91 protein-coding genes, 2 tRNA genes, 1 other RNA gene, 2 pseudogenes and 2 riboswitches (1 of these 98 running past the window's edge) are annotated in these 115343 nt (G+C 65.8%); of the genes and pseudogenes, 50 read left to right on the top strand and 46 right to left on the bottom strand.

Going from position 1 to position 115343, the window contains the following annotated elements; genetic code table 11:
- The 9 genes from F8O07_RS10215 to xseA all read right to left on the bottom strand — a co-directional run.
- Nucleotides 1-608 carry the 5' portion of a DUF4238 domain-containing protein gene (locus tag F8O07_RS10215; RefSeq protein WP_158032084.1) on the bottom strand. 448 nt of this gene lie to the left of the window's left edge, so 608 of the gene's 1056 nt are visible here — the first part of the coding sequence; the start codon lies at nt 606-608; the stop codon falls past the left edge of the window.
- 592 nt (nt 609-1200) lie between these two features.
- Nucleotides 1201-2277, bottom strand: a complete 1077-nt coding sequence (gene ychF, locus F8O07_RS10210; protein WP_158032083.1) for a redox-regulated ATPase YchF — start codon at nt 2275-2277, stop codon at nt 1201-1203.
- A 366-nt stretch (nt 2278-2643) separates the two neighbouring features.
- The gene (locus F8O07_RS10205; RefSeq protein ID WP_192496762.1) at nt 2644-3231 is read right to left on the bottom strand and encodes a hypothetical protein; all 588 of its coding nucleotides are present in this window, start codon (nt 3229-3231) and stop codon (nt 2644-2646) included.
- Between the two features lie 758 nt (nt 3232-3989).
- On the bottom strand, nt 3990-5291 hold the full coding sequence (locus tag F8O07_RS10200) for a PhoH family protein (protein WP_225733295.1): 1302 nt from the start codon (nt 5289-5291) through the stop codon (nt 3990-3992).
- A 575-nt stretch (nt 5292-5866) separates the two neighbouring features.
- Nucleotides 5867-7258, bottom strand: a complete 1392-nt coding sequence (locus tag F8O07_RS10195; RefSeq protein WP_225733282.1) for a class II fumarate hydratase — start codon at nt 7256-7258, stop codon at nt 5867-5869.
- Between the two features lie 67 nt (nt 7259-7325).
- Nucleotides 7326-7997 carry a carbonic anhydrase gene (locus F8O07_RS10190; RefSeq protein ID WP_158032081.1) on the bottom strand — a complete coding sequence of 224 codons (672 nt, stop codon included), beginning with the start codon at nt 7995-7997 and terminating at the stop codon, nt 7326-7328.
- 44 nt (nt 7998-8041) lie between these two features.
- On the bottom strand, nt 8042-8710 hold the full coding sequence (locus F8O07_RS10185) for a DUF4245 domain-containing protein (protein WP_158032080.1): 669 nt from the start codon (nt 8708-8710) through the stop codon (nt 8042-8044).
- Nucleotides 8697-9017, bottom strand: coding sequence for an exodeoxyribonuclease VII small subunit (locus F8O07_RS10180; RefSeq protein WP_158032079.1), 321 nt, complete (start codon nt 9015-9017; stop codon nt 8697-8699). The genes F8O07_RS10185 and F8O07_RS10180 overlap by 14 nt, the downstream gene beginning before the upstream one ends.
- 10 nt (nt 9018-9027) lie before the next feature.
- Nucleotides 9028-10287, bottom strand: coding sequence for an exodeoxyribonuclease VII large subunit (xseA, locus tag F8O07_RS10175; RefSeq protein ID WP_158032078.1), 1260 nt, complete (start codon nt 10285-10287; stop codon nt 9028-9030).
- Nucleotides 10288-10520: 233 nt separating this feature from the next.
- Here xseA and F8O07_RS10170 point away from each other — a divergent pair, with 233 nt between their 5' ends.
- Nucleotides 10521-11534: a 4-hydroxy-3-methylbut-2-enyl diphosphate reductase gene (locus F8O07_RS10170; protein ID WP_225733294.1), complete on the top strand. Its 1014-nt coding sequence runs from the start codon at nt 10521-10523 to the stop codon at nt 11532-11534.
- A gap of 154 nt (nt 11535-11688) precedes the next feature.
- Here the strand turns inward: F8O07_RS10170 and F8O07_RS10165 are convergent, their stop codons facing one another.
- Complete coding sequence (locus F8O07_RS10165; RefSeq protein WP_158032076.1) at nt 11689-13191, bottom strand: DEAD/DEAH box helicase; 1503 nt, start codon at nt 13189-13191, stop codon at nt 11689-11691.
- A 182-nt stretch (nt 13192-13373) separates the two neighbouring features.
- Between F8O07_RS10165 and F8O07_RS10160 the strand changes: the two genes are divergently transcribed.
- Nucleotides 13374-14138: a ferritin-like fold-containing protein gene (locus F8O07_RS10160; RefSeq protein ID WP_192496761.1), complete on the top strand. Its 765-nt coding sequence runs from the start codon at nt 13374-13376 to the stop codon at nt 14136-14138.
- Between the two features lie 63 nt (nt 14139-14201).
- On the opposite strand, the gene F8O07_RS10155 is transcribed toward F8O07_RS10160, so the two are convergent.
- Nucleotides 14202-14426 carry a DUF3107 domain-containing protein gene (locus tag F8O07_RS10155; protein WP_158032074.1) on the bottom strand — a complete coding sequence of 75 codons (225 nt, stop codon included), beginning with the start codon at nt 14424-14426 and terminating at the stop codon, nt 14202-14204.
- 207 nt (nt 14427-14633) lie between these two features.
- Here F8O07_RS10155 and F8O07_RS10150 point away from each other — a divergent pair, with 207 nt between their 5' ends.
- Nucleotides 14634-18023, top strand: a complete 3390-nt coding sequence (locus F8O07_RS10150) for an ATP-dependent helicase (RefSeq protein WP_158032073.1) — start codon at nt 14634-14636, stop codon at nt 18021-18023.
- Nucleotides 18020-21316 (top strand): ATP-dependent DNA helicase, encoded by a 3297-nt coding sequence (locus F8O07_RS10145; protein WP_158032072.1) that lies wholly within the window; start codon nt 18020-18022, stop codon nt 21314-21316. The genes F8O07_RS10150 and F8O07_RS10145 overlap by 4 nt, the downstream gene beginning before the upstream one ends.
- Before the next feature lie 39 nt (nt 21317-21355).
- On the opposite strand, the gene F8O07_RS10140 is transcribed toward F8O07_RS10145, so the two are convergent.
- Nucleotides 21356-22648, bottom strand: a complete 1293-nt coding sequence (locus tag F8O07_RS10140) for a phosphotransferase (RefSeq protein ID WP_192496760.1) — start codon at nt 22646-22648, stop codon at nt 21356-21358.
- A gap of 22 nt (nt 22649-22670) precedes the next feature.
- On the opposite strand from F8O07_RS10140, the gene F8O07_RS10135 reads away from it, so the two are divergent.
- Nucleotides 22671-24344 (top strand): ATP-dependent helicase, encoded by a 1674-nt coding sequence (locus F8O07_RS10135; protein WP_158032070.1) that lies wholly within the window; start codon nt 22671-22673, stop codon nt 24342-24344.
- Here the strand turns inward: F8O07_RS10135 and F8O07_RS10130 are convergent.
- Both F8O07_RS10130 and F8O07_RS10125 read right to left on the bottom strand, forming a co-directional pair.
- Nucleotides 24313-25425 (bottom strand): hypothetical protein, encoded by a 1113-nt coding sequence (locus F8O07_RS10130; RefSeq protein WP_158032069.1) that lies wholly within the window; start codon nt 25423-25425, stop codon nt 24313-24315. The genes F8O07_RS10135 and F8O07_RS10130 overlap by 32 nt on opposite strands.
- Before the next feature lie 61 nt (nt 25426-25486).
- Nucleotides 25487-26851: a zinc-dependent metalloprotease gene (locus tag F8O07_RS10125; RefSeq protein ID WP_158032068.1), complete on the bottom strand. Its 1365-nt coding sequence runs from the start codon at nt 26849-26851 to the stop codon at nt 25487-25489.
- Between the two features lie 50 nt (nt 26852-26901).
- Between F8O07_RS10125 and F8O07_RS10120 the strand changes: the two genes are divergently transcribed.
- Both F8O07_RS10120 and F8O07_RS10115 read left to right on the top strand, forming a co-directional pair.
- Complete coding sequence (locus F8O07_RS10120; protein ID WP_192496759.1) at nt 26902-27714, top strand: PDZ domain-containing protein; 813 nt, start codon at nt 26902-26904, stop codon at nt 27712-27714.
- 175 nt (nt 27715-27889) lie between these two features.
- Nucleotides 27890-30754, top strand: coding sequence for a UPF0182 family protein (locus tag F8O07_RS10115; RefSeq protein WP_158032160.1), 2865 nt, complete (start codon nt 27890-27892; stop codon nt 30752-30754).
- 85 nt (nt 30755-30839) lie between these two features.
- Here F8O07_RS10115 and F8O07_RS10110 read toward each other — a convergent pair whose 3' ends face one another.
- The 6 genes from F8O07_RS10110 to F8O07_RS10085 form a co-directional block, all read right to left on the bottom strand.
- Complete coding sequence (locus F8O07_RS10110) at nt 30840-33215, bottom strand: hypothetical protein (protein WP_158032066.1); 2376 nt, start codon at nt 33213-33215, stop codon at nt 30840-30842.
- Between the two features lie 98 nt (nt 33216-33313).
- Entirely contained in the window at nt 33314-33661 is a 348-nt protein-coding gene (locus F8O07_RS10105) for a TraR/DksA family transcriptional regulator (RefSeq protein WP_158032065.1), read from the bottom strand.
- A 142-nt stretch (nt 33662-33803) separates the two neighbouring features.
- Nucleotides 33804-36518: an ABC transporter permease gene (locus tag F8O07_RS10100; RefSeq protein ID WP_158032064.1), complete on the bottom strand. Its 2715-nt coding sequence runs from the start codon at nt 36516-36518 to the stop codon at nt 33804-33806.
- A 1-nt stretch (nt 36519) separates the two neighbouring features.
- On the bottom strand, nt 36520-37308 hold the full coding sequence (locus F8O07_RS10095; RefSeq protein ID WP_158032063.1) for an ABC transporter ATP-binding protein: 789 nt from the start codon (nt 37306-37308) through the stop codon (nt 36520-36522).
- Between the two features lie 172 nt (nt 37309-37480).
- Nucleotides 37481-38275 (bottom strand): response regulator, encoded by a 795-nt coding sequence (locus F8O07_RS10090; RefSeq protein ID WP_158032062.1) that lies wholly within the window; start codon nt 38273-38275, stop codon nt 37481-37483.
- On the bottom strand, nt 38272-39606 hold the full coding sequence (locus F8O07_RS10085; protein WP_225733280.1) for a sensor histidine kinase: 1335 nt from the start codon (nt 39604-39606) through the stop codon (nt 38272-38274). The genes F8O07_RS10090 and F8O07_RS10085 overlap by 4 nt, the downstream gene beginning before the upstream one ends.
- 527 nt (nt 39607-40133) lie before the next feature.
- On the opposite strand from F8O07_RS10085, the gene F8O07_RS10080 reads away from it, so the two are divergent.
- Nucleotides 40134-40207, top strand: a tRNA-Met gene (locus F8O07_RS10080).
- Nucleotides 40208-40505: 298 nt separating this feature from the next.
- Here the strand turns inward: F8O07_RS10080 and F8O07_RS10075 are convergent.
- Together F8O07_RS10075 and F8O07_RS10070 are read right to left on the bottom strand one after the other, a co-directional pair.
- On the bottom strand, nt 40506-40883 hold the full coding sequence (locus F8O07_RS10075) for a hypothetical protein (RefSeq protein ID WP_192496758.1): 378 nt from the start codon (nt 40881-40883) through the stop codon (nt 40506-40508).
- 293 nt (nt 40884-41176) lie between these two features.
- Complete coding sequence (locus tag F8O07_RS10070) at nt 41177-41884, bottom strand: TenA family protein (RefSeq protein ID WP_158032060.1); 708 nt, start codon at nt 41882-41884, stop codon at nt 41177-41179.
- Nucleotides 41881-41992: riboswitch (TPP riboswitch) on the bottom strand. Its footprint overlaps the gene before it by 4 nt.
- A gap of 67 nt (nt 41993-42059) precedes the next feature.
- Here F8O07_RS10070 and F8O07_RS10065 point away from each other — a divergent pair.
- Nucleotides 42060-42512 carry a hypothetical protein gene (locus F8O07_RS10065; RefSeq protein ID WP_158032059.1) on the top strand — a complete coding sequence of 151 codons (453 nt, stop codon included), beginning with the start codon at nt 42060-42062 and terminating at the stop codon, nt 42510-42512.
- 205 nt (nt 42513-42717) lie between these two features.
- Entirely contained in the window at nt 42718-43221 is a 504-nt protein-coding gene (locus F8O07_RS10060) for an FBP domain-containing protein (protein WP_158032058.1), read from the top strand.
- 2 nt (nt 43222-43223) lie between these two features.
- Here the strand turns inward: F8O07_RS10060 and F8O07_RS10055 are convergent, their stop codons facing one another.
- On the bottom strand, nt 43224-44480 hold the full coding sequence (locus F8O07_RS10055; protein ID WP_192496757.1) for a cation:proton antiporter: 1257 nt from the start codon (nt 44478-44480) through the stop codon (nt 43224-43226).
- Nucleotides 44481-44583: 103 nt separating this feature from the next.
- Here F8O07_RS10055 and F8O07_RS10050 point away from each other — a divergent pair, with 103 nt between their 5' ends.
- The 8 genes from F8O07_RS10050 to F8O07_RS10015 all read left to right on the top strand — a co-directional run bounded on the left by F8O07_RS10050 (nt 44584) and on the right by F8O07_RS10015 (nt 51730).
- On the top strand, nt 44584-44892 hold the full coding sequence (locus F8O07_RS10050; RefSeq protein WP_158032056.1) for a DUF4342 domain-containing protein: 309 nt from the start codon (nt 44584-44586) through the stop codon (nt 44890-44892).
- A 125-nt stretch (nt 44893-45017) separates the two neighbouring features.
- A riboswitch (FMN riboswitch) is annotated at nt 45018-45158 on the top strand.
- A gap of 103 nt (nt 45159-45261) precedes the next feature.
- A complete protein-coding gene (locus tag F8O07_RS10045) occupies nt 45262-45897 on the top strand; it encodes a riboflavin synthase (RefSeq protein ID WP_158032055.1) in 636 nt (211 codons plus the stop codon).
- Entirely contained in the window at nt 45894-46661 is a 768-nt protein-coding gene (gene ribB, locus F8O07_RS10040; protein ID WP_158032054.1) for a 3,4-dihydroxy-2-butanone-4-phosphate synthase, read from the top strand. The genes F8O07_RS10045 and ribB overlap by 4 nt, the downstream gene beginning before the upstream one ends.
- Nucleotides 46658-47173, top strand: coding sequence for a 6,7-dimethyl-8-ribityllumazine synthase (gene ribH / locus F8O07_RS10035; RefSeq protein WP_158032053.1), 516 nt, complete (start codon nt 46658-46660; stop codon nt 47171-47173). The genes ribB and ribH overlap by 4 nt, the downstream gene beginning before the upstream one ends.
- 113 nt (nt 47174-47286) lie before the next feature.
- Nucleotides 47287-48588: a Mur ligase family protein gene (locus F8O07_RS10030; RefSeq protein WP_158032052.1), complete on the top strand. Its 1302-nt coding sequence runs from the start codon at nt 47287-47289 to the stop codon at nt 48586-48588.
- A gap of 5 nt (nt 48589-48593) precedes the next feature.
- Nucleotides 48594-49598, top strand: coding sequence for a type 1 glutamine amidotransferase (locus tag F8O07_RS10025; protein ID WP_225733279.1), 1005 nt, complete (start codon nt 48594-48596; stop codon nt 49596-49598).
- Between the two features lie 143 nt (nt 49599-49741).
- Nucleotides 49742-50110, top strand: a complete 369-nt coding sequence (locus F8O07_RS10020) for a DUF485 domain-containing protein (RefSeq protein WP_192496756.1) — start codon at nt 49742-49744, stop codon at nt 50108-50110.
- A 3-nt stretch (nt 50111-50113) separates the two neighbouring features.
- Nucleotides 50114-51730, top strand: a complete 1617-nt coding sequence (locus F8O07_RS10015; RefSeq protein ID WP_158032051.1) for a cation acetate symporter — start codon at nt 50114-50116, stop codon at nt 51728-51730.
- A gap of 146 nt (nt 51731-51876) precedes the next feature.
- On the opposite strand, the gene pnuC is transcribed toward F8O07_RS10015, so the two are convergent.
- Nucleotides 51877-52683 carry a nicotinamide riboside transporter PnuC gene (gene pnuC, locus F8O07_RS10010; protein WP_225733292.1) on the bottom strand — a complete coding sequence of 269 codons (807 nt, stop codon included), beginning with the start codon at nt 52681-52683 and terminating at the stop codon, nt 51877-51879.
- 88 nt (nt 52684-52771) lie between these two features.
- On the opposite strand from pnuC, the gene gluQRS reads away from it, so the two are divergent.
- The 3 genes from gluQRS (at nt 52772) to F8O07_RS09995 (ending at nt 56195) form a co-directional block, all read left to right on the top strand.
- Nucleotides 52772-53731, top strand: a complete 960-nt coding sequence (gluQRS, locus tag F8O07_RS10005; protein ID WP_158032049.1) for a tRNA glutamyl-Q(34) synthetase GluQRS — start codon at nt 52772-52774, stop codon at nt 53729-53731.
- 55 nt (nt 53732-53786) lie between these two features.
- Nucleotides 53787-55217, top strand: coding sequence for a dipeptidase (locus F8O07_RS10000; RefSeq protein WP_225733278.1), 1431 nt, complete (start codon nt 53787-53789; stop codon nt 55215-55217).
- A 114-nt stretch (nt 55218-55331) separates the two neighbouring features.
- Nucleotides 55332-56195, top strand: coding sequence for a carbon-nitrogen hydrolase family protein (locus tag F8O07_RS09995; protein WP_225732988.1), 864 nt, complete (start codon nt 55332-55334; stop codon nt 56193-56195).
- Here the strand turns inward: F8O07_RS09995 and F8O07_RS09990 are convergent.
- Nucleotides 56175-57404, bottom strand: a complete 1230-nt coding sequence (locus F8O07_RS09990) for an aminotransferase class I/II-fold pyridoxal phosphate-dependent enzyme (RefSeq protein ID WP_158032048.1) — start codon at nt 57402-57404, stop codon at nt 56175-56177. The two genes, F8O07_RS09995 and F8O07_RS09990, sit on opposite strands and share 21 nt — an antisense overlap.
- Before the next feature lie 105 nt (nt 57405-57509).
- Between F8O07_RS09990 and F8O07_RS09985 the strand changes: the two genes are divergently transcribed.
- Complete coding sequence (locus tag F8O07_RS09985; protein WP_158032047.1) at nt 57510-59123, top strand: S1C family serine protease; 1614 nt, start codon at nt 57510-57512, stop codon at nt 59121-59123.
- A 46-nt stretch (nt 59124-59169) separates the two neighbouring features.
- Nucleotides 59170-59463, top strand: a complete 294-nt coding sequence (locus F8O07_RS09980; RefSeq protein WP_158032046.1) for a DUF3039 domain-containing protein — start codon at nt 59170-59172, stop codon at nt 59461-59463.
- Nucleotides 59464-59522: 59 nt separating this feature from the next.
- Here the strand turns inward: F8O07_RS09980 and F8O07_RS09975 are convergent, their stop codons facing one another.
- Nucleotides 59523-60854 carry a nicotinate phosphoribosyltransferase gene (locus F8O07_RS09975; protein ID WP_158032045.1) on the bottom strand — a complete coding sequence of 444 codons (1332 nt, stop codon included), beginning with the start codon at nt 60852-60854 and terminating at the stop codon, nt 59523-59525.
- A gap of 95 nt (nt 60855-60949) precedes the next feature.
- On the opposite strand from F8O07_RS09975, the gene rdgB reads away from it, so the two are divergent.
- The gene (rdgB, locus tag F8O07_RS09970) at nt 60950-61561 is read left to right on the top strand and encodes an RdgB/HAM1 family non-canonical purine NTP pyrophosphatase (protein ID WP_158032044.1); all 612 of its coding nucleotides are present in this window, start codon (nt 60950-60952) and stop codon (nt 61559-61561) included.
- A gap of 10 nt (nt 61562-61571) precedes the next feature.
- Here the strand turns inward: rdgB and F8O07_RS09965 are convergent, their stop codons facing one another.
- Both F8O07_RS09965 and F8O07_RS09960 read right to left on the bottom strand, forming a co-directional pair.
- Nucleotides 61572-63272: a long-chain-fatty-acid--CoA ligase gene (locus F8O07_RS09965; protein ID WP_158032154.1), complete on the bottom strand. Its 1701-nt coding sequence runs from the start codon at nt 63270-63272 to the stop codon at nt 61572-61574.
- A 179-nt stretch (nt 63273-63451) separates the two neighbouring features.
- A complete protein-coding gene (locus F8O07_RS09960; RefSeq protein ID WP_192496755.1) occupies nt 63452-64480 on the bottom strand; it encodes a YdcF family protein in 1029 nt (342 codons plus the stop codon).
- 132 nt (nt 64481-64612) lie between these two features.
- On the opposite strand from F8O07_RS09960, the gene F8O07_RS09955 reads away from it, so the two are divergent.
- Nucleotides 64613-65356, top strand: a complete 744-nt coding sequence (locus tag F8O07_RS09955; protein WP_158032042.1) for an ABC transporter ATP-binding protein — start codon at nt 64613-64615, stop codon at nt 65354-65356.
- Nucleotides 65353-66735, top strand: coding sequence for an FtsX-like permease family protein (locus tag F8O07_RS09950; protein ID WP_225733277.1), 1383 nt, complete (start codon nt 65353-65355; stop codon nt 66733-66735). Before F8O07_RS09955 ends, F8O07_RS09950 begins: the two co-directional genes overlap by 4 nt.
- 49 nt (nt 66736-66784) lie before the next feature.
- On the opposite strand, the gene F8O07_RS09945 is transcribed toward F8O07_RS09950, so the two are convergent.
- A tRNA-Leu gene (locus tag F8O07_RS09945) sits at nt 66785-66866 on the bottom strand.
- A 162-nt stretch (nt 66867-67028) separates the two neighbouring features.
- Between F8O07_RS09945 and F8O07_RS09940 the strand changes: the two genes are divergently transcribed.
- From F8O07_RS09940 to ssrA, 6 genes are all read left to right on the top strand, one after another.
- Nucleotides 67029-68384, top strand: a complete 1356-nt coding sequence (locus F8O07_RS09940) for a DUF2252 domain-containing protein (RefSeq protein ID WP_192496754.1) — start codon at nt 67029-67031, stop codon at nt 68382-68384.
- A 76-nt stretch (nt 68385-68460) separates the two neighbouring features.
- The gene (gene prfB, locus F8O07_RS09935; protein ID WP_158032040.1) at nt 68461-69576 is read left to right on the top strand and encodes a peptide chain release factor 2; all 1116 of its coding nucleotides are present in this window, start codon (nt 68461-68463) and stop codon (nt 69574-69576) included.
- The gene (ftsE, locus tag F8O07_RS09930; RefSeq protein ID WP_225733276.1) at nt 69573-70949 is read left to right on the top strand and encodes a cell division ATP-binding protein FtsE; all 1377 of its coding nucleotides are present in this window, start codon (nt 69573-69575) and stop codon (nt 70947-70949) included. Before prfB ends, ftsE begins: the two co-directional genes overlap by 4 nt.
- Complete coding sequence (gene ftsX, locus F8O07_RS09925) at nt 70946-71860, top strand: permease-like cell division protein FtsX (protein WP_225732985.1); 915 nt, start codon at nt 70946-70948, stop codon at nt 71858-71860. Before ftsE ends, ftsX begins: the two co-directional genes overlap by 4 nt.
- Nucleotides 71861-71864: 4 nt before the next feature.
- Nucleotides 71865-72347, top strand: a complete 483-nt coding sequence (smpB, locus tag F8O07_RS09920; protein WP_158032039.1) for an SsrA-binding protein SmpB — start codon at nt 71865-71867, stop codon at nt 72345-72347.
- A gap of 380 nt (nt 72348-72727) precedes the next feature.
- Nucleotides 72728-73099: a transfer-messenger RNA gene (ssrA, locus tag F8O07_RS09915) on the top strand.
- A gap of 392 nt (nt 73100-73491) precedes the next feature.
- Here ssrA and F8O07_RS09910 read toward each other — a convergent pair.
- Both F8O07_RS09910 and F8O07_RS09905 read right to left on the bottom strand, forming a co-directional pair.
- Nucleotides 73492-74274, bottom strand: a complete 783-nt coding sequence (locus F8O07_RS09910) for a hypothetical protein (RefSeq protein WP_158032038.1) — start codon at nt 74272-74274, stop codon at nt 73492-73494.
- Entirely contained in the window at nt 74271-75599 is a 1329-nt protein-coding gene (locus F8O07_RS09905) for an LPXTG cell wall anchor domain-containing protein (protein WP_192496753.1), read from the bottom strand. The genes F8O07_RS09910 and F8O07_RS09905 overlap by 4 nt, the downstream gene beginning before the upstream one ends.
- A gap of 132 nt (nt 75600-75731) precedes the next feature.
- On the opposite strand from F8O07_RS09905, the gene F8O07_RS09900 reads away from it, so the two are divergent.
- Nucleotides 75732-76022, top strand: coding sequence for a helix-turn-helix domain-containing protein (locus tag F8O07_RS09900; protein WP_158032036.1), 291 nt, complete (start codon nt 75732-75734; stop codon nt 76020-76022).
- Nucleotides 76023-76224: 202 nt separating this feature from the next.
- Here the strand turns inward: F8O07_RS09900 and F8O07_RS09895 are convergent, their stop codons facing one another.
- From F8O07_RS09895 to F8O07_RS09875, 5 genes are all read right to left on the bottom strand, one after another.
- A complete protein-coding gene (locus F8O07_RS09895) occupies nt 76225-77061 on the bottom strand; it encodes a potassium channel family protein (RefSeq protein WP_158032035.1) in 837 nt (278 codons plus the stop codon).
- A gap of 106 nt (nt 77062-77167) precedes the next feature.
- A complete protein-coding gene (locus tag F8O07_RS09890) occupies nt 77168-77569 on the bottom strand; it encodes an SHOCT domain-containing protein (RefSeq protein WP_158032034.1) in 402 nt (133 codons plus the stop codon).
- Nucleotides 77570-77679: 110 nt separating this feature from the next.
- Nucleotides 77680-78324, bottom strand: coding sequence for a DedA family protein (locus tag F8O07_RS09885; RefSeq protein ID WP_158032033.1), 645 nt, complete (start codon nt 78322-78324; stop codon nt 77680-77682).
- A gap of 171 nt (nt 78325-78495) precedes the next feature.
- Nucleotides 78496-79197 carry an iron transporter gene (locus F8O07_RS09880; RefSeq protein ID WP_192496752.1) on the bottom strand — a complete coding sequence of 234 codons (702 nt, stop codon included), beginning with the start codon at nt 79195-79197 and terminating at the stop codon, nt 78496-78498.
- A gap of 158 nt (nt 79198-79355) precedes the next feature.
- Complete coding sequence (locus tag F8O07_RS09875) at nt 79356-80834, bottom strand: FTR1 family iron permease (protein ID WP_158032031.1); 1479 nt, start codon at nt 80832-80834, stop codon at nt 79356-79358.
- 242 nt (nt 80835-81076) lie between these two features.
- On the opposite strand from F8O07_RS09875, the gene F8O07_RS09870 reads away from it, so the two are divergent.
- From F8O07_RS09870 to F8O07_RS09860, 3 genes and pseudogenes are all read left to right on the top strand, one after another.
- Nucleotides 81077-81481, top strand: a complete 405-nt coding sequence (locus tag F8O07_RS09870) for a fluoride efflux transporter FluC (protein ID WP_158032030.1) — start codon at nt 81077-81079, stop codon at nt 81479-81481.
- The gene (locus F8O07_RS09865) at nt 81478-81903 is read left to right on the top strand and encodes a fluoride efflux transporter FluC (protein WP_158032029.1); all 426 of its coding nucleotides are present in this window, start codon (nt 81478-81480) and stop codon (nt 81901-81903) included. Before F8O07_RS09870 ends, F8O07_RS09865 begins: the two co-directional genes overlap by 4 nt.
- Before the next feature lie 114 nt (nt 81904-82017).
- Nucleotides 82018-84207: pseudogene (locus F8O07_RS09860) on the top strand (heavy metal translocating P-type ATPase); the annotation flags it as partial.
- A gap of 21 nt (nt 84208-84228) precedes the next feature.
- Here the strand turns inward: F8O07_RS09860 and F8O07_RS10755 are convergent.
- Nucleotides 84229-84957: a VIT family protein gene (locus tag F8O07_RS10755; RefSeq protein WP_225733275.1), complete on the bottom strand. Its 729-nt coding sequence runs from the start codon at nt 84955-84957 to the stop codon at nt 84229-84231.
- Nucleotides 84958-85162: 205 nt separating this feature from the next.
- Between F8O07_RS10755 and F8O07_RS09855 the strand changes: the two genes are divergently transcribed.
- The 11 genes from F8O07_RS09855 (at nt 85163) to F8O07_RS09805 (ending at nt 100679) form a co-directional block, all read left to right on the top strand.
- Nucleotides 85163-85558 (top strand): ArsR/SmtB family transcription factor, encoded by a 396-nt coding sequence (locus F8O07_RS09855; RefSeq protein WP_158032028.1) that lies wholly within the window; start codon nt 85163-85165, stop codon nt 85556-85558.
- Nucleotides 85558-86484, top strand: coding sequence for a cation diffusion facilitator family transporter (locus tag F8O07_RS09850; protein WP_158032027.1), 927 nt, complete (start codon nt 85558-85560; stop codon nt 86482-86484). Before F8O07_RS09855 ends, F8O07_RS09850 begins: the two co-directional genes overlap by 1 nt.
- A gap of 542 nt (nt 86485-87026) precedes the next feature.
- Complete coding sequence (locus F8O07_RS09845; protein ID WP_158032026.1) at nt 87027-87998, top strand: ATP-binding cassette domain-containing protein; 972 nt, start codon at nt 87027-87029, stop codon at nt 87996-87998.
- Complete coding sequence (locus tag F8O07_RS09840; protein WP_158032025.1) at nt 87995-90202, top strand: YhgE/Pip domain-containing protein; 2208 nt, start codon at nt 87995-87997, stop codon at nt 90200-90202. Before F8O07_RS09845 ends, F8O07_RS09840 begins: the two co-directional genes overlap by 4 nt.
- Complete coding sequence (locus F8O07_RS09835) at nt 90202-90855, top strand: TetR/AcrR family transcriptional regulator (RefSeq protein ID WP_158032024.1); 654 nt, start codon at nt 90202-90204, stop codon at nt 90853-90855. Before F8O07_RS09840 ends, F8O07_RS09835 begins: the two co-directional genes overlap by 1 nt.
- 10 nt (nt 90856-90865) lie before the next feature.
- The gene (locus F8O07_RS09830; RefSeq protein ID WP_192496751.1) at nt 90866-93379 is read left to right on the top strand and encodes an ATP-dependent helicase; all 2514 of its coding nucleotides are present in this window, start codon (nt 90866-90868) and stop codon (nt 93377-93379) included.
- Nucleotides 93380-93416: 37 nt separating this feature from the next.
- Nucleotides 93417-94652 carry a DUF6350 family protein gene (locus tag F8O07_RS09825; protein WP_158032022.1) on the top strand — a complete coding sequence of 412 codons (1236 nt, stop codon included), beginning with the start codon at nt 93417-93419 and terminating at the stop codon, nt 94650-94652.
- Nucleotides 94653-94661: 9 nt separating this feature from the next.
- Nucleotides 94662-95291 carry a phosphoribosylglycinamide formyltransferase gene (purN, locus tag F8O07_RS09820; RefSeq protein WP_158032021.1) on the top strand — a complete coding sequence of 210 codons (630 nt, stop codon included), beginning with the start codon at nt 94662-94664 and terminating at the stop codon, nt 95289-95291.
- 13 nt (nt 95292-95304) lie between these two features.
- Nucleotides 95305-96897, top strand: coding sequence for a bifunctional phosphoribosylaminoimidazolecarboxamide formyltransferase/IMP cyclohydrolase (gene purH / locus F8O07_RS09815; protein ID WP_158032020.1), 1593 nt, complete (start codon nt 95305-95307; stop codon nt 96895-96897).
- Nucleotides 96898-97026: 129 nt separating this feature from the next.
- The gene (locus F8O07_RS09810; RefSeq protein ID WP_158032019.1) at nt 97027-98835 is read left to right on the top strand and encodes an ABC transporter ATP-binding protein; all 1809 of its coding nucleotides are present in this window, start codon (nt 97027-97029) and stop codon (nt 98833-98835) included.
- Nucleotides 98832-100679 carry an ABC transporter ATP-binding protein gene (locus F8O07_RS09805; RefSeq protein ID WP_158032018.1) on the top strand — a complete coding sequence of 616 codons (1848 nt, stop codon included), beginning with the start codon at nt 98832-98834 and terminating at the stop codon, nt 100677-100679. Before F8O07_RS09810 ends, F8O07_RS09805 begins: the two co-directional genes overlap by 4 nt.
- On the opposite strand, the gene F8O07_RS09800 is transcribed toward F8O07_RS09805, so the two are convergent.
- Entirely contained in the window at nt 100648-101946 is a 1299-nt protein-coding gene (locus tag F8O07_RS09800) for an MFS transporter (protein WP_225733274.1), read from the bottom strand. The genes F8O07_RS09805 and F8O07_RS09800 overlap by 32 nt on opposite strands.
- Before the next feature lie 145 nt (nt 101947-102091).
- Between F8O07_RS09800 and F8O07_RS09795 the strand changes: the two genes are divergently transcribed.
- Nucleotides 102092-102613: a hypothetical protein gene (locus tag F8O07_RS09795; protein ID WP_158032017.1), complete on the top strand. Its 522-nt coding sequence runs from the start codon at nt 102092-102094 to the stop codon at nt 102611-102613.
- Between the two features lie 30 nt (nt 102614-102643).
- On the opposite strand, the gene purU is transcribed toward F8O07_RS09795, so the two are convergent.
- Nucleotides 102644-103516: a formyltetrahydrofolate deformylase gene (gene purU, locus F8O07_RS09790; RefSeq protein ID WP_225733273.1), complete on the bottom strand. Its 873-nt coding sequence runs from the start codon at nt 103514-103516 to the stop codon at nt 102644-102646.
- Between the two features lie 283 nt (nt 103517-103799).
- Between purU and glyA the strand changes: the two genes are divergently transcribed.
- On the top strand, nt 103800-105080 hold the full coding sequence (gene glyA, locus F8O07_RS09785; RefSeq protein ID WP_158032015.1) for a serine hydroxymethyltransferase: 1281 nt from the start codon (nt 103800-103802) through the stop codon (nt 105078-105080).
- 4 nt (nt 105081-105084) lie between these two features.
- Nucleotides 105085-105969 (top strand): bifunctional methylenetetrahydrofolate dehydrogenase/methenyltetrahydrofolate cyclohydrolase, encoded by an 885-nt coding sequence (locus tag F8O07_RS09780; RefSeq protein WP_158032014.1) that lies wholly within the window; start codon nt 105085-105087, stop codon nt 105967-105969.
- 177 nt (nt 105970-106146) lie between these two features.
- Here F8O07_RS09780 and F8O07_RS09775 read toward each other — a convergent pair whose 3' ends face one another.
- From F8O07_RS09775 to F8O07_RS09745, 7 genes and pseudogenes are all read right to left on the bottom strand, one after another.
- Nucleotides 106147-108135, bottom strand: coding sequence for an ABC transporter ATP-binding protein (locus F8O07_RS09775; protein ID WP_158032013.1), 1989 nt, complete (start codon nt 108133-108135; stop codon nt 106147-106149).
- 194 nt (nt 108136-108329) lie between these two features.
- The gene (locus F8O07_RS09770) at nt 108330-109775 is read right to left on the bottom strand and encodes an MFS transporter (RefSeq protein WP_158032012.1); all 1446 of its coding nucleotides are present in this window, start codon (nt 109773-109775) and stop codon (nt 108330-108332) included.
- A gap of 223 nt (nt 109776-109998) precedes the next feature.
- Nucleotides 109999-110589 (bottom strand): annotated as a pseudogene (ribA, locus tag F8O07_RS09765) (GTP cyclohydrolase II); the annotation flags it as partial.
- A gap of 10 nt (nt 110590-110599) precedes the next feature.
- Entirely contained in the window at nt 110600-111688 is a 1089-nt protein-coding gene (gene ribD / locus F8O07_RS09760; RefSeq protein WP_158032010.1) for a bifunctional diaminohydroxyphosphoribosylaminopyrimidine deaminase/5-amino-6-(5-phosphoribosylamino)uracil reductase RibD, read from the bottom strand.
- 177 nt (nt 111689-111865) lie between these two features.
- A complete protein-coding gene (gene trpS / locus F8O07_RS09755; RefSeq protein ID WP_158032009.1) occupies nt 111866-112867 on the bottom strand; it encodes a tryptophan--tRNA ligase in 1002 nt (333 codons plus the stop codon).
- A gap of 57 nt (nt 112868-112924) precedes the next feature.
- Nucleotides 112925-113911, bottom strand: coding sequence for an exodeoxyribonuclease III (locus F8O07_RS09750; RefSeq protein ID WP_158032008.1), 987 nt, complete (start codon nt 113909-113911; stop codon nt 112925-112927).
- A gap of 75 nt (nt 113912-113986) precedes the next feature.
- Complete coding sequence (locus tag F8O07_RS09745; protein WP_158032007.1) at nt 113987-115027, bottom strand: YihY/virulence factor BrkB family protein; 1041 nt, start codon at nt 115025-115027, stop codon at nt 113987-113989.
- Between the last annotated feature and the right edge of the window lie 316 nt (nt 115028-115343).

The following is a 115343-nucleotide window of genomic DNA, read 5'->3' as shown; positions in this document are numbered from 1 at the left end:
CTGTCGAAGCTAACGAGTGCCCAGGGGCGGGTCGCAAGGTAGGACGTCAGTTCGATCGCGGTCTCGACCGCGTTCTGGATGTGAGCCAGGTTGGAAAATCCGATAGGCGGCCCACCGGGCTGGGTAGCCTCGTTCCAGATTCGGTCCTCTTGTTCCGGCGTCGGGTCGAATCCGAGATTGTCACGGATCCACGCACCGACATTCCTGCGGCCACCAACGCCCACCTCCAGCCTTACCATGGTCGCGCGCAGATGCTCGGTCGTCCTACGAGTGTCCGGACCGCGCACGCTCTGCAACGCCGTGAAGCGGGCGAAGGCCCACCTGTCCTCCTCGGAGGGAGGAAACTCACCGTTGGCGAAGCCCCTGATGATGCCGAGTGCCTGGCCTTCGATATCGCTCAGCGCCTTCTCGAACGCGTCCGGCTCATCGAACTCACCGACCGTGTGGAAGTGGTTCTGAGCAGCCACATTCTTCACGTTCGGCGTGTATGGTTGCCGGGAGCGGTTGAGCGGCACGACCCTGATGCGCTCTTGGCCCGTTGCGAAGCCTCTAAGGTACCCCTGCGGCACATAGTGATGCAGCTTCGCCGTACTCTTCTTGCCAGTCATGCGCGCACCTTCTCTGCGGTTGCACCTGAATCGCCCTCACCCATGCAGCTCCCCCCTACGCCGCGCATCTGTGCACCTCATCGGTTTCTACTGCAGACCCCTTCACCATGATGACAGTCTTCCCGACGGGACCGGCAGCCTGACCGACACGGGGCAAGGAACAGCTCTTCGCAGTCGTGCACAGCGGCGACAGATCCACCACCTACATCTGGCACATCAAGATGTCCTGCGGCCATACGACCACGAGCCCTACAGGCGACGGACGTCCCCATTAGCCGAGCACGCATCGCTGCCCAGAGCGCCGCATCCGGCGCGACGTCGTCATGGTCACCCGCGGCTTTCCCGAAGTCGAGGTCGACAGCACCGGCGGCGAGAACCAAAATGAGTCAGCATCGCGCCGAATGACCGAGGAGGCCGGACGCGCTCGCAACCGCGTCCGACCGGCGTGCGCGCCTGCAGCGACGCCGATCGCGGATGCTCAGACGCGAGACCGGGACCGAGAAGCGGATGTCAGACGAGCACGGGACTCTTATTTCGCCACCTACAGACCTCATACTGTTTTCGCAGGTCAGCGGCTATTCTTTGGAGGTTTCTAGACATTGAATCTAAATTCAACCACGTCACCGTCTTGCATGACGTAGTCTTTGCCCTCCATGCGCACCTTGCCCTCAGCCTTTGCCTCGTGCATCGAGCCTGCGGCATCGAGGTCGTCGAATGAGACGATCTCTGCCTTGATGAAGCCCTTTTCGAAGTCGGTATGGATCACGCCGGCGGCCTGCGGGGCCGTCCAGCCCTGGTGGATCGTCCAGGCTCGGGCCTCTTTCGGGCCAGCCGTCAGATAGGTCTGCAGGCCGAGTGCCTGGAAGCCGATGCGGGCGAGCTGGTCGAGGCCGCTCTCGTCCTGGCCGATGGTCGCCAGCAGCTCGTGTGCCTCTTCGGCGGAGAGGTCGATGAGCTCGCTCTCCATCTGGGCGTCGAGGAGGATGGCCTTGGCCGGTGCGACGACTGCCTCGAGCTCGGCGCGCTTGGCGTCATCGGTGAGCACGGCCTCGTCGACGTTGAACACGTAGACGATGGGCTTCGAAGTGAGCAGGCCGAGCTCTTTGATCTCGTCGAGGTCGATGTCTTTGGCCGTCGAGAGGGGTTCACCCTGGTCGAGGTGGGCTTTCGCGGCAAGTGCCGCGTCGAGCACGGACTTGTCGATCTTTTTGCCCTTGACCTCTTTTTCGTAGCGCGCGATCGCCTTCTCGAGGGTCTGGAGGTCGGCGAGCACGAGCTCGGTGAGGATGGTCTCGATGTCGCGCTTCGCATCGACGCTGCCGTCGACATGCACGACGTCGGGGTCGCTGAAACCGCGGCTCACGAGGGCGATCGCATCTGCTTCGCGGATGTTGGCGAGGAACTGGTTGCCGAGCCCTTCACCTTCGCTGGCGCCCTTGACGATGCCGGCGATGTCGACGAACGACACCGGCGCGGGTACGAGCTTCTCGCTCTGGAAGATCTCGGCGAGGCGGTCGAGCCGCTTGTCGGGCAGGTTGACCACGCCCACGTTCGGTTCGATCGTCGCGAACGGGTAGTTCGCCGCGAGAACGGTGTTCTTGGTCAGTGCATTGAAGAGGGTCGACTTGCCTACGTTGGGCAGTCCCACGATTCCGATTGTCAGCGCCACGAGGGTCAAGTCTAGCCGGTGTGGAGCGAAGGCGTTGGGCTGGTCTGCGTTGCCGAGCAGGAGCGTTTTGGCCGGTCTGCGTTGCCGTGTAGGAGCATCTTTGCCCAGCCTCTCTGCCGTGCGGGAGCAGATGCATCGCACAGGAGCAAGTTTCGTGACTGCAATGCTCCCACTTGAGCGGAATGCTCCTGCTCGACACAACTGCTCTGAGCTGCTCCGTTGCTCCTGTTCGGAACGCATATTTGCTGCAAAGGCGACTGCCCACACCAAAAGCTGGGGAGAAGGACGAATACCTGTGGCAGAGCTGGGACGACGGTGAGGACGTCGGGCTAGTGGGACGCTTCTCGCGAGAACTCAGTCGCGCGCTCAAACGGTCTGTGGAACTCGTGGCCTCAGCTTTTCAGGACAGAACCGCGCGAGCAGGGTCTCGATGCTGCTGAGCACTAGGTCCCAGTCATAGATGATCTGCGCAAAGGTAAACCGCAGCGGAATGATTCCAAGCCGAGCAGATCGCGCGGCCTTGGCGTGATCTTTGACATATCGCCCTGGTTCGGCATGGCCCCGGCCATCCGCTTCGAGCGAAACGACCCCTTCGATGAGCAGGTCAAGTCGTTCACGACTCGGCAGCCGAACCTGCATTTTGACGTCATAGCCGAGAATCCTCAGCCGGACGCGCGGGAATGACTCGATGATTGATTCGGAGTCTGCATCGCTGAAGGCCAACACCTGTCGTCCGTTCGGAGTGCGTGAAAGCTCTGCGCGAATCTGGTCTTCTCTCAGTGCCGATTTCACAGGCAGTCTGCTGTTGCGGGCGGTGTGCAGGAGCCCGTCTACGACGGCAACCGCATCTGCAAGCTCAAGCCGCTTCAGCGTGTGCTGGAGAGCCTGCGGCCAAGGAACGATTCCAAATGGAGCTTCTGGCATGGCTGCGCGGTGCACGTAGTGGGTGTGCAAGCGCTCGCGCCTGATGGGTGCAGTGTGGCTCACCTGCACAATATGGCCGTAGGCGTCGGGAGGAATTCGACCGCCCCAGCGTGACAGCGCGTGCGGGCCACTGAGAAGACCGCCAAGGGACACTGCTCTGAGCACGTGAGGATCTGGCGCCGGAACAGTCTGCACCCAACCTCTGCGGATAGTTCTAATGAGTCCCTGTCGTCGTGCTCGCGCGACGTCTGCGCGTGAAACACCGTGTTGAAGGAGCCAGCGCACTTGGACGACGCCGGTAGGTACCAGAGCGAGTAGGTCTTGCATGAAACCACATTGCCCTCATCTCGCACCCAAGCGCTGGGGAACACGTCTGATGTGGACGCCTACGCAGCATCTGCAGGTTGTGCAGAGCGGGCGTGCACCGAGTTCTACGGGCGACGATGCGACGTTGGTGACCCGGCATCCGCACAGGTGCGATCAGCGCGGCATCAATCTCTCTCACCAGACCAGACTCTGAGACCGGCCATGCTGGCACTTGCCGTCGAACACGGGTTGAGGGCCACGTCGCTTGCCCCAGCAGGAGCAGATGCGTTGAGGAGGAGCGCTTCTCACCGTACGAATGCTCCCATACGGCACAACTGCTCCTGCTTGGCGCAAGTGCTCCTGCTCGGTTGGTGTCGGGGCTAAGCAGCGCGGGGCCGCCGAGCGCAGACGCAGCCCAACCGACCCTTTCGGCCTGAAGCCGTCGCGCGCAAGCGCAGTCCGAGCGAATCCCCGGGGCCAGGCTAGAAATCCCCGAGCACCTCGGTCACCAGGCCGGCGATCTCGCTGCGCTCGCTGCGCGTCAGCGTCACGTGCCCGAAGAGCGGGTGCCCCTTCAGTTTCTCGACCACCGAGGTGATGCCGTCGTGCCGGCCGACCCGCAGATTGTCGCGCTGATTCACGTCGTGCGTCAGCACCACACGTGAGTTCTGCCCGATGCGGCTGAGCACTGTCAGCAGCACGTTGCGCTCAAGCGACTGCGCCTCGTCCACGATCACGAACGCGTCGTGCAGCGACCGACCGCGAATATGCGTCAGCGGCAGCACCTCGACGAGCTCGCGCGCCACGATCTCGTCAAGCACCTGTGGCGACACCACGGCGCTGAGCGTGTCGAACACCGCCTGGCCCCACGGGTTCATCTTCTCGTCGCGATCGCCCGGCAGGTACCCGAGCTCCTGCCCACCGACCGCATACAGCGGCCGAAACACCATCACTTTGCGGTGCTGCTCACGCTCGAGCACAGCCTCCAGCCCCGCGCACAGCGCCAGCGCCGACTTGCCCGTACCTGCCCGGCCGCCGAGCGACACGATGCCCACGCTCGGATCGAGCAGCAGATCGATCGCCAGCCGCTGCTCCGCGCTGCGCCCGTGCAGCCCGAAGACGTCGCGGTCGCCCGACACCATCTTGACCTGCCCGTCGGCGAGCAGACGCCCGAGACCCGAACCGCGGGCCGACGACAGCACCAGCCCCGTGTTCACCGGCAGACCCTCTGTGCCTTCCAGATCGACCCGATCCTCGTTGTACAGCGCCGACATCTGATCGTCGGTCATGTGCAGCTCGGCGAGCCCGGTCCATCCGGTGTCGACGACCTGCTCGGCGCGATACTCGTCGGCTGCAAGACCCAGCGCCGACGCCTTCACTCGCATCGGCATGTCTTTCGACACCACCACGACGTCGCAGCCCTCGATCGACAGATTCTGTGCAACCGCCAGTATGCGCGAGTCGTTCGTCGACCCGCTGCTCTGAAACCCGCTCGGCAGCGCTGCCATGCTGGAATGGTTCAGCTCGACGCGCAGCGACCCGCCCTCGTCGCCGATGGGCACGGCAAAGTCGAGGCGTTCGTGTTCACTGCGCAGATCGTCGAGATTCCGCAGCGCCCGACGCGCGTAGTATCCGAGCTCCGGGTCGTGCCGTTTGCCCTCCAGCTCGGTCACGACCACGATCGGAATCACCACTTCGTGCTCAGCGAACCGGAAGATCGCGTCGGGATCGCTGATCAGCACCGACGTGTCGATCACGTACGTGCGCTGCCCCGTGCCATTCAGCTCTGTGTGATCGGCGGTGGCGAACTCGCTGGGGGCGTTGTCCGTTCCGGTGTGGGCTGTTCGATCGGCATTCCGGTTCGATGCCTGCACGTGGTGTGCGGATGCGATGGTCTGCCCGCCTTCGACGGTCGCGCTGGTCGACTCGCTGCGGTGGGATGTAGTGGCCACGTTGACTCCTCAGACGACTGATGCGTGAGGGGCCGCTGCCTTCCTTTCGGGAGGGGAGGCCCTACCCGCGCCGATCGGGTGATCGGTTGCCTTGAGCCTACAAGCAGAAAGGCGGTGAGACCGGTTCATTCGGGGTGTGACCGCATGACGCTCTGGTGAACTCTGAGCAACGTCCATGTTGCCTGCATCTGATGCTGTATAGCTCGTGATCGCGTCGAGTCGCTGCACCAACGGCTATGCACTTTGCCGAGCCGTCGGTCTGTGACGCAGAGATGCTCAGCACGCTCTGAACATCAGATCCGGGCTGATCAGAATGGGCCGTGATCGAGGGAAGTGCCGTGCACAGAAAACGGGGAGTGGCCGGCTCCTGATCGGGCGCCGGCCACTCCCCGCAGGAAGCGTGTGAATCAGAGGTTGGGCGAGGTCATCGACAGCACATCGAGGGCCTTGTCAAGCTGCTCTTCGGTGATCTCGCCGCGCTCGACGAAGCCGAGAGCGATGGTCGCCTCACGCACGGTGACCTTGTTGGCCACGGCGTACTTGGCGATCTTTGCTGCGTTCTCATAGCCGATCACGCGGTTCAGTGGCGTGACGATCGACGGTGACGACTCTGCCAGCTGGCGAGCACGCTCGACGTTGACCTTGATGCCGTCGACGGTCTTGACCGCGAGCAGGTGCGTCGAGTTCGTGAGCAGACGGATCGACTCCAGCAGGGCATTGGCGATCACCGGAATCTGCACGTTGAGCTCGAAGTTGCCCGAGGCACCAGCCCAGGTCGCAACCGTGTCGTTGCCGATGACGCGCGAGGCGACCTGCAGCACCGCCTCGGGAATCACCGGGTTGACCTTGCCTGGCATGATCGATGAGCCGGGCTGCAGATCGGGCAGGTGCAGCTCGCCCAGACCGGCGTTGGGGCCTGATGACGCCCAGCGCAGATCGTTCTGAATCTTGATCAGGCTGACGGCGATGGTACGCAGTGCGCCCGACGCCTCGACCAGTGCGTCACGTGCTCCCTGAGCCTCGAAGTGGTCTTTCGCCTCGGTGATGGGCAGCCCGGTGTCTTCGCGCAGCAGCTCGATGACCTTCTGCGGAAAGCCCTTGGGCGTGTTGATGCCGGTGCCGGTAGCCGTGCCGCCGAGCGGCACCTCTGCGACTCGTGGCAGAGCGGCCTCGACACGTTCGATGCCCAGACGAATCTGACGTGCGTAGCCGCCGAACTCCTGACCGACGGTGACCGGCGTGGCGTCCATCAGATGGGTGCGGCCGGCCTTGACGACATCCTTCCATTCGTCGCGCTTCGCTTCGAGCGAGCGAGCGAGCTCGTCGAGCGACGGAATGAGGTCTTCGAGCAGCGCGCCGGTGACGGCCACGTGCACCGAGGTCGGGAACACATCGTTCGACGACTGCGAGGCGTTCACGTTGTCGTTCGGGTGCACGGGCTTGCCGAGTGCCTGCGACGCGAGCGTGGCCAGCACCTCGTTGGTGTTCATGTTCGACGAAGTGCCCGAACCCGTCTGGTACACGTCGATCGGAAAGTGCTGATCGTACTCGCCGGTGACGACCTTGTCAGCGGCGTCGGCGATCGCCTGAGCGATGTCACGGTCGAGAATGCCGAGTTCGGCGTTCGCCAGGGCGGCGGCCTTCTTGATGTGCGCCAGCGCGGCGATGTGCCGGTGCTCCAGTCCGGTTCCCGAGATCGGGAAGTTCTCGACGGCTCGCTGCGTCTGCGCGCCGTAGAGCGCGTCAGCAGGAACCCTGACCTCTCCCATGGTGTCGTGCTCGATGCGGTATTCGGTCACTGTTACAGCCTTTCTTTCTGTTCTGTGCTGCGTTGCACGTGCAGCTTCGAGGTGGATGCGGCGGGGGTCAGTGTGACAGTTCGCGTCCGGCGTTGCTCGCGGTTGTCTGTCCGATGTCGAGGCCGCGAGCGGTGATGGGCCGCACGCGTGAGGTGCTCAGATCGTAGATGGCGCCGACGACGGCGGTCTCGCCCCGGGTCACTGCAGCGGCGACGAGTTCAGAACGCTCCATGATCGCCTGCACCGTGTTCTCGACCTGCAGCTCGCCGATGTGTCGCGGCGAGGAGTCGCCGTCGCGCTCGGCCTGCGTGACCGCCGGTTTGATGCGGTGCAGCAGCTCTTCGAGAAAATAGCCGGGAGGCGTCGGCTGTGCCGGGTCGGCGGCCGCGATGGCTCCGGCGATCGCGCCGCAGCTCTCGTGGCCCATGACCATCACCAGGGGAACGTGCAGCGAGCCGACCGCGAACTCGATCGATCCGAGGATGCTGGTTCCGATGACTGCGCCGGCGTTGCGAACCACGAAGAGGTCGCCGAGGCCTACGTCGAACACGATCTCGGCAGGCACACGGGAGTCACCACAGCCCAAGATGACGGCTTTGGGAGACTGCCCGGTCAGAAGCTCCTGCCGGCGAGCCTCATCGCGATGCGGGTGGCGACAGCGCATCGTGGCGAAGCGATCGTTGCCCTCCTGCAGGTCGTTCCACACCTCTTGGGGCGTACCAAGATCCAGCTCGCTCATGGCTCTCCTTCGTGCCGGTGTGCGACGGTTCGTCCGATCGGGGGTCAGCTGTTCAGCGAGGTCAAAGTCGCGTCGATCAGCTGGGCGAACTCGTCGTCATCGGCTGTTCCGTTGAAGATCAGTGTAGTTCCCGAGACCTCGGTGGTCAGCGCGTAGTTGTTCTGTCCCTTCTGAAAGTCGGGGGAGTCGCGCTGGTCATAGACGGTGAACGTGTGGCCGGAGAGGTCGATCTGCCCGGTTGGACGTCGGCCGTCGAGGTCTTGGCTGACCCAGGTCGGGTTCGCGCCCTTGACCTGCTCGAAGCGGATGTACTGGTGTTTCGGCGTGAGGAATCCGATCGTCCACACCTGCAGCTGGTTCGTCGGCTCCTGGTCGATGTCGGCACGATTCGCTTGCCAACCGGAGCCCGGCTCGGGAACGGCGAGGCGCCAGTCGACGGTCGGCTGGATGCCCTGTGCCGTGCCCTGGTAGTCGACGGCGTTGTGCATCGGCGAGTCGTCTCGCGGCACCACGACGAGCATCAGCACGAGGACTCCCACGCACGCGATGATCGCCAGAATCAGATTGCGCAGCGTCTGCTGGGCGCGGTGCTTCTTGGCCGAATCAGAGGCCTGCGACGGCACCGGGCCGCGCGGAGGCTCCCCTGCGCCGGACTGCGTCGATGTTGTTGCTGCTGCTGGAACAGTGGACTCTGTCTGATCAGAAGACGTCATCGTCGCCTGGGGTCGTCGCGGACGCGCCGGTTGCGTCTTGGTCGGCTGCCCCCGGTTCAGCGGCACCGGCTGTTGCAGCGCTCTGCTGACCGGCGGCAGAGGCCTCTTGTGCGGCTTCGAGGCGCTGGCGGGCACCGGTCAGCCACTGCTCGCAGCGGTCGGCGAGGGCCGTGCCGCGTTCCCAGAGTTCGAGCGACTCTTCGAGGGTCGCACCGCCCTGCTCGAGACGGTTGACCGTCTCGGCCAACTGGTCGCGGGCGGTCTCGTATGAGAGGTCGGCGACCTCTTGTGCGTAGTCGTGAGCCATGATCGACAGTCTACTTTCTCTCTGATGCGGCGAGATGATGGTCTGAAATCTGGTCGACGGTGCTCTGCAGCTCGCCTTCGGCGAACAGCACAGTGATCTGCTGCCCGACGGCCGCATCGGCCGCGTTCGTGAGCACGGTGCCGTCATCACGCCGGGCGATTGAGTACCCGCGCCTGAGCGTGGCGAGAGGCGACAGCGCGACGAGGTGCCCACGCAGAGCCTCGATCTGACTGTGCCCGCGCTCGAGCGTGCGAACGAAGAGCTCGGAAGACCGATCTCGCAGCCGATTGACGTCTTCGGCACGTTCGTGCAGCATCCACTCGGGGTCGCGCATGACCGGGCGGCTGCGCAGCTGCACCAGTCGTTCGTGCTCGTTGCGCAGACGACCACTCATCGCGGTCAGCAGCCGGGTGCGCGCCTGCGTGGCGCGCAGCAGCTCGTCAGAGACGTCTGGCACCACGCGCTTGGCGGCGTCGGTCGGAGTCGACGCACGCAGATCAGCGACCTCGTCGAGCAGGGGACGATCGTTCTCGTGGCCGATGGCGCTGACGATCGGCGTGTGTGCTGCGGCCGCTGTGCGCAGCACCCGTTCGTCGCTGAAGCCGAGCAGATGCTGAAAATCGCCGCCGCCGCGGGCGATGATGATGACCTCGACCTCAGGGTCGGCGTCGAGCTGCTGGATCGCGGCCACGACTTCGTCAGGCACGCGTTCGCCCTGAACGGCGGTGTGGATCGTGCGGAAGCGCACAGCCGGCCAGCGCAGGGCGGAGTTGCGCAGCACGTCTTTCTCAGCGTCTGAGTTCGCTCCCGTGATGAGCCCGATCATGCCCGGCAGAAACGGCAGGCGCCGCTTGCGGTCGGTCGAGAAGAGCCCCTCGGCGGCCAGCTGCCGGCGCAGGCGTTCGAGCCGTTCGAGCAGCTCGCCCAGCCCGGCATGGCGCAGCTGTGAGGTCACGAAGGTGAGTGAGCCGCCCTTGGGCCAGTAATTCGGTGTGAAGAGCCCGACGACGCGGTCGCCCTGACTGAACTCGCCGAGATCGATGCGTCGAGCGGTCGACGACCAGATGGCGAACGAGAACGTGGCGTCCTGCTCGAGGTCTTTGAGCTTGCCGAAGACGTTGCCACCGCGCACGTTCCACTGGGTGATCTCGCCTTCGACCCAGATGCCGCCGAGACGGTCGATGTAGCCCTTGAGCTGTTTCGCCACTCGCGCGACCGACCAAGGTGCGTCGGCCGTCGCTGGGCCGTCGTGCTGAACCTGCTCGCTCATCGTGCTCCTGTCTCATGTCATCCGCGCTGCGGCAGCACCATGTCTGGTTCGCCACACGGCCCGCCGCTCTGCCAGCAGCTCGTGCCGCCGCACCTCCTCTGACAGCTGGCCGCGTGCCGAGCGCGCAGTCAGCTGCTGCGGCAACGGTGGCACCGTATCATGGAGGTGTGACACCAGAAGCCGCGAACGATCCCGTCTTCGTGCCGACTCCACGCGTTCCCCGCGCAGCGCCGGTGTTGCCGGTGATCGCTGATGATGACAGTCTGCCCCCTCGACGGGTGCTGCTGGCAGCCCCACGCGGATACTGTGCAGGAGTCGACCGCGCCGTCGTGGCTGTGCAGAGAGCGCTCAAGATCTATGGCGCCCCCGTCTACGTGCGCAAACAGATCGTGCACAACAGACATGTCGTCGCAGAACTCGAGCAAGACGGAGCCGTCTTCGTCGAAGAACTCGACGAGGTGCCCGTCGGCGCCCACGTCGTCTTCAGCGCACACGGCGTCGCGCCGAGCGTCGTCGCCGAGGCCGAAGAACGAGAGCTGCAGGCCATCGACGCCACGTGCCCGCTCGTCACCAAAGTGCATCGCGAGGCGAAGCGATACGCGAAACAGGACTACGACATCCTCTTGATCGGCCACCGCGGCCACGAAGAGGTCGAAGGCACCTCGGGCGAGGCACCCGACCACGTGCAGATCGTGAACGATCCCAGCGAGGTCGACAAAGTGGTTGTGCGTGACCCGGCGAAGACCGTCTGGCTCAGCCAGACCACGCTCTCGGTCGACGAGACCATGCGCACGGTCGAGCGGCTGCGCGAGCGCTTTCCCGAGCTGGTCAGCCCGCCGAGCGACGACATCTGCTACGCCACGTCGAACCGTCAGATTGCGATCAAGAACATCGCGGCGCGCTCCGATCTCGTGCTGGTCGTCGGCTCGTCCAATTCGTCGAACACGATGCGGCTCGTCGATGTCGCCCTCGATCACGGCGCTCGGACCGCGCATCGCATTGACTTCGCACATGAGATCGAGCCGGAATGGCTCGCCGGCGTGCGCACCATCGGCATCACCTCGGGTGCCTCGGTGCCCGACGTGCTCGTCGACGAAGTGCTGGCCGCGCTCGCCGAAGTCGGCTGGCACGACGTCGAAGAGGTGCGCACCGACGAAGAGGACCTCACGTTCTCACTGCCCAAGGAGCTGCGTCGCGATCTGGCGGCCGCCGGTGAAGAGGCCGGGCTGGGCGGTCACGACCGCTGAACCTGGACGCCCGCTGACCCGGACGCCCGCCTGCCCCGACCGATGAGGCCGCTGAACGTGCCACGGTGAGGTGCGCAGAAACGCGGGCGATCCGAAGACGCACACACCCATCGTGCATCTCGAATCGCCCGCGCTGCGTGCAGGTCAGGTTCGGCTATTCGGCTGAGGAGCCGGTCTGCTGACCGCTGCCCTGTGCGGCCTCGCCACCCTGACCATGGCTGCGGCGACGGCGACGGCGACGGGGCTTCGTGGTCGCGCCCGCCTGCTCCTGCTTCGTCTCGTCCTGCTGCCCGGCGTTCGAACGGTGGGCATCGCGCTGCCCGTCATGGTGCCGATCGCGGTCTCCATGCTCGCGTCCGCGGCCGTTGCCGCCGCGCCGTCCGTCGTGCGAGGCCTGGCCGTCGCGACCGCCGCGCCCGCCGCGATCATGACCGCCACGCGAGCTGTGACGCTCGTTGCTGCGCGTCGAGGCCTTGAGGCGGCCGGTGGCGTCTTCGGGAATGCTCAGGTCGCTGAACAGGTGCGGTGACGTCGAGTAGGTCTCGGTCGGCTCGGGCTGGCCGAAGTCGAGGGCCTTGTTGATCATGCCCCAGCGGGCGACGTCCTCCCAATCGACGAAGGTGACCGCGATGCCATGCTTGCCGGCGCGGCCGGTGCGGCCCACGCGGTGCAGATAGTCTTTCTCGTCTTCGGGGATGCTGTGGTTGATCACATGGGTGACGTCGTCGACGTCGATGCCGCGAGCGGCCACGTCGGTGGCGACCAGCACGTCGGCCTCGCCGTTGCGGAACTTGTTGAGGTTGCGCTCGCGCTGATCCTGGTTGAGGTCGCCGTGCACGGCGACGGCCTTGAACCCTCTGTCGTCGAGCTCGTCGGCCAGACGGCTCGCGGCGCGCTTGGTGCGGGTGAAGATGACGGTGCGTCCGCGGCCCTCGGCCTGCAGGATGCGACCGATGATCTCGTCTTTGTCGAGCGGGTGCGCGCGGTAGACGAAGTGGTCGATGTTGGCCTGGGTGAGGCCTTCGTCAGGATCGACGACCTGCACATGGATGGGGTGCGTCATGAAGCGGCGGCTCAGCGACACGATCGCTCCCGGCATGGTCGCCGAGAACAGCATGGTCTGGCGCACGTCGGGCAGCTTCGAGAAGATGCGCTCGACGTCGGGCAGAAAGCCCAAGTCGAGCATCTTGTCGGCTTCGTCGAGCACGACGAAGCGCACCCGACCGAGCTGCAGAATGTGCTGCTGGTTCAGGTCGAGCAGGCGGCCGGGGGTGCCTACGACGATCTGCGCGCCATCGTTCAGTGCGGCGATCTGATCGTCATATGACTTGCCGCCGTAGATCGCGGCGATCTTGACGTCGGGGCGGTGCGAAGCGGCGAACAGCAGGTCTTCGTATACCTGCTGTGCGAGCTCGCGGGTGGGCACGACCACGAGGGCCTGCACATGGTCTTCGGGGTGCTCGCCGAGCTCCTGCAGCACGGGAAGTCCGAAACCCAGAGTTTTGCCGGTGCCGGTCTTGGCCTGGCCGATGATGTCGTTGCCCTTGAGGGCGAGGGGGATGGCCTGTTCCTGAATGGGGAAGGCCGAATCGAAGCCCTTCTCGTCAAGGGCCGAGACGATGGTGTCGTCGATGTTCAGTTCTCTGAAGGTGGTCACGTGTGTTCTTTCATCTGCGCGCCGATCGGTGCTCGCGGGTCGGGAACGACGTGTGCGTCGCGTCACCGACCGGGCACCCAAGGCGCTGATCTCCACTGCCTGTCATCAGGCATCACCCCGATTCTACCGGGTCAGCGGCCGTTTGCCATCGGGCTGCACCGACTGCGGGTACGATTAAGCGCGTGTTCAAACTCTTTCGTCGTCGCCAGAAGGGCACCGAGCTGCGTGTTCGTTCGCGCTCGGAGTCTGCCCACACGTCTCGCCCGACGAACGTGCGCATCGACTTTCTCGCCCCGGACTCCGAGGTGCTGGTCGGCACGCTCGCCTATTTCAAACTGGCGGCGTTCGAGTATCTGACCGGCGTGCTGCCACTCATCGAGCAGCCCGACCTGCGTGCACAGACCGCTTCGGTCGCCGAAGAGCTGCTCACTCGGCACCGTCATTATCGAGGTGCGTTCGGTCAGGGAGACAGCGAGCTGACCTTCGGCGGCGTGCAGGTGCATCAGGCCGACTCTGACGAACTGTGGTCTCGGCTCAGCCCGAATCTGTGGCAGGAGGCGGTGCTCGCCGTCTATCTGGTCGACGGGTTCGCCGACGACTTCGTGGCACGGCTCGGCAAGGGTGCGAAACTGCGCACGGGCCTGCGCTGGCCGGTCGCCGAGCGCTCTGAAACGGATGCCGCGCTTGCGGTGCTCGCACAGGAGATCGAGCGAACGGACTGGCTTGCCGATCGGCTGGCGATGTGGGGGCGTCGCCTGGTGGGCGATTCGCTGCTGTGGTGCCGCGCGCTCATGGTGCTGCCGGATCCGGTGCTGCGTGCGCTGCGTGACACGTCGCTGCATCGCGATGACGAAGTGCAGCAGGTGATCTCGCAGATCGAGGCGGTGCACGCCGACCTCATCGCGGGTCACACGGCGCGCATGGAGAGGCTCGGGCTCACCGCCTAGCGTTTTCGCGTCTCTTGTCAGGTCGGCGAGCCCGCAGCCTCAGCTGCTCGGGATGCTGCCTCGTCAGGAGACGAAGCCGACGCGGCGGGTCTCCTGCGGGCCGACCTCGACGTAGGCGATGCCGGCTGAGGGCACGACGAAGAGGCGCCCCTTGTCATCGATCAGTTTGAGCACGCCGTGCTCATCGGCGATGGCCGTGCTGACCGCATCGGTCACCTCTTCCGGCTTCTGAGCCGATTCGAAGCTGAGCTCACGAGCGCTCTGTCGAACACCGATTCTGACCTCCATAGGGACTCCTCACTCTGGTCTGCGAAACGCTCATATCGAGCAGTCTCAAGACGACGACATGCGGGTCTCAGTCTAGGTCACCGCCGATCTCGGGGCCGACGGAGTCAGACCTCTCAGGGTCCATTTCCGCTCTCGGCGCACAAATCCGCGTGGCATCCGCGCAGAGCTCTCATGAGTCGTGTCGGAGGGGTGTCGTACCGTTGAGACATGCCCGAGATCAGATTCATCACCAGTGCCTCCGCACCAGACCGGGTGCTCGACCGATCTGCGCTCGACGCGTCGCAGCTGCAGGTGATCGAGCGCTCACAGCAGAGCCATCTTCGTGTGCTGGGCGCCCCGGGAACAGGAAAGACGACCGCGCTCGCCGCCACGGTGCTCGACGCCCTCGACCGGGGCGTGCGCCCTGAGCAGATCTTGGTGATCGCCTCGTCGAGGCAGTCTGCGGCATCGCTGTCGACGCTGATCGACGTCGGGCTGCGCGACGTGTCGGCGAGCTCGCTCGTGCGCACGGCGGCGTCGCTCGCCTTCGAAGTGCTGCGCGCGGTGGCGCTGGCGCACGGCCAGACGCCGCCACGTCTGCTGACCGGTGGTGAGCAGGATCGCCTGCTGCAAGAGCTGTTGCAGGGCCATGAGACGGCGGATGTCGCAGGCGGTGCACTGCCCTGGCCGCCGGTGATCGGGCCCGAAGTGCGCGAGCTGCGCGGGTTCCGCACCGAGCTGCGAGAGCTCTTCGGCCGTGCGCATGAATACGCAGTGACCCCACAGGGCCTGGCAGAGCTCGGGCAGACGACGAACCGTGCCGAATGGGCGGCCGGAGCTCAGCTCTTCGACGAGTACCTCGCCGTGAAGAAGGCGATCGAAGAGACCGCGACGGCCTATGACTCCAGCGAACTCGTCTCAGCAGCGGCCGAGGTGCTGGCTGACCACCCTCCTGCAGAGCTCGGGGGTCTGCGACTGGTGCTCGTCGACGACCTCCAAGAGAGCACTGCCGCGCTGATCGGGCTGCTCCGGCCGCTCGTGCAGCGTGGCGCCCGGCTGGTGACCTTCGGCGATCCCGATCAGGCGACCAACGGGTTCCGCGGTGGTCGCCCCGATCTCGTCGCACGTCTGCACGACGAGATCGGCGTGCGTGCCGAGCAGGTCGTGCTCGAGAAGAGCCATCGGCTGCACGGCCAGCTTGCCCATGCCGTCAGCGAGATCATGCAGCACGTCGGTACGGCATCCGCCGGCGAACAGCGCCGGGCGCTGCAGGCGGCGGTCGAACGCCCAGAGACTGCCCAAAACCCAGAAGCTGTCGAAAGCCCAGAGGCTGCCGAAAACACCGATGCTGCCGAGAGCCAGACTGACGCCGGGTCAGCGCCGACGACTGAGGCGAAGACGAAGTCTGCAGGCCAAGGTGCCGGCAGAATCGCAGCGAAATCGTTTGCGACGTCGAGCGACGAGATCACCGGTGTGGCCGGCGTGCTGCGCCGGCGACATCTCGAAGAGCATCTGCCTTGGGCGCAGATGGCGATCGTGACGCGATCGTCAGGCGAGCTTGAGCAGCTCTCGCGGCAGCTCGCGGCAGCAGGCGTTCCGGTCTCGCTCTCGGGCGTCTCGGGAGCGCTGCGCGACGAGGCGGTGAACCTCGATCTGCTGCGCACCGTCGAGGTCGGCTGCGGGCTGCGCGAACTCGACGAGCAGGTCGTCACCGAACTGCTGACCGGGCCGCTCGGCGGGCTCGACGGCGTGCACCTCCGGCGTGTGCGGCGTGCGCTGCGCGAACACGAACTGGCCGGGGGCGGCGAGCGGCGCGCCTCCGCACTGCTCGTCGACGCCGTGCGCGGCGGCACCGGGCTGCCGCACGCCGGGCCGCTGGCCGGGGCAATCGCACAAGTCGACCGGCTCGCCGCCCTGCTGAGCGAGATCGCACACGGCAACGAGCGTCAGGCTCCGGCGGTCGAGCTGCTCTGGCTGGCCTGGCAGAGTGCCGGGGTCGCCGACGAGTGGCGCGAACAGGCGCTCAGCGGCGGGGTCGCCGCCGTCGATGCGAACCGCAGACTCGACGCCGTCGTCGCGCTTTTCGCCTCGGCACAGCGTCATGTCGAACGCTTTCCCGAAGCCGATGCCGGCGAGTTCGTCGAACAGCAGCTGCAGCAGAGCGTGCCCGAAGACTCGCTCGCCCACACGGGGCGTCGTGACGCCGTGTTCCTGGGGTCGGCGTCAGCGACGATCGGCCTCGAGTTCGACACAGTCGTGGTGATGGGGCTGCAAGACGGTGCCTGGCCGAACACCCGTCAGCGCAATACGCTGCTCGGCGCCGAACACCTCGTCGAGACGGTGCGCGGTCAGCACGACGTCGACCGCCGTCGAGAGGTGCTGCACGACGAGCTGCGCATGTTCGTGCAGGCGCTGAGCCGTGCGCGCTCGCATGTGCTGCTGACCACGGTGATCGACGAAGACAACGCGCCGAGCATGATGCTCAGAATGCTCGACGACATCGTCAGCACTGAACCGGCCGAAGGCGAAGAGTACGGCTGGTACACCCTGCGCGGCGTGGTCGGCACGCTCAGACGCCGACTCAACGAGCATCCGGACGACCAGATCGCCGCTCGGGCGCTGGTCGTGCTCGCGCACGCCGATGTGCGCGGAGCATCTCCGACCGAATGGTCCGGGCTGGCCGACCTGAGCACGACCGAGCCGCTCACCGAGCTCGATCCGTTCGCCGGCGACCTCGACGCTCCGCCCGCAGACGAGAATGTCGACAGCAGCGGGAGTCAGGAGGCAGTCGCAGCGACAGCGGCAGAAGCAGTCGAAGGGCCTCTGGTGCGGGTCTCTCCCTCGTCGCTGCAGATGTTCCAGAACGATCCGCTCGCCTGGTTCCTCGGGCACATCGGGGTCGACAGCGGAGGGATGTCCACCGGCATCGGCACGCTGATACACGAGGCCTTTCAGAAGGCCGAAGAAGAGCACCACCGTGATCTCGATCGTCTGGTCGGCCAGGTGCGCTCGCGGTGGGGCGAGCTCGACTTCGAGACGCCATGGCAGTCGCGCATGATGCTCGACGACGTCACCAATCGGCTGCGCAACATGCGTTCGTACATGCTTGACGCCGACAAGATCGGGGCGCGGGCGATCGCCCTCGAAGAGGGGTTCACCGCCGAGTGCGGCATCGCTGAGATCGTCGGAACCGTCGACCGCATCGAACAGCTGCCAGACGGGGCCGTCCGCATCATCGATCTCAAGACCGGCAAGCCTTTCAAAGAGGCCGAGGTGGCCGAGAACCTGCAGCTGCTGGCCTATCAGGTCGCTGTGGCCGCCGGAGCGGTCAACGGAGTCGACGCCTCGAAGCTGCAGCAGGCGATGCTCGTCTTCGTCGGCGGAGACCGCAAGAGCTACAAGCCGCTCGTGCAGGCGGCCCTCGACGCGCAGCAGCTCGCCAACGCACGTACCCTGGTCGACCAGCTCGCTCGGGGGATGGCCGGCAGTGAGTTCTGGGCCGACCTCGCCCGCACGAAACAGGGAGACGGCAGCGCGGCGACCACGCACATCCACACGCTCGGCGAGACCACGATGCCGGCTCGACAGCCGGTGCAGCACATTCAGGAGGCACAATGACGCAGCGAATCAGCGCGGCTCGCATCGCTGAGGCCGTCGGCATCTTTCCGCCGACTGATGAGCAGCGTCGAGTCATCGAGCACGAGGGCGACCAGCCTGCACTGGTGATCGCCGGCGCAGGTGCGGGCAAGACCGAGACGATGTCGCGTCGTGTGGTCTGGCTGGTGGCCAACGGGGTGGTCTCTCCAGACCAGGTGCTCGGACTCACATTCACCCGCAAGGCCGCCAGCGAGCTGTCGTCGCGCATCGACGGGGCGCTGCGGGCCCTCGTGCGCTCCGGGCTGGTCGACTCGGTCGACCTGAGCGAGCCGCCGTCTGTGTCGACCTACAACTCGTTCGCCAACATGCTCTTTCAGGACAACGCCCTGCGCATCGGTCGTGAGCCCGACTCGACGCTGCTCACCGAGGCCGGCGCCTGGGGGCTGGCCCACGAGGTCGTGCTCGCCTCTGACGATGAAGAGGCGCTCTACGAACTCGGCAAGTCGCCGACCCGAGTCGCCGAGATGCTGCTCACTCTCACGCATGCCATGATCGACAACAACGCCGAGCCAGATGACGTGCTGCGCTTCGCGCAGGAGTTCGCCAGGCTGTCCGAACTGCCGCCCAAACCGCGCGCTCGCAAGCCTGGGCCGGGCAAAGAGGTCACCGACAGCGTCTCGGCGGTGCAGAGTCTGCAGACGCTGGTGCCGCTCGCGGTCGAGTACCAGCGGCGCAAGCGCGAACGCGGGCTCATCGAGTACGCCGATCAGGTCGCCCTGGCGCTCGAAGCGATCAGGCGTGACCCGAGCGCGGCCGAGCCATATCGGCAGCAGTTCGACGCCGTGCTGCTCGACGAATACCAAGACACGTCGGTGTCGCAGACCCGGCTGCTCAGCACGCTTTTTCATGGGCAGCGGGTCATGGCCGTCGGTGACCCGAACCAGTCGATATACGGCTGGCGCGGAGCGAGCAGTGAGAATCTCGAGGGCTTTCACCGCGACTTCGGCACCGAGGGTGCTCCGGCGAACTTCGAGCTGGCGACGAGCTGGCGCAACAGCCGAAGCATCCTCGACGTCGCCAATGCCTTGGTCGCCGATGCCGGTGCCGATTCGTCGGTGCCCGTGGTGCGGCTGCAGTCACGGTCGGGAGCCCCAGACGGGGTGGTGCAGGTGTCGGTGTCGGCCGATCTCGAGGCTGAGGCAGATGCGGTCGCTGCCTGGATGCGCGATCGCATGTCCGACAGGTCCACCGGCTCGGTGCTGTTTCGCGCGCGTGCGCTGATGCCGGTCTTCGCGCAGGCGCTGGCCCGAGCCGGAGTGCCGCACGAGATCGTGGGCTTCGCCGGTGTGCTCGAAGCGCCCGAGGTCGTCGACCTGCTCAGTGCACTGCGCGTCGTGCACAGCGCCGACGCCGACAACTCGTTGGTGCGACTGCTGGCCGGTGCCAGGTGGCGGGTCGGCCCCGCCGACCTGCAGGCGCTCGGCAGCCTCGCCAGACAGCTGGCGAGCTATGACGCCGACCTGCAGAAGCTGGCCCCGGCAGTGCGCGAGCAGCTCAGGCAGTCGGTCGCCCGAGACGACCACGCCACGCTCGTCGACGCCCTCGATCTGATGGTCTCCGGGGGGCCTCGCGTCGAGCGTCTCATAACCCGCGCCGGGTTCTCGCGAACAGGCGCGCATCGGCTGTATGACGCGGGTGCGCTGCTGCGCTCGCTGCGCAGCCAGGCGCACCTGCCGCTCACCGAGTTCATGCGACTGGTCATCGAACGTCTGGGCATCGACGTCGAGCTGCGGGCCAACGAGAGCCTGCGCAGACCGATGCAGAATCTCGATGCGCTGCTCGCGAAGGCGAGCGAATACATGCACAGCGCTCCGGCCAGCACCCTCGGCGGTTTCCTCTCATGGATCGCCCAGGTCGAACGTCGAGAGCGTCTCTCGACTGAAGGGGCCCAAGCGCAGCAAGGCGTCGTGCAGCTGCTGACGGTGCATGCGGCCAAGGGGCTGGAATGGGATCACGTCGCGGTTCCGCGACTCGTCCAAGGTGAAATGCCGGCACGTCTGACCTCGACCAAGGGGTGGCTGTCAGCCGGTGAGCTGCCCTACGAGTTTCGCGGTGACCGCCTCGATCTGCCCGAGCTGGCCTGGCGCACCGCGGCCGATGCCGCTGAGTTCGGCGAGACGCTTGAAGCGTTCGGCGAACACGAGAAGCGTCGTCATCTCGACGAAGAACGCCGTATCGCCTACGTCGCATTCACCCGCGGACGCGACGACCTGCTGCTCTCCTGCTCCGCCTACCGGGCCGAGCGAGCTGGAGCGCGCACGCCGAGCGTCTTTCTCAGCGAGCTGGTCGAACGCGGCGTGCTGACCGATTTCTCGAACGAATTCACGGGGCAGCCCGAACCGGTCGACCACGGTGTCGACCAGTTTCCATGGCCGCAGGATCCGCTCGGCGCACGCCGAGCATCGGTCGCTGCTGCTGCGGCGGCCGTCGAAGCCGTCGAATCGGTGCCCGACGCCGCAGCGCTGGGCGCCGATCCTGCCACGTGGCCTGACATCGGCGGTTGGAAGGTGCCGATCGAAGCGCTGCTGAAAGAACGTGCCGATGCCGGCCGTGGGCTCAGCATCGAACTGCCGAGCCGCGTCGCCGCATCGCGCATGCACGAGTTCCTCACCGACCCCGTGGCCGTCGCGGCACAGCTGTATCGGCCGATGCCCACCGAACCGCACCGCGAGACCCGCGTCGGCACACTCTTTCACGAATGGGTCGAACGGCGCTACCGGGTCAGCGACCAGGAGTTCTCACTTACGACGGAGTCTCTCTTCGACGATCTGCAGCCGACGTCGGCCTTCGACGAGCAGGGCCGCCTCCGCGCCGACGGGCTCGATCCCGAGGAACGCCCCGGCACCGCGCCCACGGTGCTCGACGAACAGGCGAGCGCGCAGCTCGCACGGCTGCAAGAGACGTTCGAACGCAGTCGGTGGGCGACCGCTCAGCCGGTCGCCGTCGAGACGCAGATCCGTCTGCCGCTGGGCGACGTGCAGACCGTCTGCAAACTCGACGCGGTGTTCCGCACCGACGAGGGCTACGAAGTCGTCGACTGGAAGACCGGGCGGGCCCCGCAGACCGCGGGCGAACTCGAAGAGCGACAGATTCAGCTGGCGCTCTACCGTCTGGCCTGGGCTCAGCATGCCGGCGTCGACGTGGCCGACGTCTCGGCACGGTTCTACTACGTCGCAGACGACCGGGAGATCGCACCGTCACGTTTTTTCACGGCTGACGAGCTCGCCGAACGGTGGGCGACCATCGCCTCGTGATGCGGCGGCAGGCGCCGTGCCAGCTGCGGTTCGCGCCGGTCAGGCGCGTGTGGCAGGAGACTCCGGCGCGTCGTCTTCGACGATCGTGGCGTTCTCCTCGTTCGCCGCAGCACGGTGCGAGTCGTCGCCGTCCGTCTCGTCGGCATCGGCCTCAGCGCGGTCGCCTGCGTCCGGGGCTTCACCGTCGTCTTCGATGACTTCGGCGACGACGACCTCGTCGGTCTCCTCTTCGACGACGATCTCGATCGGCTCGGTCACCACAATCGGTTCCTTCGGCTGCTCCGCCGAATCAGAACGATCACCGGAGTGCTCCGCACTGTCCGCACCTCGCTCGGCCCGGAAGTCGTCAGGCGTGCCTGGTTCGGCATCCGCCGTCGGCCGCTCGGCTTCGAAGATCGGGTCGGTCAGCAGCAGGCGATAGTTGCCGTCGACCAGATCGGCCAGATCCTGCAGCATGTGCTTTGCGTCTTCGGTGATCTTGGCGTCTTCGCCGTCGACTCCGTGCAGCAGCCACTTGGCCACCTGCAGCTCGGCATAGAGCGTGGCGCGACGGCGCAGCGACTTGAGCGCACCCTCGCCGCGGGCCGACCCGTAGGCGTCGAAGACCGCATCGACCGCCTGAAGCACAGCCGAGTGCATCAGCCATGAGAAGTCGAGGGCCGGATCTGAGATGCGCAGCCCGCCCCAGTTCAGCACGCCTGAGACCTCGTCGGCCTCGATCAGCACAGCCTGGTCGTCGAGCTCGCCGTGCACCACGGTCGGCTCGAACTCCCACAGGCCGTCGTCGTCGATCGCCGCAAGCCAGCGGTCGAGCAGCGCGCGCGGCACCAGGCGCGTCTTCTCGGCGCGCACGATGATCGTTCGCGAGCGTTCGCGAACCACCTCTGGATGCTCATGCGGCAGCCCGTAGTCGTCGACGAAGCCGGTGGGCAGCGTGTGCAGCGCAGCCAGCGCGCGGCCGAGGGATGCGGTGGTCGGGGAGTCGCGGCTGAGGTCGGCGATGTCGATGAGCACGCCCGGAATATACGTGTAGATCAGCGCGGCCGTTCCGGAGAACTCGACGCGACCAGCCTCGCTGGGCACCTGGAAGGGCAGCCGGGTGCGGATGCCTGCGCTGAGGGCGCTGAGCGACTTCAGCTCCTCTTCGAGATGACGGTAGGCGGTCGGGGAGTTGGGCACTCGGATGATGAAGTGCCGGTTCTGGCCGTCGGCCACCACGGCAGAGTCGTAGTCGCCGGTGGTGCCGGCGGTGTGCATCGCGACCGACGTGACCTCGAGGCCGGGAAGTGCCGAAGCGGCGAGTGCAGCTAATGTGAGAGGGGACCGACTCATGTGACCAGAGTAGAGGACGAGGATGCCGTCACCAGCGACCGCCACGCACAACGACCTGCTCGGCGGGCTCGACGTGCAGCAGCGTACGGTCGCCGAGGCGCTCACGGGGCCGGTTCGCGTGCTCGCGGGCGCAGGAACTGGCAAGACGCGGGCCATCACGCATCGCATCGCCTGGGGCATTCAGCAGCAGATCTATCAGCCGAGTTCAGTGCTCGCGCTCACCTTCACCAGTCGTGCAGCGGCGGAGATGCGGCTGCGTCTGCAGCGACTCGGTCTGCCTCCGGTCGCCGCCCGCACCTTTCACGCCGCCGCCCTCGCGCAGCTGCGGCACTTCTGGCCTCGTGTGCTGGGCACCAGACTTCCGAACCTGCTGACCTCCAAGGCACCGGTGATCGCCGAGGCGGCGGCGGCCTGCGGAATCGAGAGCATCGACACCGCTCGACTGCGTGACCTCTCGTCGCAGATCGAGTGGCGCAAAGTTCGGTCGCTGACGGTCGAACGATATCTGCTGAGCGACCACGCCGGAGTGGACGGTCTCGCCGACGAACAGGTCGCGGCGATCATGATGCGGTACGAACGGCTGAAAGAGCAGCGCCGCAGCATCGACTTCGAAGACGTGCTTCTGGCGATGACCGGGATGCTGCGCCAGGAGCCGGTCGTCGCCGACGAAGTGCGCGATCAGTACCGCTTCTTCGTCGTCGACGAGTACCAGGACGTCTCGCCCGTGCAGCACGACCTGCTTCGCGAATGGATGGGGCGGCGCCGGGATTTGTGCGTGGTGGGAGATCCCAGCCAGACGATCTACTCGTTCTCCGGGGCCGATCCGCGCTATCTGCTCGACTTCGAGAACGAGTTCGCGGGCACGACGTCGATCGAGATGAGCCGCAACTATCGCTCGACTGCACCGATCGTGGCGCTTGCTAACCGCATCATGGCCGGCAGGCCCGGGGCCGTGCAGCTGCACTCGCCGACCGCCGGGCCGACACCGATGCTCAACAGCGCCTCAGACGAGTCGCAGGAGGCCACACTGGTCGCAGCCCGCATCCGCGCGCAGATCGCCTCAGGCGAGAGACCGGACGAGATCGCGGTGCTGATGCGCGTCAACGGGCAGACCGCCCGCTACGAGCAGGCGCTCGCTGACGCCGGAGTGCCCTACAGGCTGCGCAGCGCCACCCCGTTCTTCTCGCGTCGCGAGGTGGTCGACACCATGCTGCTGATCGGGGTCGCCGCGGCCTCGACGCCCGAAGCGCTCGCGTTGCCGGCCGTACTCAAAGCGATCGGCGAAGCCGGCTGGAAGGCAGAGCCGCCGTCGCAGGCCGGTGCCGTGCGCGAGCGGTGGGAGTCGCTCGACGCGATTCGTCGTCTCTGCGTCGACGCCGGCGAGCGAACGCAGCTGGCAGTCTTCAATCGTGAGCTGATCGAACGGCGTGAGCAGAAGCATCCGCCGCCCACCGAGACGGTCATGATCTCGACGATTCACGCCGCCAAGGGCTTGGAATGGGACCACGTGCATGTCGTGGGTCTCACCGACGACTACCTGCCGTTCGGCGGCGGCACCGACGCAGCGCAGATCGACGAAGAGCGGCGACTGCTGTACGTCGCGGTCACGAGAGCGCGCCGCACACTGCACCTGTCGTATCCCGAACGTGTGGCCGGTCGCGTGGTCAGGCCGTCGAGGTTTCTCTCGGAGCGCTGAGCGTCTCGTCGAAGGGCTGATCACGGCAGAGGCATCGCGGATGCGGTTCGTGCGGCAGCAGCCGTGTCTGCCCGTCGTGCACCACGACGCGTCGGTTCCAGACCTGAGAGAGCAGGTTCGGAGCGGCCGTCAGAGCATCGAGGACGCAGCGCACTGCCAGCGAAGTGGCCAGTGCGACATCAGTGGCCAGCGGGGTGAGGCGTGCGCGTCGCCACATCTGATCACAGAGGAGCGCCCAGTCATCGATCTGATCGCGAGCGTGCTGATGCACGCAGCCGAGACAGCCCGTCTGGCCCGGCACGACCAGAGGCCCGACGACGATGGCGCCCGTTGCGGTGGCCCACACGCTCAGATGCACGCGATCGTCGCGCAGCAGAGGCATCCACTGTGCGGGATGCGGCGGGCCGTAGCCGCAGATGACCGTCAGATCGTCGCGGGAGTCGCCGCCGTTCGTGATCGCACAGCCGTAGAGATCGGCGATCTGCGCGTCGTGCTCGTGCCACGCGCCTGGCGAGACCGGCTGACGCAGCGCCGACTCAGCGGGCAGCTCGCGGCATCGGTCGGCCGGGTGCGGCGAGCCGTCGAGCCCGTACGGCACCGCGGGGTCGGGCAGATGGCGCAGCGACGTGCAGCCGCTCGCTGCCAGGGTGCGCAGAACGGCCGCAGGCAGCGACCCATGCCCGGTCACGGCGACCTGCGCTCGCCGAACGCGTTCGGCTGCGCGATGGTGTTCGGAGAGCGTGTGCGAGGGGCGCACGCTCCACAGTCGGTGCAGGCTCAGCGACTGCGGGGTGCGCTGGCAGCGCTCGCCGAGCTGCGCGAGCAGACCTTCGACAGATGCCGGGGTCAGCCCGCCCCGCGCGCCCAGCCGGTGCAGCTCGTCGTCGGTCACGCCGCCCTGCAGCGCGATGAGAAGTGACTCGATGCCGGGAGTCGTGTCATCGAAGACGACAGGCTGCTGCAGACCGACCTGCAACCGCCCACCTGCGCGCCAGAGCAGCGGATGCTTCGGGTGCAGCTGAAGCGTCGACGAGTCGAGAGGCGGCGGTGAGGCTGATGAGGCGGGCGTTCGAGTGCTCATGCTGCGAGTATGCGAGAGAACCCTCGACGGCGCGAACGATTCTCCACAGGCTCGGCGACGACTAACCCTGCTTTGGGGCGTCTCCCTCGGAGTCGTCGTCCGGCTTCGGCGAATCGGGCAGGTCGCCTTCGAGCAGACGGGCGAGATCACGATCGAAGTCAGTCTGCTCGTCGCCGCGAGCACGGCTGATGAACGCCTCGGGGGCATCGAGCTCGTCGGTGGTCGGGAGGAGATCGGGGTGCTGCCAGATCGCGTCGCGGTCGGCGCTGCCCAGTGCGTCGGTCACCTTGGACCACAGGGCTGCGGCCTTGCGCAGCTGACGAGGGCGGAACTCGAGGCCGATGAGCGTGCCGAAGGCATGCTCAGCCGGGCCACCGATCGCTCGACGGCGGGTGACGGCCTCGGCAACAGCCGCACCTTTCGGCAGCCGACGCACGGCGGCGCCGGTCACTGTGTCGACCCAGCCTTCGATGAGTGCGAGCAGCAGCTCGATGCGCGCCAGCGCCGCGTTCTGATCGTCGGTGCGCGGAGGGATGAGCTCGCCGCGCTGCACGGCTCCGCGCAGCGAGTCGAGATCAGAGGGGTCGATCTCGCCGCCGAGAGACTCGATGCGGCTCACGTCGATCTGAATGCCACGGGCATACGAGGTGATGGCGCTGGTGAGCTCGCTGGTCAGCCAGGGAGCGTGTCGGAAGAGCGCGACATGCGCCAGCTCACGCGTGGCCAGGAAGATCGTGATCTCTTCGACCGGCACTTCGAGACCCTGTGAGAACTCGTGAATGTTCTGCGGCAGCAGCGCCGGCTCGTTGTCAGGCATCGCGGGGATGCCGATCTCGTTGGCCGAGACCGTCTCTGCTGCGAGCTGGCCGACGACCTGGCCGAGCTGGACGACGAAGACGGTCGTCGCCATGGCGCGCATGACCTGCACAGCCTGGCCCAATGAGGCCCGCATCTCTTCTGGAAGGTTGCTGCGCAGCGCCTCGAGCAGCGCCTCGGCGACGCTGCCCGCGACCGGTTCGCAGAGCTGCTGCCAGAACGGCAGGGTCTCACGTGCCCACTCGGTGCGGCTCATCACGCGGCCGGTCGAGACCGGCTCGAACGCAGTGGCCTCGCTCAGCCAGAGCCGAGCGATGTCGAAGGCGTTGGACGCACGGGTGCGGTCGTCATCGGTGAGCACGACCTCGGCGGCATGAGCGACCTGCTGCGCGCGCTCGCGGGCCTGCGACCAGTCGACCTGACCGGGAGGGGTCGCCGCGGCCTGCTGGATGGATGCGATGATCGAAGCGATCGCGTTCTGGTCGATGGGGAGTCCGGCTGCCTTTGCGAGCCCTTCGGAATCACCGCTGAGGAGCTGCTTCAGCAGACGCTGGAACTCGTCGTCGGAGCCGTCGTCCTGTGGTTCGGATGGATTCTCAGGGGAAACCATGGAGACCTCCTTGGTGTTCGTCACAACGGTACACTAGTGTGATTCACGCCATGCCCATCGCTCGTCACCGCCTGAGCCGACTCGCGACCATCGTCGCCGCCGGAGCGCTGATCATCTGCGCCTTCACGCCGAGTCCGTATGTGATTCGCGAAGAAGGACCTGCCTATGACGTGCTCGGCACGGTGACCGACGAAGGGCAGACCGAGACCAAAACGGTGCTCGACATCACCGGCGCACCGACGTATCCGACGACCGGCAGCCTGTACATGCTGACCGTTCGCGTGCTCGGCAGCCCTCGGGCTCAGCCTAACTGGGTGCAGACGGCCTCCGCCTGGGTCGATCCGACGCGAACGGTGCTGCCGCTCGACGCCGTGTACCCGCCAGGACAGACGGTCGACGACCAGGAACGCGAGACCACCGAGCAGATGACGACCTCCCAGCAGGCGGCCGTCGACGCAGCCCTGAACCACCTCGGGCTCGAGGATGCCGAGAGCAAGCCACAGGTGCAGATCAGTCTCGACAAAGTCGGGGGGCCTAGCGCCGGCATGATGTTCTCGCTCGGCATCATCGACAAGCTCACCCCCGGCTCGATGACCGGCGGTGAGACGATCGCAGGAACTGGCACCATCGATGCCGCCGGCCATGTCGGGCCGATCGGCGGCATTCGTCAGAAGGTGCTCACCGCTCGCGATCACGGAGCGCCCTGGTTTCTGGCCCCCGAAGCCAACTGCGCCGAACTGGCCGGCGGCATCCCCGATTCCGTGACGGTCGTCTCGGTCGCCTCGCTCGACGACGCGCTGCATGCTCTCGACACCATCTCGACGACGAAGAGCGTCGCCGGGCTGCCTCAGTGCGCACGCTGACCACCGTCAGCCTGCAGCGAAATACGCCGCTCGACTGACCGGGTGTCAGCGGGTGCTGGCTAGAATGACATGACGCATTGACCGAGCAGCACCGGCCACCCCCGCGAAGGAGCGCATTATCGTGTCTGACCCCCGTAGCCCTGTGACACACCCCAACAGAACTCGCCGGGTGGCTGTGATCAGCATCATCGCGCTGGCCGTGATCGTCGCTCTGCTCTTCGCCGCCTCTGCCGTTTGGACCGATGTGCTCTGGTACCGACAGGTGGGCTTTCTCAACGTGCTGACCACTCAGTGGTTCGCCGGCGGGCTGATGGGGCTGATCGGCTTCGTGCTTCTCGCCGGACCGCTCTGGGTGAGCGTCTGGTTCGCCTTTCGCTCACGGCCGACCTATGTGCGTGTGAACGCCACACTCGATCAGTATCAGCAGGTGCTCGAACCACTGCGCAAGGGCATCACGTGGGGCATCCCGATCCTCTTCGGCCTGTTCGGCGCACTCTACTTCGCGAGTCGGTGGACGACCGCCGCGCTCTGGATCAACGGCGGCACCACCGGTGAGACTGACCCCCAGTTTGGGCTGGACACCGGCTTCTACCTGTTCCAGCTGCCCTTCTACCAGCAGCTGGTCGGCTACCTGCTCTTCTCCGCGCTGCTCAGCGGCATCGTGTTCGTCGCGATCTCGTATCTCTACGGATCGATCCGCATCGAGAACCGTCGCCTGCGAGTGGCCAAGGGCACGCGCGTGCAGCTCGCCGTGACCATCGCCGTCTATGTGGCGCTGCACGCCGTGCGTCTGTGGCTCGAGCGCTATCAGCAGCTGACCGACCCGCAGGGGCTGTTCACCGGGGCGGGCTACTCGGGCGTCAACGCTCAGATTCCGGGCCGCACCATTCTGGTCGCCGTCGCAGTGCTGGTCGCCCTCGGCTTCGTGTTCGCCGCAGTCACCGGCCGCTGGCGCATCCCGGTCGTGGGCGCGGCCGTTCTGGTGGCGACCTCGCTGCTGATCGGCGTGGCCTATCCATGGGGTGTGCAGGCCTTCGTCGTGAAGCCGAGCGAGCGCAGTCTCGAGGCCGAGTACCTGCAGCGCAACATCAATGCCACGCGTGAGGCCTACGGCATCGACAAGGTGAACGTGCAGCCCTACAACGCGGTCACCGATGCCAAGGCCGGTGCGCTGCGCAGCGACGTCGACACCACGGCCTCGATCCGCCTGCTCGACCCCGATTTGGTGAGCGACACGTTCCGACAGCTGCAGCAGTACAAGCAGTACTACCAGTTCGGCTCGAAGCTCGACGTCGATCGCTACAAGATCGACGGCCAGAGCGTCGACACCGTGCTGTCGGTGCGCGAGCTCAGCCAGCAGCCCACCGACTCCTGGTACAACAACTCGATCGTGTACACCCATGGCTACGGTGTGGTCGCCGCCTATGGCAACCAGGTCACCTCAGACGGCAAGCCGATCTTCTTCGAGGGAGGCATTCCCACCAGCGGCGATCTCGGGTCGTTCGAGCCGCGCATCTACTTCGGCGAGAAGTCGCCGGCCTATTCGATCGTAGGTGCGCCTGAGGGCGAGTCGCCCCGTGAGCTCGACTACCCGTCGGGCAGCAGCGCGAATCCCGACGAAGGCGAGCAGAACGAGTCGAATCAGACGTACACCACGTTCTCTGGTGACGGAGGGCCGAAGCTCGACAACGCGCTGACCCGTCTGCTCTACTCCATGAAGTTCGGATCGATCGAGATTCTGACCTCGAACGCGGTCAGCAACTCCTCGCAGATTCTCTACGACCGCAGCCCGATCGATCGCGTGCAGAAAGTCGCGCCGTATCTGACTCTCGACCAGGATCCCTACCCGGCGGTCGTCGACGGTCGTGTGCAGTGGGTGGTCGACGGCTACACCACGAGCGATCAGTACCCCTACTCGCAGCAGCAGAGCTACCGTCAGGCCATCAACGACGGGGCATCATCTGCTGCTCGGCCAGCAACCGACACCATCAACTACATGCGCAACTCCATCAAGGCGACGGTCGATGCGTACGACGGATCGGTTACGCTCTACGCGTGGGATCAGGAAGATCCTGTGCTGCAGGCGTGGCAGAAGGTCTTTCCGAACACCGTCAAGTCGGCAGACGAGATGAGTTCGGCGCTGCTCTCACATGTGCGGTACCCGACCGACATGTTCAAGGCTCAGCGCAACGTGCTCGGCACCTACCATGTGACCGACGCCGGTTCGTTCTACTCGCGTGAAGACGCCTGGCAGGTTCCTGCTGATCCGCAGTCCGGCTCGGATACCTCGACGAAGCAGCCGCCGTACTACCTGTCGATGCGTCTTCCCGGGCAGACCGACACGGCGTTCTCGCTGTACAGCACCTTCATTCCGATTCAGCAGAGTTCGGGCGGCTCGCGAAACGTGTTGCGCGGCTATCTGGCCGCCAACGGCGATGGCGAAGGGGCCGACGGCAAGCGAAGCGAAGACTACGGCAAGCTGACACTGCTGAGACTGCCAGGAGAGACCAACGTGCCCGGTCCCGGCCAGGTTCAGAACCTCTTCGACTCGGACAACACCGTGTCGACACAGTTGAACCTGCTGCGTCAGGGCCAGACCACGGTGAGCAGCGGCAACCTGCTGACGCTGCCGGTCGGTGGCGGCCTGCTGTACGTGCAGCCGGTCTACGTGCGCTCGACGGGCGAGACCTCCTATCCGCTGTTGCGCAAGATCCTGGTCTCGTTCGGTGACAAGGTCGCCTTCGAAGACACGCTGGACAAAGCTCTCGACGACATCTTCGGCGGTGACTCGGGTGCGATTGTCGGGCAGAACGGCCCCGGGCAGGCTGGGCCGTCGACTGAGGAGCAGTCGGAGGCGCCGGCCGACGGCGGCACCAGCACCTCGTCGTCGAATCCTGCGGTCGCGCAGGCACTCAAAGACGCCAAGACGGCTTTGGACGCCCGTGAACAGGCTCGTGTCTCCGGTGACTGGGCAGCGTTCGGTACGGCCGACAAACAGCTGCAGGATGCCCTGCAGCGGGCGATCAGCGCGCAGCAGTGACGCGGCGTTCTCCGCAACGGTGAACAGCGGCAGCCGGAACCCTCAGTACAGGGTTCCGGCTGCCGCTTCTTCTGTTCGTGGATAGTCACGGACGTCGTCTGCGCAGTACGGCGCCCGTCCCGAGAACAATCATCGAGACTCCGGCGGCGACCCAGATCACCGGAGCTGGGACACCGGTGGCGGCGAGGGCAGTCTCCGTCGACGACACAGGTGCGATGTGCTCGGCAGGTGGGGCCGGTTCGCCGTCGACGGGCGGCACCGGTGGCGGCACCGCGACCACAGTCTCGCCGTCAGCGCCGCACTCGCCCTCGTGCAGCATGGTCGTCTGCGCCGGCCCGTGAGCGTCAGACGCCCCAGAGGTGTCAGTTCCGGCGTCAGACGTTCGCGTGACGGCGGTCGAGAGATGATGACGGAAGCCGTACGTGCCTGGATCTCTGATCGTTACCGGTTCAGAGACGTAGTCGCCCGGTTTCGTCACCGCAATGGGCTTCGGCTGCGTCCACATCGGTGCCAGACACACTGGCTGTGCGCCTCCGTCAGTAGAGTCGTCGAACCGGTACAGCGAGAACGACAGCTCGGTGCGCACATTCTCCGACCTGTTCGAGGTCGGGATGGTTCCGGCCACCGTCGCGGTGTCTGTTGTCTGCTCTCCGGTGACGAGATTCCTTGCGGTCTTCGTCGTCGCGGTCGGACGAGTGAGTGTGATCGTCTCGTGCGGCAGCAGATGTCTGCCCTGCCAGCGTTCCGTGCTCGGTGATCGGTCGATGTGCTCGACCCAGTACAGGTTCGGCCAGACGTCTTCGCCGACGAAGCGCGACCACGGCACGTCGACGGGTTCGGTTGACACTGTTTCGTTTCCGGTGATCGTCGTCGACACCGTCGCCAGTCGCTCGGCGTCGGCGGGAGCTTCTGAGAACCCCTCGGCATGCGCTGGTTCGTGCGACATCCACAGCTCCGACACCACAGTGAGCTCGGCAGCCGGATCGTTGCCGCTCACCGAGATCAGATCGGTCACCTGGCCGTCGACGATCTCTGACGCCTGCGTCACCACCCTCGGTCGCCAGGGAACGACCGTCTGTTCTCGCTCGGCATGGAAGTCTGCGATGAAGTCTGCAGCAAAGCGGTCGCGAAACTGGTGCGGCTGGTCGGCCACACGGAAGGAGACCACGGGGTAGAACCAGCCTGATCGATCAACGACCCGCTTCGACGAGACGATGAGATCGCCCGGGCCGGTCGCGGTCGCCTGCACCCGGTCGAAGTGCTCTGCTTCGGCAGGCGGCTTCGGCGAACGAGGCAGAGGCCGCGGCGAGTAGTACCAGTCAACGGCGAAGGTCGCGGGGAGCGATCCTGAACCGTCGAGAGCAGGCAGCCACGGCACCTCGCCGTCAGCGCGCACATGCAGTGTGTCGACGAGCGGGGCGCCCATCTGAGGCAGGTCGTCTTCGCTGGCGTCGTCGTGACGCCACGTCTGTGCCGTCGTATCTGCCGCAGGCTGGAACTGGCTGACCACCGCAACGGTCGCCTCGGCAGAGATCGCGACGTTCTCGGCCGAGGCGACGAGGCGCTGTGCACCGTCGACGGTCGGCCTCGCGATGAGCAGATGCGTGCTCGGCACCGCACGGGCGACCTTGACAGTGATGTCTCCGCGGCCTGTCGACCGAATGGTCTTCGTAGTGTCCTGAGCGAACCGCAGCTCAGCCGTGCCGGTCTCATCCCAGACGCCGGGGCCGGTGATCGTGGCGACCACGTCACCGGGCATAGCCTCTCCCGAGCGCCCCCGCGGTGTCTGCATGGCGGCCTCGACTCTCTGCCCGGCGTGCTGAGATGTCAGCTCGGGGTCGGCAAGCGTGTGCGGCCCACCGAATCTGCCGGCCTCCTGCCACATATGGTCGGCGTGCTCGGCGGTGTCTTGGGTGAGCTGTTCGCCGTTGCGCAGGCTGAACCCGACCCCGGTGTGCAGATGCAGCGCGCGATAGACCGCGCGTGCGGTGAACTCGTCATCGGTGTCACCCCACATGGCCAGCACGTAGGCCGCACGCTCCAGCACCTCGCCAGACAGATCGACACCGTTGCCACTGCTGAACGACGACTCTGGCGCCCAATCCGTGTAGGAGAAGTCGCCGTCGATGGGCGAGGGCATGCCGGGGTCGAACGCGCACCACGCGATGCGCCCGTCGTCGAGCCGGAACGAACCCATCCACACCGGCACGTTGCCGTACTCATAGCGGCCAGCATGCGTCGAGCCTCCGCCGAGAGCGTGGGCCGGCGTCGCCAGAGCCGGGAGCATCGGCGCGAGCATGAGCAGCATCATGAACGCCGCAACGACCACCGCCGACCAGGGGCGGCGTGCAGAGAGCACTGAAACTGATCGCAGACCGTCGTCTGGTGCGTTCGGCGGATGCTCGTCAGAGCTCGGTCCCGACCTGTCGGACTGCGTGGTGCGCGTGACGAATTCGTTCATGATGTGCCTTTCCGAGAACGGATGATTCGGCACGAGACTAAGAAGGCGGCAACCTGAAACAGGGTGTGGGAAAGACCGTTGTGAACGGATTCAACGAGTCAGGAGCGCTGTGCGCAGTCGATGCACAGCGTCGCAGCAGGGCGCACCGCCAGACGCCGCGGATCGATCGGGCGGCCGCAGCGGGCGCAGATCCCGTAGGTTCCGAGGCGGGCGCGACGCACTGCATCCTCAAGCGCCACACGCTCGGCCTGTGCCGCCTCAAGCACTGCCGCAGCCTTCGACCACTCGAACGAAACCGGCACGCCCTCGGGGTCGTGTTCGTCGTCAGACTCACCGCCGGCCTGCAGACGTCGCACCTCGGCGAGCTGCGCGGCTGCCCGACGTTCGCGCTCCTGCGCGGCCACCAGCCGGTCATGCAGGTCGGCGATCCGCGCATCTGGTGTCATATCTGCGATTCTGCCACGTGCTCGGAGCGCAGCAGCGACACAGGAACAGCCCCGCGAGCGCCGCGCACGCAGACGACGGCGGTGCCACGGGAGACTTTCCCGAGACACCGCCGTCGCGCGCCTGGCGGCCTTCTGCGCAGACCTACTCGCTGGCGAGCCCCTGGACCGGCGACAGCCTGGCCGCACGCCGGGCCGGGAGCACCGAGGCCAGCAGCCCGACCATCACGGCGATCACCACGAACAGCAGATACTGCACCCACGGCAGTTGCCACGAGATCTCGACACCAGTTCCGATCGTCTGCCCGAACAGAATGCCCACGCCGAGCAGCCCGTACGCCGTGCCGAGCACCAGGCCGATCGTCGTTGCCACGATCGACACCAGCACCGACTCCATGCCGAGCATCGCCCGCAGCTGACGCTTCGTGAGACCGAGCGCTCGCAGCAGGGCGTTCTCACGCACCCGTTCGATCACCGACAGCGACAGCGTGTTCGTCACCCCGATCACCGCGATGACCACCGCGATCGCGAGCAGACCGGTCACGATTGACAGCAGCACGTCGATGATCTGCTCATACATCAGCTTCTCAAGCTGGGCGGGCGACACATAGTCGTCGGGCATGATCGTGCCGATCTGCTCGGCCACATGCTGCACCGCTTGGGCGTCGAGACCCGGGGCGAGCTGCATGATGATGCTCGTCGTGGTGACGGGCACCCCGATCTCACTCGCCACCCGATCGAGCGTGGGCTCGTCGACCAGTGCGCCGAAGTACGGGTTCTTCATGCCGTGCTGCAGATGCAGAGACGCGGTTCGTCCGTCGGGCCCGGTCATGCTCATCTCTCCGCCGGGCACGCTTCCGTCAGGCAGCGCCTCGTCGACGACGGTCACGGTGTCGGGCGAGGTCGCCGGCAGAGGAGCCTTCGCCACCCGCTGCCAGGTCTGCGGATCGACCGCCTCGAGCTGGGTGAGCTGTGCCGAGGTCGGGGCGTTCTGCCCGACGAACGGCACCGAGTCGCCCACGACGATGCCCTGCACAGTGCCGACCGACTGCACATCGTCGATCGCGGCGAGCCGCTGCACGCGATCGTCGATCCACTGCTGGTCGGTGCTCGCCTCACGACTCTGCGGAGTCAGAAACACTTTGACGTCGACCGGTCGGGCCTCGTCCACGGCCGTGAGCAGGGTCGCCTTGGCCACCGACGCGCCGGTGAACACAGTGGTCACCAGCGTGACGCCGATGAGCAGCGCGGATGCCGTGGCCGCAGTGCGTCGCGGATTCCGAGACGCGTTGAGGGTCGCCATCTGCCCCGGCACACCGGTCAGCGCGAGCAGCGAGCCGATCACCCGCACCAGCGGCGGCACGATCACGATCGCGAGCAGGACCACCCCGACGATGCTCAGCGCTGAGCCGAGCACCCCGCCGCCGAGGCCGAGCAGCAGCTGCTGCTCGGCAGAGTCTTCGGACACCGGCCGGTGTGCGGTCGTCCAGCCGTACCACTGCAGCGCGGTGCCGGCGACGAAGAGCACGAGGCCGACGATCACCCGGGCGCGACCGGCGCGGGTCTTGGTCGGAGCGGCCAGTTCGGGTCGCAGCGCGGCGAGCGGCGCCACCCGCGTCGCCGAGCGCGCCGGCTGCCAGGCGGCGATCAGTGTGATCACCACGCCGGCGAGTACGCCGACCACGACCGATGAGACCGGCACTGACAGCTCGGTGAGCATGCTGTTGCCGCTCGAACGCGAGAGCGCCACGGCCCCCGACATCATCAGCGCCGCGACGACCACGCCGAGCACCGAGGCGACCACGCTCATCACCAGCGCCTCGAGCAGCACGCTGCCGCGCACCTGCCCGCGACTGGCGCCGAGGCAGCGCAGCATCGCGAGTTCGCGAGTGCGCTGCGCGACGATCACCGAGAAAGTGTTCGAGATGACGAGCACGCACACGATCAGCGCGATCACGGCGAAGGCGAGCAGCATTCCGGTCAGCACATCGGTCTGCCCGGTGAACTGCTTGAGCTGATCGGCGACGACCTGCTCCGTGGTGCGCACCCTGACGGTGTCGCCCGATGCCGCCGGGGTCGCCGACGAGATCGCCCCGGCCACCGCATCCCGCACCTGGTCGGGCGAGACGCCGGCCTTGGCCTGCACCCGGATGCTCGTCATCGGCAGCAGGTCGTCGGTGGCCGCCGGGGTCGAGCTGACATCAGAGGGCATGGTGCTCATGAGCGCGGCCAGCAGCGAACTCTCAGATAATGCCACTTGGGGTGCCATGCCGCTGCCCGGGGAGTTGCTCGTCTCGGTGAGTCCGACCAGCGTGACCTCGACTGGCGATCCACCCGTGCTCGCGAACCGCACCTGGTCGCCCACGTGCAGCCCGAGCTGGTCGGTGCCCTTCGCATCCATCGTCATCTGGCCGTCGCCGGTCACCCATGCGCCGGCGACCAGTGCGTGTGGGCGCAGCGGCGTCGGCAGCTGCACACTGGCAGACACGGGCTGGCTGCGCCCATCGTGCGCGAGAGCGAGCGAGGCGGTCTGATCGGCCCCGACCGCCTCGACCTGCGGCAGGTGCTGCACCGCGTGCAGCTGGCCGACGGTGAGCCGTGCGGCGGATGCTCCGCCTGCGCCCGCCTCGTCGCCACCGTCGTCGCCGTGGTCGGCGTCGTTCGCGCCGACAGGCTGCGGCTCGACGAGCACGTCGGCGTTGGTCAGATCCGAGCCCAGCGTGTTCCGCAGCGTCTGCTGAAAGGAGGCGTTGAGCATGAGCGTCGCCGCGACGAACGCGACGGCGAGCACCACCGCAATGGCGACGGCGACAAGGCGCGACCAGTGTGCGCGCAGAGTGGAGAGAGTCGTGCGCAGCATCTCACGCCCCCAGCCGGCTGAGCGCCTGCATGATCTGGTCGGTGTCGGCGCCGCGCAGGTCGTCGGCGATGCGCCCGTCGACGATCACCAGCACACGGTCTGCGTACGAAGCGGCGACCGGGTCGTGGGTCACCATGATGATGGTCTGACTCATCTCACGGGTGCTGCGGCGCAGCAGCGTGAGCACCTCGGCACCCGACGTCGAGTCGAGGTTGCCGGTCGGCTCGTCGGCGAAGATCACATCGGGGCGAGTGAGCAGGGCGCGGGCGATCGCCACGCGCTGCTGCTGACCGCCGCTGAGTTCGCTCGGGCGGTGCTTCAGCCGCTTCTGCAGACCGAGGCGGTGCACGACCTCGGCGAACCACTCCTGATCGACGCGCTGTCGGGCGAGACGAGCGGGCAACGTGATGTTCTGCTCGGTGGTCAGCGTGGGCACGAGGTTGAACGACTGAAAGACGAAGCCCACCTGGTCGCGGCGCAGTTGGGTGAGCTGGCGGTCGTGCAGGCCGGTCACCTCGGTGCCGCCGATCCATGCCTGTCCCGAGGTCGCGGTGTCGAGACCGGCGAGCACGTGCATCAGCGATGACTTGCCCGAGCCCGACGGGCCCATGATGGCGGTGAACTCGCCACGACCGAAACGCACGTCGACGTGGTCGATGGCGGTGACCTGGGTGTCGCCGCGGCCGTAGACCTTGAACAGGTCGACGGCGCGCACGGCGGTCTCGACGCTGTCTGCTGTGCGCGCTGAGATGGTGCGAACCGGGATGGTCGGGTCTGAATCCGGGGTCATGACGCTCCTCTGTGGTGTTCGGCCGAGCGAGCCTGCTGCGACCTGATACCCACAGCATCGTCGAGCACATCGGCGTGCGCGTCATGCCGAAGGAGGATTCTCGAGAGCTCATCCTGCAGGAGGAGATTCCCTGCTCGGGGTGTGCCTGTCTGCGCTCAGCAGATCGTCGCCATCAGCCGAACTCAGGCGCGGGCGCCGCGATGCCCGCGTGGAAGGCCTGTACGACGGCCTGCACGCGATCCCGCGCATCGAGCTTCATCAGCACGTGGCCCACGTGCGTCTTCACCGTGGTCTCGGACAGATGCAGTCGGGCGGCGATCTCGGCGTTCGACAGCGCTTCGCTCATCAGCACCAGAACCTCGCGTTCTCGTGGTGTGAGCGTCGCGATCGCGGCGCGGGCGGATGCGGTGCTCGGGAGGTCTGCGGGCGCGGGGGAGCGGGGCGGGCGGGCTCCGGCATCCGCCGCTGCTCTGGTCTGCAGCATCGGCACGACGTGCGCCAGCAGGCGACGCGTCATCGACGGCGAGATCACGGCATCGCCGCGGCACACGGTGCGAATGGCTGCAAGCAGCTCTTCGGGGCGGGCGTCTTTGAGCAGAAAGCCGCTGGCTCCCGCCTCGATCGCCCGCAGCACGTATTCGTCGAGGTCGAAGGTGGTGAGCACGATCACCCGCGTCTCGGGGTGGTCGGCGAGCACTCGGGCCGTCGCAGCGATGCCGTCCATGATCGGCATGCGCACGTCCATCAGCACGACGTCGGCGGGGTGCGCTCGCAGCTTTTCGACGGCATCCCGCCCGTTGTCTGCCTGCACGGTGACCGTGAGATCTGGCTGGGAGTCGACCAGCATGCCCAGCCCGCCGCGCACGAGCGCCTGGTCGTCGACGATCGCGACGTCGATGTGCGAAGCGTCGTTTCGCGACGTTTCTGCCGGGCCGGTCTGTGCGCGATCGAAGGCGGGCGTGGTCATGAGGCTCCGTTCTCGTAGGGCAGCGTCGCGTGCACGCTGAAGCCGCCGCCGGCGCGCGGGCCCGCCTGCACACTTCCGTCATAGAGGGCGAGGCGTTCGCGCATGCCGCGCAGGCCGTTGCCTGCTCCGTCGTCGCTGCTCAGGGCGCCACGACCGTCGTCGTCGATCTGCAGCTGCAGCATCTGTTCGCCCCAGCGCAGAGTCACGGTCGCCTGCGGTTCGGGGCCCGCGTGCTTAAGGATGTTGGTGAGGGCCTCCTGCACCACCCGGTAGGCCACGAGCTGGGCACCGGCGGTGAGACGGGCGGCGCGGGTGGCGTCGCCGCTGACGGTGAGCTTCGCGCGGGTTCCTGACAGCTGCACGGTGTCGACGAGGTCGGGGATGTCGGCGATGGTGGGCATCGGCCGTGTCTCGGCGCCGGAGTCGTCGTGCAGCACTCCCAAGAGGCGTCGCATCTCGTGCAGCGACGAACGGCCGGTCTCGGCGATGGTCTCGAGGGTGCGCCGGGCGACCTCGGGGTCGTTCTGCGACGCGTAGCGGGCGCCGTCGGCCTGGGTGATCATCACCGAGAGTGAGTGAGCGACGACGTCGTGCATCTCGCGGGCGATGCGGGCGCGTTCGTCTGCTGCGGCGAGGTCGCGTTCCTGCTGCTGCTGAATCTCGAGACGTTCGGCGTGCTCGCGCAGTTCACGCTGCTGACTGATGCGGTTGCGGGTGATCGCACCGAGCAGCCAGGCCGCGGTGACCGATGCGGCGATGAAGCCGAAGAAGATGGTGACGGCCAGGACGATCTGGAACAGCGGCTGTGCAGGTTCCTGAATCCCCTCTGCGGAGTCGGTCGATGTCAGCACCGGCATCGCGCGGTACCGCACGATGAGGGCGGCGGCACCGGCGATCGCCAGCCAGAACCCGCTGATCGAAGCCCATCGTGGGGCGTAGGCGGCCAGCGCATAGACCATCATGAGCACGAGTGCGTCGGCGGGCACCACCTGCACGCCGAGTGCGACCTGCACCACGCAGACTGAGGCCATCGCGATCGCAGCCGGCACGGTACGGGTGCGCCGCCAGATCAGCGGCAGCGTGACGAGCACTGAGATGAGAAAGCCTGTCCAGGTGTCGTTCTGCCAGTTCGTGTGGTCGAAGGTGCTGCCAATGCCCACCAGGGCGAAGGGCAGAACCAGAATCGCAGAGAGTGCGGCGACCAACAGTGTGTCGACCAGCTGCACATGGCTCGCGAACCAGTGCAGCACGCGACCGACCATTCCTCGGCGCGGGCGATGGGTGAACGCCGTCGTCGCTGTCAGCGGTGCTGCTATGGGTGCTGCTGCCATCGGTAGTGCTGCGCGTGCTGCTGCTGGTGTGCTTGCTGACGGTGCGCCTGCTGGGGCTGTCCGTGCTGTCGCCTCTGAAGTCACTGCTGAAGCATCCTCGGCGGGCACTGGAATCCGGACGGCCGGAGTCGGCTCGGATTCAGAGTTCGAGGTCGTCGGTCTGCTCACATCCTCAACTGTAGGGTGCGGCTCCATGCACCGGGTCATCCCACAGGAGGAGGTTTCGCTCAGCGCCGCCGCCGCCCGCCCTCGCCACCCCGCCTCTGCCACTCTTCCAGTCTCCGCCCTGGCGCTGCCTCGTCTTCCGCTGCCGGTCTTCCACGGCAAACCCAGCCATCCCCGCATCCAGACATGGGAAATGCACGCCTGAGACATCGATCCATGCCAAGTTCCATGTCTGGATGCCACAGGCCGACATTTGCCATGTCTCGATGCGGAAAGAAAAGGGGAAAGAGGTGGACGAGTCAGCCCCGAACCGGCGCAGGGTGGACGCAGACGCACATTGGTGCTACTGTTATCTCTTGTGCCGCGGGGTGGAGCAGTTCGGTAGCTCGCCGGGCTCATAACCCGGAGGTCGTTGGTTCAAATCCAGCCCCCGCAACAGATGCGCCGACGCGGTGCGCAGAAGGTCGGAAACCCAATTGGGTTTCCGACCTTCTGCATTTCTCGGCCGGGGCCCGACCTGCCAACACTCACAAGGTCTGGCCGGCCAGCGCTCACCGGCTGGTACTCACCAGTCTGTGTCGCATGTGCCAGAGCCCACCAGACTGCAGATCACCGCAGCTCGTACGACTGATCGAAGAAGTCGAGCTGCAGTATGCAGCCCAGGCTCTGCCGCTGAAAAACTCACCGGTCATGGCCCGTATAAAGGCATCAGAGTCATGGCTATGGGATGCCGCTCACGGGCGCAGGGTGACCTCAGCGGCAGCCGGTCCGCCGCAACGCTCGTTCCCGCCGGTCAGTCGCCAGTCTGGCGAGACCAGCCTCTCCTCGAGCACAGATCCATCGCTGCCGATGAGCTGGACAAGCAGGGGTTCCTCGGGATAACTCAGTGTCGCAGTCCAGACGGCTACCTCGTCTGAGGATTTCTCGGCGCTGACGATGTTCGGATCGACGTCGAGTGTTGCGTCATCCGGGCAATTGCCTCCACCGCAGACCCGCACCTTCTGCACTGCCCCGGCTTCGTCCTCGACATGAACGGTCAGTGTTTGCATATATCCGACGGCCGAGCATGCGGTGCCGCATCCAGTGAGGCTGAGCGACGCACAGACGGTCACGCCCAAAGTCGAGATCCATGCACCCGGACGTCGAAAGACCATGCTCTGAGTCTATGCTGACAGCACTCACCTCCGAGTTCTGACTCCCGAGGACGATGAGGTTAACCCGTCCCCTGAGATTCGACATTGCGGCAAACTCAGGATCTCAAAGAGTGCGAGACAGGGCCGCAGAACGATTACATACGCTGATTCGCCCCAGAAGCTCGCTCCGTTCTGACTCAGCGGGAGTACTCGCTCACCGGCTGGTACTCACCAGCCCTTGTCGTATGCGCCAGAGTCCACCAGTCGGCAGGTCACCGCAGCTCGTACGACTGATCGAAGAAGTCGAGCTCGAGCTGCACCGTGCGTCCGAAGAATTCCCGAGCCTCGGAGGCATGGGCCGGGCCGACACGATCGAGTTCGCTGCGCAGAAACTCGACCAGCTGTCTGAACGGCGGGTTGTCGTGCAGCGTGATCCACTCTGCATGCACGAAGCTTGCGGGTGCCTGCTCGGGTGCCCGCATCGCCCAGCTTAGATACGACCACTCCGACACCATCAGCACCGAGAGAATGATGGTGTAGTTCCGGGTGTCCGCGGCATCGCGAAAGACCCGTTTGAATCCGGCAGTGGCCGCAGTGTCAGGAATCTTCGCGTGGTCGGCCTCGCTCACCCCGAACTTTGCGAAGCAGCGCAGAAAGTACGTGCTCTCGTCGCCCGCCACGTCGCCGGCGAACGCGGCGAGCCGCAGCCGCGCATCCAACGTGTCGGCGCTGGCCACAGCCGCCCCGATCAGAGCCAGAAAGCCGTCGAGAAAGCGGTGATCCTGAATCAGATACCGGCACATCACCGAGTCGTCGATCGAACCGTCGAACAGCTCCGAGACGAAGCGGTGCCCGACGACCGCCTGCCAGTTGGCCGCGTTGTCGTCGCGCAGCGAGTCGGTGAAGCGTTCTCCGGCGGATGCTCCGCTCGCGCGGGCAGCAGACGTCTCGTTGTGATCGTGCGTGGTGGTTGCGTGCATGAATGACTCCCATTCTTCCTTCGCCGGCATGACCCGGACAGGTTCGACGGTCGCAGGCGTCAGCAGCCCGATCTCAGCCCCGTGACCGGGGCACCCGTGTGGTACTGAAGAGCGTAGCAGCAGGCGCAGGGCGGCTCGATTACGCTGGCAGCACGTCCCGAGAGAAAGACCGCACATGGCAGACACAGACCACACCGACGGGTTCAGCGCGAGCGAGCGCGCGGCGATGCGCCAGCGCGCCGAAGAGCTGCGCTCGATCAGCGGCGTCAAAGGCGCGGCGAAGCGGGCGCGCGAATACGAGGCGTGCCTCGCGGCGATCGACGCGCTCGACGGCCTCGACGCGGTGATCGCGCAGCGTCTGCACGTGATCGTGGCCGACGAGGCTCCGCATCTCGAGGCCAAGACCTGGTACGGGTTCCCGTCGTACGCCAGTGACGGCAAAGTCATCGTGTTCCTGCAGCCGTCGTCCAAGTTCGACACTCGGTATGCGACGCTCGGCTTCAGCGAAGACGCGCAGCTCGACGACGGTGCGATCTGGCCGACCTCGTTCGCCCTCGCGGCCTGGAACGATGCGGTGGAAACTCAGGTGCGTGAGCTGGTGCGTCGCGCCGCGGGAGCATCTGAGTAGACTGTCCGCGTGAACTACCGAGAGCTGTATGCACAGCGCGAGGAGGTCGTCGGCGAAGCACTCGCCGACGACGATTAGCGCGAATGCTCCCACCGTGCCTGACATCCGGCCAGGCGCGGCGGTCGAGCGACCCTGATCACTCACTCACCATTTCTCCCGGCGAAGCGGCGTCTCTGCGATGCCGCGCGCCGTGAAAGGCATACTCATGCAGACTCTCACCGAATCCTTCATCCGCTCTTCGTTCGTCAACGCCTCACGGCGAGAGACGAAAGAGCTCACATTTCGCGACGACTTCGCCGCACTCACGGACGAAGACTGGCAGCAGCTCGACTATCTGGGCTGGCGCGACCCGAAGTATGCGCGACGCGCCTATGTCGTGCTGCCACGACTCGACGGCGACCCGGTCGGCGTGCTGCTGACGCGTGCCGCGGCTGCCCCTCGCACACCGACCATGTGCCATTGGTGTCGTGACGTGCGGCTGCCGAACCCGGTCATGCTCTGGAGCGCGAAGCGCGCCGGGGCCGCGGGGCGCCGTGGCGACACCGTCGGCACCTTGATCTGCGACGACTTTCAGTGCTCGCACAACGTGCGCAACGACCCGCCGGCGTTCTACAAGGGATACGACGTGCTCGCCGCGCGTCAGCAGCGCATCGACGACCTGCGCACACGGGTCGCCGGCTTCGCCGAGTCTCTGCTCGGCGCCGCCTGAGTTTAGCCCAGCGTGGTGACGAACGGAGTGTCTCCCGGGTCTTCATCTCGGGAGGCACTCGCCGCGTCGCCGCGCTGACCGCCTGCGCTCGTCTGCCCCTGGGCCTTGTGCAGCGTGGCGCCGACGACGGGTCCGATGATCACGGAGAGCAGGCCGCCGCCGATCAGTGCGGCTGCCAGACCGCTGCCGATGATCTGCTGCGAGACGGCCAGTGTGGATGCTGCGACGATAATCGGCAGTGCGGTGCCGGTGTACGCAGCCAGTGCAAACCGTGACCGGGCCGAGGAGTCTCGTGCCGCGGTGAGCATTCCGGGCAGGCCGCGCACGACGAACAGCGCGAGCGCCGAACTCACGGTGATGAGCAGAAGAATCGGTGATGCGAACAGCGCCTGCAGATCGAAGCCGAGGCCGGCGTTGATGAAGAAGATTGGCACGAGCAGCCCGAAGCCGATGCCCTGCAGTTTCGATTCGACGAATGCGGCATCCTCGTGCGGGGCGTCCGAGAGCAGCACGCGCAGCACCATGCCCGCAGTGAACGCGCCCAGCAGGGTGTCGATGCCCAACAGCAGATCGAGGGCTATCAGGACGCCCATGATCATGATCACGAGGCGCAGCGCGAACTGGCTGCTGGTGTGCTGAGTCTCGCGGATGAACCGGTGCAGTCGGGCATGCGGAATGCGATTCGCCAGCCACAGCAGAAACACGGCGATCACGGCGAAGACGACGAGCACGAGCAGGGACGTGCTCAGCGTGCGCCCCGAGAGCAGCAGCGACATCATGATCAGCGGCAGAAACTCTCCGACCGCACCGTTGGCCACGACCGACGTCGCGAAGGGTGACCCCAGATCTCCGGCGTCCTTCAGAATGGGCAGCAGCATGCCCACGGCGGTCGACGACAGCGCGATCGCGACGACCGGGGCGACGGAGGCTCCGGCCGCCACCGAGCCGAGGGCGAAGAGCACGGCGAAAGAGATCACCCAGGCACCTGCCGCTCGTCGCAGCGGTCGGCCGGTGATCGCGCGCACGTCGATCTCGGTGCCGGCGAGCAGAAAGAGAAAGGCGCCGCCGAGCTCGGAGAGCACCGAGATCATCTCGTTCGGCTGAATGAGCCCGAGCACCGCAGGCCCGGCGATCACGCCCAGCACGATCTCGATCGCGGGCAGCGGCACCGGCGCGATCCGTCCGATGAAGCGGGTGATGAGCGTCGCGACGACGGCAAGAATGGGGAGCAGAGCGATGCTGAGCGTGAGATGCTGCACGACTCTCAGTCTATGCACAGCAGGCGAGAGGGCTGTGGCGAGCATCCATCTGCCTTGCCTGACACAATGAAAGCAGTACGACTTTCGCAACGAGAGGAACCTCATGACCCGTTTCGAAGAGTTCAAAGTCACCGGCGGGCAGCTGCTCGATCAGGTGAAGCAGCTGCTGCACGAGGGCAACGTGCGTTCGATCGCTGTGAAGAGCAAAGAGGGCCGTGTCATCGTGCAGTTCCCGCTGACGCTCGGCGTCGTCGGCGTCGCGCTCGCCCCAGTGCTCGCGGCGGTCGGCGCCGTCGCGGCTCTGGTCACGGAGTGCACCATCGTGGTCGAGCGCGACGAGAGCGCGCCCCCGCGCACCATCAAAGTCGATCCAGTCGATGATGCGGATGCGAAAGAAGATTCCGTTTCGTAGCGTTCGGGTCGTCTGCGATGAGGCGTATGGACACTCGGAGCCGTGCGTCGGCGGTGCGCTCCTCAGAGAGATCTGCGGGCGGTGTTGTCTGGCCTGCGCCCGCGGCGCATAATGGTGTCAGCAACAAGTGCTCACGGGGTCGGTGAAATTCCGAGCCGGCGGTGACAGTCCGCGACCCGTTCCTACTCGTCGAAGTGATGAGGCAGACGGTTGAGCCGGTGAAATTCCGGTGCCGACAGTGAGAGTCTGGATGGGAGTAAGCACTTGCGGCCTGCGACGTCTCACGTCGTCATCCGCAGCACCCCAAACGGGGCTCGATGACGAACGACGAAGTCGCACCGCATGCTCCCGTGGGCCGGGAAGGAACACATGTTCACCGGTCTCATCGAGGCGCGAGGAGTTCTCTTCGCGCTGCAGCCACACGACCGCTCAGTCGACGTCACTCTCGCAGATGTGCCGTTCGCTGCCACGCTCCGACGTGGTGACTCCGTCGCGGTCAACGGCGTCTGCCTGACCGTGCTCGAACACGACGACGCGTCGTTCACTGCAGACGTGATGGCCGAGACGCTGCAGCGCACCACCTTGGGCGGGATCGTTCCCGGTACCGGCTTGAACCTCGAGCGCGCTCTGCAGGCCAACGCTCGCTTGGGCGGGCATATCGTGCAGGGGCATATCGATGCCGTCGCCGAGGTGCTCGCGACCGACACGGTCGGCGAGCAGCTCGTGCTGCGCCTGTCGCTCACCCCTGACGTCGCCGACTTGGTCGTCTTCAAGGGGTCGATCGCCGTCAACGGCGTCTCTCTCACCGTGAGCGCCCGCAGCGACGACTGGTTCGAAGTGTCGCTCATTCCGCAGACCCAGAGCGACACCGATCTCGGCTCGCTGAGCGCGGGAGACCGCGTGAACATCGAGACCGATGTGCTCGCGCGCCACGTGCAGCAGCTGCTGCAGGCCCAAGGAGTGCTGCAGACACCCGTGCACGATGCCCAGGAGGTCGCACGATGACCGTCACATCTCAGACCGGCGCTCCAATCGCCACCAGCGCCATCGATCTGGATCGCATCGCGGTGACTCTGCGTTCCGCCGTCGAGGCGCTGCGCAGGGGGCTCCCCGTGCTCGTCGCCGATGACGAAGGGCGTGAGAACGAAGGCGACGCCATCATCTCGGCGGCCATGGCGACGCCGGAATGGATCGGCTGGATGATTCGGCACACCTCGGGCTACCTGTGCGCACCGATGACCGAAGAACTCGCAGATCGCCTTGACCTGCCGCCGATGGTCGCGCACAATCAAGACCCCAAGCGCACCGCCTACACGGTGACCGTCGACGCCGCCGAGGGTGTCACGACCGGAATCTCGGCGACTGACCGGTGCCGCACGCTCAACGTGCTGGCCAATCCGGCGTCCACGGCCGACTCGGTGCTGCGCCCCGGCCACATCGTGCCGCTGCGCGCTCGCGACGGCGGCGTGTTGGTGCGTGGCGGGCACACCGAGTCGGGTGTCGACCTGATGCACCTGGCGGGGCTGCCAGCCGTGGCGGCCATCGGCGAGATGGTGCACGACGACGGCGAGATGATGCGCTTTCCCGACTTGGTGCTCATCGGTGCGGAGTACGGGCTGCCGGTGCTCACGGTGGCCCAGATCGCGGCTTGGCGCCGCGCGCATCCAGAGAACGCCCCGATGAGCGGGCTGGCGACACCCGGAGCCACGCCCTCGATCGCAGATCAGCAGAACATGATTCAGCACGAACGAGAGCAGGTACAGGCATGAGTCGAGCAGGAGCCCCCAAGCAGCGCATCTCCGAAGCGGTCGCAGACGATATGGAAGGTGGTCGGAGCCGGGCATCGCACGACGTGCGCGTCACAGTCGTCGCAGCCAGCTGGCACGAGCAGGTCATGAGCGGTCTGATCGCCGGGGCCGAGCGCACGCTCAGTGAGGCGGGCGTGCGGTGGCGCACGGTGCGAGTGCCGGGCAGCTTCGAACTGCCGCTGGCAGCGCAGGCGGCCTTCGACGACGGTGCGGATGCCGTGGTGGCGCTGGGCGTGGTGATCCGCGGCGGCACGCCGCACTTTGACTTCGTCTGCGAAGCCGCCACCGACGGGCTGACGCGAGTCGCCCTCGACAAGGGGCGTCCGGTCGGGTTCGGGCTGCTCACCTGCGATGACGAGCAGCAGGCGATCGATCGTGCCGGCGGGCCCGGCGCGTCCGAAGACAAAGGAGCGGAGGCTGCCGCAGCGGCTCTCGATCTGCAGCGGCAGCTCGGCGTGCTGCGACACGGGTGACCTGCCTGACGTTTCATGCGATCTGTGCGGTTCGTACGAAACGACGCGGAGTAATCGGGAAACCGGGGAAGTCGCCGAGGCGATGTCGGCGGCTCCGCCTACAATGAAGAACCATGAGCAATCCCGTCGTCGTCGCAATCGGTCGCCTGACTCAGGCGGTCGCTCGCCTGCGCGGAGGCGGCTCGGCGCTGCCGGGATATGTGGTCGAGAGACTCGCACCGCATTTCATGGATCAGACCTTGGGACAGCTGCCGCAAGGGGTGGTCTTGGTCAGTGGCACGAACGGCAAGACCACCACGACGAAGATGATCGTCGAGCTGCTGGCGGCGCAGGGGCTTCGCGTCTTCAGCAACAAATCCGGGTCGAACTTCACCCGCGGAGTGGTCGCCAGTCTGATCAGCGAGGTCGACTGGCGAGGCGAACTCGCCGCAGACATCGCTGTGCTCGAGCTCGACGAGGCTCATGCGCTGCACTTCATCGACAAAGTGAGACCACGGGTCTCGGTGCTGCTCAACGTGATGCGCGACCAGCTCGACCGCTTCGGTGAGATCGACACCACGGCGCAGCTGCTGACGAAGGTCGCGCAGGCCACGACTGAGACGGTCGTGCTGAACCGTGATGATCCCCGAGTACGGGCCATCGCCGATCAGGTCGCCCCTGAGACGCAGGTGCGCTACTTCGGCTATGCACATCAGCTTGCCGAGCTCTTTCCCGACGACGACAGCCTGCATGAGTCTCGTGACGCGCACACCGGCTCGGCTCTGGCCGTTCCCACAGCACCTGCCGATGTGCAGCTCACCGAGGTGAAAGGGCAGCAGGCCGTCTATACCATCGACGATGAGCGGTACACGGTCGATCTGCAGCTGTCTGGTGTGCACAACGCGCTGAACGCCGCGGCGGCGCTCGCCGGTGCCCGCGCTGCTGCGACCGAGGCGCATCCGCTGCGCACCCCGGGGCTGATCGCCGCCCTCGGGCAGGTCCAAGCCGCTTTCGGCCGAGGCGAGACGTTCGACGTCGGGGGCAGACCGGTTCGGTTCTCCCTGGTCAAGAACCCGTCCGGCTTCCGCTCCTCGCTGCGGTCGCTCGGCGGCCCTGATGAGGCCGTCATGATCGCGATCAACGACGACTACGCCGACGGGCGAGACATGAGCTGGCTCTGGGATGTCGACTTCAGCGCTCTGCGCGAGCGCGGGGTCAGCATGGTCAGCGGCGTGCGGGCATGGGATATGGCCCTGCGCCTGCAGTACGATCTGGTCGCAGCCGATCGCGTCGAGCCGGCCCTGAGCGCCGCTCTCGACGGTTTTCTGACCGACTCGAGCGGGCACCCGGCACGTATCTTCTGCACCTACACAGCTATGCTGCAGCTGCGTCGCGAGATGGCGCGATACACCACGGTGACTCGGATCGGAGAATGACGAGCATGAAACAGCCGTCCAAGAACCAGACATCGAAGAGCGGCGACGTCGCGAACGAGGCACGAACGACCGAGCTGCTGATCTATCGCGAAGAGATCGCACTGCTGTGGTCGCCGAGCGCGGCCGCTTCTGCGACGTCAGATCAGGCAGAGGCAGAATCGGCGGCAACCGACGTCGAGTCCGCTGAGGCGCCGAAGTCGTCGTCTGCCGAAGTGGTCGTGCACCGGCCTGTCGACACCTCGTTCATGGACGAACCGGTGACCTCAGTGACGCCGGGGTCAGACATCGGGCGACCGGTCGACATCCTGCAGCTCTACCCAGACGAGATGAACATCTACGGTGACTGGGGCAACACCCTGACGCTGGTGCGACGGCTGGAGTGGATGGGATTCGTCCCGCGCGTGCACGATCTGCACGTCGGCGGGCCACTCCCGCGTCGAGCTGACATCGTGATCGGCGGCGGTGGGCAGGATTCCGGTCAGGCCAAGGTCTATCGAGATCTGCTCGACCGCCAGCAGTGGGTGCAGGCGATGGTCGACATCGGCACCCCCATGCTGCTCGTCTGCGGCATGTACCAGCTCTTCGGCCGAAGCTTCGACACCATCGGCGGTCAGCAGCTGCAGGGCATCGGCGTGCTCGACGTTCGTACCAAAGGCGAGAGTCAGCGGCTGGTCGGCAACGTCGTGGTCGAGAGCGAGCAGTTCGGCACGATCATCGGGTTCGAGAACCACAGCGGGCAAACGTTTCTCGGTGACGGCGTGCAGCCGCTCGGCACCGTGCACAGCGGTCACGGCGCAGGCAACAACGGGCAGGACGGCACTGAGGGCGCTCGAGTCGCCAACGTGGTGGGCACCTATCTGCATGGCTCAGTGCTGCCCAAGAATCCACGCCTGGCCGACTACCTGATCGGAGCGGCGCTTGCGAACCGCTATGGGATGATGCGGGTGCCCGAGGTCGACGACCCCTACGTCGAACAGGCTCGCGCGGTCGCTCTGACACGCCCTCGCTGACTGCTCTGAGGCAGCAGTGCGCCGTGTGACACGGCGTGTCTCTCCTCACGGAACCACGTGTATACGATGCGCGTATACGATTCGCCACCCCTGATCGCTCTCGGTACATTGAGGGAAAATGACCGCCGAGGCAAGGAGGCCCCGTGGCGAACAAAGAGTTTGTCGACACACGACGAGGTGAGATCGACTACATCGCAGTTCAGGCATCGCCTGAGTTCATCAGTCTGAAGAAGAAGCACCGTCGCTTCGTTCTGCCCGTGCTGCTGGTGGCGTTGATCTGGTACTTCGGGTTCGTGATCGTTGCCATCACTCAGCCCAAGCTGATGGCCACGCCCGTGTTCGGGCACGTCAATTTGGGCATCATACTGGGGCTGGCACAGTTCGTGACCACGTTCGCGATCACCATGTGGTACGTCTCATTCGCCAACCGCAAGCTTGACCCAGACTCGGAGCACCTGCGTGCAGAGCTGACCGCCGCGGAGCAGACCGTCACCGCAGGCAAGGGGGAGTAGAACATGACCGATGTGCTGATTCAGAGCAATGCGGTGACCGAGAACAACCCGATTCTCAACATCATCATCTTCATGCTGTTCGTCGGCGTCACGATGTTCATCGTGATTCGCGTGAGCCGCAGAGGCAACAAGTCGGCTGACGACTTCTACGCCGGAGGCCGTGGATTCAGCGGCACTCAGAACGGTACGGCCATCGCCGGCGACTACCTGTCGGCGGCCTCGTTCCTGGGCATCACGGGTGCGATCGCCGTGAGCGGCTACGACGGGTTCCTGTATTCGATCGGGTTCCTGGTGGCGTGGCTGGTCGCGCTGCTGCTCGTCGCCGAGCTGATGCGCAACACCGGCAAGTTCACGATGGCCGATGTGCTGTCGTTCCGCCTGAAGCAGCGTCCCGTGCGCATGGCTGCGGCGATCAGCACGCTGGCGGTGACGTTCTTCTATCTGCTGGCGCAGATGGCTGGAGCGGGTGGTCTGGTGTCACTGCTGCTCGGCATCAGCGACAAACTCGGGCAGTCGATCGTCATCACCATCGTCGGCGTGCTGATGATCGTCTATGTGCTGATCGGCGGCATGAAGGGCACCACTTGGGTGCAGATCATCAAGGCGATCCTGCTGATCGCAGGTGCCGGCGCGATGACGATCTGGGTGTTGGCGCTCAACGGCTTCAGCCTCGACCTGCTGCTGGGTCGTGCCGTCGAGGCGGCGAACGGCAACGAAGCCATTCTCGCGCCCGGTCTGAAGTACAAAAACCCGGCCGACTTCATCTCTCTGGGCGCCGCGCTGGTGCTGGGCACCGCTGGTCTGCCACACGTGCTGATGCGCTTTTACACGGTTCCCACCGCCAAAGAGGCCCGAAAATCCGTGGTCTGGGCGATCTGGCTGATCGGCCTGTTCTACGTCTTCACCCTGGTTCTCGGCTACGGTGCCGGCTACCTGATCGGCCCTGACACCATCAAGGCTGCGCCCGGCGGTGTCAACTCCGCAGCTCCGCTGCTCGCCATGCAGCTCGGCGGGCCTCTGCTGATGGGCTTCATCTCGGCGGTGGCGTTCGCGACGATCCTGGCGGTGGTGGCCGGCCTGGCGATCACTGCGGCGGCCTCGTTCGCGCACGACATCTACTCCAACGTGCTCAAGAAGGGGCAGCACGTCCCGCCCGAGACAGAAGTCAAGATCGGTCGCAACACAGTCGTGGTGATTGGTGTGCTCGCAATCTTGGGCGGCATCGGCGCACAGGGGCAGAACGTGGCGTTCCTCGTCGCGCTCGCCTTCGCCGTGGCGGCCAGCGCCAACCTGCCGACGATCGTGTTCTCGCTCTTCTGGAAGGGCTTCACCACCCGAGGCGCGGTCTGGAGCATGTACGGCGGTCTCATCGTCACGCTGCTGCTGATCATCTTCTCTCCGGTGATGAGCGGAACGTCCACGTCGATGCTGGGAGACGGCGTGAACTTCGCCTGGTTCCCGCTTGAGAACCCAGGCATCATCTCGATCCCAGCGGGCTTCTTCCTCGGCTGGCTCGGATCCGTCATCCCGGCCAAAGAGAAAGAAGATCCCAAGCTCGAGGCCGAGATGGACGTGCGATCCCTCACCGGCTTCGGTGCTGAGGGCGCGGTCGAACACTGATCGCAGACGCGTGATCGCATGATCGCGTGAGACAGCAGGGGCGCAGCAGCCGTGCAAGACGGGTGTTGCGCCCCTGCTGCGTGCCTGCCGGGTTCGGTGAGTGCAGGCGAGAGCCGGTTCTCGACCCTTTCGGCCGTTCGCATGACTCAGTGGGAGAGGCGACGGCGTCGATCGACCCGACGCCAGACGAAGAATCCCGTCAGGGTGAATACTCCATAGAAGATGTACATCACTGCGGTCGCATAGTATCCGGCGCTCAGCAGCAGGGGCACCCCGACGACGTCGACCGCCACCCAGATCAGCCAGAACTCGACCCAGCGGCGAGCCATCCCGTAGGTCGCCAGCAGAGACCCGACGAACGTCCAGGCATCGGCCCACACCGGCTCATACGACCCAAGCAGCCGGAACAGCGGAGTCAGTGCGATCGTGCCCACCACCATCAGGGTCACCAAGACGGCGCGCTGACGTGCGGTGGCCCATACCGGCGACACCCCGGCCTCGCCGTGGGGCTTTGTGCTGTGCTCGGCGTCGGCTCCTGTCGGCGTGCCAACGCGCAGTCGGTCGGTCGACACTGCCTGTCCGACCAGACTCGCCGCCTCCGCAGCGCTGGTCCCGCTGGGCCGGGTCTCCGCATTCACCGAGGCCGGTCTGCGCTGGCGTGAGCTCTGATGCCACTGCCGCCAGCCCCAGATCGAGACGGCGATGAACATGATCTGCCGTCCGGCCTGCCCCAGCAGGGTCGCTGCCTCACCATGCGACAGAATCGCGCCCAGAAAGACCGAGAAGAGCAGAGCATTGCCGATGATGCCCACCGGCCATGCCCACACTCTGCGACGCATGCCTCCGAGGGCGCTGGCCAGACCGAACACGTTGCCCACGACCTCGCGCAGCACCAGGGGTTTGAGGTCGCCCAGTGGAATCGTCGCGTTGTAGAGCCAAGAGATGCTGTCGATGAGAGACACTGTCGCCTTTCCGAGCCGAATGCCGAGCGCCATGCTACACCGGGCGGCTCGCGGCAGATCGACTGCTACCGTGAGTTCCATGTTCGCTCATTCCGCTGGCTGTGGCCGCTATGCGCCGAGTCCCAGCGGAGACCTGCACATCGGCAACCTGCGCACCGCCGTGCTCGCGTGGCTCTTCGCGCGCTCGACCGGCCGCCGTTTCATGCTGCGCGTCGAAGACCTCGACCGTCAGCGCTCGCGTGACCCTCAGCCGCAGATCGACGATCTCGGCCGCCTCGGCCTGGACTGGGACGGGCCGATCTCAGTGCAGTCCGAACACCTCGATCGGTTCGATGCGGCGCTCGACGACCTGCGGCGGCGCGGGCTGGTCTACGAGTGCTTCTGCACCCGTCGTGAGATCGCCGACGCCGTGCGGGCACCGCATGGCATCCCCGGTCAGTACCCGGGAACCTGCCGAGAGCTCAGTGAGGCCGAACGCATCCGTCGGTGTCGAGACCGGCCGCCTGCGCTGCGTCTGCGTGCCGACACCGATGTCGCGAGCGTGCACGACCTGCTGCACGGTGACGTCACCGGAGCGGTCGACGATTTCGTGCTGCGTCGCGCCGACGGAGCCTACGCCTACAATTTCGCGGTGGTCGTCGACGATGGATGGTCGGGTGTCGACCAAGTGGTGCGCGGCGACGACCTGCTGTCCTCGGCACCGAGACAGGCGATGCTGGCGAGGATGCTGGGGCAGCGCCCGCCCGAATACGCGCATGTGCCGCTGGTCGTCAATGCCGCAGGGCAGCGACTGGCCAAGCGGGACGGCGCGGTCACCCTCCGTCGGCTGGAGGCGGCCGGTCACACGAGCGGTGAGGTACTCCGCTGGATCGCAGTCTCTCTTGGCACGGCGGTCGATGTCGGCGAGAGGGAAGCCGCGATCAGACGAGAGTCCCCAGACCAGAAGCCCGCGGCTCTGCTGCGACGCATGCTCGAGACTTTCGACCCGGTCGCACTGCCTCTGCAGCCGTGGACGTTCGTCAGCCCCGACGCAGCGTGACCGCGTGGCAAGATGGAGGCGCAAGCACCGCATCCGTCTGCGAACAGGAGAGCACGTGTCAGAACAGAGCCATGAGCCCATCGACCTCGAGGCGGCCCTCGGTCTGCCACAGACGACGATCAGCGCGCTGATCGTCGCGGTTCGAGCCCAGCAGCCACGGGCGCTCGCCGAGCTCGGCGAGCTGGTGGCCTTTCCCTCGGTCGCCGACCCGGCGCAGTTCGACTGGCAGCACTCACGTGATGCGGCACAGTGGCTGCTCGCCCGGCTGCGCGAGGCGGGCATCGACGACGCACACACCGTCGACACCGTCGACGGCAGCCAGACCGTCGTCGGGCACGCCCCAGCACCGGCCGGAGCGCCGACGGTGCTGCTCTACGGACACTACGATGTGCAGCCGCCGCTTGACGAGGGGCTGTGGCAGACACCGCCCTTCGTACTCACCGAACGCGACGACGGACGACTCTACGGGCGTGGCGCGGCCGACTGCAAAGGCAACCTGGTTGCACATCTGGCCGTGCTCCGTGCGCTGCGAGAGCAGTTCGCTGGGCTGCCCATCGGTGTGCGGGTGATCTTCGAGGGCTCGGAGGAACAAGGCGGCAGCGGACTCGCCGACTACCTGAACCAGCACCCCGAAGACTTCGCCGCAGACGTGATGATCATCCTCGATTCGGGCAACGCAGCAACCGGTGAGCCGACGCTGACGGTGTCGCTGCGCGGAGTCGCCGACCTCACAGTGAGCGTCGACACCTTCCCGGTCGCTCTGCATTCCGGGCAGTTCGGCGGTGCTGCGCCAGATGCGCTGCAGGCGCTGATACGCATGCTCGACTCACTGCGAGACGAGCACGGAGACCTCACCGTCGAAGGCATCGACGCGACACAGCACTGGAACGGCGTCGCCTACCCCGAACAGCGATTTCGCGCAGACGCCGGGCTCGAGCCCGGTGTCGACGTGATCGGCTCGGGCAGTGTCGCCGACCAGCTCTGGGCCCGCCCGACAGTGACGGTGCTCGGTGTCGATGCGCCCTCGGTCGTCGGCTCGACGGCCGCGGTGCAGGGTCACGCGGCTGCCCGTCTGAACCTGCGCGTGCCGCCGGGCATGTCGGCGTCAGCGGCGCAGGACGCACTGGCCGCGCACCTCTACGCGGTCGCGCCGTGGGGTGTGCAGGTGAACGTGACCTCAGGCGGAACAGGCGAGGGCTTCGCGGCAGACACGACGACGCCCGCCTATGGCATGCTCGGAGCCGCGCTCAGCCGAGCCTTCGAGCGCGACGTGGTCTTCGCCGGCAGCGGCGGTGCGATCCCGCTGACCAACGAGCTCAGCGAACGCTTTCCCGAGGCCGAGATCGCGCTGTTCGGCGTCGAGGATCCGGCGGCCGCGATTCATGCACCGAACGAGAGCGTCGCCCCCAGCGAGATCGAAGGGGTGTCGATCGCCGAGGCGCTCTTTCTCGCAGGTCTCGCGTCGCGACCTGTCGCCGCCGCCTGAGCCGTCGCTCGTCGCCTGCGGGTAGTAGCCCGGTCACGGGTCTGCGCGCGCTCGTCCCGCTGCCCGATAGACTGAGCCGGTGCGCGCCTGCAGCAGGCGTGGGGAAGGATCGCTGTGGCCACTCCGGAGGACTCACTCTGGCTGAACAACACCGTCACGATCGCCGCCGGGCAGTTCGGCCCGACGACCGACAAACAGGAGAACCTGCGGCAGATCACGATGTATGTGCAGGAGGCCGCCGACCGTGACGCCTCACTGATCGTCTTTCCCGAGTACGCCTCGTACTTCAACGGGCGTCTGGGAGCAGACTACGTCGCCAACGCAGAATCGCTCGACGGACCCTTTGTCACGACTCTGGGGCGCCTTGCTCGCGAACATCGAATGCACATCGTGGCGGGACTCGTCGCCGAGAGCGAGGTCGCCGACAAGTTCTCGAACACCGTCGTGGCCGTCGGCCCAGACGGAGACATCGAGTGTTCGTACAGCAAGGTGCACCTGTTCGACGCGTTCGGGCACAGAGAGTCCGACTGGGTGGTGCGCGGTTCGCTGGAGGGCAGCGCTCCGGTGTTCGAAGTCGACGGCGTCTCAGTGGGGCTGCAGACCTGTTATGACCTGCGGTTCCCGGAGCTGACTCGACGCATCGTCGATGCCGGCGTCGAACTGGTGGCGATTCCCTCGCAGTGGGTGGGCGGCCCGCTGAAAGAGCATCACTGGAACACGCTGGTGCAGGCCCGTGCCATCGAGAACACCGTCTATGTGCTGGCAGCAGGGCAGTCGATCCCACACGGCATCGGTCGCTCGCTGATCGTCGATCCCATGGGCGTCGTGCTTTCGGCCACCGGCGCGGAGAGCGCCTTTCTCAGCACCGAGATCAGTCTGGAGCGCATCGCCCAGGTGCGTGCGAACAATCCCGCACTGCAGATGCGCCGCCTCGACGTCGTCGTTCCAGACGACGGCTCAGCCGCGCAGTCGCTCTAGGCGCTCGGCGGCATCCTGCAGCACGGCATCCCGCTTGCTGAATGCGAACCGCAGATACGGGCGGTACAGCTCCGCATTCTCGGGCGCTGCGAAGGCAGTGAGCGGAATTGCGACGACCCCGCAGCGTTCGGGCATGACACGCGCCAGTTCGGTCGCATCGTCGAATCCCAAGGGGCTCCCGTCGGCGACGCAGAAGTACGAAGCGGCGGCGGGGCTGCTGTCGAACCCAGCTGCGACGAGCCCGCCATGCAGGATGTCGCGGCCGTGCTGCAGCCCGCATCGTATCTGCTCGTAGTCGCTGTCGGGCAGCCGCAGGCCGGTCGCGACAGCAGGCTGGAACGGTGCGCCGGTGGTGAACGTCAGGAACTGTTTCACCGTCTGCACCGCTTGGCGCAGATGAGCAGGAGCGGTCAGCCAGCCGATCTTCCACCCAGTCACTGAGAACGTCTTGCCAGCAGAGGAGACCGTGATCGAACGGTCGGAGGCTCCTGGAATCTGCGCGATGCTGGTGTGCCGGGCATCGTCGAAGACCAGGTGTTCGTAGACCTCGTCGGTGACGATCAAAGCGTCGAAGCGCTCGGCCAGCTCGACGATGCGGGTCAGCGCGGCACGACCGATCACGGTGCCGGTCGGGTTGTGGGGGTTGTTCAACAGGATGACGCGGGTGCGTTCGGAGAACGCCTGCTCGAGTCGGTCGAGGTCGAGATCGAATGTGGGCGGCGTCAGGGGCACGCGCACTTGACGCGCGCCGGCCATGGCGATGAGAGCGGTGTATGCGTCGTAGCAGGGCTCGAGCGTGATGACCTCGTCACCGGGGCCGGTCAGTGCGAGCAGCGTCGCTGCCAGCGCCTCGGTGGCGCCTGTGGTGATCAGCACCTCGCTGTCGGGGTCGACGTCGAGACCGTAGAAGCGTTGTTGATGCTCGGCGACGGCGAGACGAAGGTCGGCGAGGCCTGGGCCCGGCGCGTACTGGTTCACGCCGTCGGCGATCGCCTGCCGGGCCACGTCGAGCACGATCTGCGGGCCAGAAGCATCGGGGAAGCCCTGACCGAGGTTGACGGAGCCGGTCTCGATTGCGAGATTGGTCATCTCTGCGAAGACCGTCGGAGCCGGTTGGCCTTTGTCATTCAGCAGACCGACCGCTGCCGCAACGTGTCGCCAGGGCTGTGTGCGCTCCTCGTGCGGGGCGCAATCCTCGTGTGAAGTCATGGCCATAACTCTAGACTCGGTCGCAACAGGATTTTGCTCAGCTTTGACACAGGCGCTTCATAACATGCAGGTGCACGGTGGGTATGTACGAGAGGAACGATTCTTATGACTCCGGAAGATCAGGACGCTCGGTCGCCTCAGGCCGAGCCCGCACGCCAAGAGGCCGCAGCGTCGCAGCAGGTTCCCCCTCGCCAGCCGTTCCACGAGCAGCCGACCACTCCGCTGCCCCCGGTCTATGCTGCGCCGCCGACTTCTGCACCGGTCTTCGCACCGGGGCAGTCGGACTCTGCCGGCGCACCGGCGCAGCCGACGGCTCAGACGCCGCAATACCCAGAGCAGCAGACGCAGCGGTTTCCGACCGAAGCGTACCCGACCCAGCCGCTGAACGATCCGAGCGCGTCTGCCGGTGGCGGCTTCGGCGGCGGAGACGGTCTCAGCGGCGGCTCTGCCGACGGTACAGGCGACCAACCCGGCACCGCGAAGCGCAGCGGCGGTTCGATCGCCAAAGTGGTCGGCATCGCGGCGCTCGTCTCGGCGCTGGTCGGCGGCGGCGCAGGTGCCGCCATCGGCTGGCAGGTCTCGAATCATGGTGAGCCTTCGGTGAGCGCCAGCTCGGGCAGCTCGAACGTCACGATCAACAACCCGCAGAGTGTGACACAGATCACCGCCGCGGCTGCGAAGGCGAGCCCCTCGGTGGTCACGATCTCGGCCACCACCGGCAGCGAGTCCGGCACCGGCTCGGGGGTCGTGCTCGACAACTCCGGCCACATCGTGACGAACACGCACGTGGTCACCCTCGACGGCGCGTCGTCGAAGGCGCAGCTCAGCGTCACACTGAGCGACGGCAGCATCTACGAGGCGTCAGTCGTGGGGCTCGATCCGACCACTGACCTCGCCGTCATCCAGATCAAGAACCCGCCGGCACTGACCCCGATCACCATCGCCGACTCGGCCAAGCTCAACGTCGGCGACACGGCGGTGGCCATCGGCGCCCCGCAGGGGCTGCAGAACACCGTCACCAGCGGCATCGTCTCGGCGCTCAATCGTGCGATCTCGCTGAGCTCGTCGGCCGCTCAGGACGGAAACGAGGGCGAAGACGGCAGCACCGATCAGGGAAACGGCTTCGACTTCTGGAACAACTTCGGCTCAGGCGGCGGCAGTCAGCAACAGCAGCCTCGCTCGCAGAGCGGCAGCTCGTCGGCGGCAGACAACTCGATCTATCTGTCCGTGATCCAGACCGATGCGGCGATCAACCCCGGCAACTCGGGCGGGCCGCTGGTGAACGATGCCGGCGAGCTGATCGGGCTCAACGTGGCGATCGCCACCGCCACGAGTTCGTCCGGGCAGTCGAGCTCGTCAGGCAGCATCGGCCTGGGGTTCGCGATTCCGGCCAACGTCGTCAAGCGTGTGACCGGCGAGCTCATGGCGAGCGGCAAGGCAGAGCACGGGCAGCTGGGCGCGACGGTCAGCAGCGCCACGGCCCAGGACGGCGCCACCGGCGCTCTGATCAAGGATGTGACCAGTGGAGGGCCTGCAGATCAGGCCGGTCTGCGTGCGGGCGACATCATCACCAAGGTCGACGACGTGCGCATCACAAGTTCGTCGCACCTCATCGGCACTGTGCGTCAGAACGGTCCCGGCACTAAGATCACGGTTGAGTACGTGCGCAACGGCCAGACGCAGAGCACCGAGATCACCCTTGAGGCTTCGGCGCAATGACGAAGTCCGGCCGAGGCGAGCACGGCTCGGACGGAAGGAACCGATCATGACGTCGATCACGGATCACTCTGCAGACGACGATCCGCTGCGCGAGCTCGAGCGTGAGTTCGACTCGGGCAGCGTCGCCGTGCTCGAGCGTGAGATGCAGGAGCTCGAAGAAGACGGCGACCACGATCGCTTCGCACACTATGTGCAGAAAGAGAAGATCATGGAGTCGGCCGTCAACGGCACTCCGGTGCGTGCGCTGTGCGGCAAGATCTGGACGCCCGGGCGCGACCCGAGCAAGTTTCCGGTCTGCCCTGAGTGCAAAGAGATCTACGAGCGCATGCGCGACGAGTGACCGCTGACCTCTGTCGCGTCAGCGGTCGCTCGTAGAGCCCGGCTGCTCGAAAAGGCTGGCTACTCGAAAAGGCTGGGGATGGCCGGGTCGCCCTTCGAGAGACGGCGACCGTTGGCCGGCAGCTCCTGCAGCACCTCTTGGTGGTGTTCGCGCGCAGCGCGTGTGCCGTTCACCCCGACGTACGCCTGATTGGCCTCGCCCTTCGTGATCAGCGGCACCAGCAGCGAACGGTCGTTCGCGTCGCGGGCCGCAGACTTCTCGACCGCGATGATCTCGGCTGTTGCGCGCCCTCGCGCGTTGATCCGACGTGCGGCATCCTTGCGCCCGCCTTGGTGCGCCTTGCCGGCACTGGTCTTCTGCACCGGTGTCCAGGAGCCGTCGGCGTTCTGTCGGCTGGTCAGTTTGTAGACCATGCCTGCCGTGGGATGCCCTGAACCGGTCAGCACCGACGTGCCCACGCCGTAGCTGTCGACCGGACACGCCTGCAGCGCGGCGAGCGCGTATTCGTCAAGATCGTTCGTGACGGTGATCTTCGTCTCGGTGGCGCCGAGGCTGTCGAGCTGCTGACGAACCGCGGCGACCGTGCTGGAGAGGTCTCCGGAGTCGATGCGCACCCCGCCGAGCTTCGGCCCGGCGACGCGCACCGCGGTCTCGACACCCTGTGTGATGTCGTAGGTGTCGACGAGCAGCGTCGTATCGACGCCCATCGCTTCGATCTGCGCACGGAACGCCGCCTCCTCGCTGTCGTGCAGCAGCGTCCAGGCGTGGGCAGCGGTGCCCATCGTGGGGATGCCCCAGCGGCGTCCCGCCTCGAGGTTGGAGCTGGCCGCGAAACCGGCGATGTAGGCGGCACGAGTGCCAGCGACGGCCGCGATCTCGTTCATGCGTCGCGAGCCCATCTCAGCGAGTGGGCGCCCGTGGGCTGCGGTGAACATGCGGCTGGCGGCGCTCGCGACGGCGGAGTCGTAGTTGTATACGCTCAGCGCCAGAGTCTCGAGCACGACGCCGTGAGCGAAGTCGGTCTCGAAGGTCAGCAGGGGAGAGTGGTTGAAGTAGAGCTCGCCCTCGCGATAGCCGAAGGCGTTGCCGTCGAAACGGTAGTCGGCCAGCCAGTCGACGGTATCGGGGCGCACCACTTTGCCGTCGCGCAGAAAGCGCAGCTGTTCGTCGGTGAAGCGGAAGTCACGCACCGCTTCGAGCAGGCGACCGGTGCCGGCGACCACGCCGTATCGTCGCCCGTTCGGCAGGCGGCGCGCGAAGAGCTCGAACAGACTCGGGACGTCTGCGGTGCCGTCGTGCAGGGCTGCGTCGAGCATGGTGAGCTCGTAACGGTCGGTGAGCAGAGCGGTCGATGCCGCCGTGGTGATGGAAGACACGTTCGTGGTGCGCATGAAGTCACTCTACACGCAAGTGCACCTGTTCAGACATGTATTTTGGAGAGCGTTCTCGTCGTGCCAGGACATCGGCCCGTGAGACAATTGGCCGCATGGGCCAGTCATTGATTCTCGCCAGTCACAACGCGCACAAGCTCACAGAGTTTCGCCGCATCGTCGCTCAGGCACTGCCTGGCGCCGAAGTCGAGTCGTACGAGGGGCCTGAACCCGTCGAGAGCGGGGTCACCTTCGAAGAGAACGCGCTGATCAAAGCCCGGGCCGCCGCCCGTCACGACGGGAGACCCACGTTCGCCGACGACAGCGGCATCGCCGTCGACGTGCTGGGCGGGTCACCCGGCATTTTCTCCGCGCGCTGGGGAGGAGCACAGGCCGGCGACGAGTTCAACCGTCGACTCCTGCTGCAGCAGCTCGCCGACGTTCCCGACGAGCATCGTGCAGCCGAGTTCGTCTGCGCCATCGCGCTGGTGATTCCCTCAGAGGCAGGGCTGCCCCAGCGGGAGCACACCGTCATCGGGCGCTGGCTGGGCAGTCTGCTGCGTGACGAGCGCGGCGACGGCGGCTTCGGCTACGATCCGATCTTCCTGCCGCGCGGCGAGCACCGCTCGTCGGCAGAGCTCAGCGCCGACGAGAAGAACTCGCTCTCGCATCGCGCCCGCGCCTTTCGGGCGCTGGTGCCGATTCTGCGTGACGAGTTCGGAGCCTGAACCCGAAGGTTCAGCTCACTGCTGGAGTGCTCGTTGCGAACAGCTGCTCGCGCACCGCACGGCGCAGCACCTTGCCGAGCATCGAGGTCGGCAGAGACTCGACCACGACGAACGCGCGCGGCACCTTGTACCGCGCCAGCGTCCGTCGGCAGTGCTCGACCAGTGTCTCGCGGTCGAGGGCGGCTCCGTCGCGCAGCACCAGCGCTGCGGTGACCCGTTCGTTGCCGCTCTCAAGTCGCTCCCCGACGACAGCGGCGGCACGAACGTCGTGATGGGTGCACAGCACCGCCTCGACCTCTGAAGGCGAAACGTTGAAGCCGCCGGTCACGATGAGCTCTTTGCTGCGGTCGACGATGCTGAGGTAGCCGTCTTCGGCCTGCACCACGATGTCGCCGGTACGCAGCCACTCGCCGTCGATCAGTGTCTCTGCGGTGAGCTCCGGGCGCTGCCAGTAGCCGGCGAAGACCTGCGGGCCGCGTACCAGCAGCTCGCCCTCGCTGCCCGGCGCAGCATCCGCGTGCGGGTCGTCAATCTCGGCGATGCGGATGTCGGTGCTCGGAAACGGCACGCCCACGGTGCCCGGGCGGCGGCTCGGACCGATCGGATTGCCTGCGATGATCGGAGACGCCTCGGTCATGCCGTAGCCCTCGACGAGCAGCCCGCCGCTGAGACGCTCCCAGCGGTCGACCAGATCGGCGTGCAGCGTCATGGCGCCGCTGATCGAGAATCGCACCGAGTGCAGATCGACGCGACCGGCTTCGGCCGCCGAGCAGAGGCGATCGTAGATCGGCGGCACGGCCGGCAGAAAAGTGATGGGCCGTCGACGCTGTGCGGCGATCAGCAAGTCGAGGTCGAACTTTGGCTGCAGCGCCAGCGTCGCGCCCATGGCGATGCCGTAGGCGAGGCAGAGGGTGAGCCCGTAGGCGTGGAAGAAGGGGAGCACGCAGGCGAAGACCTCTTGGCCGCGCCGCAGGCCCGACACCCATGCCTCGCCCATCAGCTCGTTCGAACGCAGATTGCGGTGGGTCAGCATGGCCGCCTTCGGACGGCCTGTGGTGCCAGAGGTGTACTGCAGGGCGGCGAGATCGCCGAGTGTCGGCATCGGCCAGTCGGCAGGGATCGGCGCGGTGAGCTCGGTGAGGTCGTGAAAGCTCAGCACGGCCGCCTCACCCGGAGATGACAGGGCGGCGCGCATCGTGCGCGCCCGGCCGATCGGCAGGCGCAGCGCGAGGCGGGAGCGCAGCGGCAGCGCCTCGATGAGGTTGACCGCGATCAGGTGTTCGGGGCGACGGTCGGCCGGGAAGCCGGCGACGAGGTCGGCGACGGAATCCCACACGATCGCCACTCGGGCGCCGTGGTCGGCGAACTGTGCGCCGAGCTCGGCGGCGGTGTACTGCGGGTTGTGCTCGACCACGACCGCACCGATGCGCAGTACGGCATAGAACGCGACGACGTGCTGCGGGCAGTTCGGCATCACAAGGGCCACGCGGTCTCCGCGCTCCACGCCGAGGTCGAGCAGGGCCTGTGCGAGCCCATGCACCTGGGCGCCGAGGTCGGCATAGGTGAGCGTGCCGCCGAGGAAGTCTGTGGCGACTCGTTGGGAATACGTCGTGACGCTGCGCTCGAAGGCGTGCGAGAGCGTGTCATAGCGCTCGGGAATGTCAGCGGGGACGCCCTCAGCGTAGGAATCGATCCACGGGCGAGATGTCATGGTCACGGATACCTCCAGATGTGCGTGTCGAAGAGGCGGGGACTGGGCCGTCTCCGCTGACGTCGACCTGCTTTCAGAGTATCGGGGCACAACTTGTGAGATTCCTGTCTTTGCACAGAAACGCCGGTCTGTGTTCGGAGATTACCTCCAAAGTCGTCGTGTGAGGAGCCTTCGGCGAATCAGAGTCGGAAGATCGCAACGACCGCGCCGACGAGCAGCGGCAGCGCGAGCAGCCCGAGCATCGTGACGTTGAGCGCCAGGCTGTCGCGCAGCACGGCGATGAACTCACGGATCGTGGCGCTGGGGCGATAGTAGCGAGCCGTGTGGCCGCCGACCGCCTGCCCGGGGATGCCCAGACGGCGCAGCAGCATTGCGGCACGAAACGCATGGTAGTCGCTGGTGGTCGCCACGATGGGGCCGCGTACGTCGCGTGCCTGCAGCAGGTCTTGGGAGAACCGCAGGTTCTGCTCTGTGGTGCGAGAACGGTCTTCGATCGCGATCTGATCATCAGGCACGCCGAGCGCCCGCAGTCGCTCAGCCATGGCATCCGCCTCGCTGCGTGGCTCGTCAGGCCCCTGCCCGCCCGACGCCACCATCAGCGGGGCCCGCCCATCGTGCTTCAGGCAGCGCTCGCGCACCCGGAGGCCGGCACGGATGCGCTGTTCGATCAGGGGAGTGACCTCGCCGTCGCGCAGGCCGGCGCCTAAGACGACCACCGCGGCCGCACGCTCGGAACGATGCCACGCCACGGAGGCGTAGACCAGCGAGTAGAGCAGATAGGCGGTGAATGCGAAGGCCACGTAGCCGATCGGCGGCAGCAGCAGAATCAGCCAGATCATCGTCCACTGGCTCTGAGCCAGAACGGCAGCGACGCAGACTGCGATGTATGCCAGCATCGCGAGGCCGGTCGCCAGCGACAGCAGATTGGCGAGTGTGCGCTGCTCGCGTCGCAGCATGGTGAGACCGTTGACGATGAGGTAGACGGTCAGCACCAGCACCATCAGCAGCATCGCTCCCAGCAGAGAGAGCATGACCCAGCCGAGAATCGGAGAGCCGCTGTCGCTCTCGCCTTCGGGGCGCACCAGAGAGATTGCGGCGGGCACGGTCATCGCGAGAGCCGCGAGCCAGAGCACCCCGGTGCGCAGCATCCGCGCATCGCGCACGAAGCAGAACACGCCACTGGCAGCGAGCACGATGGGAACGATCATGATGAGCCTCTCTGCGGAACGCCCTTCAGCGTATGGTCTGGGGGCACACGGACGGATCGTTCTCAAGGATGAGACGCAGAGATCAGTCTGCAGGCCGATGTGCTGCTGAGCGCGACGGCGGATTCTGGAACCATGCAAGATACGAATTCGCAACCAGCCGGCGACGCGCGGCTGACCGCACTGAACCTGGTGAAGATCTATCACGACCCCGAGCACCCGGAGACACAGACCCCAGCACTCAACGGTGTGTCTCTGGTCGTGCGACCAGGGGAGTCTCTGGCGATCATGGGGGCCTCGGGGTCGGGCAAGACGACTCTGCTGCATGTGCTCGCCGGCATTCTGACGCCGGACAGCGGGCAGGTGCTGCTGCATCTGCCGCAGACCGACGCATCGATCGAGGTCAGCGGACTGAACGAGCGAGACCGCACACGGCTGCGACGCGAGCGCTTCGGCTTCGTCTTTCAGCAGGGGCTGCTGCTGCCCGAGCTCACTGCAGTCGAGAACGTGGCGATGCCGCTGATGCTTGACGGGGTCGGCCGCCGCGAGGCTGAGTCGCTCGCAGCCCAGTGGCTCGTCTACCTCGGCCTCGCCGGCATGGAGCAGCGGCGCATCGGGCAGCTCAGCGGCGGCCAGGCCCAGCGCGTCGCCATCGCCCGTGCACAGGTCACCGGTGCGGCCGTGATCTTCGCGGACGAGCCTACCGGCGCGCTCGACTCAGAGACCTCGGCCGAGGTGCTCGCCGCATTGCTCGACTCGACAGTGGCACAGGGGCGCACACTCGTCATGGTGACGCACGATGCCACCGTTGCGAGCAGATGCTCGCGCACCGTACACATGCGCGACGGTCGGCTGGTCAGCGAGCAGGTGGCGTCATGAGCGGGACAGGCGTCGCACCGGCCCCGGCCTCTCCGCTGCCTGCGCGCCGTCGTCGCGCCCGACTCTTCACCATCTGCTGGGTGCTGTGCCGGCCTGCTCGCAGCGACTGGGCCTCGCTGCTGCTGCCGGCGGTCGCGTTCGCAGTGACCACGGCGCTGGGGCTGACCGTGCTGGGCGGCACGCTGATGTTCTGGAACTGGCAGACCGAGATCGCGCCGGTGTATCAGATGCTCAGTCTGCTGGCCGTGGTGCTGCTCGCCGTGCCCTTAGTGAGCCTGGGCGCTGCGGCCGCACGTCTCTCGGCTCGGCGACGCGACGAGCGGCTCTCATCGCTGCGACTGATCGGGGCGCCTGGCTCGACCGTCACGCTGCTGACCGTGCTGGAGTCGACAGTGATCGCCATGGTGGGCGCACTGGCGGGCTGCGTGCTCTCGACGGCGTGGCTGCCTCTGGTGGGGCTGCTGCGCTTCGGCGGTGCGCCCATCGGGGCCGCCTCGCTGTGGGTCGGGCCCGGACGGCTGGTGATCGCAGTCGGCGTCGTGGGCGCGATCGCGGCGATCAGTGCTGTGGTCGGCCTGCGTCGAGTGATCATCTCACCGCTTGGCGTGCGGATGCGACAGACCGCTCCGAGAATGCGCACCCGTCGGCTGGTGATCAGCCTGATCGTGCTGGCCGCCGCCGCGCTGGCCGCAAAGCTGGCCGGTGCGGCGACGAGCGTCGCGATCGTCGTCGCCGTGGCGCTCGGCTCGTTGATGATCGGGCTCATGATCCTCAACCTGCTCGGCCCGTGGCTGCTGTCGGCCACCGCTCGACGCAGTGTGCGGCGCGCTACGACGGCCGACCGGCTGATCGCGGCGCGAGACACCCTGGAGTCTCCGGTGGCGGCCTGGCGGCAGGTAGGTGGTCTTGCGTCGATCACGTTCGTGGCGGTCATCGCCGGTGCGGGGCTGGCGATGGCAGGTGCTGCCAGCGCCGATGCCGGTGCAGAGGATGCCATGCTCATCACCGACATGCGCACCGGCGTGCTGCTGACGCTCGCGATCGCCTTCATGATGGTGGCCTGCTCGGTCGGTGTGAACCAGGCGGCTGCCGTGCTGGACCGCCGTGACCTGTACCAGGCGATGTCTGCGATGGGCATGGATCAGTCGACGATGGAGGCTGCCCGCCACCGCGCGGTGTTCTCTCCGCTGACGACCGTGGTGGTGGTCTCAGCCCTCTGTGCTGTCGTGGTCGCGGGGCCGATCGTCGGCGTCGGCCTGTTCCTGCAGCCTTTGGCGGTGCTCACCGTCGCACTGACCTTCGGGCTTGGGTTTGCGATCGTGTGGCTCGCGCTCGCGGCCACCCGGCCGCTGCTGCGGCAGGTGCTCGTTCGCGAATAGAGGTGCGTCAGCTGCGCCAGAGTGTGCCAGCGGGCTCTGATGTCATGAGTGCGGAAGGCGGGACTTGAACCCGCACGCTCGAAAGCACAGGAACCTAAATCCTGCGTGTCTGCCAATTTCACCACTCCCGCGATGCAGCGGTTTCGGGCCGCTGAGACGAGGTGATTCTAGCAAAGCATCGTGGCCGCTGCCGCTGGGAGCACCGGACGTCTGGAGGTATTGACTGCCTGGTCAGCGTACTATCGAGAGCAGGTCAGCCTGCCGCCGATCGGCCGGCAGAGATGGGGTCACAGATGGTGTCGCGCAGAATCTACGCAGATCGAACCGAGCAGTCGTTCGAGAGCGCCGAGGAACGTCGAGCTCAGGGCAAGGCGTATCGAAAAGAACTGCCGATCGAAGAGCTGGGGCGGTACGTTCGCAGCGATCGAGACCCCGTCGCCATTCTGAAGAAGCAGGACGAAACGCGACTGCCCGATCTGGTGCCGCTTCGACATGAGCGCATGTCGGCATCCCCGTTCACCTTCTATCGCGGTTCGGCGCGTCTGATGGCCTTCGACCTGGCCCAGCAGCCGAACACCGGTCAGCAGGTGGTGGCCTGCGGTGATGCGCACATCAGCAACTTCGGCTTCTTCGCGTCGCCCGAGCGACGTCTCGTCTTCGATCTCAACGACTTCGACGAGGCCGCGCCAGGCCCGTGGGAGTGGGATGTGCGGCGCATGGTGGCGAGCGTGGTGCTCGGCGCGAAGGATGCCAACTACAGCGACGAAGACGTGCAGCATCTTGCCCAGCAGACTGCGCATGCCTATCGCATCGCCATTCGCGGTCTCTCTCAGCAGTCGGCGCTGGAGCGCTACTACCAGTCGATCGACGAACAGCTGATCGTCGACCGTCTCGATGCCTCGTCGCTGCCCGCCTTTCAGAAGGTGGCTGCGAAGGCACGGCGGCGCACCTCGGTGCAGGCTGTGACCAAGATGACCGAGCTCGACGAGAACGGTCGACTGCAGTTTCGAGAGGATGCGCCGGTGCTCACGCACCTCATCGATGCGCCTGCCCGCGATCTGCGCAAGCTCTATCGGGAGTATCTAGCCTCGGCCTCTCCCGACATCCGACTGCTGCTCGAGAAGTATCGACTCATCGACGGGGCCAGGCGCGTGGTCGGCGTCGGCAGCGTTGGCACTCGCTGCTACGTCGTGCTGCTGCAGGACGCCGTGGGCCAGCCGCTCGTGCTGCAGATCAAAGAGGCGGTCACCTCGGTCGTCACGGAGTTCAACAAGCCGAACGCGTCGACTCCCGACACGCTGCAGCGCCGAGAGCACAACGGCAAGCGCGTCGTCGACCATCAGCGCATCCTGCAGGCGGTGTCCGATCCGTTCCTCGGTTGGGGATCGGCAGGCGGGCATGACTTCTATATTCGTCAGTTCCGCGACATGAAAGGGTCGATCGACCTGTCGAAGCTCAACGCCCGCGGATTCGAAGAGTACGTCACAGGCTGTGGTCTGCTGCTGGCCCGCGCGCACTCGCAGAGCCCGGCCCTGCACTGGATCGCCGGATTCCTGACGAAGGGCGCCAAATTTGACAAAGCGATGACTCGATGGTCGATGGCGTACGCCGAGCAGGTGGACGAGGACTACAAGCGGTTCGTGGCCTGAGCATTGCCTGAGCAAGCCGCTCGCAGAGGGGATCAATCGCACAGGAGTGAGTCGACCCCGGTAGAGTAGTGGGGATATGGCTGACCTCGAAATCTCTGAACGCATTGACGCACTCCGTTCCACGTACGGCGACATTCGCCAGGTGGTCGACCCCGAATCGCTGTCCCAGCGCATCGAGGAACTCAATGAGCAGGCTGCTGCGCCTGGGCTCTGGGACGACTCCGAACGCGCCCAGAAGGTGACGAGTCAGCTGTCGCACGCGAAGTCGCAGCTGCACAAAGTCGAGTCGGTCGGCCAGCGCATCGACGATCTGGAGGTCTTGGTCGAGCTCGCCAACGAAGAGAACGACGAGGCTTCGAAGCGCGAGGCGGAGCATGAGCTCGAGCAGCTGCAGAAGTCGGTCGACGACCTCGAGGTGCAGACGCTGCTGAACGGCGAGTACGACGAGCGTGGTGCCGTCGTGACGATTCGCGCCGGTGCCGGGGGTGTGGATGCGGCAGACTTCGCCGAGATGCTGCTGCGGCAGTACACGCGGTGGGCTGAGCATCACGGCCTCAAGCCCACGATTCTCGACACGTCGTATGCCGAAGAGGCGGGCATTAAGTCGGCCACCTTCGAGATCGACGATCCATACCTGTTCGGCAAGCTCTCAGTCGAAGCCGGTACGCACCGGCTGGTGCGTATGAGCCCGTTCAACTCGGCGGGCAAGAGGCAGACCTCGTTCGCCGCCGTCGAGGTGGTGCCTCTCGTCGCACCGACCGAGCACATCGACATTCCCGACGCCGACATCCGCGTCGACGTCTTCCGTTCGTCCGGTCCAGGCGGTCAATCGGTCAACACGACCGACTCGGCTGTGCGCATCACGCACCTGCCCACCGGCATCGTGGTGAGCTGTCAGAACGAGAAGAGCCAGATTCAGAACCGCGCTGCCGCGCTGCGTGTGCTGCAGTCGCGCCTGCTCGAGATCCGTCGACAGGAAGAAGAGGCCACGAAGAAGGGCCTCGCCGGTGACATCAAGGCCAGCTGGGGCGACCAGATGCGCTCCTATGTGCTGGCTCCGTACCAGATGGTCAAAGACCTGCGAACCGGCTATGAGGTGAACAACCCCGACGACGTCTTCGACGGCGATCTCGACGGGTTCATCTCGGCTGGTATCCGCTGGCGCAAGGGAAGTGCACGGCAAGACTCATGATGATCAGTTTCGAGAACGTCTCCAAACGGTACAAGAAAGCCGACCGACCGGCTCTCGAAGACATCACCCTCGACATCGACAAGGGCGATTTCGTCTTCATCGTGGGTGCGAGCGGTTCGGGCAAGTCGACGATGATTCGACTCATTCTGAAAGAGGAAAAAGTCAGCGCCGGCGACATTCACGTGCTTGGCTACGATCTGCGTGCGATCTCGTCGCGGCGAATCCCGTTCTACCGCCGCAACCTCGGCGTCGTCTTCCAGGACTTCCGTCTGCTGCCGAGCAAGACGGCCTACGAGAACATCTCGTTCGCGCTGGAGGTGACCGGCAAATCGGCCGGCTACATCCAAGAGGCCGTGCCAGACGTGCTGCGTCTGGTCGGGCTCGACGACAAAGGCAATGCCATGCCGCACGAGCTCTCCGGTGGCGAGCAGCAGCGTGTCGCGATCGCTCGCGCAGTGGTGACCAAGCCTGCGATTCTGCTGGCGGACGAGCCGACCGGCAACCTCGACCCCGACACCAGCGCAGGCATCATGAGCGTGCTCGAACGCATCAACGCCGGCGGAACGACCGTGCTGATGGCCACCCACGACACGACGATCGTCAACCGCATGCGCCGCCGCGTCATCCAGCTTGAGAACGGGCACCTTGTGCGCGACGAGCGGGACGCAGGCTACCTCGAAGAGAGCCCGGTCGTGGCTGCGGCCCAGGCGTCTGCTGCGGCTCGGGCCGCACATCCAGAGACACCTGCCGCCGAACCGCAGCGCCGACAGCCGGCAGCGCCGACGTTCACCGCCGCATCGCTGCAGAGCGAGACGAAGCCCGCCGCCCGCGGCCAGCAGCCGGCCGACGGAGGCGCCGAAGCATCCTCAGAGCGTGCCCAGCAGCCACCGAAGACTCAGACGAGCAGCCCGGTGCCCGCCCAGTCGCGCAACCCGGTCGAAGAGGTGCGGCAGTTCACGACCGAACGCATCGTCATCGAGACCGAACCCGTACTCGACGGGTCGGCACCCCCGCAGCAGGTCGACCACCTGCCGCCGCGCGTGCGGATGCCTCATCAGCCCACGTCGAACGGCACGACGGCGACTCCGCAAACGGATCGGCCGGCCACGCAGCCGCCGACCGCGCCACGAGCTGCAGAGCCAGCACAGCCTGAGACCGGGCGCCTCGAGCTCGACGCCGAGGAGGACATCCAAGTGATCGCCTACGAATCGCAGCCGCTGACCGAGCGTCTGGGGCTTGTGGGCGGCAGCCAGCCCGCACCGGCACCCGCCGAGCGCGGGGCGCAGCAGGCGAACGATGCGCGATCAGCAGACGGGCGCGTCGGTGACCAGCCCCGCGGCGCGCAGGGCGATGAGAGCGAGGAGCGTCGGTGAACTTCCGTCGAATTCTGGCTGAGACGCGAACCGGACTCAGCCGCAACATGTCGATGGTCGTCTCGATCATCCTTGTCACCTTCATCTCGCTGACCTTCGTCGGCGCGGCCGTGGTGCTGCAGCAGCAGATCAACTCGATGAAGACGTTCTGGTACGACAAGGCTCAGGTGGCGATCTACCTGTGCTCTGACACCTCGTCGGTCGATCGCTGCCCGCAGGGTGCAGTGACCGACGACCAGAAGCAGGCCATCGAGCAGAAGCTCGACTCGCCGCTGTTCTCGGAGTACGTCGACCGACACTACTTCGAAGACCAGCACCAGGCCTATGAGAACTTCAAGCAGCAGTTCTCGGACAACCAGGCGCTGAGCTTCGTCACCGAAGATCAGCTGTGGAGCACGTATTGGGTCAACCTGAAAGATCCCACCCAGTCGCAGGTGATCATCGACGCATTCACGCAGGAGCCCGGCGTCGACCAGGTGCAGGATCAGAAGGCCTATCTCGACCAGATCTTCTCGGTGCTGAACGTCGGGTCGCTGACTGCGCTCGTGATCGCCGGCCTGATGCTCGTCGCCGCCATTCTGCTGATCACCACAACGATTCGCCTGTCGGCGTTCTCGAGACGAAGAGAACTCGGCATCATGCGACTGGTGGGCGCCTCGAACTTCTTCATACAGACGCCGTTCGTGCTCGAAGGTGTGGTCTCTGCTCTGATCGGCTCGGTGCTCGCCAGCGGCGCGCTGGCGGCCATTGTGAAGTTCTTCGTGCAGGGGTATCTCGCCAACGCGATGCCGTACACGGCGTTCGTTTCGCTGCACACCATCTGGCCGGTGTTCCCGATCGTCATCGGGGTCGGCGTGGTGCTCGCCGCACTTGCCTCGGGCTTCGCGATCAGACGCTATCTGCGAGTGTGACCTGATGCCGAGAGATCAGGGCGAGCAGCTCATCGCCAGCAACAAAAAGGCGCGGCACGACTACACGATTCTCGACACCTATGAGGCGGGGATGGTGCTGACGGGCAGCGAGGTGAAGTCGCTGCGCGAGGGGCGAGCGACCCTCGCTGACGGCTACGCGTACATCGATCGCGGCGAGATGTGGATCGACAACGTGCACATCCCGCAGTATCTGAACGGCACCTGGACGAATCATGCGCCCAAACGCAAACGGAAGCTGCTGCTGCATCGTCAGGAGATCATCCGCATCGGGCGCGGGCTTGACTCGGCTGGCACGACGCTGGTGCCGCTCAAGCTCTACTTCAAAGACGGTCGGGTCAAGGTCGAGATCGCTCTCGCGAAGGGCAAGCGAGAGTACGACAAACGTCAGACGCTGCGCGAGCGCCAGGACCAGATGGATGCCAAGCGTGCGATGGCGAGGATCAACCGGCGGAACGATCCCCGCTGAGCCGCGTGTTGTCGGTGTGCTTCGCGTGAGCTTGGTGCTCTCGCGTGGGCTTGACGGTGAGTGAAAAAGTCACCTCAACTGCTTGATTGTCTGCCTTAGGTGAGGGTAGCCTTATTCGTGGTAGTGACGAAGTCTTCGACCAGATCGCCTCACGCTTTGATCTGGCTCGGTGGCCAACTCTCATGATCGGCGCGGTTCTTCAGATGCGCTGCCGATCTCACAATTGAATACTGGACGCACGTGAGGCCCCGCGAGAGCGGGGCCTCGCCATTTAACGGCGGTGCTGCCGGTAGGGAATGCAACGGCAGATCTGGCGTTGTAAGATGATGAGTCCACCGTTCGGAAGCGATTTCGCACGGCGGCCAGTTGAAAACTGAAGAGGGGCCGATCGGTTTCGACACTGTCTTGATGATTGTGAGAAGCGGGCCGAGAAGGCGTGGATGATCTCGTAAACCAAGTCACGCAACCCAATAGGTGCCAACAACAAACGCACCGATTTCGCCCTCGCTGCGTAAAGCGAGCTAGAAATCCGTTCAACTGAGCATGCCTTCGCCTCAGACCTGAACGTCATTTAGAAGGCTTGCCGCCGCACCAAGTGGGAGGGTGCGTCGGGACTTTTCAGACCCACTGGGCTCGTCAGCCAGGCGTCTGTCACGACGGCTGGGGCCAAGTAGAACGCTAGACAGACTACGCCCGTAGAAGTCGCATGAAATGAGCAGTGGACCCGGGTTCGATTCCCGGCGGCTCCACGAGAAAACATTGGGCGGTTTCGCCCAATGTTGAAAAACTAGCCACCTTCGTTGAAAAACGTCGGTGGCTAGTTTCATGATTGGGGTAGAGCATCCATTCGCCACTTGAAGAGGCATCGATTCCCTCACCGCCGTTTCCTCCCGACCATCTGATCGGTGCGGCGTCAGCCGCAGACATTGTTGATTGCCCGGCACGTGCGTGGAGCTCGGCCGGGTATTACTTGTGTGAGGGAGCACCCGAGTCTCATCCCACCGCACCAAACGCGACACGGCTCGGCGTTACTAACGTCGGCTGAAGGATACGGCGGCACATAGCTGAATAGTAGGCATCTGAAGATAGAAAGAGCCGGTAGTGAACAAACCTCACTACCGGCTCTTTCTATACAGCGAACGCTCTACTTCGGATTGTTGTAGCGATCCTTGGCAGGACGATACGCCTGATCATGAGCAATCTTCGTTTGCTGATGGAGCTGATTGTTGGAATCACGCGCCAGACCAGACTGATAGCGTGCTTCCCACATCTGTTCGCGTTGGATATCAGCTTGCTCCTGAGCAACAGCCATCTGCTCCTGATGGCGACGCTCAGCCGCCATCTCCTGCTTTCTGAACTGTCGTTGCTGAATTTCTAGCGCGCGCTCATCTGTAGGCAATGAACGCAGGAACAAGCTGTCCACTTGACCACAGATACCGTAGGCGTCTCCATTGCTGTTTGAGTTACCTCCGATTTGAGAGGCGACCGCTATGGAGCTTCCCCAACCATCACGAGCAACCTGCTGTGCCTTCTTCGTGAGCTGCTTCTTCGCGATGCTGCGTCCGATCATCATTGCGATGAAGAGGATGATTGCCAGCCACCACACACGGAAGAGCAGAACGACGATGACAACGAGCAGGCCCCACTGGATGAGCTTCCGAATGAGGTTAGCCTTTTTCAGCTTCGCGCTTTCCTGTTCAGCAGCCTGAGCGAGAGCCTGCTGCTCCGTCTCAACCTGCTGAACAGCGTTGCGTGACTGCTCCACCATTTGCTCAAGCCACGAGCGCCCGTCAGCGCTGAGATGATCCGGATCAATGCGATTTGCTATGGCAGTCAGTTCATAGAACGCTTGTCTCGCTCTGCCCGTCTTGGGCTCGGCTGCCTTATCAAGAGCACGAGAGAAGTCCGTTTCCTTCGCCATGATCATTCAGCCTTCTGGCGTCGACGTGCAACAACGACTGCTCCTGCGCCCAAACCGACGAGCAGCATGCCTGCAGCAATGGCGGCACTCGATGCACCGGTCTGAGCCAGCTTCCCGGTCGAGCTTGACTGCTCGGTGGTGTCGCTTGAGGTGGAGGACACCGGTTTCACCGAACCGTTGTTGTTCGTGTCCGTATCGGCTGCAGGCTTCTCATCACCTGCGGCATCGGTGTTCTTCTGGTCATTCTCACCGTTGTTGTCTGAACCCTTGTTGTCGGTGTTGGAGTCTTGGCTAAAGTCAAGGCTGAGATCAAGTGCAACATAGTCCAGCGGTCGAAGGACAACGTCGTGTGAGGTGGACTTTGTCACTTTGCTAACAGGATCAGTAGCAGTCAGCGTCACGGTGTAGTTGCCTGCAGGTGTGGTGCTTTCAAAGTTGCCCTGAAGCTCCGTGCTCCAGAAACCTAGGTCGTTCCAGATGGTCTGAGGGAGTTCTACACCTGTGTCCTTATTGACAACAGACACAGTGAACACGCTGTTGCCTTTACCTTGGGATACATAGTCCTCGAAGAAACGATCCGGCAGCTTGATGCTTCCGCCCATCCCGCCATTTGCCGGGAGGACAAGGCTAACGCCGCTCACATTCGATCCAGCAATTGTCTGTTGTGACTCAACCTTGACGAAGGAAACGCCAAGTCCACCTGCAGTATTAGACGACGTGACAACGGCACGGATCGTGTATTTTCCATCCTGTAGTCCGGGGATACTGAAGGTTCCAGCGGCTGCGTCATATGTGCCACTGACGAGCCAGTAGCCGTTCTCGTCTGTGGCGCCCACCTCCACATCTTTATTCACAGCGCCTTCGGGAAGCGTGACCGTCCCGCTGACTGTATGCAAAGTAGCTGAGTCCTCAGCAGCGACAGGAGTTGCTTCACGCAGTTGAGGCACCTGCGACTCACTCGTAGAGGTGAGAGCCACCGGTTCGGACAGCGTCGTAGCAGGCTGAACGGGAGTAGTCGTGTTCTCGACAGGCGACTCGGCTGCAACCGACTTACTGGTGGTCTCAGTTGAAGCCTTCTTGACCTCCGCAGCAGGCTTCTTGTCAGCTGTGCTTGCCGACAGGAGAGGTTCGGTTTGTGCATCCGTTGCGACAACCGAAGCGGCAGGTGCGTTCACAGACTGAGTGGTGTCAGTCAGGTCTTCAGCCTGAGCAACACCGTTGAGTCCAATGATGCCTGCTGACGCCAAAGCGAATCCGGCAGCGGTAGCGATCCCTGCCTTCTTTGCCTTCTTGAATGATGATCCGGTGGATGGTGCGGCGTGTTTGCTCACGCTTCCCCCCTCTTTCATTGACTGTATTCACATGTGATAGTCGCCGCGTTAAAGCGGCAGATAGAATCTTACAGGAAAGCTGCCGCTTTAGAGCGGTAGCCGTTTGCCGCTCTGGCGCGGCACACTGGGGGCATGCCAACACACCTCCCCAGTGACGAGAGAACCCTGGGGGAGTTCATGGTATTCAGAAAGCTGCTCGGGCAGAACATACGAACACGCAGACTTGCTCTTGGCCTCTCACAAGAGCAGCTTGCCGCGTTGTCGGGGTGGGGCAGGCACCACCTATCACGCGTCGAGTTAGGGCAGGCGTCCACTTCAGCGGAGCGGCTCATCACTATGGCACAGGCTCTCAACTGCGGTATTCATGATCTCGTACCGGAGCTTGACGAGATAGAAGCCGCACAGGGATCAGCTGATCACTGAGTCTGTAGGCACTCCCTGAAGACGCTGAAGACAGTGTCAACAACACTATTTACATAGCGCCAGCAGGTAGTCGTTTTCTCGTGGATAGCATTAACGGAAGTACTAACATCGGGGGTCTAATGGCGTCGCAGGGGCACACATCCGCGTAGACACGGAGGAGTAGGTCTATCGTTGTGAGTTCTCGGCTGCTCCACAATGAAATCTACTGCCGTTTCTGGGCTGGTGCTTGGGCTGTCGTCTTCGGAGCTGATGCCTGCTCAGCCGCCACCTGAGGCGCGGGCGCGAGCACGGCATCCGTCGTATCTTCGGTCGATGCAGCCTGCACCGCGAGCAGCCGATCGATCTTGCGTTCGAGTTCGCGAAACTGTGCTCGGGTCGCGGCCTGGTTGTCTTCGTCGACCTGGTGGATGCGTTCGACGATCCACGATGCGAGCGTGCCGGTCACAGTGCTGATCAGCGTGATACCGCCAGCCATGAGCGCGACGGCTACCAGTCGGCCGGTGAGTGTCGCCGTGGTGAGATCGCCGTAGCCAACGGTGGTGATGGTGACGATGCTCCACCAGATCGCGTCGCCGTAGGTCTCGATGCTTGACCCCGGCTGGCCGCGCTCGGCATCGAGAATGGCGAGCGAACCGACCAGCACGAGTAGGCCGACGGTGCCGATCACATAGACGAGGATCTTGCCTCGCAGCGCGGCGCCAGCGGTGCGCTGCAGCACGCGCAGCAGGGTGATCAGACGCAGCAGCCTGAGGGGACGGGCCATCGGCAGCAGCACCATTGCCAGATCCAGCAGGTGTGTGTAGAACCAGCGCCAACGGGGGTGCGCGAGCAGAATCGAGACCACATAGTCGACCAAGAAGATCGCCCAGGTGACGTTCATCGTCCATTCGGTGACGGTGCGCAGACCACCGTCGAGGTCGCCGATCACCTGCCAGGCGTACGCGAAGAGAAAGATCAGCGCGGCGATGGCCAACGGCCAATCGGTGACGCACTTCCAGCGTTCGAGGTCAGCCCCGAACGTGTGATGAGAGCCGAACACAGTCAGCAGATTAGAGTGCGGAGAGCTGCACAGGTGCGTGACCGATCGGCGTACTCGAGCGTAGGCTCAGGCGGCGCCGACCGGATCGAACGCAGAGGGGCAGGAATCAGTTGCGACCTGAGAGTGCGGCAGCCTTGAGACTGTCGAACTCGTCGGGAGTGATGACTCCCTGGTCGAGCAGCTGCTTGGCCTGGGCGATCTCTGCGGCAGGGCTGGTGCCTGCCACCGAACGCACGTACGCCTCAGCGGCGTCTTCGACCTGTTTCTGCTCTTTGGCTGCACGCTCGGACATGCCAGAGCCGCGCGCGATCAGGTAGACGATTGCAGTCACGAACGGCAGGAAGATGAGGAAGACGAACCAGATGGCCTTGGCCCACCCATTGAGCTTCTTGTCACGGAAGAGATCGGAGATGATGCTGAACAGCGCCATCAGGTAGGCGATGAAGACGAAGATCGTGATGAACCACCAGATGGTGTTCCAAATGGTGGACCAGAAATCAGCAAACATGTGAGTCTCTCTCGTGATCGTCGGCTGCGGGGACTGAGTCGGTCTCGGCCCCCTGCCGAATCCATGTGAATTGCGCTTCTCATTCTAGTGAGAACAGAGTGTGCTGAACCCTACGCGGCAGGGCGTCGACTCTGCAGCCATCCGACCGCGAGTCTGATGGCCACGGGCAGAACCGAAAGCACGACGATGAGAACGAGAATGACGTCGACATGGTCGGCTATCCACGGGATGCCGCCGAGCAGATGCCCGGCCACCGGCAGACCGATGCCCCAGATCAGGGCACCGACGCCGTTCCAGAACAGGAACCTGGTGCGTCCGTAGCCGGCGACGCCTGCTGCGAAGGGGACGAATGTGCGAATGATCGGAATGAACCGAGCCAGGAGAATTGCCGGCCCACCGAAGCGTGCGAAGAAGTGGCTGGCCTTCGCCGAATGAGGGGCGAGGCGGCCCTGCACAGAGCGGGCGATGCGCTCACTGCGCAGTGAGAGGCGTCCGATGCTGTAGCCCGTCTGATCGCCTGCGAACGCCATCACGGCGATTACAAGGCACACCAGCCACAGCGGCAGCGCCGAGAGCGCCTCGTTCTGCGACTGAGCGGCGCCGGTCAGCATGCCGAGCAGAAAGACCAGCGAGTCTCCCGGCAGAAAGAAGCCGATCAGCAGACCCGTCTCGGCGAAGACGATGACTGCGCAGACGACCAGCGCCCATGGGCCGGTGGCAGCGAGAATGACGTGGGGATCGAGCCAAGGAAACACCTGCTCACTCTACTCGCCGGATGGCCCGGTCACGCCCGTCTCACAGCCGCGTCTGCTGTGCTGAAATGACGGCGGTCGCCTGTCGTCTGCCGGAAGGGCACCCCATCCGTGACAGAGACAGGCGACCGTGCGGGTGGAGATCCCTGCGTCGCCGTCAGCGCCAGCCGCTGATCAGGCGCGAGGATCGTCGACGATGCACTTCTTCTGCTCAGCGGTGTAGAGCCAGTCCATGCTCACGTCGAACGGAGCGAACCACTCGGTGGCCTCGACGCCGGTGCGCTTGTCCTGGTGCAGGCCGTAGTTCTTCGGAGGCGCGATGTGGAACGTCACCGTGTACTCTCCGGGGTTCTCCAGCGATCCAACGAGCCCGGCGGCCTCTGCCGACTTCGGGATGTTCGTGCCGTAGTGCGACCCGTCGGCGGCGTTCATCTCCATGAACATGCCTTTGACGATCTCTTTGCCTGATTTGTCGGTGACCGTGTAGTCGATATTGAGGTCTGCGGGGGTCTCGTCGACTGACCAGCCGTACTTGGTGCCCTCTTCGTTGACCTTGACGTCGAGCTCGATGTGCGCGATCGAATCGGCATAGGCCGGCATCATGCCGCCGTCAAACGCCATATCGCCGGGCTGAAAGTAGTTGGCCTCCATATGGAACGGGCCCTCATCGGCGTCTCCGACGGGAATCTCATGGTTCTGACCGTCGTCTTCAGGCGTACCGCACACCGAAGGGGCCAGGCGGGCGTCTTCGGCGGACGAATCGCTGCTCGTGGCCGTACTGCTCTGGGTGCTGCCGTTGTCGCTTGATGAGCAGCCGGTCAGCGCCAGCGTGCTGGCGGATGCGACCAGGCAGATGCCCAGTGCGGTGCGGGTCATGCGGTTCATTGTCATTCTTTGCTCCTTATAGTCTCTGGGCGACTGGACGTCGCCCCGAATGGGGGAAAACTGCGTGGAAGGGCGGTGGCCGGTGCCCAGAACACATGCTGCAGCCGGTCAGCGGTGGGCTGATATCGGCCAAGTCTGTGCGGTCATGCTCAGTCGTCGCTCTCCGCCGTGCTCGGTGCTGCCTCGGCGAGTTCACGTTTCTCACGGCGCAGCTGTCTGTTCTGTGCCACGGTCAGCCAGACGGCGGCGACGACCAGAATGAGCTGCGGCAGCAGCGTTTCGGCACGTGGGTAGAGCCCGAGTACGGGCAATGTCAGCCAGCTGAGTGAGGGAATGCTGGTCTGCCCCAGGATGAAGCCGGCCTCACCGAGCTCCACCACTCCGTTGCCCACGAAGACGATCGCGAGTAGGAAGAGCAGAGCCGAGGTCGCCTTGAACACGATGCCGATCGGCAGCTTCACCGCGAAGTAGCGGAAGACGACGAAGACGCCGATGAGCAGTGCGGCGGCTGCGGCGATGCCGATGCCGACCCAGAGCGAGTCGGCCATGCCCCCTTGGAACGCGGCGGCATAGAACAGCACGAGCTCGGCGCCCTCTCGGCTGACGGCCAGGAAGGCTGCGAACGAGAGCAGCCACATGCTGCCTGTGGTGATCGACTGGTCGACCTTTCCGCGCACATACCGCTCCCAGGCCTGTTCGTCGGATTTACTGAGCATCCAGTTCGAGATGTAGAAGAGCACGAGCACAGCGAGGAACATCGTGCCGCCTTCGAGCATTTCCTGCCCCGCACCCGCGTTCTGGAACACCGCGCTCAACAGCACGGCCAGCAGAATGGAGACGCCGATGCCGGCGAGCACGCCCCAGTAGACGTACTTCGTCAGCTGTCTGTTGCCTGACCGAACCAGGTACAGCACGATCGCTGCGACGACGAGCAAGGCCTCAAGACCTTCGCGGAGCAGAATCGTGAAGGCTGTGACGAACGAGTAGACGCGGCGTGCCTCGGGCGTGACCGCCGTCGTCGAACGCTGGTCGAGCAGTTTCTGGGCGGCGGCCTCTTTCTGATCCTCAGGCAGGTCGTCTGCGATCACGCCGTCGAGCTCGAGCGCATCGCGTGCTGCATTCAGTTTGATGCTCTCGATGGTGCTGCGCGCGGCAGCGGAGTCTTTGGCCTTGGCCTGCGACTTGGCCTTGCCGAACAGACCTTCCATCATGGGCTTGCGGTTGCCGCTCAGCGACATCGACGGCCCCTCAAGCAGTGGGTCGTAGTACTTGAAGTAGGCGTTCTGCACCTCGCGGTAGGCCGACTCGTAGTCGGAGCCGTCCAGAGCGTCGATGGCGCTGTCGAGGGTGTCGGCGATCTTCAGCGCGACGTCTTGGTTGCTGGTCTCTGAGGTGTCGGCTGCAGCGTGCGCGGGAGTCGGGGCGAGGGCGACCCCGATGAGCGCCATCAGCGCTAGCGTGAGGCAGACGATGACGCGACCGATCCCGGCCAAACGGGGGTCGAGAGCTGCGACCGCAGATCGCGTCGGCAGCGAGACTGGGCGCCGCACCGCCGATACGGATGTGGTCTGGGAGTGCGACGCGACGACGCGCGGCGCCTGATTCTGCAGAGATTGGCTGTGTGCCACGACTTCCCCTAAAGGTCTGATGATGCCTTAGTGAGGTTAGACCTTCCTTATTTATTCGGCAACCCGAACATTCTACGAAGGCTACCCTGACAATGCTGCTGTGGGATGGGGCGAATCTCGGCCTGTTCGCAGCTGGGGCCCGCGGATCTGCCCAGAACAGATCTGCCCAGAATCGGCCTGCCCAGAACGGCGCTGCCCGGTCGTGCAGGTCGCCGCATCGTGGGGGAGCGCATAATGGCTGCATGGTGAAAGCGCGCGGCTGGTTCCAGAACGTGTGGCCGGTGGCCGTCGGCGGCATGTTCGGCACGGCAGCGAGGGCCTCGATCGAGAGCGCCCTGCCGGTGGTCTCCGGATGGCCCTGGCCGACATTCCTGATCAACCTCGGCGGATCTCTCATGCTCGGCCTGCTCACGGGGCTGCTCGCTCGCGGTGCGAGCGTCGGGTGGCGACGCCTGCTGCGTCTCGGCGTCGGCACCGGGGTCATCGGCGGGTTCACCACCTACAGCACGTTCGTGATGGAGGTCGATATGCGACTTGTGGGAGGCAGCACGACGCTGGCGCTGCTCTACGCGTTCGCCAGCATTCTCATGGGCGTCGCCGCTGCGGTCGCAGGTCTGGTCATCGGGCGAAAGGCGGTGCGGGCATGACCTTCGCACTGCTTGCACTGACGTCGATCGCGGGCGGCGTCGGCTCTGGCCTGCGCTACGTCGTCGACACGCTGGTGACCGGCCGGCGGCTCGAATCATCGCCGAACGGCATGCCGATGGGCACGATGGTCGTCAACCTGAGCGCCTGCCTGCTGCTGGGGCTGCTGACCGGATGGGCGGCAGCCGAGGCTGCGCCGACGGTGGGGGTAGGGTCAGCCGGCGCGGATGTCTCGACGGGAGTGACCGTGCTCGGCGTCGGTCTGCTGGGCGGATATTCGACGTTCAGCACAGCCTGCGTCGAGACCGGTCGTCTGCTGCTTCAGGGCAGGGTGCGGCAGGCGGTGGCCCATGGGCTCGGCATGGTCGCCGGATGCCTCATCGCCGGCATGATCGGCATCGCTTTGGGTGGGCTGCTCGGCTAGCGTCGCCGCCGTTCTGCGGCGAGATGGCGCAGTGTTCGGCTCGGTCGTCGAGCGGGCGAGCGCCGCTCGCAGCGAGGGTTCCCAGTGTCGGCGGGTCGGGCTATGGTGTCTGACATGAACGGGACCCCAGACGACCGCAGCGAGATGTCTCACGATGAGATGTCGCACAGGGGAATGAGCCACGACGCCGTGACCCATGAGACGTCGCACATGCAGATGAGCCACAGCGGCTCGAACCATGAGGGCATGGCTCATGACGGCTCGAACCATGACGGCATGACGGGCATGGGCCCGAAGGCGCACATGCATCATGCAGGGCACGTTCTGCGCTTTCGGCGGCTCTTCTGGATCATGCTCGTGTTGGCGATCCCGACCGTGCTGCTCAGCCCGATGTTTGCCGGCATCTTCGGATACCGTCTGCCCGACGTCGGGTGGGTCACCTGGGTGAGCCCTGCGCTGGGAACCGTCATCTACGGGTGGGGTGGGCGGCCCTTCCTCTCCGGGGCAGCCGACGAGATCCGATCTCGCAGGCCGGGAATGATGCTGCTGATCGCGCTGGCGATCACCGTCGCCTTTCTGAGCTCATGGGGTGCATCGCTGCATCTGCTGAGTCATGAGCTCGACTTCTGGTGGGAACTCGCCCTGCTCGTGGTCATCATGCTGCTCGGCCACTGGATCGAGATGCGCTCCCTGGCTCGCAGCGGGTCTGCGCTCGACTCGCTGGCCGCTCTGCTGCCAGACACGGCCGAGCGCGTGGTCTCGCATGGTGCTGACGGCGCCGAGCAGATCGAAGAGCTGGCGCCGGCAGAGCTGCACGAGGGAGATGTCGTGCTGGTGCGGCCGGGGGGCTCGGTACCGGCCGACGGCGTCGTCATCGACGGCACCGCGAGCCTCGATGAGTCGATGATCACCGGCGAGTCCCGCCCAGTGCGGCGCTCGCTCGGCGACCACGTCGTCGCCGGCACCGTTGCGACGGATTCCGGCTTGCGCATCCGTGTGACGGCAGTGGGGCAGGGCACGGCGCTCGCGGGCATCCAGCGTCTGATCTCCGAGGCGCAGCAGTCCACGTCGCACACGCAGCGTCTGGCCGACCGTGCTGCCGGGTGGCTGTTCTGGTTCACGATCGCCGCGGCCGCGATCACGGCGATCGTCTGGGTCGTCGGCGGGCGGCCTGATCAGGCGGTCGTCCGAGCGATCAGCGTGCTGGTGATCGCGTGCCCGCACGCCCTCGGGCTGGCGATCCCGCTGGTGGTCTCGATCGCCACCGAGATCGCGGCGCGTTCCGGCGTTCTGGTCAGCGATCGGCTCGCGCTTGAGCGGATGCGCACCGTCGACACGGTGATCTTCGACAAGACCGGAACCCTGACGCTGGGAAGGGCAGAGGTTACTGGGGTGCTGCCTTCCGGTCAGGCTGTGTCGAGCCGCCATGATTCGACCGCGGCTGAGAACGCCGTGCTGCTGACTGCGGCATCGGTCGAGCAGAGCTCGGAGCATCCCCTCGCGACCGCGATCGTCGGAGCGGCGCAGCAGCGAGATCTCACGCTGCTTTCGGTCGACGACTTTGTGTCGGCGCCGGCCACTGGGGTCTCTGGCAGGGTGAACGGCCACCGCGTTCGGGTCGGCGGCCCGGGCATGTTGGCCGAGGCCGGGCTCTCCGAGCTCGATGGGGTCGACGGCTGGCGTTCCCAGGGCGCGATCATTCTGCATGTGGTGGTCGACGACAGCGTGGTGGGCGCGCTGCGGCTCGCCGATGCGCTGAGACCTGAGTCATCGCAGGCGGTCGCCGCGCTGCATCAGCGCGGCTGCCAGGTGATGATGCTGACCGGCGATGCACAGGCCGTCGCTGATCATGTGGCCGAAGCCGTGGGCATCGATCGCGTCTATGCTCAGGTGCGCCCGGAAGACAAAGCGGCTCACGTCCGAGACCTGCAGGGCGAGGGCCGTGTCGTGGCGATGGTCGGCGACGGGGTCAACGACGCGCCCGCGCTTGCGCAGGCAGATGTCGGGCTGGCGATCGGCGCCGGAACGGATGTGGCCCGCGGAGCTGCTGACATCGTGCTGGCCGGCTCCGATCCTCGCACAGTGGTCTCGGTCATGGAGCTCTCCAGACACGCGTATCGCAAGATGCGGCAGAATCTGTGGTGGGCCGTCGGGTACAACCTGATCGCCGTTCCTCTCGCTGCTGGGGTGCTCGCTCCGTTCGGTTTCACTCTGCCCATGAGCATCGGCGCGCTGCTGATGTCGGCTTCGACCGTCGTTGTGGCGATCAACGCCCAGCTGCTGCGTGAGCTCGACCTCAGCCCGACGCACCTGTGCGGCCAGACGTCAGGCCCCCACAGCGGTGCCGAAGAGCAGACCGACGGCATAGGTGACGACCATGGTCAGCAATCCCATACCGACGTTGCGCACGACAGCCCGGCCTCGCCTCGCACCACCGAGCGTAGCGCTGACGAACCCGGTGAGCAGCAGCGCAATCGCCACCGCGACAATGGTGACACCGATGCGCACCGACTGATCAAGGGGCAGCATCATCGCGATGAGCGGAATGAGCGCACCAAGGGTGAACGACACGAATGAAGACCCGGCAGCCGCCCAAGGGTTGGTCAGTGCATCGGGATCGATTCCGAGCTCCGCATCGGCGTGGGCACGCAGCGCATCGTGTTCGGTCAGGTCGCGCGCGACCAGCTTGGCCACTTCGGGGGTGACACCACGATCGACGTAGATGCCGACCAGTTCGTCGAACTCTTCGCGCGGCATGGTTTTCAGCTCGTGTCGCTCTTTGGCGAGCATCGCACGCTCTGTGTCACGCTGGGTGCTCACTGAGACGTATTCGCCGCCCGCCATTGAGAAGGCCCCGGCGACCAGTGCCGCGATACCGGAAGCGGCGATCGCCACCGTGTTCGTCGTCGCGCCGGCGACGCCGATGATCGTGCCTGCGACCGAGACGATGCCGTCGTTCGCGCCCAGCACGCCGGCGCGCAGCCAGTTGAGCTTCTCTCCGACCTCTTCGACGTGCTCTTCGCCCTTGTGAAGGGCATGGGTCGATTTCGCCATGGCGGTTCCTCTCGCCGGTGGATTCTGCAGGTGATGACTCTCATGGGATTGTACTGACCGCCGCGGGCCGGCCTGGTGCGCGGCGCTGATTACCGCCGCGCAGATCTGACGGTCGGTATGTCATCGCCATTCATCGTCGCGGAGCCGAACCGCACGTTCTCGATTGGCACTTACAATTATCGTTAAGCATCGATATCATCGTCTTATGGCGATCAAACTCACAGAGCAGGGGCCGATCCGCAGTGCCGACTACGCGCAGCTGTTCCATGCTGTGGCCGATCCCGCTCGGCTGCGCATTCTGCGCCACCTGATGCTCGGCGAACACAATGTGAGTCAGCTCGTCGACCATCTCGGGCTGGCCCAGTCGACTGTGAGCGCACATCTTGCCTGTCTGCGCGACTGCGGGCTCGTTCGGCCTCGTGTGTCAGGACGGTCGACCTACCACTCGATTGTCGCCGAGGGAGAGGTGCGGCGACTGCTCTCGGCCGCCGAGTCGCTGATCGCTGCCGCCGGAGTCGCAGGGCGGCATCCGCATGATCATTCACGCATCGAGCGCAGCGTCGATGCGATGCCTGCGGCGTCGGCGCGAGAGGAGAACTGATGCACGACACGCACACTGCCCCAGACGGCGGAGTCGGCGGGCGTGCCCAGCGTCGCCGTCTCGCTTTTGCCTTCGGCATCACGGCCACGATATTGGTGGCTCAGGCGATTGGCGCGGTCGTCACCGGCAGCCTCGCGCTCACCACCGACACGGTGCATATGCTGGTCGATTCGTCCGGCCTGCTGCTCGCACTGGTCACGGCGCATCTGGTGCTGCGGCCGGCGTCGCCGGAGCGTACTTGGGGGTTCCGCAGACTCGAGGTCGTCGCTGCACTGGTGCAGGCGGGGGTGCTGCTGGCTGTCGGGGTCTATGCGCTCGTCTCGGGTGTGCTGCGGCTCTTTCGGCCGCCTGAGGTGCCGCCTGTCGAGCTGCTCGTCTTCGGTGTCATCGGGCTGCTGTGCAACATGCTCTCGATCATGGTGCTGGCCGGTGGTCGCGAGTCCAGCTTCAACATGCGCGGCGCGTTTCTCGAGGTGCTCAACGACGCACTGGGGTCGGTCGGTGTGATCGCCGCGGCCGTCGTCATTTGGGCGACCGGCTGGCAGCAGGCGGATGCGGTGGCGGGGCTGTTCATCGCGGTGCTGATCGTTCCGCGTGCGGTCGTTCTGCTGCGCGACACTGTGCAGGTGCTGATGGAGTTCACCCCGAAAGGCCTCGACCTCGCCGATGTGCGGCGGCATATTCTGTCTGTCGATCACGTGCGCGAAGTGCACGATCTGCATGCGTCGACGATCGCGACCGGCCTGCCGGTGCTCTCGGCGCACGTCGTCGTCGACGACCAGTGCTTTCGCGATGGGCATGCGCCGCTGATTCTCGAAGAGCTGCGCGACTGTCTGTCGCGGCACTTCGACATCTCGATCGAGCATTCGACGCTGCAGATCGAGACCGCCGGGGTGAAGGCGGGCGAGACGCTGCACCACGAGTAGGGGCTGAGTAGTGGAATGCTGACCGGGGTGTCTGCTCTCCACGGATCGCGCGAAGATGCGGCGTTCTGGCGTGCTCTGTGCCTGCGCTGATTGTCTCAGTGTCCGTGTCGGTTGTTCGGCGCCTGCGCTGAATTGCCCAGTACCTCCGTCAGTTGCCCGGTGCCTGCACCGATTGCTCGGCACCGCCACGGATTGGACGAAAGCACCGTGTTTTGGTGCGAACGGGGTCTGCCCCGGCCAATCGACGCAGGTGCCTGCCTGTCTGGCGGTGGCGCGAGCCGGCAGGCTGAGCTGCAGCGGTGTGGCGCAGGCCGCAAGATGGTGCAGCAGCGTGAGGTGTGCGGGCGGGCGCTCCGGTGACGTCGGCTTGGGCCAGCATGTGGGTGCTGCGGTCGTGTGAAGCATCCTGACGCGCAGACTTCACAGCGATTGCATAAAACTGACCGGTCAGTATAAAATCGCAACCAGCACAACGACGTCGGCTGCTGGCGCCGTAGGCGCCATCTGATCGACACCATGAGACAGAGACGAAGGTGGCATACGTGCAGCACGCAGACGTGAGCGAAGACTCCCGCGCAGAGCATAGGCGGGATCTGTCGCGCGACGCTGACGGCAGTGCCGGCTCTGTCGACCTGGCCACGCGGCCCATTCGGTCTCTGGCGAACTCTGACGGCGCCCCACTGGTCGAATACCGAGCTGCAGAACTGCGCACGAAGCGCGGGCAGGTCTACGGCCCCTTGAACTTCGTGTCGAGCACTCGCTTCGTCGTGCTGCTCGGCAACAGGGGCGACGGCCGCACTGCGCTGCAGCTCTGCGCCGCCGGGCGCATGCATCCCAGCGCCGGTGAGATTCTCACCGAGGGCATTGACATCGTGAAAGAGGGCCGTCGCGTGCGTCGGCTGACCGGCATCGTGGCTTTTCGCAGCATCGACGACCTGGAACCGCGGGCGAGCATCAGCGATCTGCTGCGTGAACGCACCCGGTGGGCGACGCCGTGGTGGAAGTATGTTCCGCGTTTCACCGAGGAACGCACCGTTGAAGCGCTTCGCCTCGTCTTCGGAGAGATTCCCCTGCCCAGTCACAAACAGCTGGCCGGCGGTCTCACCGAGACGCAGGAGTTTCTCTTCAAAGTGGTTCTCGCGCTGATCGAGCATCCGGAGGTGCTGGTCATCGACGACCTCGATCAGGTTCATGACACCGAGGCGCGCGCACAGATCATCCGTCGGCTCGAGACGCTCAACCGTGGCGGAGTCGGCGTGCTGATGGTTTCGTCCGACGAGCGGGACTTCGAGCTCACCCCGCCCCTGCAGGTCGACCACGAGCTCGTTCGCATCGCCGACATCACCGGTGATCGCGGCCCCCGCGGGCTACGCGAGCGCATCGAGCGTCGCGTCGCCGAGCGACGGGCGTCGGATGCGGTGGCCGGCGAGCAGACCGCCGCAGCCACGAGTCCCGTCGGCGCCGATTCCCCCAGCACGTCTGCGACACAGCCAGATCAGGAGCCTCACGCATGAACATCTTCGCCACTCTGAGCACCGAGCTCAAAAGGTTCTGGCGCGGCAGCCTCACCAAAGTCGCCGTGCTCATCATCGTGCTGTTCCCCCTGATCTACGGGGCGCTCTATCTGTGGGCCTACTGGTCGCCGACCACAAACATGGGGTCGATGCCGGTCGCCCTCGTCAACGAGGATCAGCCCGCTACTACGAGCCAGGGCGAGCAGATCGACGTCGGCAAGCAGCTGGTCGACAACCTGCAGGAGGACGGCAGCCTCGGCTGGCGCGTCGTCGACGCGAAGACCGCTGCAGACGGGGTCTCCGACGGCGACTACTACTTCTCGCTGGTGATTCCCAGCGACTTCTCCAGCACGATCGCAGCCGCTGGAACCGATGCGGCGGCGCCTGCGAAACTGCAGGTGACCTACAACGACGCCAACAGCTACCTGGCCACCACGCTGGGCAAGTCTGCGATGACGAAGGTGCGCGACTCACTCGCACAGCAGACCAGCGAGCAGACCGCGAACGGCCTCCTGGTCGGCATCAACACGCTCTCCGGCGGCATCCACCAGGCGTCTGACGGCTCGGCTCAGCTGGCCGACGGGTCGACGCAGCTGGTCGACGGCTCGGGGCAGCTGGTGGTCGGCATGAACGCCCTCGCCTCCGGCGCGGTGACGCTGAACACGGGAGCGGCCCAACTGGCCACAGGAGCCGACAGACTGGCCGCTGGCACGCAGCAGGCGAAAACCGGCTCGGCTCAGCTGGCCGCCGGTGCGCAGACGCTGGCGCAGGGCACGCAGAAGACCGATTCCGGCGCACAACAGCTGTCTGCAGGCGTACAGAGTCTGTCCCAGAAGTACGACGGGCTCGTGAACGAAGTCAGTGCGGCGAACTCCCAGGTGCAGGCTCACCGCGACACGATTCAGCGAGTCGGGCAGGATGCGCAGACGCTCTCAGACCAGCTGGCCACGCTGAACGGCGGGCCGAACACCCCCGAGACGCAGGCGGCCCTGGATCAGGCGATCGCAGGTCTCAAGGCGATCCAACCTCAGACCGACCAGACGGCGCAGGCGATCGCACGGCTGGAGGCGTTGAAGACTCTGCTCAATTCCAGCGGAAGCTGGCAGCAGATCAGTGGTGATCTTTCGGCTGGGGCCAAGACGCTGGAGGGCCTTCCTGACCGTCTGAACGATGCGCAACAGCAGGTGGTGAACGGTCAGGACGCCATTCACAAAGAGCTCGTGCCCGGTGCCCAGCAGCTTGCCGCAGGCACACAGCAGGTCAACGAGGGCGCGCAGACCCTTGCGCAGAAGGCTGGAGAGCTCTCCGCAGGCGTTGGGCAGCTGAACGACGGCGCCCAGCAGCTCTCAGACGGCGCGACCAAGCTCGCGGGGGGCACCGGCGATCTGGTGACCGGCACGAACAGTGCGAGCAGCGGCGCCAGCCAGCTGAACGACGGCACCCAACAGCTCAACGACGGTGCCCAAGAGCTGTCCGGCAAGCTGTCAGACGGCGCCGCGAAGGCCCCCAGCTTCTCTGACGAGTCTCGTGAGTCAAACGCAAAGGCCACAGCCGACCCGGTGCAGGTCGATGCGAACGAGCACAACCTCGCCTCGGCGCTGGGGCAGGGGTTCGCCCCGATGTTCACCATGCTCGCGCTCTTCGTGGGCGGCGTGATCAACTGGTTGGTGCTGCGCCCGTTCCCGAAGCGTCCGATGGCCAGCAACGCCAGTGGGTTCCGCACGGTGATGGCAGGCTTCGCTCCGGCGATCATCATGGGCATCGCGCAGGCGGTCATCCTCTTCGTGGTGCTGCAGCAGGTTTTGGGGCTCGATGCACAGCATCCGGTCTGGCTGGCGCTGTTCATGGTGCTCGTCTCGCTCAGCTTCCTCGCCCTGCAGCAGATGCTCATCATCGTGTTCGGAAGCGCTCCGGGCCGTGTCGTGAGCATCATCCTGCTGATGCTGCAGCTGACCTCGGCTGGCGGCACCTACCCGATCGAGACCACGCCGGCGTTCTTCCAGGCGCTGCATCCGTACATGCCCGGAACGTATGCCATTGAGGGCATGCGCCAGCTGACCGTCGGCGGCATCGACGGCCGGATGACCGGCTGCATCGGGTTCCTGCTCGGCATGCTGATCGTCGCGCTCACGATCAGCTCTATTACTGCGGCCAGGCAGAAGGTCTGGAACATGACCCGGCTGCACCCTGAGATCGAGGTCTGATGCATCACTCGAAGACCCGAGACGCCATCCTGCGCGCAGCCGTCGAGCTCGCGGCGAGCCAAGGCATCAGCGGCACCTCGATGGATGCCATCGCCGAGACGGCCGGAGTCGCCAAGGGCAGCCTGTACTACAACTTCAAGTCGAAGGATGCGATCTTCGAAGAACTCGTTCACACCGGGCTCAACGACTTGGCGGAGTACCTGGAGCGCTCGCGCGCGCAGCTTCGCGGGGGCGCAGCGCTGGCCGCCATGATCCACGAGATGTTCGGCATTCTGCAGCGGCGTCCGCAGATGGCGAAGATCCTGGCCGCAGAGCTGTTCCGCACCGATCGCTCCTGGGCAGACAGCCTGATGCTGCTGCAGCGCGGCATCGTCGAGCAGTTCCATGAGTGTCTGGTCGAGGCCTGGGACGACGAGGCGTCGGCGGATGCTCCGCTCACCTCGATCTCGGCATCCGGCGTCTTCGGCATGGTGCTGTTCGCCGGCATCGGCTGGCTGAGGTTCTTTCCGGAGCGAACGCTCGACGAGGCGACTCGGGCCACGCTGCTCACCCTTGCCGTCCCGGGCATCGATCAGCGGCATCCCGATGCCGGCAGCGGGGCTCAGCGAGGCCAGAGTCACGGCTGCTCACACGATGTCGCACCCCGACCGTAGAATCGAGCAGATGCCACTCACGTCAGAAGACCCCAGCTCCGACCACTCGTCGAACCGTCGCCCGCGGCCAGCGAAGGGCGCAGCCGACACCCCTGACGCCGATCAGCAGCTCGTGCGCGGGCTGAACCCGCAGCAGCGTGAGGCCGTGCTCTACTCGGGGCAGTCACTGCTGATCGTGGCTGGTGCGGGGTCGGGCAAGACACGTGTGCTCACCCACCGCATCGCGCATCTCATCGCCACACACCGAGCCTGGCCCAGCCAGATTCTGGCGATCACGTTCACGAACAAGGCCGCCAACGAGATGCGCGAGCGCGTGGGGCAGCTGCTGGGCGGGGCTGCCGAGGGCATGTGGATCAGCACGTTTCATTCTGCGTGCGTGCGCATCCTCAGACGCGAGATCTCAGAGCTGGGGTACAACTCCAGCTTCACCATCTACGACACACACGACTCACGCGTGCTGCTCAAACGGCTGATCAAAGAGCGACATGCCGACACCGAGGGTCTGACTCCGGCTGCGGCACAGCACCGCATCTCACAGCTGAAGAACGAACTGCGCGACGCCGACGATCTCTCCCGCGACTCAGGCAGCCGCAGCCCGGTCGACGAAGCGCTGATCGACGTCTTCCGTGCCTACGATCAGGCGCTGCTGCGCGCGAATGCACTGGACTTCGACGACATTCTCGTGCAGACGGTGCACCTGTTCGAGGCATTTCCCGAGGTGCGGCGACGCTACCAGCACAAGTTTCGACACGTGCTCGTCGACGAGTACCAAGACACCAACAAGGCACAGTACGAGCTCATCCGCCTGCTGACGACCTCAGCCGACGGCACCGGTCCGGCGACCGCTCCCCGCCGAACCGAGCCGCGCATCCTCACGGTCGACGGCTCGACTGCGACCGAGCAGACGGGCGTGCGGCAGAGCAGCGAGGCGGCGGCCAGCTTCGGCGGCCCGCAGCACGTCGAAGCACCGACCCTGACGGTCGTCGGCGACTCCGATCAGTCGATCTATGCGTTTCGCGGCGCCGATATGCGCAACATCGTCGACTTCGAGAAAGACTTTCCCGGCACGCACGTCGTGCTGCTCGAGCAGAACTACCGATCGACCCAGCGCATCCTGAGCGCCGCCAATGCGGTCATCGGCAACAACTTCGACCGTGCTGAGAAGAATCTCTGGAGTGCCCTGGGCGAGGGCGAGAAGATCACCGCCTACGCGGGCTACACGGCTCACGACGAAGCCCAGTTCGTCGCCGACCGCATCGACGATCTGCACCTGGACGGGCTCGACTACCGAGACATCGCCGTCTTCTACCGCACCAACGCGCAGACTCGAGCGCTCGAAGAGATCTTCGTGCGCGCCGGTATCCCGTATCGACTCATCGGCGGCACCAAGTTCTACGATCGCGCCGAGGTGAAAGACGCGCTCGCATATCTCGTGGCGATCGCCAACCCGGTCGACGAGCTCTCGGTCAGGCGCATCCTGAACGTGCCCAAACGCGGCATCGGCCCCACCACCGAGCAGCGGCTGATGATGTTCGCCGAGCAGCAGCGCATCGACCTGCCCACAGCGCTCACACGCGCCGAAGAGATCGGGCTGGGGCCCAAAGTGACGCAGGCGATGAGCGCGCTCGGCGGTGCCATCGTCGAGGCCCGCACCGCTCTCGCGGAGGATCGTCTCGACGAGGTGGTCGGCCGGTTCTTCGAGCATATCGGCATCATCGAGGTGCTGCGCAGCTCGCTTGACGCTCAGGATCAGGCCCGTGCCGAGAATCTCGAGGAGTTCCTCGCCCAGCTGACCGACTACGTCGACAAGCATCCCGACGCGAGCATGGTCGACTTTCTCACCGAGGTGCAGCTGACCGCAGCGGCCGACGACCTCGACGACGAGTCGGGCACCGTGTCGCTGATGACTCTGCACACCGCCAAAGGGCTGGAGTACCCGGCCGTGTTCATCACCGGGCTCGAAGAGGGGCTGCTGCCGCATCAGATGTCGATCGACGAGATCGGCGGCCTCGCCGAAGAGCGGCGACTGTTCTACGTGGGCATCACGCGAGCCCGCCGTCGGCTCTTCCTCAGCCTGGCGATCAACCGCACCGTGTTCGGTCAGACCCGCGACCAGCTGCCGAGTCGCTTTCTCGACGAGATTCCGAGCGAACTCATCGACTGGCGGCAGCATCCCGACGAGATCGGGGCGAACCGTCGGGGCATCAGCTGGGGAGGCAGCCAGCGCGCCAGCGACGACGATGACTTCGAGACCGGCGGGGGATGGGGCGGGGCCCGCAGTCGCGACAGACGACCGAAGCGCAGCGGCGCCACACACGCCTGGGCCAATGAGATCGGCGTCGGCTCGACGCCGAAGACCGAACTGCACCTGGCCGCAGGCGACCGCATCAGGCACAAGAGCTTCGGCGAGGGCACAGTCGAAGAGCTCACCGGAAGAGGTGCGAAGCAGGTGGCTGCAGTGCGCTTCGACTCAGGGCAGCGCAAGAAGCTCGTGGTCGCCCTTGCCCCGATCGAGGCACTGTGAGACGGTGCGCACTCGGCGAGACGGGTAACCTGTTCTGGTGCTGAGACGTCGACTTCGCGAGATCGCCCCGGTGAGCGTCGAGCCGCTCACCCTGCTGCTGGTCACGTTCCTGCCACTGCTGGTCGTCACCACCGCCATGTGGATCTTCGACGACGGTCTGCGCACCTCCTGGGGTGGTGCCTGGTCGCTGGCTGTGCGCGTGTGGCTGCTCGGCTTCGGCGTGCCCAGCGAGGTGACCGCAGGCGCGCTCGCCGCACCCGGCACCATCGGCTCGTATTCGTTCACGCTGATGCCGCTGGGCGTGCTCATCGGTGCCGTGTGGGCGAGCTGGCGCAGCGGAAGCCGCACCGCTCAGGCAGGGCCGCTGCCCACCGTGTGGATCGGTTACGCGCTCGTTCTGGCCGTCGCCGTCGGGTTGCTGGCGACCACGGCCTCGAACGCGTCGGCGCGCGTCTCTCTGCTGCCTGCCCTGCTGCTGCCCTGGCTGCTCAACCTCATCGTGTTCGTTGCGGCCACTCTGGTGCATGCGCCTGACTCGCGGCCGGGCGCAGGCGTGCGCGTGCTGCTGAGTCGGCTGCGCGCGTGGACGCACATCGACGAGGTCGTCGCCGGGCCGTTCGTCTGGGCGGCTCTGCGCGGCGCAGCTGTCACGATGGTCGCGCTCGTCGCCGCCGCGACGATCGGTCTGACCGTCTCGGTGCTGGGCAACTGGATGAGCATCGTCGCCGTCTACGAGTCGCTGCACGGCGGATGGACCGGTGTGATCATCATGAGTCTCACCCAGCTGCTCTACCTGCCGAACCTCGTGATCTGGGCGATCGGCTGGGTCGGCGGTGCTGGTATCGCTGTGGGCACGGGCTCGCTGGCCTCACCGCTCGGCACCCTGGTCGCCCCGATGCCGGCCATTCCGGTGCTCGGCGCGATTCCCACTGGTGGCTCTTGGCAGATCGTGCTGTTGCTGCTGCCGGTTCTGGCGGGGTTCGTCGGGGCCTGGTTCGCGCTGCGACCTCTGGCCGCAGAGCTGGTCGGCGGATGGCACGGCTGGCTTGTCGTCGCGGCCAGCGCAGTCGGTCAGGCCGTCGCGACCTGGCTGGTGCTGACGGTGCTGGCTGCGCTGGCGTCAGGCGCTCTCGGCCCGGGGCGGCTGCAGGAGGTCGGTGTGCCGATCTGGCGCATGATCATTCCGGCCGGCTTCGTGGCGCTCGGTGCGCTCATCGCAGCCACAGTTCTGCTGCTCAGGCGACCGGCGCTCGACGAGACTGCGAACCGGTAGGCTGGACAGGTGCTCAGACTCGTCGTGCTCATCTCGGGAGCGGGAACCAACCTTCGTGCGCTCATCGCGGCGCAGTCCAAGCCTGACAGCGGCTTCGAGATCGTGGCCGTCGGAGCCGACCGAGCTGCCGCCGGGCTCGACTATGCCGACGACGCCGGCATCCCGACATTTCGGGTCGACTATCGGGACCATCCCGATCGTGGCTCATGGGGGCGCGCCCTTGCGGCTGCAGCAGACGACTTCCGGCCCGATCTGATCGTGCTCTCGGGACTGATGCGCATTCTGCCCGCCGAGCTCGTCGACCACTGGGCGCACCGCATCGTGAACACGCATCCCGCGCTGCTGCCGAGCTTTCCCGGCGCTCACGCCGTGCGTGATGCGCTCGCCGCCGGGGTCGACGAGACCGGCGCGACCGTGCACCTCGTCGACAGCGGGGTCGACACCGGGCCGGTGCTGGCCCAGCAGAGCGTGGCGATCGTCGCCGGCGACGACGAGACGACTCTGCACGACCGCATCAAGGTCGCCGAACGGCAGCTGCTCGCGCAGACGCTCACCCGCATCGCACACGGCGACATCGACTGTGATGCGGTCGCCGTGGCGACGCAGCCACCGACCTCACAACTTCGAACCCACGATTGAAGGAGACAATCTGATGAGTGCTGGACACAGCGCAGGCGAATACCGCGAACGCGATGTCGTGCCGATCAAGCGCGCGCTGATCTCGGTGTCGGACAAGACCGATCTCGACCGACTCGGTCGTGCGCTGGCCGAGGCAGGCGTCGAAGTGATCTCGACCGGATCGACCGCCAAAGCGGTCGCCGCCACCGGTGCCAAGGTCACCGAAGTCAGCGAGCTGACCGGGTTTCCCGAGTCACTCGACGGTCGCGTCAAGACTCTGCATCCCAAGGTGCACGCGGGCATCCTCGCCGACCTGCGCCTGAGCGACCACGAGAAGCAGCTCGACGAGCTCGGCATCGAGCCGTTCGACCTCGTCGTGGTGAACCTGTACCCGTTCGTGCAGACCGTCGCCTCGGGCGCAGAGGGCGACGACGTGGTCGAGCAGATCGACATCGGCGGGCCCACGCTCGTGCGCGCTGCGGCCAAGAACCACGCCAATGTGGCGATCGTCGTGGACCCGGCCGACTACTCGGCGATCATTGCGTCTCTGCAGGGCGGCACCTCGCTGGCGCAGCGTCGCAATCTGGCCGCGAAGGCCTTCGCCCATACCGCAGAGTACGATCGTGCCGTTGCCGACTGGTTCCAGAGCAACCTGGTCAGCCATCCCGAGGCTGAGGGTCGCGTCTGGCCTGAGAGCGTCGGCGTGGCCGGCGAGCTCGGCCACGTGCTGCGCTACGGCGAGAACCCGCATCAGCAGGCTGCGCTCTACCGCGAGCCCCTGGGACACGGCATCGCTCAGGCCGAGCAGCTGCACGGCAAAGAGATGAGCTACAACAACTACGTCGACGCCGATGCCGCGCTGCGCGCTGCATTCGACTTCGAGGCTCCGGCCGTCGCGATCATCAAGCACGCGAACCCCTGCGGCATCGCGGTCGGTGAGACCATCGAAGAGGCGCACCAGAAGGCGCACGCCTGCGACCCGCTCTCGGCCTACGGCGGCGTGATCGCGGCCAACCGCACCATCACTCTGGCCATGGCCGAGACGGTGAAGGGCATCTTCACCGAGGTCGTGGTCGCTCCGGACTTCGAGCCGGCGGCGCTTGAACTGCTCGAGACCAAGAAGAACATTCGCCTGCTTCGTCTGCCGGACGACTTCTCGCGCGACGAGACGATCTTCAAACAGATCTCTGGCGGCCTGCTGGTCAGCGATGCAGACAACTTTCCGGGGCATGTCGACAGCTCGAAGTGGCAGCTGGTCACCGGTGACGAGGTCGACGAAGCCACCCGTCGCGATCTCGAGTTCGCCTGGGCCGCCGTGCGATCGGTCAAGTCGAACGCCATCCTGCTCGCTCACGACGGTGCGTCGGTCGGCGTCGGCATGGGCCAGGTCAACCGAGTCGACTCGGCACACCTCGCGGTGAACCGTGCCGGTGATCGGGCCAAAGGTTCGGTTGCCGCGTCAGACGCCTTCTTCCCGTTCGCCGACGGTCTCGAAGTGCTGCTCGCAGCCGGTGTGCGCGCCGTCGTCGAGCCCGGCGGCTCGATTCGCGACGACGAGGTCATCGCTGCGGCGAAGCAGGCGGGTGTTCCGCTCTACTTCACCGGTGAGCGTCACTTCTTCCACTGATCATCGTCGTCATCTGACTGCACGCCTGTGACCGAGTCCCGCCCAGCACACAAGCCCACCCGGGCTTCGTCTGGGCGGGGCTCGTCGGCGTCCGAGCGGAGCTCATCAGCGTCTCAGCAGGGCTCGTCCATGTCTGGTGGCGCCGCCCGAACCGGCAGCCTGCCGCACGACATTGTGCGTTCGACGCCGCAGGGGGCCAGCATGTCGACGCTGCTGAGGCTGCTGCCCGCGCTGAAACCGGTGATCTGGCGCTACGTGGCCGGGCTGTCCGTCGGCTTCGCCGCCACCGGACTCGGTCTGGCCATCCCACAGGTGATCCGCGCGCTCGTCGACGGGCCGATCAGCGCCGGGCGAGACTCGGGCAGCTCCCGCGGCGTCTGGGTGGCTGCCGGCATCGTGCTCGCGCTCGGCGTGCTGCAGGCCGCCATGTGGTACTCCAGACGCATGCTGCTGATGGGCCCGATGGTCGGTGTCGAGCACCGGCTGCGCACATCGCTCTTCGATCATCTGCTCGATCTGTCGGTATCGTTTCACGATCACTGGGAGTCAGGACAGCTGCTCTCTCGGGCGAGCACCGATCTCAGCCGCATCAGACGCTGGCTGTCGTTCGGTTCGATCCTGCTCGTCGTCAACGTCACGACGGCCGTCGTCGGCATCGTGATCCTCATCGCGCTCAGCCCGCCGCTCGGCGGCATCTTCGCATTGTTCGCCATACCGACAGCCTGGCTCTCGCTGCGCTTCCAGCTGCGCTATCGGGTGCTGACCCGACGCGGCCTCGACCAGGCCGGTGCGCTCGCCACCGAAGTCGAAGAGAGCGTGCAGGGCATTCGAGTCATCACGGCATTCGGGCGCAGCGGCGAGTTCGCCGACCAGTTCATGGACGCCGCACGTCGGCAGCGCGACACCGAGATCGGCAAGGCACGGTCGTTGTCGGGCATCCGCATGTGGCTGTCGCTGCTGCCGCAGCTCGCCTTCGCGGTCTGTCTCGCCGCCGGCGTCTGGCTGGTGCGTGACGGCGCTCTCTCACTGGGCGACGTCGTGGCGTTCTTCGGCACCGCGGCCTTTCTGCTCTGGCCGGTGCGGTCGTTGGGCTTCGCCTTCGCCGACGTCATGGACGCCACTGCTGCCACCGCGCGGGTCTTCGAAGTGCTCGACACGGCACCAGACGTCACCGACCCGGTCGATCCCATCGAGGACGACCCCGACCCGAGTCGCATCGGCGAGCTCCTCTTCGACGACGTGCATGTCGGCTACGGCGACCGCGAGGTGCTTGCCGGTGTCGATCTTCGGATCGCCCCGGGTGAGACAGTGGCTCTGGTCGGTGCCACCGGATCGGGCAAGACGGTCATGGTCGAGCTGGTGCCCCGGTTCATGGACGTCACGGGCGGTGCCGTGCGCGTCGGCGGGGTCGACGTGCGCGACATGACCAGACAGCGGCTGCGTGGGCAGCTCGGCATGGCCTTCGAAGCCCCGCAGCTCTTCTCGGGCACGGTTCGCGAGAACGTACTCGTGGGGTGCCCGGATGCCGATGCCGATCAGCTCGACGAGGCGCTGGCGATCGCTCAGGCGGGATTCGTCTATGATCTGCCCGACGGTGTCGACACCGTCATCGGCGAAGAGGGGCAGAGCCTCAGCGGCGGTCAGCGTCAGCGGCTGGCACTGGCGCGTGCCATCGCAGCCGAACCGCGCATCCTCGTGCTCGACGACCCGCTCTCGGCGCTCGACGTCAACACTGAAGCACTGGTGGAGGCCAGCCTGCGCCGTGTGCTGCAGGGCGTCACCGCGCTGATCGTGGCCCACCGCCCGTCGACCGTCGCGCTGGCCGACCGCGTCGCTGTGCTGCGCGACGGGCGAATCGTCGCCACAGGAAGACACGACGAACTGCTGCGCAGCGACCCGTACTACCGTCAGCTGATGTCGTTGGAGGTGACCTCATGAGCGCAGCCGACGACCAGAATGCGCCGCTCGGCGTCTCGCTCGAGCACCGTACGGCGGTGGACGCGCAGCAGTCACGTCGCCTGCGCCGGCGATCGCTGCGTCTGCTCGCAGAACTCGTGCGACCCGTGCGCGGCCGAGCCATCCTGCTCTCGCTGTGCGTCGTCGTGGCACAGGCCGCAGGCTCGCTCGGACCGCTGCTGATCGCCACTGCGCTCGATCACGCCCTGCCCGCCGCCATCGACGGCAGCCTCGACGAGCTGACTCTGGTGATCTGCGCCTACCTGGCCGCGGCGGTGTGCGAAGCCGGACTGATGCGCATCTTCGTCGTGCAGACTTCGTCGCTCACGCAAGGAGTGCTGCTCAGTCTGCGACGCCGCCTCTTCGTGCACACACAGCGGCTCGGCGTGAGCTTTCACGAGGGCTACACCTCTGGACGTGTGATCAGCCGACAGACGAACGACATCGACAGCATCCGCACTGCGCTCGACTCAGGACTCAACGACCTCGTCACCGCAGTGATGCGCATGCTCTTCATCGCGGTGGCGCTCTTCCTGCTCGACCCGATCAGCGGTCTGGTCGCGGTCGTCGCGCTGATCCCGGCAGCGCTGCTTACCCGCTGGTTTCAGGGAGTCTCGACCAGGCTGTATCGCGAGTCGAGCGAGCGTTCGGCCCGACTCATCGTGCGCTTCGTCGAGGTGCTGCACGGCATCCGAGCGGTGCTGTCGTTCCGCACAGAGCGGCGTGATGCGGCACGCTACAGCAGACTGAGCGCACAGTACGCAGAGGCGAGCCGTCGCCAGATCACCACCATGGGCATCTTCTTCACGCTGCTCGCCCTGATCTCGAACGTCGCGATCGCCGCGCTGGTGGCGGTTAACGGGCTGCGCGTGATGGACGGCACGATCGGCGTCGGGGTGCTGATCGGGTCGGTGCTCTACCTCACCCAGTTCTTCCAGCCGATGGAGGAGATCGGCATGTTCGCGAACACCTTCCAGTCGGCCGCCGCCGCTCTTGAGAAAGTCTCGGGAGTGCTCGAAGAGCAGCCGGCTGTGCGGCCTGCCACCGGCCTGGTCGCCGAAGACCGGGCGCAGGGGCGCATCGACTTCGATGACGTGACGTTCGCGTACACGGGTCTCGGGCCGAGGCGCGGTGCGACCGAACCGGTGCTCTCCGGGCTCGACCTGCACATCCCCGCAGGGCAGACCGTCGCCCTCGTCGGCGCGACCGGTGCCGGAAAATCGACCATCGTTAAGCTGCTCGCCCGGTTCTACGATCCCAGTGCGGGCATCGTGCGCCTCGACGGGCACGACCTGCGCGAGATCCCTGATGCCCAGCTGCGTCGTGATGTGGTGATGGTGACGCAGGAGGCCTTTCTGTTCAGCGGCACGATCGCCTCGAACATCGCGCTGGGGCGGCCTGGTGCCAGCCGCGAGCAGATCGCGGCGGCGGCGGATGCCGTGGGCGCCGATGCCTTCATCCGTGCGCTGCCTGAGGGGTACGACACCCCGATCAGTCATCGCGGCATTCGACTGTCAGCGGGACAGCAGCAGCTGGTCTCGTTCGCTCGCGCCCTGATCGCCGACCCGCGCGTGCTGGTGCTCGACGAAGCGACCAGCTCGCTCGACATCCCGGGCGAGCGCGAGATACAGCTGGGGCTGCGCCGCCTGCTCGCCGACCGCACGGCGGTGATCATCGCGCACCGGCTGTCGACCGTTCGAGACGCCGACCGGGTGATCGTGCTCGACCACGGCGCCATCATCGAAGACGACGCACCTGGCCGTCTGATCGCAGCGGGCGGTGCCTACGCCGATCTCAATCGTCGCTGGCAGGAGTCACTGCAGTAGCACTTGGGCCGTCGTTCCGGGTCGCATCGCGCCCGAGCACGCGGTACGAGACGATCAGCGCGATGCCCAGCGCAGCCGCCGCGACCAGTGCGACTCCCGGCCACCACATCCATCGCAGGGCCAGGCCTGCGAACCAGCCGAGCAGACTCGACCCGGCGTAATAGAAGAGGTTGTAGAGCGAGCCTGCCTGCGCACGCCCCTGCAGCGCGATCGCGCCAACCCAGCCGGAGGCGATCGCGTGAGCGGCGAAGAACCCGGCGGTGAACAGGAGCAGTCCGGCGAGAATCGCCCAGATGCTCGAGAACAGAGTGATCAGGGCCCCGGCGAGCATCATCGCGGTCGACGCGGCGAGCACATGGTGCCGCCCCCAGCGGCCGACGAACGAGCCGGCCATCGACGACGAGAGCGTGCCGACCAAGTAGGCGAGAAAGAGCAGGCTGACGATAGTCTGAGGCAGGTCGTAGGGAGGCTGGGTGAGGCGGAACCCCAGGTAGTTGTACACGGCGACGAACGAACCCATCAGCAGAAAGCCGTTGAGAAAGAGCACGAGCGTTCGCGGGTTGCGCAGGTGGCGTCTTACTTGGACGAAGACCCTTGCATCGGGCAGCAGGTTCGTCGGGCGTCGCCGCAGCGGTACGAAGCCGCGGGAGCGGGGAATGACCGACACGAACACGATCGCGGCAGTTACGCACACCAAGACGACGGCGAGCACGCCGAGCTTCCAGCTGCCGGTGAGCTCGGTGACCGGGCCCGAGATGATGCGGCCCGAGAGCCCGCCGATCGACGTGCCGGCGACGTAGATCGCGCTGGCCTTTGCAGCGGCTCGGCGCGAGACTTCTTCGTTCAGGTAGGCGATCGCGATGGCAGGCACCCCGCCCAACGCACAGCCTTCAAGCAGCCGGAACACGACGATCGGGCCGATCGAGTCGAAGGCGATCGCGCTCAGGGCGAGCACGGATGCGGCGCTGATCGAGCAGACCATGGCCGGCACACGGCCGATGTGGTCGGCGAACGACGACCACGGGATGACGCTGATCGCGATGCCCAGGGTGACCGCCGAGACGGTCAGAGCAGTGCTCGCCTCGTCTGTGCCGAGGGCGTGACTCACCTCGGGCAGGATCGCCTGAAACGAATAGAGCTGGGCGAAGGTCGCAACGCCGGCGCAGAAGAGACCGAGCAGAATGCGGCGGTAGGCACGTGAACCGGGCTCATGACCTGACCACGGCTGGTCGTCGGCGGCAGACTGCGCGTGCGAGCGATCGGACACGGGTGACGTCGCCTCCTTCGGATGCCGGGAGCGGCCGGTGAGCGCAGCCGGCACGGTCACCAGCGTAGACCATGCGCCTGCTAGCATTCCGACCGGGGGAGTCGTCTTGTGATCCCTCGATCGTGCCGATGAAAGGATCCCTGCCATGTCCACTCTGCCTCCGCCGCCTCCTGGCTCGAACCACCCGGGCAGCACCCCTCCCGCGCCGCCGGCTCCTCCTGCAGGCTTCGGCGCGCAGCCCCAGCTCGGCGGCCAGCCCGCGCAGCCACAGTTCGGCGGTCTGCAGCCTCCTCAGCAGCCTGGCTACGGGCAGCAGATGCCGCAGCAGCGTCCGGGTGGCTCGGCGATGGGCGATATGTTCAATCTCGACTTCGGCAACTCGGCGGCCGGCCGCAAGGCGCGCGGAGGCTACCTCATCGTGCTGATCTCGGCGCTGGCAGCTGCGGCGAACACCATCGTGCTGGGCATCATCTACTCGATTCAGCTGTTCAAGACGAGTTCGTCGATCGCTGCCTCGTTCACCGGAGCGAACACGACCGGCGGTATGCTCTTCGGCGTCTACCTGCTGCTTGCCAGCATCATCGGCAGCCTGCTGACCGCAGCCGCCGTGCTGGTGGTCGCTCGAACGATCTTCAGCAACTACGTGCGTCTCAACGAGCGCGGCTGACCAACGAGGTCATGCCGTCTGCGTACTTGGTCACTGAAAGATGATGGTGCGCTGGCCGTCGCGCAGGATGCGCCGCTCGGCGAACCAGGTCACTGCCTGCCGCAGTGTGCGGCTCTCGACGTCTTGGCCGATCGCCCGCAGCTGGGCGGGCGATTTCGAATGATCGACGCGCACCACGTTCTGCTCGATGATCGGGCCCTCGTCGAGGTCAGCGGTCACGAAGTGCGCGGTGGCGCCGATCAGCTTCACGCCGCGCTGGTGGGCCTGCAGATACGGATTCGCACCCTTGAACCCGGGCAGGAACGAATGATGGATGTTGATCGCACGCCCTGAGAGAAAGTCGCAGAGCTCTGGCGAGAGGATCTGCATGTAGCGGGCGAGAACGACCAGCTCGATGTCGTTCTCTTCGACGTACTTCATGATGCGCTGTTCGAACGCATGCTTGTCTTCAGCGCTTTTGATCGGCAGCGAGGTGAACGGCACCCCATAGAACCCGGCGAGATCGGCCAGATCGGGGTGGTTGCCGAACACACGGGGAATCTCGATGTTGGCCTGGCCCGAGTTCTGTCGAAAGAGCAAATCCTGCAGGCAGTGCGCGGCCTTCGATACGAGCACGAGCGTCTTGGTCGGGCGGTCCGACTCGCGCAGCGTCAGATCCAGATGATACTGCTCCACGACCGGAGTCAGCGCGGCGCGCAGCTGGTGCTCGCTCGCCGGCGTGCTGATGCGCAGCCGCATGAAGAAGCGACCCGTGTCGGTGCTGTGGAACTGCTGCGACTCTTCGATGTTGCCGTGAGCGTCGACGATGCCGCCCGTGATGGCGTGGACCAGTCCCGGCTGATCGTCACACGTGATGGTGATGATCCAGTCGTTGTTCGGGGTGCTGTCTGTGTGCTGGGTCACGATGAAAGATCTCCGCTCGATGCTTGACGACAGAGACCAATCGTAGTCGACAGCTGCAGGGGAGAGATCCCTGTATAGAATGGACGCTGTCGCGACTGGCGTTTTTGCAGTCTGCTGCCGAATGCGAATCAGGCGGGTGATCTGTCCGATGAGCATTCTGTGGCGGACTGCGAAATGAGATGGACACCATCGGGGAGCGACACACGGATTGGGCCGCACGCCTGGGCCTCGACAGTCTGCTTGACACGCAACCGCAGTTTGCAACCATGACAAGGAGATCCGCGTGACTGGAACAAACCCCACGCTCAACACCCCGATCGAGCAGCTCGATCCTGAGATCGCTCAGGTGCTCGAAAACGAGCTCAATCGTCAGCGCAACACCCTCGAGATGATCGCCTCAGAGAACTTCGTGCCACGTGCCGTTCTCGAGGCGCAGGGGTCGGTGCTGACGAACAAGTACGCCGAGGGCTACCCCGGACGCCGTTATTACGGCGGCTGCGAGTTCGTCGATGTGGCTGAGACGCTCGCTCAGCAGCGTGCGCTCGCGGTGTTCGGCGGCGACCATGTCAACGTGCAGCCGCACTCGGGCGCACAGGCCAACGCCGCAGTGCTGCACGCGCTCGCCAAGCCCGGCGACACGATTCTCGGTCTCGAGCTTGCCCATGGCGGGCACCTCAGCCACGGCATGAAGATCAACTTCTCGGGCAAGTTCTACAACGCCCGCGCCTATGGCGTCGATCCTGAGACCTTCCGCATCGACATGGACAAAGTCCGTGAGATCGCGCTCGCTGAGAAGCCCAGCGTGATCATCGCTGGATGGTCGGCCTACCCGCGCATCGTCGATTTCCAGGCGTTCCGCGAGATCGCCGACGAGGTGGGCGCACGTCTTTGGGTCGACATGGCGCACTTCGCCGGTCTCGTCGCCGCAGGACTGCATCCGAACCCGGTGCCGATCGCAGACGTCACGTCGACGACCGTGCACAAAACTCTCGGCGGGCCGCGCTCAGGCACGATCTTCTCGAAGCAGGAGTTCGCCAAGAAGATCGACTCGGCCGTGTTCCCCGGTCAGCAGGGCGGGCCGCTCATGCACGTGGTCGCCGCCAAAGCGGTCGCGTTCAAGATCGCCGCGACCGATGAGTTCAAAGCGCGTCAGGAGCGCACACTCGAGGGTGCCCAGATCATCGCCGAGCGCCTGACCGCACCTGACGCCAAGGCGAACGGCATCGACGTGCTCACCGGCGGAACCGACGTGCACTTGGTGCTCGCCGACCTGCGCACCTCGCAGCTCGACGGCCAGCAGGCCGAAGACATCCTGCACGAGGTCGGCATCACGGTCAACCGCAACGCCGTGCCGTTCGATCCGCGCCCGCCGCGCGTCACCAGCGGTCTGCGCATCGGCACGCCGGCACTCGCCACCCGCGGGTTCGGCGCCTCCGAGTTCACCGAGGTCGCCGACGTCATCGCCGAGGCGCTCAAGCCGACGCCCGACGTCGAGGCGCTGAAGGCCCGCGTCGCCAAGCTCGCCGACGACTTCCCGCTGTACCCCGGCCTCGAGCAGTGGTGATCGCATGACCGCGATCAAGATCGACGGCAAAGCGACAGCGAAAGCCATCAAAGCCGAGCTCGCCGAGCGAGTCGACGCCCTTCGCCAGCACGGCGTGACACCCGGCCTCGGCACGCTGCTGGTGGGAGAAGACGCCGGCTCGCAGATCTACGTGGCGGGCAAACACCGTGACTGCGCCGAAGTGGGCATCGCATCCGTCAGAGAAGACCTGCCAGCCACCGCGACCGCTGCCGAGGTGCACGCAGCGATCGAGCGGCTGAACAGCTCGGACGAGGTCACCGGCTACATCGTGCAGCTGCCGCTGCCGAAAGGGCTTGACGAGCTGGCCGCGCTGGAGCTGATCGACCCGGAGAAAGACGCCGACGGGCTGCACCCGACCAACCTCGGGCGCTTGGTGCTCAACGTCGGAGGCGAGATCTCGACGCCGCTCCCGTGCACGCCTGCGGGCATCCTCGAACTGCTGCGCCGCTATGAGGTGCCGCTTGAGGGCCGCAAGGTGGCCATCATCGGCCGTGGCGTGACGGTGGGGCGCCCCTTGGGTCTGCTCCTCGGGCGTCGCGGCGTCGATGCGACCGTGACGACGCTGCATTCGCACACGCCGAACCTGGCCGACGAGGTGCGCCAGGCGGATGTCGTGGTGGCGGCACTGGGCAGGCAGCACTTCGTGCAGCCCGACTGGGTGAAGCCGGGTGCCGCGGTCATCGACGTGGGCGTCAGCCGTGTGGTCGACCCCGAGACCGGCAAGGGACGCCCCGTCGGCGACGTGCACCCGGACGTCGCCGAGGTCGCCGGCTGGCTGACGCCGAACCCAGGCGGGGTCGGGCCGATGACCCGCGCTGAGCTGCTGGTCAATGTGGTTCGACTGGCCGAGCAGCGTCTCGCGAAGTAGCCGATCACCGAGCCCGGCTCGGCAGGTAATCTGCCGGCCTGTTCGTTCAGCGTGCTGAGCGGGCAGGCAGTGAACGACCGCAGGCCTCTCTGAGACAGAGAGCCTGCGGTCGTTCTGTCTTGCGTGACCGGAACAGGAGCCTGGGCCGTCTGCCAAGAGCAGACGAGGCCGAGCGGCTCAGGCCAACAGCTGCTGCTCTGCGAGCTCTCGATACAGGGGGCTCATGGCGAGCAGCTGCTCGTGAGTGCCTGTGGCGACGGCCTTGCCGTTCTGCATGACCACGATCTGGTCGGAGTCGATCACAGTCGACAGACGGTGTGCGATCACGACGAGAGTGCGCTCTGCGGCCACATGCGCGATGGCCTGTTTGAGCAGCTCTTCGTTCAGGCCGTCGAGACTCGACGTGAGTTCGTCGAGCAGCAGGATCGGCGGCCCGGCCAGCAGCACGCGCGCCAGTGCCAGGCGCTGACGCTCGCCCCCCGAGAGCAGCGAACCGCCTTCTCCGACAGAGGCGTCGAGCCCGGCATCGTCGCGGGAGACGAGATGCTCGAGATTCACCTCGCGCAGCACGGTCAGACACTCCTCGTCTGTGGCATCGGGCGCTGCCAGCCGCAGGTTGTCGCCGAGAGACCCCGCCAGCACGGGGGAGTCCTGCTCGACGTAGCCGAACTGGGCGCGCAGCAGGTCGCGATCCCAGCTGCGCACATCGACACCGTCGACCTGCACCGTTCCGCTCTGCACATCGTAGAAGCGCTCGAGCAGACCGAGCACAGTCGACTTGCCGGCTCCTGAGGGGCCGACCAGTGCGGTCTTGGTACCCGGGGCCACCGAGAACGAGAGGCTCTGCAGCACGTCTTCGGCACTCGACGGGTAACGGAACGTCACCTGGTCGAGCGCGATTGCCGCGCCCGTGGGCACTGCTGCTGAGACTGAGGACGTGTGGGCAGCAGTCGCAGTCGTGTCAGTGGGCTGGGCGCCGTCAGACGACAGCTCACGTGAGCCTGGGCGCACGCGATCGTGGGCATCTTCGTCGGGCAGATCGAGCACCTCTTGAATGCGGGCCAGCGCACCCAGCGCGCTCTGCACCGAGGTGAAGGCGCCTGCAGCACTTGCCAGAGGCATGACCATCATGAACAGGAAGATCACGAAGCTGACCAGCTGCGCGATGGTGATCACCCCTGCTGCCACTCGCAGACCGCCGACGCCCAGCACAACGATCACTGCTGCCTGGAGGGCCACCTGCACCGTGGGCCCGACCAGCGCCGACAGGCGCGCGATGCGCAGGCCGCGATCGTAGGCCTGGTGCGCGTCAGTGAGGATGCCGGCGGTCTCACGGGCGGTCGCTCCGTTCGCGCGGATGGTGCGCACCGCACGAACCGACCGTTCGACAGCTGCGGTGAGGGCGCCCACGCTCTTCTGCGCCTCGCGCGTCGCCGACTGCACCTGGCGTGCGACGAGAGAGACGGCGACGATCGCCACGACGAGCACCAGGGCGGTGAGCGCGAAGAGCAGCGGATCGAGCACGAGCATGCCGACGATCGCACCGACGAGAATGAAGACGCCGCCGACCGCATCGACCAGCCCTTGGGTGAGCACGGCCCGCAGCAGAGTGGTGTCCGAACTGACCCGGCTCACGAGGTCTCCGGTGCGACGCTGATCGATCTCACTGATCGGCAGCCGCAGAATCTTGTGCACCAGCCGCTGCCGGCTCGAGAGCACGACGCCCTCGCCCGTGCGACTCAGCACGTAGTACTGCACACCCGTGATGACGCCGGCCGCGATCAAGAGTGCCACGACGAGCCAGACGAGAGAACCGAGCACCTCGCCGTTCTGCACCCGGGTGATGAGCACATTGAGCAGCAGGGGCTGGCACAGCGTGAGCAGGGCTCCGACGACGGAGAGCACCGCGGCGGTGATCAGAATGCCTTTGCGCTCGATGAGATACGGCCAGAGCTGTGAGAATCGGGCCCGAGGCTCATCGGATCGTGCGCGGCCGAACGGCCCCCGACGTCTCGGCTGCTCCGTTCGGGCGGCATGGTCGGACGACGGGTGGGTCACGTGCCCGAGAGTCTGCTGCGGATGCTGCGCTGCGGGGGACGCCGCACCCTGCTGAACCGAGATGGCGGGGTCAGAGTGCTGCGGATGCGATGAGGCGTTGGCGGACATGCTGCTCCTTCGACTGCTCCATGCTATAGCCACCCGCTGACCGGGCATGACTCTTCTCGTGACGCTGCGGTGAGATCGATGCCCTGCCCTCCCATGCTCAGGCTCCAGACAGAGCAGGGGCCTCGGATGCAGCGTCCGAGGCCCCTGGGCGTGTGGCGCATCCTTCGATCTGCCACGCGGTCTGAATGCCGAGATCAGATCTCGTCGAGGTCGAGATCCTTCGTCTCAGGGCTGAAGAGCAGTGCGACGAACGTCAGCACGGCGCTCAGTGACAGATAGACACCGACCCACACCGGGTTGCCGTTGCCCTCGGCCCACAGCCACACGGCGATGATCGGAGCCACAGCGGCACCGAGGATCGAGCTGATGTTGTAGGCGATCGCCGAGCCCGTGTAGCGCGTCTCGGTGGGGTACAGCTCGGGCAGGAACGCACCCATCGGGCCGAACGTGATGCCCATCAGGGTGAAGCCGATGATCAGGAAGCCCTGTGCAAGCGCTCCGGTGAACTTCGGGTCGGCGCTGGGCAGCAGGAACAGCTGGAACAGCAGACCGAAGATCACGATGCCGCCGGTCACCCAGATCAGCAGTTTACGACGGCCGACGCGGTCGGCGATCGGACCCGACAGCAGGGTGAAGACGCCGAAGAAGATCACGCCGATGATCATCATCATGACGAAGTTGTTGTATGAGAAGCCCAGCCCCGGGTAGAAGCTCGACGGGTCGAACGGCTTGCCGGCCTTCTCGGCCGCCTTCGCCGCTGCCTCTGCGCTGGCGGGCTTGGTGCCGTACGACAGTGTGAACGCGGTCATCAGGTAGAAGAGCACGTATGTGGCGAGCATCGCGAAGGTGCCCAAGATCAGCTGCCACCAGTTATTGCGCAGCACTTCGCCCAGCGGCAGTTTCTTGACCTTGCCCTGTTTCTTCGCCTTGGCGAAGCTGTCAGACTCGACCAAGTGCATGCGCACCCACAGGCCGACGAGCACCATCAGCGCGCTGAACAGGAAGGGAATGCGCCAGCCCCAGGCCTGGAACGCGGCGGACTGCAGCGAGGTGTCGCCGCTCTCATGCGGAAGCAGGGCGTTGATCGCGAGGAACAGGCCATTGGCGATGATGAAGCCGATCGGCGCGCCGACCTGCGGGAAGGTGCCGAACCAGGCGCGCTTGCCCTTGGGAGCGTTCTCGGTGGCGACCAGCGCCGCACCCGACCACTCGCCTCCCAGCGCGAACCCCTGTGCCAGACGCAGGATGAGCAGCAGCACGGCGGCGGTGATGCCGATGTCGTGATACGTGGGCAGCAGGCCGATCAGGAACGTCGCGATGCCCATGGTGAGCAGGCTCCAGATCAGCGTGGTCTTGCGACCGACTTTGTCTCCGAGGTGGCCGAAGACGAGCGCCCCGATGGGGCGTGCGATCATGGCCGCGCCGAAGACCGCGAACGAGGCGAGCAGGGCGACGGTGTCGTTGCCCGCGGGAAAGAAGAGGGCTGGGAAGACCAGCACCGCCGCGGTTGCGTAGACATAGAAGTCGTAGAACTCGATCGTGGTGCCGATGAGGCTGGCGAGCACCACGCGTGAGGGTGGATTCGCCGGCTTGTTCTGCTGACTGGCGTCGACGGTGGCCGTCGCTGTTTCTGTAGACATCGTGAAGAAGCTCCCAATGAGAATGAGTGGTCGCGTCGTGCGGCCTACCGGTGCGTGGTCAGGCCATGGACGCTGATGTGAACACCCATGTTGGGGCGCGAGATGAACGCGGGAACGATGATGATCGCATACGCGTGTGCAGCGCTTGTGGCGCGCTGCACTATATTACGTCCTGGTTACGAGATTGACAAGAAGATCACAGTGCGAGGACGCCATGCGGCGCTCAGAGATCAGCCGGCAGGATGTGTCCCATGCGGTCGCGCTTCGTTTCGAGATACCCCTGATTGAACTCGGTCTCACCGACCACCAGCGGCACCTGGTCGGTGACCGTGATGCCATGCTGCTCGAGATCGGTGCGTTTGAGCGGGTTGTTCGTCAGTAGCCGCACGTGGTCGATGCCCAGGTCACCGAGGATCGCCACTGCCGCGCCGTACTCTCGTTCGTCGTCGGCGTGGCCGAGTGCGCGGTTCGCGTCGACGGTGTCGAGACCCTGCTCTTGCAGCCGGTAGGCGCGCAGCTTTTCGAGCAGACCGATGCCGCGGCCCTCGTGTCCGCGCAGGTAGATCACCACGCCGCCTCGGGCGTCGATCATGCGCAGCGCCGCGTGCAGCTGCGGGCCGCACTCGCACTTCTGCGAACCCAGCACCTCGCCGGTGAGGCACTCGGAGTGCACGCGCACCAGCGGCTCGCCGTCGAGCGGGTGCTCAGAGATGACGGCGAGATGGTCTGCCCCGGTCACGAGGTCACGATATCCGCGCACGCGAAAGATCCCGTAGTCAGTGGGAATGCGGGTTTCGACTACGAACTCGACGCGATCTGAACTGCTAACCAAGTGAACCATCGCCTTCTATTCTCGCACGCCACAGTATGTCGCAACCCAGCTGCGTCGTGGTGACATCGGTGAGACGCAGCGCGTCGCCGATGCTGCGCACATCGATCTGCTGCACGGCGAGCTTGGGTCCGCCGATCAGCACGGGGGCACTGTAGACGTGTAGCTCGTCGACCAGCCCGGCGCGCAGAAACAGGGATGCTGTGGTGGGCCCGCCTTCGACGATCACGCGGCGCATGGCGTCGTCGCCGTCGAACAGCCCGCCCAACATCTCGATCAGCTCGGAACGCACGCGAGCACCCGGCTGCTCGCGCAGGACTCGCAGGTCGAGCGGAACATCCACCACACGTTCATGGGCGACCCGCAGCTTTGCGCCGAGGTCCGAGCCCGGCTCGGTGCCCAGCACGACGGGAACCGGCTGGTGCGGGCGCAGCGAGCCGTCGGCGAAGCGCGCCGTGAGGGTCGGATCGTCGGCGGCCACCGTACCGGCGCCGACGATGATGCCGTCGACCTCGCCGCGCACCGCGTGCGCATGGTCACGAGACTCGGGCGAGGTGATCCACTGTGACGAGCCGTCGGCTGCGGCGGCCCGGCCGTCGAGCGACATGGCGAGCTTCACGATGACCCAGGGGCGGCGACGGCGCATCGCGACGAACCAGTCGTGATTGACCTGCTCTGCCTCGTCGTGCAGCACGCCTGAGACCACCTCGATGCCATGAGCGACCAGGCGCTCGGCGCCGTGCGCTGAGGCGTCACCGGGGTCGTCCACGGCATAGACCACGCGCCCGACACCCGCATCGATGAGCGCCTGGGCGCAGGGGCCGGTGCGTCCGATGTGGTTGCAGGGTTCGAGAGAGACGACGGCCGTCGCGCCGCAAGCCTGCTGTGCGGCCACCTGCGCCAGCGCATCGACCTCGGCGTGCGGTGTGCCTGCGCCATGGTGCCAGCCCTCGGCGAGAGTGGTGCCGTCGGCCGCCAGCAGCACACAGCCCACACGCGGGTTGCCGCCGGCCAGTGGGCCGCGCTGCGCGAGCTCGAGCGCACGGCGCATTGCCGCGCGTTCGGCGGGCAGCGGTTCAGGCATGGTCATCCTCATCTGCAACGACGACGATGTGCAGTCCATTCCGTCTGGCCTGCGGTCGTGTGCGTCACGTCAGAAGCGCGGTCTGCCCACGCTCTTCGGTCTGCTGCGGGCGCTTGCGCGCCGAAATCGTCGGGTGCATCAGGAGGCCGAACGGCCAAGTGACACCAGGCGTGCGTCTCAGCTGGCGGCCACGAACCCGATGCGGTCGTAGACCTCGGCAAGGGTCTTCGAGGCGATCTCGCCTGCGCGCTCGGCGCCGATGGCGAGGAGGCGATCGAGCTCGGCTGGGTCGTCGAGCAGTTCGAGCGCACGAGTGCGGATCGGCGACAGCGCCTCGACGACGATGTCGGCCAGGTCCTTCTTGAGATCGCCATAGCCGCGTCCTGCGTACTGCTCTTCGAGTTCGGGAATCGACGAGCCGGTGAAGACGGAGTTGATCGCGAGCAGGTTCGAGACACCGGGCTTGTGCTCGCGGTCGAAGCGAATCTCACGGCCGTCGTCGGTCACCGCCGAGCGGATCTTCTTGGCGGTCTTCTTCGGATCGTCGAGCAGACGGATCAGCCCGGCGTCGCTGGCCGCCGACTTCGACATCTTCGCCGAGGGGTTCTGCAGGTCGAAGACCTTCGCCGTCTCGTCTGGGATGTACCCCTCAGGCAGCGTGAACGTGTCGCCGAAGCGCGAGTTGAAGCGCTGCCCGAGCGTGCGCGTGAGCTCGAGGTGTTGCTTCTGATCGATGCCGACCGGCACCAGGTCCGCGTTGTAGAGCAGGATGTCAGCCGCCATCAGCACCGGGTAGGTGAACAGACCGACCGACGTGTGGTCAGAGCCCTGTTTCGCCGACTTGTCTTTGAACTGGGTCATGCGGCTGGCCTCGCCGAAGCCGGTGATGCACGCGAGCACCCAGCTGAGCTGGGCGTGCTCGGGCACGTGAGACTGCACGAAGAGCGTCGAGCGCTCAGGGTCGATGCCTGCGGCGATGTACTGAGCCGCCGTGCCCCGAGTGTTGCGGCGCAGCTGCTCAGGATCCTGGTCGACGGTGATCGCGTGCTGATCGACGACGCAGTAGATGGTGTCGTAGTCGTTCTGCAGGCTCACCCAATTGCGCAGGGCTCCCACATAATTGCCGAGATGTAGAGAGTCGCTGGAGGGCTGCATGCCCGAGAAGATGCGTTTCACCATGACTCCCAGTGTAGCCCCGAGAATCCGAAGGCAGCTTCGAGCTCGTACAGTGCCCGCTCAGAGCTGGTAGTCGACCACGACCGGCGAGTGATCGGTGAAGCGCTGGTCGTACGTCGCCGGGCGATCGACGAAGTAGTGTCTTGCCGCCGTCGCCATCTGAGGTGTCGTCGCCTGATAGTCGATGCGCCAGCCGGCGTCGTTGTCGAAGGCCTGTCCACGCCATGACCACCACGTGTATGGGCCGGGCTGATCACCAGCGGCTGACCGACCGAGGTCGATCCAGCCGAGCCCCTCGCCCAGATCGGTGCCGTCGAGCCGCTGATACCGCTCGTCGGGTCGGCCGAAGAACTGGTCGAAGTAGGCGCGCTCTTTGGGCAGGAACCCCGCACGCTTGAGGTTCGACCGCCAGTTGCGAATGTCGATCTGCTCGTGACACACATTGAGATCGCCCATGAAGACGGCTCGCTCATGCTCTTTCGGCAGTGCCGCAAGCCGTTCGCTCATCGCCTCGAGCATGCGATACTTCTCGACCTGCTTCGGGGTGTCGACCTCGCCCGAATGCGCATAGACGCTCACCAGCGTGAGCGGTGTGCCGTCGACGTCGAGGTCGACCTCGAGCCAGCGTCCCGAGGTATCGAAGTCGTCGTCGCCGATCTGAGTGCGCGTCTCACCGAGCGGCAGTCGTGACACGACGGCGACGCCGGCGCGACCCTTCTGCGAGCACACGTCGTCGGCGATGTGCCAGCCCGGCAACAGCTCGCGCAGCTGGTCACCGGACGCTCTCACCTCTTGCAGCGCGATGACGTCGGGCTGAGCCGCTTCGATCCACGATTCGATGCCCTTGCGGAACGCCGCGCGGATGCCGTTCACGTTGACGGTTGCGACGCGCAGCGCACCAGCGGGCTTCGGCGTCTCAGCGGATGCACGGGTGCGTGCCGCCTGCGTGTTGATGCCCGGTTTGGGCTTCGGCTGCTCGTCGACCGGAGGCGGAGCGATGATCGTCTCGTGCAGGGCGGGGGATAGTGCAGGCTGCTTCTTGCTCATGACGCCGATTCTAGGCGATGCCTCTGACCTGCCTCGGCAGCGCACGGCGACTTCGCAGAGGGATCAGTGTGCGCGTCACCGGGCTTCGGTATCGGGCTCGTCGGTCTTGATGGCGGAGTCAGGCACCTCGACCGGCAGCGGACTCTCCACGGCGTTCGGGCCGCGCACGGCATCCTGCAGACGGCTTGCGCCCCAGAAATCGAGGTCGCCGTCATGCCGCTCGTTGACCTCGTGGTCTGAGGCGACGACGGCCAGCCAGGCGGCCGCGATGAGCACGGTCTGACTGAGCAGGTTGAACCAGAGCAGCAGGCCGACGATGGTCAGAAAGCCGGCGAGCAACGGGTTCGACCCGCCGCCGATGAGCGACCCGCCGACGGCCTTCAGCAGGGTGGTCGCAACCGCGCCCCAGATGACCACCGGCAGCATGCGCCGCACGGGGATGATCACCTGTGCGAGCACGCGCATGATCACGATGAGGATGATGGCGTCCAGCACCAGAGAGAGCAGCAGTGAGCCGATGGTGACCAGCAGCCATGAGAGCATGCTCTGTTCGCCGAAGCCGAGCAGAGCGGAGATGCGGCGGCCGAGACCCGAACTGACGGTGGAGGCGAGAGCCGAGATGATGACGAGCAGGCCGAACCCGACCAGCAGGCCCAGATCGCGCAGTTGTGCCACGACCGGCTGCTGGGGCAGAGGCGAGCGGCCGAACTGGGCGCGCACGCCTGTGCGTACGGCGCCGAGCCAGCCGAAGAGGGTGAAAATCAGCGAGACGAGGGCGACGGCGCCGGTCCAGGACAGTGTGGAAGGCACGCCCTGCAGCGTCTCTGGGCTGATGGCGCCGCCCTCGCCGGTGTCGATGAGACCGGGCACTGACTTGGCCAGGTAGTCGACGAGAGCGTTCCAGACGGTCTCGGAGCGAGCGATGAAAAGGCCGATGACGCTGAAAAGCGTCCAGACGCCGGCGAACGCGGCGAACAGCGAGCTGTAGCTCATACCGCCGGCAAGGACAGGGCCGCCGCGCGAGGTGTAGTGCGCCATCACACGTGCCGGTCTGGTCTGCATCGCCCACGCGATGAGACCTTGGACCGTGCTGACCGGTTTCTGTTGGGCGCTCATGGGTCAATGGTATCGGCAGGCAGCGCGGGGCAGGTGGCGCGGGGCCGACGCTCTGGGCCGATCCATGCCACGGCACATGCTGCTCTCCAGGATCGAGTCATGGCAGATGTCACCTGGACGCTTCGAAACATGGAACTTGGCATGTCTGGATGTCTCTGGGCGTCATTTGCGCCGACTCGAGGCGCAGAAGTGGTGTGTCGGGGGATGAGGGGGTGAGAAGCGTGTCGGGGGGGGGGGGGGGGGGGGGGGGGGGGGGGGGGGGGGCGGGGGGGGGGGGGGCAAAACGGGCCCGGGGCGGGGCGGGGAAGGCCACAAG

The organism is Pseudoclavibacter sp. CFCC 13796 (genome assembly GCF_008831185.1).
Lineage (GTDB): Bacteria > Actinomycetota > Actinomycetes > Actinomycetales > Microbacteriaceae > Pseudoclavibacter_A.
The sequence above is the reverse complement of the archived record's forward strand: the minus strand, read 5'-3'. Positions and strand labels throughout refer to the sequence as shown.

Bases quoted from the DNA above. Each gene is read 5' to 3' on its own strand.
- F8O07_RS10190 (WP_158032081.1), bottom strand. From the start codon at position 7,997: ATGAGCGAGCTGGATCTTGGTACGCCCCAAGAGGTGTGGAACGACCTG.
- F8O07_RS10185 (WP_158032080.1), bottom strand. From the start codon at position 8,710: ATGACGTCTTCTGATCAGACAGAGTCCACTGTTCCAGCAGCAGCAACA.
- F8O07_RS10180 (WP_158032079.1), bottom strand. From the start codon at position 9,017: ATGGCTCACGACTACGCACAAGAGGTCGCCGACCTCTCATACGAGACC.
- xseA (WP_158032078.1), bottom strand. From the start codon at position 10,287: ATGAGCGAGCAGGTTCAGCACGACGGCCCAGCGACGGCCGACGCACCT.
- F8O07_RS10155 (WP_158032074.1), bottom strand. From the start codon at position 14,426: ATGGAGGTCAGAATCGGTGTTCGACAGAGCGCTCGTGAGCTCAGCTTC.
- F8O07_RS10150 (WP_158032073.1), top strand. From the start codon at position 14,634: ATGCCCGAGATCAGATTCATCACCAGTGCCTCCGCACCAGACCGGGTG.
- F8O07_RS10145 (WP_158032072.1), top strand. From the start codon at position 18,020: ATGACGCAGCGAATCAGCGCGGCTCGCATCGCTGAGGCCGTCGGCATC.
- F8O07_RS10140 (WP_192496760.1), bottom strand. From the start codon at position 22,648: ATGAGTCGGTCCCCTCTCACATTAGCTGCACTCGCCGCTTCGGCACTT.
- F8O07_RS10135 (WP_158032070.1), top strand. From the start codon at position 22,671: ATGCCGTCACCAGCGACCGCCACGCACAACGACCTGCTCGGCGGGCTC.
- F8O07_RS10130 (WP_158032069.1), bottom strand. From the start codon at position 25,425: ATGAGCACTCGAACGCCCGCCTCATCAGCCTCACCGCCGCCTCTCGAC.
- F8O07_RS10125 (WP_158032068.1), bottom strand. From the start codon at position 26,851: ATGGTTTCCCCTGAGAATCCATCCGAACCACAGGACGACGGCTCCGAC.
- F8O07_RS10120 (WP_192496759.1), top strand. From the start codon at position 26,902: ATGCCCATCGCTCGTCACCGCCTGAGCCGACTCGCGACCATCGTCGCC.
- F8O07_RS10110 (WP_158032066.1), bottom strand. From the start codon at position 33,215: ATGAACGAATTCGTCACGCGCACCACGCAGTCCGACAGGTCGGGACCG.
- F8O07_RS10105 (WP_158032065.1), bottom strand. From the start codon at position 33,661: ATGACACCAGATGCGCGGATCGCCGACCTGCATGACCGGCTGGTGGCC.
- F8O07_RS10100 (WP_158032064.1), bottom strand. From the start codon at position 36,518: ATGCTGCGCACGACTCTCTCCACTCTGCGCGCACACTGGTCGCGCCTT.
- F8O07_RS10095 (WP_158032063.1), bottom strand. From the start codon at position 37,308: ATGACCCCGGATTCAGACCCGACCATCCCGGTTCGCACCATCTCAGCG.
- F8O07_RS10090 (WP_158032062.1), bottom strand. From the start codon at position 38,275: ATGACCACGCCCGCCTTCGATCGCGCACAGACCGGCCCGGCAGAAACG.
- F8O07_RS10085 (WP_225733280.1), bottom strand. From the start codon at position 39,606: ATGGCAGCAGCACCCATAGCAGCACCGCTGACAGCGACGACGGCGTTC.
- F8O07_RS10070 (WP_158032060.1), bottom strand. From the start codon at position 41,884: ATGCACGCAACCACCACGCACGATCACAACGAGACGTCTGCTGCCCGC.
- F8O07_RS10065 (WP_158032059.1), top strand. From the start codon at position 42,060: ATGGCAGACACAGACCACACCGACGGGTTCAGCGCGAGCGAGCGCGCG.
- F8O07_RS10060 (WP_158032058.1), top strand. From the start codon at position 42,718: ATGCAGACTCTCACCGAATCCTTCATCCGCTCTTCGTTCGTCAACGCC.
- F8O07_RS10050 (WP_158032056.1), top strand. From the start codon at position 44,584: ATGACCCGTTTCGAAGAGTTCAAAGTCACCGGCGGGCAGCTGCTCGAT.
- F8O07_RS10045 (WP_158032055.1), top strand. From the start codon at position 45,262: ATGTTCACCGGTCTCATCGAGGCGCGAGGAGTTCTCTTCGCGCTGCAG.
- ribB (WP_158032054.1), top strand. From the start codon at position 45,894: ATGACCGTCACATCTCAGACCGGCGCTCCAATCGCCACCAGCGCCATC.
- ribH (WP_158032053.1), top strand. From the start codon at position 46,658: ATGAGTCGAGCAGGAGCCCCCAAGCAGCGCATCTCCGAAGCGGTCGCA.
- F8O07_RS10030 (WP_158032052.1), top strand. From the start codon at position 47,287: ATGAGCAATCCCGTCGTCGTCGCAATCGGTCGCCTGACTCAGGCGGTC.
- F8O07_RS10025 (WP_225733279.1), top strand. From the start codon at position 48,594: ATGAAACAGCCGTCCAAGAACCAGACATCGAAGAGCGGCGACGTCGCG.
- F8O07_RS10015 (WP_158032051.1), top strand. From the start codon at position 50,114: ATGACCGATGTGCTGATTCAGAGCAATGCGGTGACCGAGAACAACCCG.
- gluQRS (WP_158032049.1), top strand. From the start codon at position 52,772: ATGTTCGCTCATTCCGCTGGCTGTGGCCGCTATGCGCCGAGTCCCAGC.
- F8O07_RS09990 (WP_158032048.1), bottom strand. From the start codon at position 57,404: ATGACTTCACACGAGGATTGCGCCCCGCACGAGGAGCGCACACAGCCC.
- F8O07_RS09985 (WP_158032047.1), top strand. From the start codon at position 57,510: ATGACTCCGGAAGATCAGGACGCTCGGTCGCCTCAGGCCGAGCCCGCA.
- F8O07_RS09980 (WP_158032046.1), top strand. From the start codon at position 59,170: ATGACGTCGATCACGGATCACTCTGCAGACGACGATCCGCTGCGCGAG.
- F8O07_RS09975 (WP_158032045.1), bottom strand. From the start codon at position 60,854: ATGCGCACCACGAACGTGTCTTCCATCACCACGGCGGCATCGACCGCT.
- rdgB (WP_158032044.1), top strand. From the start codon at position 60,950: ATGGGCCAGTCATTGATTCTCGCCAGTCACAACGCGCACAAGCTCACA.
- F8O07_RS09965 (WP_158032154.1), bottom strand. From the start codon at position 63,272: ATGACATCTCGCCCGTGGATCGATTCCTACGCTGAGGGCGTCCCCGCT.
- F8O07_RS09960 (WP_192496755.1), bottom strand. From the start codon at position 64,480: ATGATCGTTCCCATCGTGCTCGCTGCCAGTGGCGTGTTCTGCTTCGTG.
- F8O07_RS09955 (WP_158032042.1), top strand. From the start codon at position 64,613: ATGCAAGATACGAATTCGCAACCAGCCGGCGACGCGCGGCTGACCGCA.
- F8O07_RS09950 (WP_225733277.1), top strand. From the start codon at position 65,353: ATGAGCGGGACAGGCGTCGCACCGGCCCCGGCCTCTCCGCTGCCTGCG.
- F8O07_RS09940 (WP_192496754.1), top strand. From the start codon at position 67,029: ATGGTGTCGCGCAGAATCTACGCAGATCGAACCGAGCAGTCGTTCGAG.
- prfB (WP_158032040.1), top strand. From the start codon at position 68,461: ATGGCTGACCTCGAAATCTCTGAACGCATTGACGCACTCCGTTCCACG.
- ftsE (WP_225733276.1), top strand. From the start codon at position 69,573: ATGATGATCAGTTTCGAGAACGTCTCCAAACGGTACAAGAAAGCCGAC.
- smpB (WP_158032039.1), top strand. From the start codon at position 71,865: ATGCCGAGAGATCAGGGCGAGCAGCTCATCGCCAGCAACAAAAAGGCG.
- F8O07_RS09910 (WP_158032038.1), bottom strand. From the start codon at position 74,274: ATGATCATGGCGAAGGAAACGGACTTCTCTCGTGCTCTTGATAAGGCA.
- F8O07_RS09900 (WP_158032036.1), top strand. From the start codon at position 75,732: ATGCCAACACACCTCCCCAGTGACGAGAGAACCCTGGGGGAGTTCATG.
- F8O07_RS09890 (WP_158032034.1), bottom strand. From the start codon at position 77,569: ATGTTTGCTGATTTCTGGTCCACCATTTGGAACACCATCTGGTGGTTC.
- F8O07_RS09880 (WP_192496752.1), bottom strand. From the start codon at position 79,197: ATGACCCGCACCGCACTGGGCATCTGCCTGGTCGCATCCGCCAGCACG.
- F8O07_RS09870 (WP_158032030.1), top strand. From the start codon at position 81,077: ATGGTGAAAGCGCGCGGCTGGTTCCAGAACGTGTGGCCGGTGGCCGTC.
- F8O07_RS09865 (WP_158032029.1), top strand. From the start codon at position 81,478: ATGACCTTCGCACTGCTTGCACTGACGTCGATCGCGGGCGGCGTCGGC.
- F8O07_RS10755 (WP_225733275.1), bottom strand. From the start codon at position 84,957: ATGGCGAAATCGACCCATGCCCTTCACAAGGGCGAAGAGCACGTCGAA.
- F8O07_RS09855 (WP_158032028.1), top strand. From the start codon at position 85,163: ATGGCGATCAAACTCACAGAGCAGGGGCCGATCCGCAGTGCCGACTAC.
- F8O07_RS09850 (WP_158032027.1), top strand. From the start codon at position 85,558: ATGCACGACACGCACACTGCCCCAGACGGCGGAGTCGGCGGGCGTGCC.
- F8O07_RS09840 (WP_158032025.1), top strand. From the start codon at position 87,995: ATGAACATCTTCGCCACTCTGAGCACCGAGCTCAAAAGGTTCTGGCGC.
- F8O07_RS09835 (WP_158032024.1), top strand. From the start codon at position 90,202: ATGCATCACTCGAAGACCCGAGACGCCATCCTGCGCGCAGCCGTCGAG.
- F8O07_RS09830 (WP_192496751.1), top strand. From the start codon at position 90,866: ATGCCACTCACGTCAGAAGACCCCAGCTCCGACCACTCGTCGAACCGT.
- purH (WP_158032020.1), top strand. From the start codon at position 95,305: ATGAGTGCTGGACACAGCGCAGGCGAATACCGCGAACGCGATGTCGTG.
- F8O07_RS09810 (WP_158032019.1), top strand. From the start codon at position 97,027: ATGTCTGGTGGCGCCGCCCGAACCGGCAGCCTGCCGCACGACATTGTG.
- F8O07_RS09805 (WP_158032018.1), top strand. From the start codon at position 98,832: ATGAGCGCAGCCGACGACCAGAATGCGCCGCTCGGCGTCTCGCTCGAG.
- F8O07_RS09795 (WP_158032017.1), top strand. From the start codon at position 102,092: ATGTCCACTCTGCCTCCGCCGCCTCCTGGCTCGAACCACCCGGGCAGC.
- F8O07_RS09780 (WP_158032014.1), top strand. From the start codon at position 105,085: ATGACCGCGATCAAGATCGACGGCAAAGCGACAGCGAAAGCCATCAAA.
- F8O07_RS09775 (WP_158032013.1), bottom strand. From the start codon at position 108,135: ATGTCCGCCAACGCCTCATCGCATCCGCAGCACTCTGACCCCGCCATC.
- F8O07_RS09770 (WP_158032012.1), bottom strand. From the start codon at position 109,775: ATGTCTACAGAAACAGCGACGGCCACCGTCGACGCCAGTCAGCAGAAC.
- ribD (WP_158032010.1), bottom strand. From the start codon at position 111,688: ATGCCTGAACCGCTGCCCGCCGAACGCGCGGCAATGCGCCGTGCGCTC.
- trpS (WP_158032009.1), bottom strand. From the start codon at position 112,867: ATGGTGAAACGCATCTTCTCGGGCATGCAGCCCTCCAGCGACTCTCTA.
- F8O07_RS09750 (WP_158032008.1), bottom strand. From the start codon at position 113,911: ATGAGCAAGAAGCAGCCTGCACTATCCCCCGCCCTGCACGAGACGATC.
- F8O07_RS09745 (WP_158032007.1), bottom strand. From the start codon at position 115,027: ATGAGCGCCCAACAGAAACCGGTCAGCACGGTCCAAGGTCTCATCGCG.